Source organism: Comamonas sp. FUJ_7 (assembly GCF_057369555.1).
This window is the reverse complement of record NZ_JBXXZI010000005.1, coordinates 1-112,887: the sequence shown is the minus strand read 5'-3', so window position 1 is coordinate 112,887 and position 112,887 is coordinate 1. Positions and strand designations below refer to the sequence as shown.

The window sequence follows — 112,887 nt, the reverse complement described above, 5'->3', positions numbered from 1 at the left end:
CGCCTCTGCCAGCGCCAAGCTGCTGAACCTGGCCTCCAACGCGGCGGCACTGCTGCTCTTCAGCCTCAAAGGCCATGTGTGGTGGCACTTTGCCGTTCCGCTGGCCGTCGCCAATGTTCTGGGAAGCACGCTGGGTACCTGGATGGCCCTGCGCCACGGCACAGGCTTTGTGCGCACCATCTTTCTTGCCGTGGTCAGTCTGCTGATCTTGAAAACGGGTTACGACGCTTTTCTGCGTTAAACCCATACCTATCAAACGCTGATTGCTATCAAAATCAGGGCGTCATCTCTTCTTCAGACAGAAGATGAATATCTTCCACCCTGCGCGGTGTTCCTAGCGGAGCACCGGCCTTGCCCACGCGCACGGCGGCGATATCTGCTTCGCTGGGATAGTTGCCCACCAGCCAGTAGTCCAGAATGCGGCGCGCAATAGGGGCAGCAGCAGCAGCGCCGAAACCGGCGTTTTCCACAATCACCGCCACGGCAATCTTGGGATTGTCAGCCGGTCCATAAGCGATGTAGAGCGAATGGTCGCGCTGGTACTCGGCCAGACGTGCCGCGTTGTACTTTTCCTTCTGGCCTACGGACACAGCCTGCGCCGTACCGGTCTTGCCGCCTGACAGATAAGCTGCACCGCCAAACACGCCGCGGCCCGTGCCATGAGTCACTACGCCCACCATGCCGCGCTTGACGGCATCGACATTGCTCTGTTTGTAGCCCAGGTTGACGGGCGCAGGCTGCTCGATCGCTGTGCGGGCACCCGTGACTGGATCGATCAGCTCCTTGCCCACATGCGGCGTATGGCTCACGCCATTGTTGACCAGCGTCGCCAGCGCATGCGAGAGCTGCAGGATGGTGAAGTTGTTATAGCCCTGACCAATGCCCAGCGAGATCGTCTCGCCGCCAAACCACTGTTGCTGGGCAGCACGTTTATAGGTCTTGCGCTTCCACTCCTTGCTGGGCAGAACGCCGCGCAGCTCGCCGGGCAGGTCGATGCCGGTGATCTGGCCAAAGCCCAGAGGCTTCATGAAGTCATGAATGGCGTCCACCCCCATCTCGTTGGCCAAAGTGTAGAAGTAGACATTGCTCGAATGCTGAATGGCGCGCACCAGATCCACAGGACCCAGTGCATGGCCTGAGCGGAAGGTATGACCACCAAACGTCCAGGAGCCACCGTCCTGAATCACCGTGCCCGGCGTGCGCTTGCCGGTTTCGATACCAGCCAGCGCCATAAAGGGCTTGTAGGTCGATCCCACGGGATACGTTCCACGCATGGAGCGATTGAGCAAAGGCCGATCCAGCGATTCGTTCAGCAGCTTCCAATTCTCGTGGTCAATGCCATCAACAAACAGATTGGGGTCGTAGGTGGGTTTGCTGACCATGGCTAGCACTTCGCCATTGCGCGGATCCATGGCAATAGCAACGCCACGACGGTTGCCGTAAAGCTCTTCCACCATCTTCTGAAGCTTGATGTCCACCGACAACTGCAGGCTCAGACCTGGCGTGGCAGGACGGCTCCCCAGCCGGCGCACAGCATGACCACCGGCAGAGGTTTCCATCTCCTCCCAGCCCGTCTGCCCGTGCAACTGTCGCTCATAGCTTTTCTCGGCGCCCAGCTTGCCTATGACTTCCGTGCCACGGTAGTTGGCCGCATCTTCAGAGTCATCAATCTCTTCTTTTTCCTTTTGATTGATACGGCCTATGTATCCAATCAAATGGCTGCCCGTCTCTTTGAGCGGGTAAGTGCGAAACAGGCGCGCCTTGATATCCACGCCCGGAAAGCGATAGCGCTGGGCCGTGAACTTGGCCACTTCCTCATCACTCAAGCGCGAACGCAAGGGAATGGACTCAAAGCTCTTGGAGTCATCCATGAGCCGCTTGAACTTGCGGCGGTCACGCGGGGTGATCTCAATGATCTCGCTGAGCTCATCAATCGTCTCTTCCAGTCCATTGACCTTGGCGCGCGTGATCTCCAGCGTATAGGCCGAATAGTTGGTGGCCAGCACCACCCCATTGCGATCCAGAATCTGCCCGCGGTTTGGCACGATGGGCACCACCGCCGTGCGATTGCTCTCGGCCCGCTCGGCAAACTCCTCATGGCGCTGCACCTGCAACACCAGCAAACGCCAGACCAGCAAACCAAACGCCAAAAACACCACCACGCCCATGACCACTGCGCGCACACGAAAGCGCTGCAGCTCGGCCTCGGTATTGCGAATCTCCATCATGCGCCGGCTCCTGCAAGCAGGGCGTACTCCATCTCAAAAACGCCGAGCAAGGGCAGCCCCGCAGCAAAGGCGTTGTCTCCCTCCCGCACAGCGAGAGAGGGGGAAGGCGCGAAGCGACTCAGGGGCACACCATCCCAATTCGTCCCGGCATCAAGCATCGAAACAGCGAGCAAGGGCCGCCCCGCAGCGAGGCTGTTGTCCCCCTCCCGCACAGCGAGAGAGGGGGAAGGCGCGAAGCGACTCAGGGGGAGCGTCATTTACAACGGCCGGTTTTCATCACTATCTGGCGCACGACGCTGAGGTGCCAGCAGCACCACACTGAGTGCCGGCCACAGCAGGGTCTCGATCATGGGAGCAATCAAGAACTCCAAGCCGGGAAAAATGCCTCCGGTCGCCACCCGCAGCAGTACCTGGATACCGTGCGCAGCGGCAAACACCGGCAAAAGCTGCAAAGCCTGCACAGGGCTTGAAAACCACAGCAGACGACGACTCATCCAGCCGGTCACATACACCAGCAGGGTATAGGCCAGTGCATGCTGACCCAGCAGAGAGGAGCGATCCACATCCATGATCAGTCCCAGCGCAAACGCCAGGCCCAGACCCACACGCTGGGGCTGGTTCAGGCTCCAGAAGGCCAGCAGCACCACCAGCACATCCGGCAGCCAGACAATGCGGCCCAGCGGCAGCATATTGATGACCAGCCCTATGAGTAGCGTCACGACAATGAACAGGGGATTGACCGGCAGCAACAACGGCTGCCCACGCGGCATGATCATGCGGGGTCCTTCGCAGGCTGAGCGGCCTTGCCGTCCGTCTTCTCTGTGGCAGCCTTCTCTTTCTGAGCGGCAGCCTCCTTCTTTCCGCGTGCCTTGGCTGCCCGGTCAGCCTTTTCAGCCTCGGCCTGCGCCTCCTGGTTCGCCGCCTCGGGGTGCTCCGTACGGCCCTGCGGCTTGAGCACCATCACATGGCGCACGCCCTGCACCCGCCCCACGGGCTCGCAGTAGATACGGGTAAAGGCAGAGTCGGCGCGTCGGTCCACCGTCACCACCTTGGCCACCGGCAAGCCTTCCGGATACAGCCCGTCAATGCCACTGGTGGTCAGCAGATCGCCCACCTGTACATCGGCATTGCTAGGCATGAAGCGCAGCTCCAGCCCTCCGGCACGCGTCGAGGACGCATCACCATAGGCAACGCTGCGCGCTCCGGTACGGGGGTTGAACACGGGAATGGCCTGATCGCGATCAATCAGCAGCGTGACTTCGGCGCGTGTGGGATAGACCCGTGTGACCTGGCCGATCACCCCTTTTTCATCGAGCACAGGCGAGCCAGGATCGACCTTGTCCACCAGCCCCTTGTCTATCACCACCCGGCGTGTATAGGGGTCCGGGCTGTCATAGACCACCTCTGCCACCTGCCCCGGCGTCAGCGAGCGCTCACGTAAATCCAGCATGGCGCGCAGGCTCTGATTTTCTTTCAGCAGTTCATCGGCCAGCTCGGCACGCTGGGCCATCACGACCAGTTCCTTGCGCGCGGCATCCTCGCGGTTCACCGCCTGCTGCTGCACCTCGGCATAACGGCTGACGTTCTGATAGGCCAGCACAGGCTGGGCCACCAGCCACTGCACCGGCGACAGCGCCATGGACACGGCTGTCCTCACCGGCTGAGTAATCTTGAAGCGGGCATCCGCCACCATCAAAAACAGCGCCAAGGCGCTGTACAGAGCAAGCTGTGAGGTTCGGGAGGCTTGTTGCTTGAACAGCGACGGAGCACGGTGATCCAGGGTGTCCAGACTCATGCATCCCCCCCGGGCATAGCGATGTGCCCATGAACTGCTTGCGCAGAAGGAATGCAAAAAGAGAGCGCGTTATGCTGACGTATCACGGACTCAGGCCCTGTTTCATGGAAGTGGCTGCGGTACGCGGACTATGCCGCGAGCCGCAAAACACCACAATGCGCAGCGATTAATCGCTGGTAAAGATGCTGCCTTGGCGATCCAGGCTATCCAGCGCCATGCCACAGCCGCGCACCACACAGGTCAGCGGCTCTTCAGCCACCAGCACAGGCAGACCGGTTTCTTCGGCCAGCAGACGGTCCAGGTCGCGCAGTAGCGCTCCGCCGCCGGTCAGCATCATGCCGCGCTCGGCAATGTCGGCGCCCAGCTCGGGAGGCGTCTGCTCCAGCGCGTTCTTCACGGCGGAGACGATCTGGTTGAGCGGATCGGTCAGGGCTTCCAGCACTTCGTTCGAAGAAATGGTGAAGCTGCGTGGCACGCCTTCGGACAGGTTGCGGCCCTTGACTTCCAGCTCCTTGACTTCGGAGCCGGGGAAGGCCGAGCCAATTTGCTTCTTGATCAGCTCTGCCGTGGGCTCGCCGATCAGCATGCCGTAGTTGCGGCGGATGTAGCTGATGATGGACTCGTCGAACTTGTCGCCGCCCACACGCACCGAGCCTTTGTAGACCATGCCGCCCAGCGAGATCACGCCCACTTCGGTCGTGCCGCCGCCGATGTCCACCACCATGGAGCCCGATGCTTCGGACACAGGCAGACCTGCGCCAATACCGGCAGCCATGGGCTCTTCAATCAGATAGACCGCCGTAGCGCCAGCCGCTTCGGCCGCGTCCTTGATGGCGCGGCGCTCGACCTGGGTCGAGCCGCAGGGCACGCAGATGATGATGCGGGGGCTGGGCGTGAGCACCGAGCGGGGATGCACCATCTTGATGAACTGCTTGATCATCTGTTCGGTGATCACGAAGTCGGCAATCACGCCATCCTTCATGGGACGAATCGCTTCAATATTGCCGGGCACCTTGCCCAGCATGGCCTTGGCTTCTGCGCCAACGGCCTGAATCACCTTCTTGCCGTGCGGGCCGCCTTCATGGCGAATCGCGACGACCGAAGGCTCGTCCAAAACAATGCCCTTGTCACGGGCGAAAATCAGTGTGTTAGCGGTGCCAAGGTCGATGGCAAGGTCGGTGGAGAAGTACCGACGGAAAGCTCCGAACATTCAGGGTCCTCTCAGGCACGGCTTGCGCATCGGCTGGCCGTCGCCAGGGTGTAAGGTAATGGAGTCTGGGTGGTGGGCATTTTTTGCACAATGACCAGCCGGACGGAGGTATTGCGGCAAAGCCGAGATAATACCGTATCCCCTGTGAATAACTTCTACTGTCTGGGTCAGAAACACTGCTTTACATGCGGTGGCCCTGCTAAATATTTTCTATGGCATTGAACGAACAAGATATTGCGCGCATCGCCAATTTGGCACGCCTTGAGCTGTCCCAGCCCGAAAGTGAGCGCATGCTCGCGCAACTGAACAACTTTTTCGGCATCGTCGAAAAAATGCAGGCTGTGGATACCTCCGGCGTCAGCCCTCTGTCACATCCAGTTGCCGCCATCCAGGACATCGCCTTACGGCTACGTGACGATTTGGTAAGCGAGACCAATAACCGCGAAGCCAATATGCAAAACGCCCCCGCAGCCGAAAAGGGTTACTTCCTCGTGCCCAAGGTCATCGAGTAAACGCACAGGAAGCACAAGAACATGAGCCAAACCGAACTCCACAACCTGAGCGTGGCCGAGCTGGCCGCTCAACTGCGTGCCAAGCAAGTGTCTGCCACGGAAGCCGCCCAGCATTTTCTGGCCCGTGCCAAGCAGCACCAGAATCTGGGCGCTTTTGTCTCCATCAACGAAGACGCTACCCTGGCCCAGGCCAAGGCGGCCGACGCCCTGATCGCCGAAGGCAAGGGCGGCAAGCTGGCCGGCGTGCCCATCGCGCACAAAGACATCTTCGTTACCAAAGACTTCCCCACCACCGCCGCCAGCAAGATGCTGGAAGGCTATAAGTCCCCGTTTGACGCTACCGTGGTGCGCAAGCTGGCCGACGCTGGTGTCGTGACTCTGGGCAAGCTCAACTGCGACGAGTTCGCCATGGGCGGCGCCAACGAGAACAGCGCTGTCGCCCCCGTGGGCTTTGATTCGGCCCAGCCCGTGCGCAACCCTTGGGACACGAATCGCGTGCCCGGTGGCTCGTCCGGTGGCTCTGCCGCTGCCGTGGCTGCGCGCCTGGCACCGGCTGTGACCGGCACCGACACCGGTGGCTCGATTCGCCAGCCCGCATCGTTTTGCGGCGTCACCGGCATCAAGCCCACCTACGGCCGCGCCAGCCGCTACGGCATGATCGCCTTCGCCTCCTCGCTGGACCAGGCCGGTCCCATGGGTCGCAGCGCCGAAGACTGCGCCCTGCTGCTGAGCGAAATGTGCGGCCCCGATCTGGACCGTGACTCGACCAGCCTGGATTACCCCGCTGAAGACTTCACGGCCAAGCTCTGTGATTCCATCGAAGGCCTGCGCATCGGCATCCCCGCCGAATTCTTTGGCGAAGGCCTGAGCGCCGATGTGCGCATCGCCGTCGATGCCGCCTTGAAGGAATACGAAAAGCTCGGCGCCAAGCTGGTGCCCGTGAGCCTGCCCCGTACCGAGCTGTCCGTGCCCGTGTACTACATCCTGGCTCCCGCCGAGGCTTCGTCCAACCTCTCGCGCTTTGACGGTGTGAAGTTCGGCCACCGCGCCGCCCAGTACGAAGACCTGAACGACATGTACAAAAAGACCCGCGCCGAAGGCTTTGGCGACGAGGTCAAGCGCCGCATCATGATGGGCGCCTATGTGCTGAGCGAGGGCTACTACGACGCTTACTACCTGCAGGCGCAGAAGATTCGCCGCATGATTGCCGACGACTTCCAGGCCGCCTTCAAGGACTGCGACGTCATCGCCGGTGCCGCTGCACCCACCACGGCCTGGGCCATTGGTGGCAAGGCCGACCCCGTCAGCAACTACCTGGCCGACATCTTCACCCTGCCCGCATCGCTGGCCGGTCTGCCCGGCATGAGCCTGCCTGCTGGCTTTGGCGAAGGCGGCATGCCCGTGGGCTTGCAGCTGATCGGCAACTACTTCGGTGAAGCCAAGCTGCTCAACGCAGCCCACCGCTTCCAGCAAGCCACCGACTTCCACCTGAAGCAGCCCAAGGGCATTTAAAAATTTATAGCTGCTTGCGCTTGTATCGACTGGTTTTCAGCTTCAAACAAGCCCAAAACCCATGCAGACCATGCGCAAGCCGCTTCCCTTTTAGCAGTTAGGACACACAGAACATGACTGTGAAACTGATCAATGGCTACGAAGTCGTCATCGGCTTTGAAACCCACGCCCAGCTGGCCACCAGCAGCAAAATCTTCAGCCGCGCCAGCACCGCTTTTGGTGCCGAGCCCAACACGCAATCCAGCCCCGTCGATCTGGCCCTGCCGGGCACCCTGCCGGTCATGAATAAGAAGGCCGTGGAATGCGCGATCAAGCTGGGCCTGTCTCTGGGCTCGACGATTGCGCCGCGCAGCATTTTTGCGCGCAAGAACTACTTCTACCCTGACCTGCCCAAGGGCTACCAGATCTCCCAGTTCGAGATTCCCGTGGTGCAAGGCGGTGAAGTCAGCTTCTATATGGAAGAAGGCAAGCAAAACGTCCTCAAGACCGTGCGTCTAGTGCGCGCCCACCTGGAGGAAGACGCGGGCAAGTCCGTGCACGACGAGTTCATCGGCCAGTCCGGCATCGATTTGAACCGCGCCGGCACGCCGCTGCTGGAAATCGTGACCGAACCTGATATTCGCTCGACTGCTGAAGCCGTGGCCTACGCCAAGGAACTGCACAAGATCGTCACCTGGATCGGCATCTGCGACGGCAATATGCAGGAGGGCTCGTTCCGCTGCGACGCCAACGTCTCCGTGCGCAAGCCCGGCCAGCCGCTGGGCACCCGCCGCGAGATCAAGAACCTGAACTCGTTCAGAAACATGCAGATCGCCATCGATTACGAAATCCTCTGGCAGATCGAGCAGATTGAAGACGGCCACCAAATCCAGCAGGCCACCGTGCTGTTCAACCCCGACACGGGCGAGACCCGCGCCATGCGCACCAAGGAAGACGCGGCCGACTACCGCTACTTCCCCGACCCCGACCTGCCCCCGCTGGTCGTTGCGCCCGAGTGGGTGGAGCAGGTCAAGGCCGAGATGCCCGAGCTGCCCCGCCACATGGCCGCCCGCTTTGTCGAGCAATACGGCCTGCCCGAGTACGACGCCACCATCCTGACCCAGAGCCAGGCCGTGGCCGCCTACTTTGAAGACGCCGCCGCCGTGTGCAAGCAACCCAAGCTGGCCTCCAACTGGGTGATGGGCGAAATCTCGCGCCGCCTGAACATGGAAGAAATCGGCATGGATGCCGTCAAGGTCAGCAGTGCCCAGCTGGGCGCCATGATCGCCCGCATTGCCGACAACACCATCAGCAACGCCGCAGCACGCACCGTGTTTGAAGCCCTGTGGACCGGCGAAGGTCAGGACGTCGATGCCATCATCGAAGCCAAGGGCCTCAAGCAAATGAACGACAGCGGCGCGCTGGAGAAGATCATTGACGAAGTCATCGCCGCCAACCCCGGCAACGTCGAGCAATACCGCGCCGGCAAGGACAAGGCCTTCAATGCGTTGGTCGGTCAGGTCATGAAAGCCTCCAAGGGCAAGGCCAACCCCGGTCAGGTCAACGAACTGCTCAAGGCCAAGCTGGCCTGAGAGCCGCTTTTCAACCGCGAACTCTGTTACAGGCCTGTCCGAAAATGACAGGTCTATGAACCGAGATAATGCACAAGGCCGCAGGCAGCACATGCCTGCGGCCTTGTTACTTTTTGCCCATCGCTGTCTTCGGTTCTCTGCCCTGCGCCGTCGCCCGCCCAGGAAAAATTCTGTGATCTTCTCGAACGCCTCCCTCATCGAATCCGAAAAAGAGCGCAACCTCTGCACCAAGTTCTTCGCAGGCTACTTTTTCAACGAATTCACGCCCGGCTACACCAAGCGCATCACCCTCTTCAACCGCTACATCCAGGAAGTCACGGGCCGCGAAGACCTGGGCATTCAAAGTCCCTGCATCTCCTTCGACACCCACGCCTACCTGTGCCACGAGCGCCTGCGCAGCAAACTGGCCGACGTTCTGGTCTCCGACAGCGCACGGCAGGTCTTTCTGTTCATCGAAACCAAATACCTCACCAACTGGACCTACGCCGCAGACGTAGCCAAGGGCCTGGAGCGACTGGACAAGGTATTTGACGCCGAGAAAAAACCCCATCTGGCCGACGCCCGCCAGCATTACTTTGTGCTCACCTCCCGTCGCAAGGAGGAAGCTGCGGGCCGCCCCGTGCGCCACTACGCGCCGGTGAATGTGCCTATTTTTGTGCCCACCCCGGTTTCGGCTCCTGCGCAGGCTATGGCCGAAGGCGAAGTAGAAGCACCCGCCTCTGCCAAATCAGAGTTCAGCAGCTTGCTGTACTGGGAGGATCTGGCGCTGATGTGTGATCGCTCGGAGGTGCGGCAGTACATGGAGGCGAGGCTGAAGCTGTGCATCAGCAGTTCGCGGAATCAGCATAAGGCGGGGTATTTTTTGCCTGGGGTGTGAAAGAACAAGGTCTTGCGGGAGCGGACGGCCTGCCTGAGTTATGACGAAATTAGCCTCTAGCGCTTATCCAGATTGCGGTAGCAGCTATCAGTTTTTCAAAGAAGCTATCTTGGTATTGCCCCTTTTGCCCACGCCTGCGACGGCAAGTTCTTGGGGCTGGCTGCTGCACCGCAGAGTGCAGCAGCTTCGCCGTTTGTCTGAACGGAGCGGCTTGCCGCGAAGTGAGTTGGGCCGCACAGCCCCAAGAGCTTGACGGCGCAGGTCTGCCCGCAGCGAAGCGAAGGGACGGGGGCCGTAGGGGCCGGCTCTTTGGCTACTTTCTGGCGGCAGAAAGTAGCTCGGCTGGCGGGCCGAAACCCGCCTTCTGTCCCATGCAAAAGCATGTCGCTCAAAAATCAAGCGAAATCAGGCGCTAACGCTTATCCAGACTGCGTCAGCAGCTATCAAAAACACCAATAAGCTATCCCGTATCGCCCCTTGTGCCCACGCCTGCGACGGCGGCCTCTTGTTGCGCGCAGTTGCACCGAAGAGTGCAACTGCATCGTCATCACTTTTACGGCAACGTGTTTGAGCGGAGTTCCACAGGAACGCAGCGAGTTTTGCCGTACAGCAACAAGAAGTCGTCGGCGCAGGTTGCCCGTAGGCGAAGCCGAAGGGTCGGGGGCAGTAGGGGCCGGCTCTTTGCCTACTTTCTGGCAGCAGAAAGTAGGTCGGCAAGGCGGGCCGAGACCCGCCCTCTGCAAACAAGCCAAGCATGTCGCTTGCATCGCACACAGCGTCCGAACACCAGATTCCAAAAAATAAAGCCAAATCAGCCCCTAACCCAATCCCATTAAGCGCAAACAGCTATCAAATTCAATAAACCGCCTTTCTCCTATAAGCAAACGCCGCGCCATTGACTGACACTCTGGGCATTCAGGAGAAATACATGTCTAAAAAAGCATGGCAGGAAGTGCATTTGCTGGAGCTGATTGCCGTTTTCCTGCTGGTCTGCACGGCGGGCTTCTACCTCAAGGCTTATCTGGACTTCGAGTCCAACTACCAGACCTGGCTGCAGTCGCCGGACATGCCCGAGGGCATGAGCCGCGCTGAGGCGCTGGGTTTGTCGGGGGACTTTCTGGGTGGGGTACTGAACCCCATTCTGAGCTTTTTCTCGTTTCTGGCGCTGCTGTTCACGCTGCGGCTGCAGCGGCGCGAGCTCAATGCCACCATGGATGAGCTCAAGAAATCCACGACTGCAGCCGAGAGCAATGTGCGCCTTTTTACCGAGCAGATTCGGACCCAGCGGCTGGATGCCTTCGAGAACACATTTTTCTCGCTGCTCAAGCTGCACAACAGCACCTTCGAGACGATTAACGAGTACCGCCCTGCCGAGGGCGATGTGCCTGCAGGCAGCACGCTGCAGTTGCTGATGGCGCAGGCCCGCGAGCAGGAGACACTGGAGGCCGCGCGCGCTGTGCTGATGGCCGACCATAGCGAGATCGATCACTTCATCTCCATCTTGTTCGAGATGCTGAAGTTCATCGACCAGAAGTTTCCGCAGGATTCGCACAGCGACCGCATGTTCTACGCCAACATCCTCAAGGCCATCATCAACCAGGACGCGTTCGAGGCCGTGGCCATGTACGCGGCCACGCACAATCCCCAGAGTCCGTATTACGCATTCAAGCAGCTGATTGAAAAGTACGAGCTGCTGCAGGAGCTGGACTTCAGGGCCGAGCGGCACCAGAAGTTTGCGGCCGACTATGCGCAGTTTTATTCGCTCTCGCTGTCCCCCATGGAGCTTTGATTTTCAGTCAAAACCCACTCAAACCCAATACTGGCAAGCGCTATAAGCTATCAATTTCATAAAGACTCTCATGCGCTTTACGCTGCTCAAAATTGTGCTCTGGCTGCTGGCCCTGTGCCTGGCGGTGTATGCCGGTCTGTGCGGCTATATGTTCGCCCAGCAGCGCGAGATGCTGTTTCGCCCCGCCCTGACGCAGGTGGCCGCCGAGAGCACGGATTTTTCACTGCAGCGCCCCGATGCCCTGCTGCGCGGCTGGCAGTTGCATCCGCCGCAGGGGCCGGTGCGCAGCGCGGTGATTTACTTTGGCGGCAATGCCGAAAACATTACCCTCCGGCGCGAGCAGCTGGCGCTGAGCCTGCCGCAAAGTGATGTCTACATGCTTGCCTACCGGGGTTATGGCGCCAGCGAAGGCAGCCCCTCGCAGGCCGCGCTGGAGCAAGATGGCGTGGCGCTGTTCGATGAGGTCAGGCGCCTGCACCCGCAGCTGCCCATCACGGTGATAGGGCGCAGTCTGGGCACGGGTGTGGCCTCTGCCGTGGCCCGTGCGCGCCAGCCGGAGCAACTGGTGCTGATCACGCCTTTTGACAGCATTTTGAACACCGCGCGCAGCATGTTTGACTGGCTGCCCGTGGCGCTGCTGCTGCGCGATCCGTTCGACTCTGTCGCACACCTGCGCCACTACCGCGGCCCGATTCTGGTGCTGCGCGCAGGCCGCGACGAGGTGGTGCTGCCCGAGCGGACCGATGCCCTGCTGCACAGTCTGGACGGACGGGCAGCCCCAGTACAGGTGCAGAATTTTGCACAGGCCAATCACTCCACCATCTTCAGCGCCCAGGACTTCTGGGCCGCCATCACGCAGTTTGTGAGCAGGCATGAAAAAGAGGCCTGAAAGGCCTCTTTGCGTTCCTTCTGAGCGGGGTCAGCGGCTGAGCACCCGTTTGTAGAAAAACACACACAGGCCGATGAAGTAGGCCAGGCCCAGCCACATGGCGGGAGCAAAGCCTTCGCCTACCAGCGCCAGCGGTGCGTCCTTGCCGCTGAAGCCGATCAGCGCCGCAATCAAGAGGCCCATCAGGCTCTCGCCCACAATCAGGCCCGAGGCCAGCAGCAGGCCACGCTCTTCGGCTACAGCCTGCCAGTCCTTGCCGCCACGTGCCGCATAGGCCTTGATGGCACGAGTAATGCACCAGCCCAGCACGGCACCGATGGTCAGCGTCAGACCAATGGTGGGAGGCAGGTAAATGCCCAGACCGACGGCCAGCGGAGGCAAAGCGCCTTTGCCCGATTTGCGCAGGCTCACGTCAATCACGATGACGGCAATGCCCACGGCTACGCCAAGACCCAGCATGGTCCAGTCCAGCGAGCCTTTGAAGATGCCGCTGGCAATCTGCATCATCAGCGTGGCCTGCGGTGCAGCCAGTGCCTGGTTGGGGTCCATGCCTTCGCGCGGCAGGCTGCCGGCAAATCCATAGGCGTTGTAGAGCAAGTCCAGCACGGGCGGGATGACCAGCGCCCCCACCAGACAGCCGATGATGAGCACCACCTGCTGGCGCCAGGGCGTGGCACCGACCAGATAGCCGGTCTTGAGGTCTTGCAGGTTGTCGTTGGAGATGGCGGCCATGGCCAGAATGGTCGAGACCATGAACAGCACCAGCGCAATGCCCATCTGCCCGGCCACCGCATCGGCATAGGCGGGTACGACTGCATGCAGCGCCAGCAGGGCCACGCCCATGAGCAAGGTGGCGATGATGCCAATGCCCGAGATGGGACTGGCCGAGGAGCCGACCAGACCGGCCATATAGCCGCAAGCCGCCGCCACCAGAAAGCCGAACACGGCGGCAAACAGCACGCACAGCGCCGACAGGCTGTAACGCGCGCCCGCAGCCAGCTCGGGCATGTGGCCGCCGATGAAGTCATTGACCACCAGGAACAGCACGCCCAGCGCGACGGCGCCAATGGCCAGCATCCAGCTGCGCGGCATGTCCTTGTCGGTTTCATCGCCACTGGCGACCGAGTCCAGACTGCGGGCAGGCTGGTTGCGAATGGCTTGCAAGATGGGCTTGGCCAGCGTTCCCACCGTCCACAGCGCCGAGATGCCAATCACGCCTGCGCCCAGAAAACGCGCCTTGGCCCCCCACAGCTGGGTGGCCAGCTCGGTCACGGCCTGCCCGGCAGCAGGAGTCGCCTGGGCCGTCAGCCACGGCACCACAATGCCCCAGCACAGTACCAGCCCCACCAGCACGGCAATGCCTGCCGCGGCCCCCATCAGATAGCCTGCGGCCAGCAAGGCCGGCGAGAAGCCCGCCGCTACGCGAAAGGCTACGCCGCCCGCCGGAATCCAGAAGTTGAAGGAATCGCCCAGCAGGCGTAGGCCGCTGCTGAGAAAGCCAAACACGGCAGCCAGACCTGTGCCCCACCCCAGATCGCGCAGGCCGGAGCTGCGCGGCTTGGTGGTTTGCTCGCCATCCTTGGCATGGCGCTGTGCATCGCCCACACGCAGCACCTCGGCGGCGGCCACGCCTTCGGGGTAAGGCAGATCGGACTGCACCACCATCACGCGGCGTAGCGGGACCGTGTAGAGCACGCCCAGCGTGCCACCGGCGGCGCAGATCAGTGCCGTCTGCCAGAACGGAAAGCCCGACCACAGTCCCAGCATGAGCAGGGCCGGCAGTACAAAGATCACCGAAGACAGCGTGCCGGCCGCCGAGGCCTGGGTCTGCACCATATTGTTTTCAAGAATGTTGGAGTCCTTGAAGCGATAGAGCAGCGCCATGGAGATGACGGCAGCAGGAATGGCCGAGGCAAAGGTCAGCCCGACCTTGAGGCCCAGGTAGACGTTGGCGGCAGTAAACGCCAGAGTGATCAGCGCGCCAAGCAGCACGCCACGGGCAGTGAACTCTCTTTGAGTTGTTGGGATCGTCATTGTGCAAAGGAGAGGCAAAAAACGGCTCTAGCCTATCACCAGCACCATCCCGACCACAGCCGTCATGCGCACTTCACTCACTGTCTGCCTTGCCTGCAGTAAGCTTGGCTGCCACGCGTCTCGAAGAGGTTGGGCGGCTGTCCGACAGCGTGGACTACCAAGGCCCACTAAGCTGGCAATCTGTTGTCTGACAAATACCGTGCCCTCAAGGAGAGTCTGCATGGACTTCTCGTCTCATCGTCGCCCACCCCACGCTGCCCTTGCAGGTTTCCGCGTCTCGCCCAGCGCAGAGCTGGGCTTGTCTCCCGTCGCAGCACCCGCTGCCGCACGGGTGTCGCCTGCTCAACTGCGCGCCGTGCTCGACGCCATGCCCCAGCTGGTCTGGCTCACCGATGTCGAAGGCAGCGCAGACTATGGCAACAGCGCCTGGCAAGAGTTCACCGGCAGCACAGTCACCACGGGCGGCTGGCTGCAATGGCTACACCCGCAGGACTGCGACGGTGCTCGCCAGCTCTGGGAGCAGTCGCTAAGCTGCGGCAGTGCATTTCAGGGCGAATACCGCCTGCGCCACCACAGTGGCGAGTACCGCTGGTACTTGATGGAGGCCCGCTTTCAGCGCCAAGCAGACCACAGCCGTGGCCTGTGGTTTCTGACCGGCTACGACATTCATGCCCGCGTCCAGGCGCAGCAGGAGCTGGCAGCCAGCGCCCTGATGCAGAAGAACATGCTGGATGTCAGCGTGGACTGCATCAAGCTGCTGCGCACGGATGGCACGCTGATCCACATGAACAAATCAGGCTGCGAAGCCCTGGGCGTGGACCCCCAATCGGGCTTTGGCCAGCGCTGGCTGCCACTGCTGCCGTCAGAGGTACGAGAAAAGGGCAAAAAGGCTCTGCAGCAGGCCATACGCGGGAAAAATGCCCGATTTGCCGGCATGAGCGTGCTACCCGGCATGGCCCCCATGCACTGGGACAACATCCTCACCCCGCTGATCGGCAGCGATGGCAGGGTCAGCAGCATTCTGTGCGTTTCACGCGATATCACCCTGCAGCGCCAGGCAGAGATACAGCTGCGCGAGGTCGGTGAGCATGATGCGCTGACCGGCCTGCCCAACCGCCGCGCCTTCAACACACGCCTCAAGCAGTTGATCAGGTCATCCCGAGACGGCAAGGCCATCGTCGGACTGATGCTGCTGGATCTGGATCATTTCAAACACATCAACGACACCCTCGGCCACACGGCCGGTGACCACCTGCTGCGTGTGCTGTCGCGCCGCCTCAAGCAATGCCTGCCTGACAACGGTATGGTGGCAAGACTGGGGGGCGATGAATTTGCCATCGTTCTCGGGCCGTTGAATTCGCAGCAGGATCTGCAAGAGGTGGCCCATACGGTGCTTTCCCAGATCAACGCCCCCATTACCTATTCAGGCCGACTGATCAATGGCGGCATGAGCATTGGCTGCGCCTTGTTTCCACAGGATGCACGCGATGCCTCCTTGCTGATGAAGTGCGCTGACACCGCTCTCAACGACCTCAAGAGTGGTGGCCGAGGCGGTATCCGCATGTTCAACAATGCCATGCTGCTGGCCGCGCAGGCAGCAGCCCAGCAACTGGAATGCGCACGCCAGATATTGCGTCTGGACAGGGTCACGCCGTATTTCCAGCCCAAGGTGAACATGGCCGAGAACCGGGTCGTCGGCTTCGAGGCCTTGCTGCGCTGGCAGGACGAGCAAGGCCAGCTGCAGCTGCCAGCCACGGTCGGCGCGGCCTTCAGCGACTACGAGCTGGCTTCACGCATCGGGGAGGTCATGCGCACCAAGGTGCTTGAGCAGCTGTGTCTTTGGCGCGAGCAGGGTTTGCCCATGCTGCCGGTCTCACTGAACGCCTCTCCCGTGGAGTTCATGCGCGATGACTATGCCGAGCGCTTGCTTGCGCACCTGGAGCGCCTGAACCTGCCCACACGTCTGATTGAAGTCGAGGTCACTGAGCACATGCTGGGGGAGCGCGGCTCAGACTACGTCAAGCGCGCCCTCAGCCTGCTCAAGCACCAGGGCGTGCGCATTGCGCTCGACGACTTTGGCACCGGTCAGTCCTCTCTCGCGCATCTGCGCGACTACCCGGTCGATTGCGTGAAGATCGACAAAGATTTCGTGCAGCGCATTGAACACGAGCCGACGATTCGCGCCATCATTCAGGCCGTAGGGCATCTTGGCCCCAGTCTTCACCTGGATCTGGTCGCCGAAGGTGTGGAAACAGAGGCTCAGCGCCACATGCTGCAGAACTGTGGCTATCAGATCGGCCAGGGCTTTCTCTTTGGAGAAGCCATGAGCGCAGAGCGAGTGAAAACCTGCCTGCGCCAATTGCCTCGCACACATGCAAAGGGCTGAAGGCGCTTGGCCATCCGTATCATGCGCGCATGGCTGAACTGACCTTTACCCTGACCGAGCAGCAATTTTTCAAGGCACAGCGCCTGCATCTTTCGTTTCAGCCCCGCTGGATCAAGGCGGTTTTCGCCTTCGTCGGCATCGCCGGCCTGCCCATACTTGCGGCCGGGCTGTATTACCAAAGATACGGCCTGATGCTGGTTGGCTGCCTCTACTCCCTGTTTCTGCTGCTGAGCTTCAAACCCTGTGCCAGGCAGGCTGGCAATCTGCTCATGCGCCTGTTGCAGCCCCGGCTGCTGCGCAGCTTCCGGCGCTCGCCTTCTTTGCATCAGCAAAGTCATGTGGAACTGCGCGACGGGGTATTGCACCTTCAATCCGAGAATGGCAGCGGCACCTTGCCGTGGCAGCACATCATTGCCTGGGCAGAGGACGCGCACAGCATCCTGCTCTACCTGCAACCACGCCTGTTCATCATCGTTCCCAAGCACATCGACCCGCAGTTGCAGTTCAGCACACCGCTGCGACAGCTACTGCTGGAGCAGGTAGGTCCGGCTAAAAAATAAGAGATTCAGGCCCCATTCGCTTATTCCGCATTGGATGATTGCCATGAAAAAGGAGACCGAGGTCTCCTTTTTCATGCTGCGTGCTTGCACGCATGGCTTTATGTCATTACTTATTGCACGGTCAGTTTCACTGGATTGGCAAACAAGGTGTAGTGATGATCCTGGTTCATGGCATGACGATACCCAGGCAGCACGGTGGCAGTCCCAGGTGCCGTAAAAAGGATTGAGCCATCAGGCTGTACGTTGTACTGCGCCGTACCATCCAGCACCACCATCTGATTGCTTGTGACATTGAGCGTTGCCCCCACTTGGGTCGTCAGCGTCAGCGGCAAAGCAACCGGTGTCTGCATGTTCACCGCAGTCGCTCCTTGCGCGGCCACCGCTTGAACCGGGAAATTCTGGGCCCAGTGCGCGTCATCAGTGGTCAGGCCGTGGGTGCCATAGCTATACAGACTATAGAAGTCACTTTGGTTGCGCAAAGTCCAGGGCCAGAAGGTCAGACCCCGGTGTTTGGCGGCCTCCACAAGCTCGGAGCTGATGCCGTTTCCATAGCTTGGGTTGTAGGTTGATGAGTTGGCTTGCGTCACGCCCAGGATACTGCGCAGCCCACTTTCAACATTGCCGCCCTTGACCGCCAGGCTGTTGAGTGCGCCCGTGCTGACCTCGGGCATGGTTTTTGCCATGTTTGCGAGCTGGTTGAAATCGAAGGAGATGACAACCAATTGGTCATGCACTTTCTTTTTGTCTACCAGCGCTTTGAGCAGGCTCACGATCTCAGGATTGCTGCTCTTGATTTCGACAAAATGAACCTGCTTCGTGTTCTTGAAGGCATCGAAGTACTCTTCCAGCGTCGGCACTGCATATCCAGATTTCGTCTTGAGCTGCTTGACCTGGGACAGCGTCATCTCTTCGATTGGACCTGTGCCGTCCGTAGTCCTATCTACGGTTCCGTCATGCATGATCACAAGCTGCTTGTCGCGAGTCATATAGATGTCGTTTTCGATGACATCGGCACCTGCAGCTGCAGCCTCCTGGGCACTCTCCAGAGTATTTTCATCCTTCAAAGAGGGCATTCCCCGGTGCCCAATGATCAGCGGCTTGCGCAACAAGGTATTCGCTGGCAGCTTTTGAAGCACCTTGGCATAGGCCTGTGAATGACTGGTCACGACGCCATTGACACCGGTCAGCAGCACTTGCGCCACTTGCTCGGGCGTTGCCGCAGTGGGAGCCACTGCAGCCCAAGGGGTGATCAGCAGACGCTGCATATGAGCCACCGCACTTTGAGTGCTCATGGCAGCAGGCAGTACCGCAATCTTGGCTTTCGCACGATTGGTCTGCGCCACAACCTTCAAGACATCAGCCGTGCTGGCAGTCAGATTGGATGCCGAGAAGTCCACCGCCGCGCGCACCATCGGCATGGCTTTGCGCGCCTGCGCCAGCAACTCCACATTGTTAGACAGCAGTGTGATATCGGTATAGCCATACTTTTCCACGAAGCGTGACAGCGCTGTAACAGTAGCCTCGTTTTCAATGCGCAGCACGGGCATTGCCTGCACCTTGGCTTGGCTTACATAGTCCAGCAAGCTCCCGATACTTTCCCCGCCAGCACCCTTGAGCATCAGCGAACTATCCAGTCCGAACAAGGCGTTGCTGGCTCCTGATTTCTCCAGTGCCGTTTGCGAGCTCATCACTTGCACCAGAGTGGGAGCAACTGCAGCCTTGGTGCCTGTATCCTGAGGAGCAAACAGCTTCACCACGGGCAAAGCATCGCGCTGCTCGGTGACCTTGATGCTCTCAACCCGCATCAGAGCACCGGCTGTCTGCAGGCCAACACCTCCTGCGACATAGCGCTCATCCATCTCCGCATCGTGCAGCAGTTCCCCATTCAGGTACTGGCGGACACGATTGCCGTGCACGATGACCGTAGCACGGTACGTCTTGGCAGGGTCGATTTTTTCCGTGAATGGCTTGGTGCTGCTCACATTCCAGCTACCCGCATTACGGAAGGCAAACTCCGTGCCGTTGGCCAACGTGGCCTCTTGACGCATGGCCATCTGGTAGTAGGGCTCCATCGTAGGAGTCTCTGAAGTGCGATACATCACGCTGGCCCAGCGCTTTGAATCCGTTGCCGCCTCAATCGTGAAATCGACATCGATGCGATAGTTGGAGAGCTTCTGCAAAGACTCAGGCAGAGACACCGCTGTCATCTGCGTTGCATGGGCACGACCATCGATAAAGAGATGGCCATCGCGCACTTCCACGGTGCCTTTGTTGGCAACCGGTTTTGTCCAGCCTTCGGGCAGAGCAGACAAGCCCGCAAATGTCTGATCAAGATATGTCACCAGAGGCTGGCTATCCGGCTCCGAAGGCTTTTCCGGATTTTCTGGATTTGCCGGATCCACAGGTGTCGCTGGATCCAAGGGCGTAGCAGGAATCGAGGGAGTGCCAGCCTCAGGCTGAGAAGAGGAGTCTCCACCGCCACATGCAGCGAGTTGAATGGCAAGCAAGGCAGCCAGTGCTGCCTGGGTTTTCGAAAACATCACAAGTTGTCCGAGAGAAGGGAAAGACCCAGGACTCTAGGGCTGCGATGTGACAGCAAGAACTCACTTTAATGACGAATCCATGAAGACCCTCCATGGATTCGTCAGCACCTTGCTCAGAACAGAACGCGGCAGCGAATGGTGCCCGCAATCTGCGAGAGCTTCTCCAGCGCCAGCGCCGAAGACTTAGCGTCGATATCGATCACCACATAGCCCACTTTTTCATCGGTGCGCAGGTACTGGCCCGCCACGTTGATGCCATTGTCGGCAAACACCTGGTTGATGGCCGAGAGAATGCCGGGGCGGTTTTCGTGCACATGCAGGATACGGTTGTGGCCGGGGTGCTCGGGCAACGCAACTTCCGGGAAGTTGACTGCCGATGTCGTCGTGCCGTTGTCGCTGTACTTGACCAGCTTCTCCGCCACCTCCAGACCGATATTGGCCTGCGCTTCCATGGTCGAGCCACCAATGTGCGGCGTGAGGATGACGTTGTCCATGCCACGCAGCGGCGACTGGAATTCATCCTTGTTGCTCTTGGGCTCCTTGGGGAAGACGTCGATGGCAGCACCCAGCAGCTTGCCGCTCTTGAGGGATTCGGCCAGAGCATCAATATCCACCACCGTGCCGCGCGAAGCATTGATGAGAATGCCGCCTGGCTTCATGGCTGCAATCTGCGCCGCGCCCATCATGCCGTGGGTGGATGGCAGCTCGGGCACATGCAAAGTGACGATATCAGCCTGGGCCAGCAGCTCATTGAGGCTGGAGGCCTGGTGGGCATTGCCCAGCGGCAGCTTGGTCACCACGTCGTGGAAGATGACCTTCATGCCCAGACCTTCGGCCAGCACCGACAGCTGCGTGCCGATGGAGCCGTAGCCCACGATGCCCAGCGTCTTGCCGCGGATCTCGAACGAGTTGTCCGCGCTTTTCTTCCAGCCGCCACGGTGGGCCACGGCGTTCTTTTCGGGAATGCCGCGCAGCAGCAGGATGGCTTCGCCCAGCACCAGCTCAGCCACGGAGCGAGTGTTGGAATACGGTGCATTGAAGACCACCACACCGCGCTCACGCGCTGCATTCAGGTTGACCTGGTTGGTGCCGATGCAAAAGCACCCCACGGCCACCAGTTTGTGCGCAGCGGCAAACACCTCTTCGGTCAGCTGCGTGCGCGAGCGGATGCCGACAAAGTGCACATCGGCAATCTTGCGCTTGAGCTCCTCGCCCTCCAGCGCACCCGTAAGCGTCTCCACATTGGTGTATCCCGCATCCTTGAGCACCTTGAGCGCAGAAGGATGAATGCCCTCCAGCAGCAAGAATTTGATTTTCGATTTGTCCAGCGAGGTTTTGCCCATGTTCCAGCACTCCGATACACCAAAGCCCTATTACAGCGGTTTCTCAATGTCGTCATGAGGTCTGGGTGCATCCACTCACTAGCAGCTCCCGCAGCCGTGCCGCCCCGGCCTGCGCGATACCTGAGGGCCGGATTGCATGTAAAAAATTGCGACGCGACCATTCGCTTTCTACAATCGCGCTCACTTATGCGCTTCCAATTTCATAGTTGCAGGCGCAGACACCTCAAGCTCTCTCCAAGGATTTGCTCCCTATGTTGACCCTCTTGCGCCGCGCAGAAGATTTGCTGATACAAGTTCTGCGCCTTGTCTTGCTGGCCTTCTCCATCTTCGTTCTGGTCGGCATGGGCCACTGGCTCTGGAACTATTACCAGCCAACCAAGCCCGACGCCATCGCAGGCACCACTCTTGACTGGAAGGACGCACCGTACGACCTGAAGTTCATGGAAGAGGAAACAGGCCGCGATCTCAATGGCCTGAGCAGTGCCATCCCGCTGGAAAAGCGCCTGACGGACCCCGCTTTGCGCCCCGACTGGCGCAAGGCCGACGGTTTGCTGCGTGGTTTTATCTACAAGGATGTAGCAGCCCGCAAGCGCATAGAAAAAGAAAACAGCGGCCAGGGTTTGGAGCCTATCCACCCTCTGCTCAAGGGTGATGCCATGCCGTCTGCCGACGACATAGCCCGTCAGATCAAGATGCGCGAAGCGCGAGAAAGCTCCTGCTGCGACAAGGAAGCGGCAGACGCGGCAGCAGCAGAAGTCGATGCAGCGTGGACTGCCCGTCGCATTACCTTCAATCGTGAAGATCGCATAGCCCGCGCCGCCGATGCTGCAGCAGCAGAGGCCATCGCCGAAGTCATGAGCGATGACGACATGCTGCAGGACCCGGTCAATCTCGCCTCTGAAATCCATGACCGTGCCCAAGCCGCCGAGATGGAGCATGGCGAGGGCTCGTATGCGGCCTTCATCAAGGGCTTGCCCGCTGCGCTGGAGCAGGTGCTGGGCAACGAAGCCCTGGCCACCAAGCTGCAACGCCAGCCGGCGGCACAAATCGTCGGCACCTTGCTGATCAACTACACCTTGTCCTTTGACCGCACGGCCCTGAAGCTGCGCGGCGAAAACCCCGATGTAGAGAAAAAAGAGTTTCTGGGCATAGATACCGCCTTTGCAACCATGCTGATTTCCTGCCTGGTCATGGTGATGATGGCGCTGGTCATGATTCGCATGGAGCGCCACATGCGCAACAACTCCAAGCCCTGAATGCCCAGGGTGCCATGCCAGCATCAGCGCCGCTGACGCTGGCGGCCCTGGCCTTGTCTCAGGCCCGCTGCTGCAAAGCCGCGGGCCTTTTTGATGGCAGCTGCTCACCGAGAAAGCGCCCAAGCCCAAACCTTTATTTTTTGACAGAATGGCCTAATCCCCAATACTGCAAAGCCTGAGCAGCTATCAGTTTTCAGAGCTTCACGCCAATCAATGCCATGTCCATAAATCTGCAAGCACTGCGACAGCGCCTTGGGCCCGTCGCCTCACGCCCCTCCGGCAAGGAGTTGCTGCGCGCCTGCTTTGGTGCCGGGCTGGGTCTCGCGGTGGCCGGCATCCTGGTCAGCCTGGCGGACCGCGTTGTGCCCCATACCTTGCACCTGTTTGCCCCTCTGGGCGCAACAGCCGTGCTGATCTTCGCCCTGCCCAGCAGCCCTCTGGCACAACCTTGGAACTGCGTGGTGGGCAATACGGTCTCTGCGCTATATGCCTTGCTGCTGGTCTGGGCCCTTCCGTCTCTGTCTCAGACTTCGCTGACGGCTCTGGCCGTCAGCGGAGCCATTGCCTTAATGCTGCTGCTGCGCGCCCTGCACCCGCCCGGAGGCGCTGTGGCACTGTTAACGGTACTGGCATCGATTCACATGCAGCCGCAAGACTGGCATCTGCTGATTGCCACGGCCTTGCTGTCCAGCGTACTGGTCCTTGTCGGCGTGCTCTATCACAAGGCATGCGACCGCCCTTATATGCAGTCCCCTCAGCAAGTGGACAAGACACAGCGCCCGGCGACCTCTCTTTCCTTGAGCGAGAAAGACCTGCAACAGCTGCTGCAGCGCTTTGGACAAAGCTACAACCTCAGCCCTGAAGACCTGGGCGCGCTGCTGACTGCGGCCGAGGAAGAGGCCATCAAGCGCCGCCTATCCAGCATCCGCTGTGGCTCGGTGATGTCTTCCTCCTTGCTGACCATTCAGGCCCAGACGCCGCTGGAAGAGGTCGCAAACCTGTTTCACCGCCATCTCATCAAAAGCCTGCCTGTGGTTGACGAAGAAGGCGAGATGGTTGGCCGAGTGCTGCGCGCCGACCTGTTTGACTGGCTGTGGCAAGGACACCAGGCAAAGCTGCAGCAAAACCTCTGGCAACGGCTGCGCGGCACCAGCCACACCGCCAAGCTGCAATCCACGGCGCAGGAGTTGATGCGCGCCCCCGAAGTCAGCGTGCAGGAAGACACGCCCCTGGGCGATTTGCTGGAAGACCTGGCCACGCATACCGTTCAGTTCATTGCCGTGCTGCGCGGCAGCACATTGGTGGGCGTTATCACCCGCACCGACGTCATCCGTACCTTGCTGGCACTCAAGACCTGAGGCTGGAAAGTCCTCTTGCAGCAACCGGGCTGCGGGCTAAACTGTCCGCAGAACTGGTTTGATTGCCCCTAGGAGTTGCTGCCATGAACACCGCTGTATTCATTCCCAATCTCGACAAACTGCGCAACATTGTTCAAGGCTTTGGAGTCCATGCCTTCACCGCCTTGCAAGTTGCCACAGAGTACGAAGGCAGCGCCGCCAGCTCTCAAGCCACTCAGACCTTTGAAGCTCTGCTCAACCAGCATGCTGCCGTGCTGGGCATCAAAGCCGTGCCCGGCGAGCATGTGCTCTGGCAAGCCGCCTGACGTCTGGGCCACCTCGCATCCAAGGCTTCACACAAATACCCACCTTGGTGGGTATTTTCTTTTTGGGGCTGCGGCAACTGGGCTAAAGTGCCGCGCCATGTCGCTCATTCCTCTTTCGCTGTGGTTGCCACTGTCCATCTGTGCCTGCGTGCTGCTGGTGCTGGCTGCCATAGGCTGGCTGTGGCGCGCAGCACGGCGCATTCCCGCAGACAGCCGCGATGGGCGCAATATGCGCACCATGGCTGCCGCAGCCAGTGCCGGTCTGCTGCTCTGGCTGGTCTATGGCTTGTTCAAGGGTTATGGGGCACTCTGGCAGGCCGACGCCCTGCTGCTCATGGCCCAGGCATCGCTGCTGCTGCAAATGCCTTTGATTGTCGGTGGCCTGGCATGGGTGGCCGCGCTTCTGCTGGGCCGCGTCATGGCCATGCACAAAGCCGCTCCGGAAGACTGAGCGAGTACGGGTCAGTGCGCGCGCGGTGCGACTGGAGGCTGCTCGCCCCAGAGCTTGCGCAGCTGCTGCAGTTCGACATCAAAGCGCTGATTGATACGCAGCTTCTCTGCATCCTGCTGCTTGAGAAAGCGAGCCTGCTCTTCCTGACTTTCGGTATTGTCGTCCAGTTGACGACGCAGATTGGCCGGAGCCTTCTTGGGATCGTTCTGATAGAACTCCAGCTCGGTATTGAGCTTGCGGCGGCGCTCTTTCAGTTCCACCTGGTGCTTTTGCGCCACGCTAATCACATCATCAACCTGGGCCAGCGCCTCGGCCCGGGCAGCGTCATGGACTGCCTGATTGGGAAAGCGCGCCAGAACGGCACGCTCGCGCAGTCGCTCTTCGCGGGCACGCAGCTGCGCGGCCTGCTCCTGACGACGTTTGGCCTCAAGTGCAACACGCTCCTGCTCCGTCAGCGTCGGCCCCATGCGGCGCAACTCCACACCGGTATTGCCCAGCACGCGCTGCTCGCGGTCAACACAAGAGGCAATGGGGCGATCAGCCGTAATGCGCCGCCCATTGGCATCCGTGCAGGCGTAAATGCCTCCCGTATTGGCCGAACCCTGGGCCAGCGAGGCCCCGGCCCATACGGTAGCCACCACATACAAACTCAGTTTTGCATGCCACGCCTGCTTCATTTGCGGATTTATTCCTTGTCTTCGACACCATAGCGCTGGCGATAGGCCAGCACACGTTCGTGATGCTCGCGACCGGCATCACCACCTTGCTGCTCCAGATAAAGCAACAAGTCTGCCAGCTTGGCAATCGCACACACCTGCATGCCCAGCTGGTTGCGCACGTATTGCACAGCACTGTGCGGCACATCCTGACCATTCTCGGTTGCCATCTCCTGGCGGTCCAAGGCGATGGCCACTGCATGAGGCTCGGCACCAGCGGCTTTGATGATAGCAATCGACTCGCGTGCAGCCGTACCAGCCGACATCACATCGTCAATGATGAGCACACGGCCCTTCAGAGGAGCGCCCACCAGCGTGCCGCCTTCGCCGTGGTCCTTGGCTTCCTTGCGGTTGTAGGCAAAGGGCACGTTCTTGCCCTGACGTGCCAGCTCCACCGCCACGGTTGCAGCCAGAGGAATGCCCTTGTAGGCAGGGCCAAAAACCATATCAAACTCGATGCCGCTGGCCAGAATGGCTTTTGCATAGAATTCGGACAGACGCGCCATCTTGGCGCCATCGTCGAACAGACCTGCATTGAAAAAGTACGGGCTCATACGCCCGGCCTTGGTCTTGAATTCGCCAAAGCGCAGCACGCCTGCGTCGACGGCAAACTGCACAAACTCCTGTGCCAGACGGTCTGCACCGTCCATTGGCTTTTCACTCACCACCATGGATTCATCCTTGTTCAAATTAACCAGCCTCAACCTCAACGGCATCCGCTCTGCCACTACCAAAGGCGCTGAAGCCTGGATTGCAGCCACTGCGCCGGATTGTATTTGCGTCCAGGAAATCAAGGCCCAGGCCTCTGATATGGCCGGGCGTTTCGAGGTGTTGGCTGGCATGAAGGGCTACTTCCACTTTGCCGAGAAGAAGGGCTACTCGGGCGTGGGCATCTACTCACGCCACGAGCCCAGCGATGTGGTGGTGGGTTTTGACATCGAGGAGTTCGATGCCGAGGGCCGCTATGTCGAGACCTGCTTTGATACGCCCACCCGCAAGCTGTCCATCATCAGCTCCTACTTTCCCAGCGGCAGCTCCGGGCCCGAGCGTCAGGAGGCCAAGTTCCGCTTTTTGGCCAAGATGCACGCCCACTTGATGCGCCTCAAGGCCGAGCGCGACTTCATTTTGTGCGGCGACATCAATATTGCCCACCAGAAGGAAGACCTGAAAAACTGGCGCAGCAACCAGAAAAACAGTGGCTTCACCCCCGAGGAGCGCGACTGGATGACAAAGTTGTTGCACAAAACTGAAGAAACCGGCGGCCTGGTTGACGTTTACCGTCATCTGCAGCCTGACACCACCGATGCCTGCTACACATGGTGGAGCAACCGGGGCCAGGCCTATGCGAAGAACGTGGGCTGGCGTCTGGACTACCACCTGGCCACACCCGCAATGGCAGCGCTGGCTCGCACAGAGTCCATCTACAAGGGCGAAAAATTCTCGGACCACGCCCCCATCACCATTGGCTATGACATGACGCTGTAAGTCTCAGTCACAGCCTCGCCTCGAAAACGCCTGCCAGCCATACAGGCGTTTTTGTTTTCAGGATCACTCCATGGCCGAAGTCAGCGGCCGGTTGACCACCACATGCTTCATCACCAGCGTGGAGGTCATGCGCAGCACGCCAGGCAAGCGGGTCAGGCGCTCGTCATACAGTCGCTGATAGGCAGGCAGATCACGCACCACCACCTGCAGCAGATAGTCGGGGTCACCAAACAGGCGCTGGGCCTGCACCACGCTGTCCAGTTGGGCCACTGCCTCTTCAAACTCGGGAACGGATTTGCTGTCCTTGAGCGTGACAAAGACCAGCGATGAGAAGTCCAGCCCCAGCGCCGCCGGGTCCAGCTCGGCGCGGTAGCCACGGATCACGCCTGACTCCTCCAGCGCCCGCACGCGGCGGTGGCAGGGCGAGAGGCTCAGACCCACCTGTTCAGCCAGTTCGGTCACCGTGAGGCGGCCATCGCTTTCCAGCGCAGCAAGAATTTTTCGATCAAGCGCATTCACAGGGCAGATTCTTCCAATTGAAAGCCACTCAGCAACATTTATTGAGAGCACATTCTCGCCTGTCTTCCATATTCTCTCTACATCAACGCTTTTCGAGAGAGTTTCGTGTCAATCGCCGCCCTCACCGCCTTCTGGGCGGTTTCTTTTTTGCTAGTCATCACGCCCGGAGCTGACTGGGCCTATGTGATATCGGCTGGCCTGCGTGGCCGCCCCTTTGTGCTGCCCTCGGTGGTCGGCCTGGCCTGTGGCGCCATGCTGGCCACGCTGGCCGTGGCCGCAGGCGTGGGTTCTCTGGTGGAGCAAAACCCCATGCTGCTGACCCTGCTGACGATTGCCGGCGCCGCCTATCTGGCCTGGCTGGGTATTGCCATGCTGCGCCATCCCTCGGCAGTCAGCTCTGATTCGGAACATGCGCAAGAGGTGGATCAAGGCAGTTGGCGCTGGGCCGTCAAGGGCGCCAGCGTCAGCGGGCTCAACCCCAAACAGCTTTTGCTGCTGCTGGCCCTGTTGCCGCAATTTGTGCACCCCGCCGATTCCTGGCCTGTGGCAGCGCAGATCATGGCCCTGGGCGCCGTGCATGCCGCCAGTTGTGCGCTGGTGTATTACGGCGTGGGCTGGAGCTCGCAAAGCGTGCTGCGCGCCAGGCCCGCTGCCGCCCTGCTGGTGTCGCGCATCTCGGGCTCCCTGATGCTGCTGATTGCCACCTTGCTGCTGCTTGATATTGCTTTTCAATAGATAAAAGAAGAGCGGCTAGCGCCTGTCAATCAATGACTTCAGATGCTTTATTACCTGAAGTCCATGAAAGACAAGCGCTAGCCGCTCCTGTTTTTAAAGATTGTGGAAGCGTTCAGGCGTTCAAGCCTTCAACGCGCCCAGCACCTCATCGAGCATCTTCTTGGCATCGCCAAACAACATGCGGTTGTTTTCTTTGTAGAACAGCGGATTGTCCACACCGGCGTAGCCCGATGCCATGCTTCGCTTCATCACGATAGAAGTCTTGGCCTTCCACACTTCCAGCACCGGCATGCCGGCGATGGGGCTGGTGGGGTCGTCCTGCGCGGCGGGGTTCACGATGTCGTTGGCGCCGATGACGATGGCAACATCGGTGTCGGGGAAGTCCTCGTTGATCTCGTCCATCTCCATCACGATGTCGTAAGGCACCTTGGCTTCGGCCAGCAGCACGTTCATGTGGCCGGGCATGCGGCCAGCCACGGGGTGGATGGCAAAGCGCACTTGCACGCCCTTGTCACGCAGGGTGCGCGTGATTTCATTGACGGTGTGCTGGGCCTGGGCCACGGCCATGCCGTAGCCGGGCACGATGATGACGCTCTTGGCATCGCGCAGCATCTCTGCAGTCTCTGCTGCACTCACAGGAACGACTTCACCTTGTGGCTCTGCAGCCGCTGCATCACCACTCTTTTTGGCCGGTGCGCCGGAGCCAAAACCACCGGCAATCACGCTGATGAAGTTGCGGTTCATGGCCTGGCACATGATGTAGCTGAGGATGGCACCCGACGAGCCCACCAGCGCGCCGGTGACGATCAGCAAGTCATTGCCCAGCATGAAGCCGGTGGCGGCCGCCGCCCAGCCCGAGTAGCTGTTGAGCATGGACACCACCACGGGCATGTCCGCACCGCCAATGGCCATAACCATGTGGATGCCGAACAGCAGGGCGATCACGGTCATCACGATCAGCGGCAGCATGCCTTGCTCAATGGTTTGGGCACGCAGAAACTCACGACCAAACCAGATGACGACCAGCAGCGCAACCAGATTGAGCCAGTGGCGTGCCGGCAGCAGCAGCGGCTTGCCGCCGATCTTGCCGTTGAGCTTGCCAAAGGCGATCAGCGAGCCCGAGAAAGTAACGGCGCCGATCAGAATGCCCACGTAGATTTCAACCTCGTGAATGGCTTTTTCTGCGCCCGTCAGCTGGATGGAGGTATCGACATAGCTGGCAAAACCCACTAGGCAGGCGGCCAGACCGACCAGGCTGTGCATGAGGGCGACCAGCTCCGGCATCTGGGTCATCTTGACGACCTTGGCCGCATACAGGCCAATGCCGCCACCGACAACCAGCGCGCCCACGATCCAGGCCATGCCTTCGGGGCTGACGCGCGGACCAAACACGGTCGCCAGCACGGCCAGCGCCATGCCGACCATGCCGAACAGATTGCCGCGGCGCGATGTTTCAGGGTTGGACAGGCCACCCAGACTGAGAATGAACAAAATGGCGGCGCCCAGGTAGGCCACCGTTGCGAGACTTTGGGACATGGTTGTTTCTCTCTTTTCTCGTTCTTCTTATTTTTGGAACATGGCCAGCATGCGGCGGGTCACGGCAAAGCCACCAAACATATTGATAGCGGTCAGCACTACAGCCGCAAAGGCCAGCCAGCGAATCAGCTCATCAGGGCGACCGGTTCCAGCCGTATCGGGCGGCGCAATCTGCACCAGCGCACCGATGGCGATGATGGAAGAGATGGCATTGGTCACGCTCATCAGCGGCGTATGCAGCGCGGGCGTCACGTTCCAGACCACCATGTAGCCGATAAAGCAGGCCAGCACGAACACGGTGAAGTGACCCAGGAAGGCCTCGGGCGCATAGGCACCAATGAACCAGAAAGCCACGGCGGCAATCGCAAAGATGACCGCCAGTGTCTTGGCGGGCAGCGGGCCGGAGGAACCATGGCCGTGGCCGCCTTTTTTCTGCTCCACGGGCGCTGCCGCAGGCTTGGGGGCGGGCTTGGGCGCTTGCGCGATGGGGGGCGCAGGCCAGGTGATTTCGCCGTCCTTCACCACCGTCAAGCCACGGATGGCGTCGTCTTCCATATTGACCACGGCCACGCCGTCCTTGGCCTTGCACAGCTCTTCGGTCAAGCGCAGCAGGTTGGTCGCGTACAGCGTGGACGACTGCTTGGCCAGGCGCGATGCCAGGTCGGTGTAGCCGATGATGGTCACGCCATGGCGCACCACGGCTTCATTGGGCACGGTCAGCTCGCAGTTGCCGCCCTGCTCGGCGGCCATGTCCACGATCACGCTGCCGGGCTTCATGCTTTGCACCATCTCGGCCGTGATCAGCTTGGGTGCCGGCTTGCCGGGGATCAGGGCGGTGGTGATGATGATGTCCGCCTCTTTGGCCTGCTGGGCGTACATTTCGCGCTGCGCAGCCTGAAAGCCTTCGCTCATCACCTTGGCGTAGCCGCCGCCACCCGAGCCGTCTTCTTCGTAATCGACCTTGACGAACTCACCGCCCAGCGAGGTGACCTGATCGGCCACCTCGGCACGCGTATCGTTGGCGCGCACGATGGCGCCCAGATTGGCCGCAGTGCCAATGGCCGACAGACCGGCCACACCCGCGCCAGCGATAAACACCTTGGCCGGAGGTACCTTGCCTGCGGCCGTAATCTGGCCGTTGAAGTAACGACCAAAAGCGTTGGCGGCCTCGATCACGGCGCGGTAGCCCGAGACTCCGGCCATGGATGTCAGCGCATCCATCTTCTGGGCACGGCTCAAAGTACGGGGCAGCGAATCAATCGCCAGCACGGTCACTTTTTTGGCGGCCAGCTGTTGCATCAGATCGGGGTTTTGCGCGGGCCAGATGAAGTCCAGCAGGATCTGACCTTCGCGCATCAGCGCGACTTCTTCGGTGGTGGGTGGGCGCACCTTAAAGATGATGTCGGCGGCAGCCCAGACAGCGGCCGCATCGGGCAGCACCTCGGCGCCCGCTGCGCGGTAGGCGTCATCGCTGAAGTTGGCGGCATCGCCCGCGCCGGATTCGATAGCGACCTTAAAGCCCAGCTTGATGAGCTTTTCGACCACATCGGGCACGGTGGCCACGCGCTTTTCCAGCGGGAAGGTTTCCCTGAGGATACCGATGCGCTGCGCATCTGCACGCGGCGCCGGAGAAGTGGAAGAGGTAGACATAAAGAGTCTCCTGGAGTTTAAAAAACGGGTTCTCCAGGCCGACTCGCCGCCGACTCATCCTCCTTGCGGGAGGAAAGTGCTTACATGGGCATTGGCACGGCCTGAACGATCTTGAAACTGTGTCGGGCCGCCTTCTTTGAAAGCAAACGCCCGCTGCCTTGCAGCACAAATACGTTGTAGCAGCCCGCACCAGAATGGGGCACTCGCATCTATGCTAGCTCAAATGAGGTATGACGCCGGAAACTGAGCGGGCATTTGTGATGCACCGGCCCTGCCGTGTCATGCTTGCGGGGTTCGCGCATCGCGAGGCTACGCAAACGCACCAAAAACACAAGTCCCCCATGTTGCAATACCACACCGTTCCCGTTACCGCCTTCCAGCAAAACTGCTCTCTCGTCTGGTGCGACCAGACCATGGATGCCGCCGTCATCGACCCCGGCGGCGATATCGAACAGATCGAGTGGGAAGTCGAGCGCCTGGGCCTGAATCTCAAAGCCATCTGGATCACCCACGCCCATATCGACCACGCAGGAGGCACCAGCGAGCTGGCAGCCAAGTACCAATTGGCCATCATCGGACCGCATGAGGGCGACCAGTTCTGGATCGACGGTCTGCCTCAGCAAGGCGCAATGTTCGGCTTTCCACATTCCGATCCCTTTGTGCCCACGCGCTGGCTGCACGATGGCGACACCGTCAGCATCGGCAAGGAAACGCTGAACGTGCGCCACTGCCCCGGCCACACTCCCGGCCATGTGGTGTTCCATGCGCCGCAGATCGACCGTGCCTTTGTCGGCGATGTGCTGTTTGCAGGCAGCATTGGCCGCACCGACTTCCCTCAGGGCAACCACCAGCAGCTGATCGACTCCATCGTGCAGCGCCTGTGGCCCATGGGCGACCAGACCGTGTTCATCCCCGGCCACGGCCCGGAAAGCAGTTTCGGCCGGGAGCGCAAGATGAACCCCTATGTGAGCGGCACCTGAGGACTCTGCACGCCGCCGCACGCTGACAGGCGGCTCTTGCAGATTCATGGCTTCCGTTGCAGCATGGCACGGTCACAACTTGTGACGCCTTTTGATGGAGGAGATCGTATGCGCAACTTATGGAAGGTCTGGCTGGCTTCGGCCTTGGTCAGCAGCTCATTGGTCAGCTTTGCTCAGACGCCTTCTACGGCTCCAGCAGCGCCGGCCGCCAAAACGACACCCGTGCCAGCAAAGCCAGCGGCAGATCCGGCAAAGAAATCAGCTCCGGCTGCTGCCGCCAAGGCGGATATGCAGACCTTTGTCTGCAAGGATGGCTCGTCCATGAGCGCGGCATCCTCCAAAGGCGCCTGCTCGGGCCGCAAGGGCATCGACCAGGAGGCCACCGCCAAAGCCCAGGCTGCGCCTGACAAGGGCAAAGCTGCCAAGGCAGTCGCACCCGGCGGTGGTGCAGACAAGGTCTGGGTCAATGAAGAGACCAAGGTCTATCACTGCCCCGCCTCTCGTTACTACGGCACGACCAAAAGCGGCAAATACATGACCGAAGCCGAGGCCAAGGCGGCAGGCATGAAAGCAGCCAAGAACAAGAGCTGCAGCTGATTCACTGTTTCGAGGCTTCAACCCGGCGCGCTTGACTGTTTTTGCAGCAAGCGCGTTTTTGTTGATCAGTGAAAATGACCTGTTCCGCTTTGCTATCAACGGGTAGCAGCTATGAATCTGATAACAAAGGCAGTGTGCAATGAATGTGTTGGTCGGGCTGATGATGCTGCTGGTGGGTCTGCTGTTTCTCTGGGCCTTTTCTGCCATTCTCATCAGCGCAATCGCCGGACTTGTGGTCACCGGCCTGCTCTGGCTGCTGCTGCACCTGCTGCGACGCACTCAGCTTCAGCGTGCCTATCGCGCCAACCCGGCCCTGGATCTGGAGCAAGCGCTTCAACGCCCACCGCTCTGGATGCAGCTGGGCAAAGCCTTTGCGGTCTGGCTGGGCTGTGCCGCCATGCTGGTCGCGCTGCTTCAACTGCCCGAGAACCTGTACTCCCCCGACCAATTGGTGCTGGCAGCCGGCATCGTCTACCTCGCCAGCCTATGGGCGCTGTTCAAGTGCATAGGCAATTTGCTGAGCCTGAACGAGACACCCGAAGAAGCGTCGCAAACACAGGCGCTGTGGTCGCTGATCGCCAGCCTGATCCCCATGCTGAGCCTGGTCGTCTGGATATTTTTCATTCCCCACACCGCTGGCTGGATGGTGTGGCGAGAAGAGGCTCGCGGCTACTACTCAACCCAGTTGCGCATTGCCCTCAACAACGATAATGCCGAGCACCAACAGGCGCTGCTGACACTGGTGCAGCCCTTGCTTGAGCAAGGCAGCCAGGTCATGCGCCATACCGCGCGCTCTCGCGGCAGCTCCAGCAGCTATACGCTGCGAGCCGCCTTGCCTGCCCGCTATCGCTTTGAGGACGGTGCTTTGCTGGTGCAGATGGCAGGCGTCATGCCCAATCATCAGCTAGAGCAGCATTTGCAGTTGATCGATGCCGTGTCGCAAGGCGCGTTTCCCGGCGCTCTGGCACTGGCCTATGCGCAGTGCCAGCCTACGGCCCAGCGCCTGCAAAAGCAGCGCTTTTTCGGTCAGGGCAGCCAGCTCATGCAGCAGGTGCGCGAATGCGTGCAGACGCGCCAGTCAGAGCTGAACCGCGCCCTGGTGCTGCTGCAAGGGCAGCTGACAGTGAGCCCGCCCCAGATCACATCCTTCAGCCCCTGGTGGAGCAAGGGTCGCTGGCAGGCCGTGGCGCTGCCTGAAGAGGACGAGCTCGCGACCCTCAACGGACTCTGAAGAGAGCCTATTTTTCCAGGGCATCCACCCACTGCCCCGGCTCCAGCCCTTCGATCGAATACGGCCCGATCGCCATGCGTACCAATCGCAGCGTGGGGTGGCCCACGGCTGCCGTCATACGGCGCACCTGGCGGTTTTTGCCTTCGCGGATGACAAGTTCAATCCAGCAGTCCGGAATATTCTGGCGTACGCGAATCGGCGGGTTGCGCGGCCACATGGCGGGCTGGGGCTCTATCAGGCGGGCTTTGGCTGGCAGGGTTTTGCCGTCGTTGAGCTCCACGCCATCGCGCAGGCGCTGCAGCGCGGCTTCATCGGGCACACCCTCCACCTGCACCCAGTAGGTCTTTTCCATCTTGTGGCGCGGGTCGGCAATGCGGGCCTGCAACTGGCCGTCATTGGTCAGCAGCAGCAGACCTTCGCTGTCGGCATCCAGCCGGCCGGCCACATAGACACCGGGCACATCAATCCAGTCCTTGAGCCCCTGCCACTTGCCCTCTGCCGTGAACTGGCTGAGCACGCCATAAGGCTTGTGAAAGCACAGCAGCCGCGTGACTTCAGGCCTGGGCGCAGGCGTGCGCTGCACGCGGCCAGAGGATGCAGAGCGAGTGCTGGAAGTTCGGACCGGGTTGCGACTGGGAGGAAAGGGACGAGGCATGGCGCGAGCTTAGCGTTTGCGCAATGACCGAGAGAGTCTCAATGCCAATCAGGCCGGAAGCCCTTATTCATCAAGCGCTAACAGCTATGGTTTTTGATAATCCGGAAACGCGGCTCCCACCAGCGGCTGCGGATAGACCTCGCGCACGCAATCGAGCCAGGCCTGCGCCGCACGCGAGAGATAGCCCGGGCGCCACATCAGGGCCACTTCCCACTGAATTTCAGGCTCCACCAGCGGGCGGCTGGCCACGCGCTCGGGGTTGTAGCGGGCAATGACATGCTCGAACATCACGGCCACGCCCACGCCCTCCGCCACCAGGTGGCCGATGAAGTCCCAGTAACGGGTCTGCAGCATCACCCTGGGCGTAAAGCCTGCGGCCTCGCACTGCTGCAACACATACTCGTGCAGCGCAAAGTCCGAGGTGTAGAGCACAAAGGGCTGGTCCCGCAAATCCTGCCAGCGCATGGGCTGCGCGGGATCTGGAACGCTGTGAACGGGCAAGACCACGCGGGTCTTTTGCAGGGCCACCGTGCAGCGCTCCAGCGCCGGGTCGGGCGCACTGAACAGACCCAGCGCCATGTCCAGCTTGCCGTCCTGAATCAGCTGGTACTGCGCTCTGGCGCCTTGCTCGTTGACCTCCAGCTCCACGCCCGGATAGCGCTGCTGAAACAGCGCAATCACCGGCGCCATGTAGTGCCCCGTGGTGGGCATGATGCCCACGGACAGCTCGCCCCGGGTGATGCTGTCCACCTCGGCCACCTGCTGGCGCAGCAGCTTGGCCTGCTCCAGCATCTCCAGCCCCCGGTCATAGACCACCTGCCCGGCATCGGTCAGCTGCACGCGCCGCCCCTCGCGCAGCAGCAAAGGGCCGCCCAGCTCGTCTTCCAGCTGCTTGACCATCTTGCTGATGGTGGGCTGGGTCACATACAAGGCCTCGGCAGCCCGTGTGAAGCCGTTTTGCCGCACAACCTCGATGAAATAACGCAGGGCCCGTAAATCCATTGGTATTCCTTAAATGAATCCTAAAAATAAAAATAAGTCATTTTTAGAATATAGGTGAAAACCCTAGAATTCTGCTTATGTCGAATTCTCTGGAAGCTCTTGCCGTTCAGGAGCCCGCCCCTCTGTCTCGCTGGAATCAGGGTGCCAAGGCGACGCTGCAAATCGCCATCCTCAGCGCTATCTGGGTGGCCATGGAAGCGTTGCGCGCCCATTTTGGCTGGAGCATGCCTGCCGGCCTGATCGGTTTTGCACTGCTGACCATCGGGCTTTTCTCCGGCGTCATCAAGCCTGGCTGGCTGCAGGCCGGCACCAACTGGCTGATGGCCGAGATGCTGCTGTTCTTCGTTCCCGCCATGCTGGTGGTAACCGAATACCCCGACCTGATCCGCCAGCAAGGCCTGCGCATTTTGCTGGTCATCGTGGCCAGCACCGCCTGCGTCATGGCCGTGACGGCGCTGGCCGTCGAGCGCGTCTACCGGCTGGAGCTATGGCTGGCCCGGCGCAAATCCACCGCCAGTGCCCGCCAGGCCCTGATGGGCAAGGAGTAAGCCATGCTGTCTGACTCCATGATTGGCGTGCTGTCGCTGCTGGTCACCATTGCCTGCTACTGGGTCAACAAGCAGCTGTACCGCCAGTACAAAAACGTGCTGCTCATGCCCATCATCGCCACGCCGGTGGCGCTGATCGCGCTGGCCCTGCTCACGCAGGTGGGCTTTGCGCAGTACTACGCCCAGACGCACTGGCTGGTCTGGCTGCTGGGCCCCACCACCGTGGCCTTTGCCTTGCCGCTGTATGAGCACCGCAGACTGCTGCAAAAACACTGGATGTCGATTGGCACCGGCGTGATGGCCGCCACCGTGGTGTCGATTGGCACCTCCGTCCTGTTTGCCCAGTGGCTGGGCTTGTCGGAGGACATGGAAAAAGGACTGGCCGTGCGCAGCATCACCACACCGTTTGCCATCGAGGCCGAAAAAGTGCTGGGCGGCCCTACCGATCTGGCGGCGCTGTTTGTGCTGCTGACCGGGGTCAGCGCCATGCTGCTGGGCCAGACCGTGCTGCGCTTTCTGCCCAATATCCGCAGCAAGCTGGCCACCGGCGCCAGCTGGGGCGGTGCCGCCCACGGCAGCGGTGTGGCTCGCGCCCGTCAGGCCGGTGAGGTACAGGCCGTGATGGCCTCGCTGGTGATGCTGATTGCAGGCGCCGTGAACGTGCTGGCCGCGCCCTGGATCAAGACGCTGCTGTTCTGAAGTTAGACCGCCAGATAGCCACCATCGGCATTCAGCACCGTGGCCGTGACATAGCTGGCCATGGGCGAGGCCAGAAACGCAATCGGCCCGGCAATTTCGGCCGCTTCGCCATAGCGCTTCATGGGAATGCGCCTGAGCATGTACTCCACATGCTTGGGGTCCTTGCGGGTCTGCTCCGTCATGCTGGTCAGCATGACGCCAGGGGCCACGGCATTGACGCGAATGCCCTGTGGGGCCAGCTCCAGCGCCATGGTCTTGGTCAGCATTTCCAGCGCTGCCTTGGAGGTGGAATAGGCAATCGAGCTGCCTGCGGCCCGCGAAGCCGCCAGCGAGGTCACATTCACCACGCTGCCCTTGCTGGCGGCCAGCAGCGACTGAAACGCCAAAATGGTATTGCGCGCCCCGTCCACATTCACCGCCATGGTGCGCTGCCACAGCGCGTCGCGGTCTTCGCTGTCAAAGGCGTGCTTGGGGCGCAGGCCCGCATTGTTGACCAGCAGCAGCTGGTGGCCCGATGGCAGTTGCAAGTCTGCAGCCACGGCACGGCAGGCTGCGGCATCGGCCACATCCATCACCACGGCTTGGGCCGGATAGCCGGCATCGACAATGCTTTGCGCCGTCTGCTGCACTGTATCGGCATTGATATCGGCCACCACCACATGGGCGCCCATGGCGGCCAGTTCCTGAGCCACGGCCCGGCCTATGCCCTGGCCTGCGCCGGTGATGAATGCGGTGTGCTGCGCAAGAAAATGCTTCATGAGAAATCCAGAAATTCCAACCGTCTTCTGAGCGAAGACGCAAAAAAACCTGTGCGTCAGAGGCACAGGTTGTCGTGCAGGCCTGCGCTGCGCTCACGGGCTGAAGAAAGCACTTCGCACGGCCATGCCGCTCCAATACTCAATCGACCGAAGCGCCGCTGATCTTGACGATCTGCTCGTAGCGCGCCTGCTCCCTGGCCATGAAGCGGGCAAATTCCTGCGGCGTGCTGGTGACGGTGTCCATCATCATGCTGTCGTAGGTCTTCATCACTTCGGGCGAGCGCAGCGCCTTCACAAAATGCTGATTGAGCTGCTGCACCACGGGCTCAGGCGTGGATGCAGGTGCCACCAGCCCCCACCAGGTGTCGATGGCAAAGCCCGGAATGATTTCGGCCAGCGCGGGCAACTGGGGCAGCAGCTTGCTGCGCTCCAGCGTGGTCACTGCCAGCGGCATCAGCTTGCCCGAGCGAATATTGACGGCTGCACTGGAGAGGTTGTCAAACGACAAATCCACCTGCTGCGACAGCAGCGCCAGCTGCGAAGGCGCACCGCCGTTGTAGGGCACGTGCACGATGTCCAGCCCGGTCTCGCGCTTGAAGATCTCTCCGGCCAGATGGCCTGCGCTGCCATTGCCGCCGCTGCCGTAGCTGAGCTTGCCGCTCTTGCGCTTGGCCCAGGCCATGAAGTCGGCCAGGGTGCGAATGTTCTCGCGCTTGGCGGCCTCGGCATTCATCACCAGCACATTGGGAATGCGCGTCATCTGCGTGATGGGAGCAAAGTCTTTTTGTGCGTCGTAGGGCAGGCTTTTGAACAGCCAGGGGTTGATGGCATTGGTGGCCACCGCCGCAATGCCCACCGTCAAGCCATCGCCGGGTGCGCGTGCAATCGCCGTCATGCCAATGCCGCCCCCTGCGCCGGGGCGGTTTTCCACCACGATGGTGCCCAGCTCGGATTCCAGCTTTTCGGCGATGCGGCGCACGCTCACATCGATGGAGCCACCTGCGGTGTAGGGAACGATGATGCGCAGCGGGCCTTTGCCGCCAGCGATCTGCGCCTGCGCGATGGAGGGGAGTGCCAGTGCGCCCACGCTCATGGCGGCACCAGCGATCAATTGTCTGCGTTGCATTCGAAGTCTCCAGATTTTCGGGCATCCGGGCGATGTGAAATCCCTGCATCGCTCCTGCCTCTACGCGCATTAAACACCAGTTAAAGCGGGCTTTTGCCCGTCCCTTCAAGCTCTCGCAAACACACGCAAAAATAAAAAAAGAAGCTGCAAGCGCTTGCCATCTCTAGCTTTCAACATGTTTTGATGCTGAAAGCAAAGAATAGCCAGCGGATGCAGCTCCCTTTTTTAGGCGGCTTCGCGCTTATACAGACGCTTGCATGCTGCCCGTCTTGAGGTAGCGCTGATGCCAGGCAAAGGCTTCCTCCAGCAAATGCGGTGTGTGCTTGCCGGGCGCATCGCGCAGGGCGCGCTCCAGGTAATCGGTCATGGCGTCCTTGTAGTCAGGGTGCACGCATTTCTCGATCACCAGACGCGCACGCTGCACGGGTGCCAGACCACGCAGATCGGCCAGCCCCTGCTCGGTCACGATGACCTGCACGTCATGCTCGGTGTGATCGACGTGGGACACCATGGGCACGATGGCGCTGATCTTGCCGCCCTTGGCCGTGGAAGGCGTCATGAAGATGGACAGATAGGCGTTGCGCGCAAAGTCGCCGCTGCCGCCAATGCCGTTCATGATGGACGAGCCCATGACGTGGGTGCTGTTGACGTTGCCGTACATATCGGCCTCGATCAGCGCATTCATGGAGATCAGGCCCATGCGGCGAATCAGCTCGGGGTGGTTGGAGATCTCCTGCGGGCGCAGCATGATGCGCGAGCGGAATGTGTCGATATTGGCCAGAAAGCGCTCCATGGCCTCGGGGCTCAGCGCCAGCGAGGTGGTGGAGGCCGTCGCCAGTTTGCCCGACTCCAGCATGTCCAGCATGCCGTCCTGCAGCACTTCGGTATAGGCGTTCAGGTTGTCAAACGGGCCGGTGTTCAAGCCTGCCAGCACGGCATTGGCAATATTGCCCACACCGGATTGCAGCGGCAGCAGCTCGGGCGGCAGACGGCCAATTTTCACCTCCTGCTGCAGAAATTCGATGATGTGCTGGGCAATGCGCTGCGAATCGACATCAGGGGCAGTAAACGCAGCCAGCTTGTCGCGCTGCTGCGTGGGCACCACGGCGATGACCTTGCTCAGATCGCAGTGCAGATACGGGTCACCAATGCGGTCAAACGGGTGCTCCATGGGAATGGGCTTGCGCTTGGGTGGCACGGCCGCGCCGTAGTAGATATCGTGCATGCCTTCCAGCTCGGCGGGCTGGGCGCTGTTGACTTCCAGAATGATCTTGTCGGCCTGCTCCAGCCAGGTCTTGTTGTTGCCCACCGAGGTCGAGGGAATCAAACGGCCATCGGGCAAGATGCCCGCCACTTCAATCACCGCCACATCGAGGTGGCCAAGGAAGCCAAACCACACGTACTGCGCGACGTGGGACAGGTGAATGTCCACGTACTGCATTCGCCCGTCGTTGATCTCTTTGCGCACCGTGGGGTCGGACTGGTAAGGCAGGCGGCGTTCAATGCCGTGCACCTTGGCCAAGGCGCCATCCAGCTCGGGAGAGGTTGAGGCTCCCGTCCACAGGCTGATGCGGAAGTTGCCGCCGTTGGCGTTTTGTTCTTCAATACGACGCGCCAGCGCTTGAGGCACAGACTTGGGAGCGCCTGCGGGCGTGAAGCCACTCATGCCCAGCGTCATGCCAGACTGAATGAGGCTGGCAGCCTGATCGGCTGTCATGATGCGTTCGCGCAATGCAGGGCACAGCACGCGGTCTGCGGGCGATGCGGCGGTAAAAGTGGTTTGCATGAAGGTGTCTCGTCGTGCCTGTCATTCCAGCGCCAAAGCGGAACAGCAGTCTTTTTGTACTTGGGCGGTTGCACTTTGATGGGTGCGAACCCGGATTGGACTACGACACTCTCTTTGTTTCCATCGTAGTTGACTAGAGGAAACCCCAATGTGCTTTTTTCAGAAACTCGAATCTCCTACATTGAAAATTAAAAAGGTGAGCAGAATGTCTTTCCCCATGAATGACTTAAGCGCAAAACACCGTAAACAACTTGTCATATTCAATAGTTAGCAAAGACAGAGAAGCCCAGCAAAAAAATTGGCATCTTTGTGGCTCCTGCAGACATAGGCTGACAAGCCTGCCCTCTCGCCCCAACCAAAATTCTTCGCATGGCCTCTGACTTTTCGACATGGCGGCTCAAGCTGCTGAATTTCACCAATCCCCTCAAACCTCTGATGGATGCGCTGCAGCTGTGGCTGCAGGCCGATGGACTGCGCATGAGCGCCGCCATGTCTTTCTACGGCATGCTGAGCCTGGCCCCCCTACTGCTGGCCGTGGTGGGCCTGCTGGGCTGGTGGATGGACCGCAGCTATGTAGAGAGCACCTTGATTGCGCAAATTCAGGATGTCGTGGGCGATCGTGCGGCGCAAGTCGTGCAAGGCGCGCTGTCCAGCGCCCAAAGCTCGGATCAGGGCTCGCTCGCATCCATCCTGGGTCTGGTGATGATGCTTTCGGGGGCTACAGGTGTGTTCGTCGAGCTGCAGGCCTCGCTAGACAAACTCTGGTCCATGGGTGAAGACACTGGGCCCGCAGAAAAAAAGCCTTGGTGGAGCATGGCAATTTCCCGGCTCTGGGGTCTGAGCTATGTGGTCGGCCTGGGCTTTTTGCTGCTGGTCTCCATGGTGCTTTCCACGGCCATCCAGATGATTACCAAATGGGCTAACGACGAGCTGCAGCTTGTGCCCCTGGGCCCTGTCATGGGCATCATCAACGAAAGCCTTTCGTTTGGCATTGCCGTGCTGCTGTTCTGGGGACTGATGCGCATGGGAGCGGGCACCAAACCATCAACCAAGTACCTGCTGCTGGGCTCGGTGCTGGGTGCCGCGCTGTTCACCATTGGCAAGCAGGCACTGGCCTGGTATTTGTCTACCGCCGCCGTGGTCTCCGCCTACGGCGCAGCAGGCTCGCTGGTCGTGGTGCTGATGTGGTTTTACTTCACCTCGGCCATCTTGCTGCTGGCGGCGGCCACCGCCAAGGCCTGCAGCCGCGCCAAAGTCTGCGTGAATATGCCATTTGTTTCACGCCAGCCAACAAGCCCCGGAGCCCAGGACATAGAGCGCCTGCCACAGAGCGCAGGAGAGAACATCTGAGCAGTCCTCAGACGCAAAAAAGGCCTGCAAATGCAGGCCTTTTTTGAAGCGAGCTGCCTTACTTTTCCACGAAAGCGCGCTCGATGACGAAGTCACCGGGCGTCGTAGTGTTGCCTTCCTTGAAACCGCGCTTTTCCAGCAGTTCCTTCAGCTCAGACAGCATGGCAGGGCTGCCGCACAGCATGACGCGGTCGGTCTCGGGGTTCAGATCGGGCAGGCCCAGGTTCTGCGGGAAAGTGCCGTTGTTGATCTGCGTGGAGATACGGCCCTGGTTGCGGAAGGGCTCGCGCGTCACCGTGGGGTAGTAGTGCAGCTTGCCCTTGACGATCTCGCCCAGGAATTCGTGCTCGGGCAGTTCCTTCTCGAACAGCTCCTGATAGGCCAGCTCCTGCACCTGGCGCACACCGTGCACCACGACCACGTTGTCAAAACGCTCGTAGGTTTCGGGGTCGCGGGCCACGGCCAGCCAGGGAGCCAGGCCGGTGCCGGTACCGATCAGGTACAGGTTCTTGCCGGGCAGCAGGTAGTCGATGAGCAGCGTGCCTGTGGGCTTCTTGCCCACGATCACGGTGTCACCCACCTTGATATTTTGCAGCTTGGAGGTCAGAGGGCCTTCGGGCACCTTGATGGACAAAAACTCCAGATGCTCTTCGTAGTTGGGACTGGCAATGGAATAAGCACGCAGCAGATTCTTGCCATCCACCTTCAGGCCAATCATGGTGAAGTGGCCGTTGGAAAAGCGCAGCGATGTATCGCGGGTCGTGGTGAAGGAGAAAAGACGGTCGGTCCAGTGGTGAACCGACAGCACGCGTTCTTCTAGAAAAGCACTCATGATTCGTCTGGAAATAAAAATTCGAAGCAGAAACCTGCGCGGCAAAACGCTGGGCGGTGGCGGAGCACTGTAGAGCGGCGCAGGCCGATTCTGTTAGCGCGTTGGCTGCCGGTTGCCAAGCGGGACAAGTCCCATATTGTCCGGCAATTGCACATCAACGGGTGCGCCTCAGATCAATGACTTGAGATTGAATAGTGATAAGCAAAATGACGCCAGCCATAACGGCCGACGCAATAAGCATCGCAGCATTCTTGACGCATAGAAAACGCTGCTCTAGGATGGCAGCCCATGCGCTTTGAACAAGCGCTTTATTTTTCATAATTAATGCTCAATTTGAGCATTAATTAAAATTGCGCGGCCCTGCGTATCAGAGCGACGACCGCCACCGACCACCAAGGAGAATGACAATGCAGCTGCGCTGGACCCTGCCCCTGCTGACACTGGCCGCCCTGCCCGCCTGGGCGCAAGGCGTGATCAAGATTGGCGAAATCAATAGCTACAAGGCGCAACCCGCCTTTCTGGAGCCCTACAAAAAAGGCATGGAGCTGGCCGTCGAGCAAGTCAACGCCGCTGGCGGCGTGGCGGGCAAGAAGCTGCAACTCATCGTGCGTGACGACAACGCCACACCGGGCGATGCCGTGCGCGCTGCAGAAGAGCTGTACAGCCGCGAGAAGATTGATGTGCTCACGGGCAGTTTTCTCTCGCACGTAGGTCTGGCGCTGACCGACTACGCCAAGCAGAAAAAGCGTTTCTTCCTGGCCTCCGAAACGCTGACCGACAAGGTGGTCTGGGCAAACGGCAACCACTACACCTACCGCCTGCGCGGCTCCACCTATATGCAGACCGCCATGCTGGTGGAAGAAGCGCTCAAGCTCAAGAAAAAGCGCTGGGCCATTGTCTACCCCAACTATGAATACGGTCAGTCCGCCGTTGCCACCTTCAAGGCGCTGATGAAGGAAAAGCAGCCCGACATCGAGTTCGTGGCCGAGCAAGCTCCCGCCCTGGGCAAGATCGATGCCGGCTCGGTCGTGCAGGCGCTGGCGGACTCCAAGCCCGACGCCATCTTCAACGTGCTGTTTGCCACCGACCTGGGTAAGTTTGTGCGCGAGGGCAATACACGTGGCCTGTTCAAGGGGCGCGAAGTCGTGGGCCTGCTGACGGCCGAGCCCGAGTATCTGGACCCGCTCAAGAAGGAAGCGCCGATTGGCTGGACCGTCACCGGCTATCCCTGGTATTCCATCAACACGCCCGAACACAATGCCTTCCTCAAGGCCTATCAGGCCAAGTTCAAGGACTACCCGCGTCTGGGCACCATCGTGGGCTATAACGCCATCCAGTCGATTGCAGCAGGCCTGCGCAAGACCAATGGTGACCCCGATACCGAAAAGCTGATTACCGCCTTCAAGGGTCTGGAAGTCAGCACCCCGTTCGGCCCCATCACCTACCGTGCCCAGGACAACCAGTCCACCATGGGCGCGTACGTCGGCAAGACGGCTTATGACGAAAAGCTCAAACGCGGCGTGCTGGTGGACTATCGTTATGCCGATGGCAAAAACTACCAGCCTACGGATGCAGAAGTGAAGCGCCTGCGCCCTGCTGCTGCACAGTAATAAACACATTAAAAATGTGAGCTGGTAGCGCTTGCTGTTGATTGATTTCAAATGCTTTTCATGGCGAAATCAATCACTGGCAAGCGCTACCAGCTATTGTTTTAAGAAAGCTACTCCCCATGAGTGCATCCGGCCTGCTGGCTCAGTTGCTCAACGGCCTGGCCAGCGCATCGTCGCTGTTTCTGGTGTCCGTCGGGCTGTCGCTGATCTTTGGCGTCACCCGTACCATCAACTTTGCCCATGGCTCGTTCTACATGCTGGGCGCTTTCATCGCCTACAGCAGTGTGGATGTGCTCTCGCCCCATATCGGCTTCTGGCCCGCGCTGCTGCTGGCTCCGCTGGCTTGTGGCGTGCTGGGCGCACTGACCGAGATGCTCCTCTTGCGCCGCATCTACAAAGCGCCTGAGCTTTTTCAGCTGCTGGCGACCTTTGCGCTGGTGCTGGTCATCAAGGACGCCGCCCTGTGGCTGTGGGGCGCAGAAGAGCTGTTCGGCCCGCGTGCCGAGGGGCTGGAAGGTTCTGTGGAAATTCTGGGCCGGCAGTTCCCCACTTACGATCTGTTTTTGATCGCTGTAGGCCCATGCGTGCTCTTGGGTTTGACGCTGTTACTCACCAAGACCCGCTTTGGCACCCTGGTGCGCGCCGCCACGCAGGACCGTGAAATGGTAGGCGCTCTGGGCGTGAATCAGGCCTGGCTGTTCACCGCCGTATTTGCGCTGGGCACGCTGCTGGCGGGCCTGGGTGGCGCGCTGCAATTGCCGCGTGAGCCCGCCAGCCTGGAGATGGACATGCTGAGCATTGGCGCCGCCTTTGTGGTGGTGGTCGTCGGCGGCATGGGCAGCATTCCCGGCGCCTTTCTGGCCGCACTGCTGGTGGCAGAACTCAAAGCCGTCTGCATCTGGCTGGGCGTGCAAGACATTGCGGGCGTGGAGATTTCTTTCTCCAAACTCACGCTGGTGGTGGAGTTTCTGGTCATGGCCGCCGTGCTGGTCTGGCGGCCCTGGGGCCTGCTGGGCAAGCCGCAGTCCCTTAGCCGCAACAGCGGTGAGCCCGAGCAACCCCTGCGCCCGGCCGGGCGCACTGCCACTTCAGGCTGGGTGGCGCTGCTGGCGGCCTTGGTGCTGCTGCCAATCATGAGCAGTGTCGTGAGTGGTGATGCCGGCAGCTACAGCACCGTGCTGCTGACCGACATCTTTATCGCCGCGCTGTTTGCGGCCAGCCTGCACTTCATCCTCGGGCCCGGCGGCATGCACTCCTTTGGTCATGCGGCCTACTTTGGACTGGGTGCCTATGGCGCAGCGCTGCTGGTGCGCACGCTCGATCTGCCCATGCCCGCCGCCCTGCTGCTGGGCCCGCTGGCCGCTGCGGCCGGTGCTTTGCTCTACGGCTGGTTCTGCGTGCGGCTGTCGGGCGTGTATCTGACCATGCTGACACTGGCGTTTGCACAGATCAGCTGGGCCATCGTCTTTCAATGGGATGACTTCACGGGCGGCAGCAATGGCGTGACCGGCGTGTGGCCGCCCGAATGGGCATCCAGCGGTGCCAACTTTTACTGGCTGGCTCTGGGCCTGTGCGCTGTGGGTATTTATCTGCTGCGCCGCCTGCTGTTTTCTCCGCTGGGCTATGCGCTGCGCGCATCGCGTGATTCCGCTTTGCGTGCCGATGCCATTGGCATCGACGTGCGCCGCATTCAGTGGATGGCCTTCGTCATCGCCAGCCTGTTTGCCGGCTTGGCCGGTGCGCTGTTCGCTTTCAGCAAAGGCGGTGTGGCACCTGATGCCATGTCGGTCACCAAATCGGTGGATGCACTGGTCATGGTGCTGCTGGGTGGCGTGCAGACGCTGGCCGGCCCCCTGGTGGGCGCAGCCGCCTTCACCTGGCTGCACGACACCGTGGCCCGCAACACCGAGTACTGGCGCGCACTGATGGGCGCCACCATGCTGATTCTGGTGCTGCTGGCACCGCAAGGCATTGCAGGCTATGCGCAAATGCTGTGGACCAAGCTGACGACCCCAAGAGCAGACGAGAAGGCCCAGGCAACGACAGAGGGAGAGCGCGCATGAGCCTGCTGCAAGTCCAGAACATCAGCAAGTCCTTCGGCGGCGTACAGGCCGTGCAGAACGTCTCTTTCAGCCTGCAAGCCGGCGAGATGCTGGCCCTGATAGGCCCCAACGGCGCGGGCAAAAGCACCAGCTTCAACATGGTGGGCGGGCAGCTCACGCCCGACAGCGGTCAGGTGCTGCTGGGTGGCCAGTCCATCACCGGCCTGCCGCCGCGCGCCATCTGGCGGCTGGGTGTCGGCCGCACGTTTCAGATTGCACAGACCTTTGCCTCGCTGACGGTGGCAGAAAACGTGCAGATGGCCCTGCTGTCGGCAGATCGCAAGATCTTCAGCTGGTGGCCGCGTGCCGCCAGCCATCGCCGTGCCGATGCGCTGGCTTTGCTCCAGCAGGTGGATATGCAAGCCCAGGCCGACCGCCCTTGCAGCGCCCTGGCCTACGGCGATGTCAAGCGCGTGGAGCTGGCCATGGCGCTGGCCCATGACCCGCAACTGCTGCTGATGGATGAGCCCACGGCCGGCATGGCCCCGGGCGAGCGCGTGGCGCTAATGCAGCTGACGCGCCAGATTGCGCAGCAGCGCCAGATGGGCGTGCTGTTTACCGAGCACAGCATGGATGTGGTGTTTGGCCTGGCCGACCGCGTAGCCGTGCTGGTGCGCGGTCAATTGCTGGCCGAAGGTACGCCGCAAGCCATTCGCGCAGACGAACGTGTGCAGCAGGCTTACCTTGGCACTGGTCTCGTCTTGGAAAAACATGACCTCCCCTCCCCCTGAAGCGCTTCGCGCCTTCCCTCTCTCTAGCGCTACGCGCTGGAGGGAGACGGCACCCTCGCCGCGTGGCGGCTCTTGCTCGGTGCCACTCGTCAAAATCTCGTCTGCTTCACCGGTAGTCAACGATGATTGTCATTCCCTATCATTTTTAATGAAGAACATAGCAGGCAGCACATGATGGAAAAGGGCCAGAGCCAAAAATTGCTTGAAGTTCAAGACCTGAGCGCCTGGTATGGCGCGGCCCATATCCTGCACGGCCTGTCGCTGAACGTGGGCCGTGGTGAAGTCGTGGCACTGATGGGACGCAACGGCGCGGGCAAATCCACCACCCTCAAAAGCATTGCCGCACTGGTGCCACGCCGCGAAGGAAAAATTCTTTTCAGGGGCGAAGATATTGCACGCAAAGCCTCGCACCAGATCGCCCAGCGCGGCCTAGGCTATGTGCCCGAAGACCGCCGCATCTTTACCGAGCTAACCGTGCTGGAGAACCTCGAAGTCGGTCGGCAAAAGCCACGCCAGTGGGCCGACGGTGCAGCGCTGCCGCACTGGACGCCCGAGAAGCTGTTTACGCTGTTCCCCAACCTGGGCGAGATGCCCCAGCGCCTGGGCGGCCGCATGAGCGGTGGCGAGCAGCAAATGCTGTCCGTCGCCCGCACGCTCATGGGGCAGCCTTATCTGGTGCTGCTCGATGAGCCTTCCGAGGGGGTGGCACCCGTCATCGTCGAACAGATGGCGCGCACCATTCTGGAACTCAAGGCCCAGGGCATTGGCATCTTGCTCAGCGAGCAGAACCTGCCGTTTGCCGAGGTCGTGGCCGACCGCGCCTATGTGCTGGAAAAGGGCCAGGTCGTGCACCAGGCCAGCATGGCCGAGCTGGCCTGCGATGCGACAATTCGCCAAAAATATTTAGGTGTTTGAAGCGAGAGAGCGTTGATGAGTGGCCTGCAAATTGTGTATGTTCTGACCAATCCCGCCATGCCGGGGCTGGTCAAGATTGGAAGAACCACGCTGGAGGAAGTCGATGGGCGAATGAAGCAGTTGTTCAGCACCGGGGTTCCCGTGCCGTTTGACTGTGCTTTTGCCTGCCGGGTACCCAACTCTCTCGAGGTGGAAAAAGCGCTGCATCACGCCTTTGGCAATGTCCGCATCAACACCAATCGGGAGTTCTTTCGCATTGAGCCCGACCGCGTCATCTCCATCCTCAAATTGCTGCATGTGGAAGACGCCACACAAGAGGTCGAAAGCGTCATTGAAGCCGATGCCACCTGCGCAGATCTGCAGGCCGCCGAGAGCATGAAAAAGCGCCGCCCGCGCATGGATTTCACCGAGCTGCAAATTCCTGTCGGCAGCGTGCTTGTACACAACAACACAGGCGTTCAGGTGACAGTTTGCAGCGCCAAGACTGTGCTCCACAACGAGCAGGAATGCTCGCTCACCGCCGCCACGCGCAAAGTGCACGGGCTGGCTGAGAACTACATGCTCCAGCCCTCGCCCTTCTGGTCCTTCAACGGCAAAACCGTGCAGGAAATCTACGAAGACTGGTATGCCGACCTGGAGACCGAGTAAGCGCCTCCAAGGAGGGCTTACTCCACAACCACAGGGCTGAACTCGGGCGGCGCGCCAAAGTAAGCACGTGGCGATGGCGGCTGCGCTCCGTCAATATCCTGCACGCCGTACTGACTGGCCAGCTCAGCGGTGTAGAACACGCCGCCGGAGCGCTTTTCAAGGCACTGCGGGTCATCATGCAAAGCCAGCACCACGCGACCTATGAACTGCGGCGTTTCGGCACTGTCATAGCTGTCACCGTACTTGTGGGGCTCGGCTTCGCAGACCCGCTGCGAGCGCTCGGTCTTGACCAGCCCCGGCCATAGCGCAACCACGCTCACCCCTGCAGGCTTGAAGTCATAGGCCATGTCGAACGTCATCTTGTCCGTGCCTGCCTTGCCCGCGCCATAGGCCGGGCCGTGCATATAGCAGCGGCTGCCTGCGGACGAGATATTGACGACCAGCCCACGCGCAGTGATCAGCAGATCAGCGGCCTCGTGGCACGCCACATAGTTCGAGCGCAGCCCCACGTCAAGCAGCGAGGTCATCGCCAGCGGCTTCTTCCAGAAGGGGCCGACTTCGGTCAGCGGATCGGGAATGGCAATGGCGCAATTGACCAAGATATCCAGCCGGCCATGCTCGCGGCGCACTCGCTCAAACAGCGCGGCCACCTGCAGATCATCACCATGGTCACAGGCCACGGCAATACCGGTACCTCCCGCGGCCGTCACATCGGCTGCTGTTTGCCCCACGGTGCCGGGCAGGGGCGAGTCACCCTCTTTCACGCTACGCCCCGTCACATAAACGGTCGCACCTGCTGCGCCCAGGACCAGCGCCACACCGCGGCCCACGCCACGGCTGGCCCCTGTCACCACACAGATCAATGCATCGCTCATGCTGCCTCCTTTGTTTGCTTTTCAGGCAATGTGGCGCAGCCGCGTGGCCCAGGCAACCTCTGTCAGGACTATCGGGTTATCGCTAGCCTTTATGCAAAAGCGGTCGCGGCCAAGTGCGGGCGCTGCGACACGCTTTGCAGCCAGCGGCACAGCTGCGGGTATTGCGATGGGGTGATGGTTCCTGGCAGGCGAAAGTTCACATACTCGGCCGCCACGGCAATCACCAGCTGATCCAGCGTGAAGGCCTGCTCTTGCAGTGCAGGCAGGTCTTGCTCCAGCAGCGCCAAGGCCCTCTGCATGGCTGCCAGCCGGCGCTGCCCGATGACCGTGGCATCGGCATTCGCGTCATGCTTGCGTGCAATCACGGTGCTGAAGGCCGCTTCCATCAAGCCATAGCCCACACTGGTGCGCGCCAAGGTGGCGGCCATCTCCTGCGCGGGCAGCAGCGATGCGCCATGACCCAGCGTGTCCAGGTACTGGGCAATCAGCAGAGACTCGGCAATGGCATGGCCATCTTCCGTGAGCAGCACAGGAATGCGAGCTTGCGGATGAACGGCCAGCAAGGCCGGGTCATTGGCCCAGGGATCACACCAGACCAGCTCCGGGTTCAGCCCTTTTTCCAGAGCGATTACACGTGCCACACGTGCAAAGGGAGAAGTGGCATTCAAAAACAAACGCATGTCATCCATCCAAATAAAAACAATAGCTGCTGGCGCTTATGCAGTCTGTTCTGGAGCTTGTTTTGAGCGAGAAAACGCAACCAGTATCGCGCCCAGCGCCAGCGCCACACAGCCCAGCACAAACAGGCTGCGATAGCTGCCCGTCTGCGCATAGATAAATGCCATCAAATAGCCCGCCGTGGCCTGCAAAAGCGCAAACGCAGCCGTGGCATAGCCCCACATTTTTTTGTGCTGTGCCGGGCCAATCAGCTGCATCAGATAACCCGAGGTAATGGCTGCCATGCCCGGCGACAGCGCCCCCACCACAAAGCCCGACAGTGCATGGCCGGCAAACCCCACCCAGACCAGCGGCAGGCCTATGGCCACGGCCTTGAGTGCATAGGCCCCGGTGGTCGTTCCCCACCAGCCCCAGCGCGTGGCGCAGAAAGCCGCACACAAAGGCCCGGCAATCGCGCCCAGGCCGAAAAATGCCCATTGGGTGGAGGCGTAGCCCGCGCCCAGTTGCAGCTCGCGGTCCAGATAGTCCACCCAGAATACGGTGTGCGGCACAAAGCCAAAGGCATCGCAGGCATAGGCAATGAACACCAGCACCACGGCCAGACTCCACAGCCTTGCCGCAGGTACAGCCGCCGTCGCCGCTGGTGTGATGGCCACCGGCGCATGCGGATGAATCTGGCGCGCGGCCCGCCAGCCCACCAGCAACGCCAGCGCGCACAGCGCCGTCAGCGCCCACCACACGGCGCCCAGGCTGCTGCGCGCAAACATGGGCACCAGCGTGGCAGCCAGCAAAGCACCCACACCGATACCGCAGAACATCAGCGGCCCCAGCGTGGCACGGCGCCGAGGCGCGGCAGCGGCCATGGCCACCGAAGGGCCCAGCACCATCAACGTAGCGCCCGCAATGCCCGATATCAGCCGCCAGACAAAGAACAGCGCCATGGGCTGCGCAAAGCTGCAGCCCACAAAGCTGAGCATCACAGCCACCCAGCAGATCAGCAGCACACGCAATGCGCCAAAGCGCTCGGCCAGCGGCGCAGCAGCCAGTGCCCCGATCAGATAGCCCAGCAAATTGGCGGCCCCCAGATAAGCCACCTGCTCGCCACTGAACCAGCCTGCATGCACCATTTGCGGCATCAACGCCGTATAGGCAAAGCGGGCCAGACCTACGCCGCTCAAGGTGGCCATGAAGCCGGTCAGCAACAGGGGGAGTTCTTTGCGTTCAATCACGGCCTGTATTCCTGAAAATTGGCAGCAAGCCTAAACGCAGCAACTCAATCATGTCCAATGATTCAAAATGATAGGGAAAATCCATATTCAAGATAGCGGAGCAATCCATGCAACTCAAGTCCCTGCGCATGTTTGAGGCGGTCTGCGACAGCGGCAGCTTTGGCATTGCTGCCCAGCAGCTGCACACCGTACAGTCCAATGTCACAGCGCATATCAAAAAACTTGAAGACGAAGTAGGCGCGCAATTGCTGGTGCGGGCCAACCCGGTTTTCCCCACCCCGGCCGGACGTACGCTGCTGGAGCATGCAAGACCCATGCTGCAGTCGCATGACCGGGTACTGGCGCTGCTGCAAAACCAGCAAGCTGACATCGCAGCCATCAGCGGAGTGCTGCGCATAGGTTCGATGGAAACCACAGCGGCGCTGCGCCTGCCCGCCCTGCTGACAGAGCTGCGCAGACTGCAGCCAGCGATTGATCTGGAGTTGAATGCCCAGCCCAGCGCCAGCTTGCTGGCCGAGCTGCAGGCGGGCCGCATTGACTGCGCCTTTATCAACGGCGCAGCTCCCCACAGCGAACTGCTGTCCTGGCCCGTGTTTCGCGAAGAGCTGGTGCTGGTCAGCCAGCAAGCGCTGGCCCGGTTCCCTTCGCCTGAAGAGTTGAGCCGCGCCGTTTTTCTGGCGTTTCGCCAGGGCTGCAGCTATCGCCAGCGCATCGAGCTGCTGATGGCTTCGCAAGGCGTCAACGCCGTGCGCATCATGGAGCTGGGCATGCTGGACACCATCCTCGGCTGCGTCGCCGCAGGCATGGGCTATGCCTTGCTGCCCCGCGCTCTGGTTGAAGCGCAGCAGCCACGGTTTCACGTGCATTGGCTGGCCCTTCCCGGCTCAGCAAGGCGCGATCTGGCCATGGTGGACACCTGCTTTGTGACGGGCAAGCTGCAAGGCTGGTCTCCTGCCATGCATGCGTTTGCCCAAGTGCTGGGAATCGATGCGCAGGCCCCTCTCACGTCATCCATGCGGCCAAGCGCTTCGTGATGCTGACGGGCAGAGGCCTTGACACTGTGCATCACCGCATCACTACATCACTGCGGCATCAAGGCTCTGCGGTATTGCAAGGCTTCAGCCACATGGGTTTGCGTGATGGTGCTGGAATCTGCCAGGTCGGCAATGGTGCGCGCCACCTTCAAGGCGCGGTGCGTGCCGCGTGCTGACCAGCCCAGTCGCGCAGCCGCCTTGTGCGCAAAGGTCAGTGCCGCGGGCTCCAGCTGCAAATGCTCATCCAGCTGCGCCCCCTGCAGCAGATGATTGGGCACCCTCTGACGCTGCAAAGCCTTGGCGCGGGCCGCACTCACGCGCTGCTGCACGGCGGCGCTGCTCTCACCTTCTGCTGCGGCCAGCAACTCTTCCGGCTGCAGGGCTGCCACCTCCACGTGCAGATCAATGCGATCGAGCAACGGCCCGCTGATGCGCGCCTGATAACGCACCACCTGATCGGGCGTGCAGCGGCAGGCCCGCACACGCGAGCCCCAATAGCCACAAGGACAAGGATTCATGGCCGCAATCAGCTGAAAGCGTGCCGGAAATTCGGCCCGCTGCGCAGCGCGCACAATGGTGATGTGGCCCGTCTCCAGCGGCTCACGCAAGGCCTCCAGCGCACTGCGAGCGAACTCGGGCAACTCATCCAGAAACAAGGCTCCGCCATGGGCGTATGAGATCTCTCCGGGCCTGGGCGGCGATCCTCCACCCACCAGTGCCACAGAACTGGCCGTGTGATGGGGCGATGCAAAAGGCCGCTGGCGCCACAGCGCGGGCGTGAAGCGGTTGCTGAGACTGGCAATCGCTGCGGCCTCCAGCGCTTCCTCATCGGTCATCGCGGGAAGCAAACCTGCAAAACGCTGGGCCAGCATGGACTTTCCAGAACCCGGAGGGCCGATCATCAATACCCCATGCGCCCCAGCCGCTGCAATTTCAAGAGCACGCTTGGCTTGAATCTGGCCACGCACTTCACGCAAATCAAGGGCGTGCTGCACGGCTTGCGCAGCCCTGGCCTGCACTTTTTGCCAGCCTTGTTCGGTCTCTGCATCGACAGCATCACCATTCGTGTCATGAGGGATGAACTGCCGCACCACAGCGAGCAGATGAACGGCGCTGAAGACTTCGATGGTCGGGACAAAAGCTGCCTCTTGCGCGCTTTCGGGCGGCAGCACCAGACGCGCACGGTGCTGCTGGCGTTGCAAGGCCAGAGCGGTAGCCAGTGCCCCGCGCACAGGCCGCAGCGCACCGGTCAATGACAGCTCACCGGCAAACTCATAATCGGCCAGCTGGGCTGCATCGATCTGGCCGCTGGCCGCCAGAATGCCCAGCGCAATGGGCAAATCAAAGCGCCCCGAATCCTTAGGCAGATCGGCGGGCGCGAGGTTGACGGTAATGCGCTTGTTGTTCGGAAACTCCAGCCCCGCATTGACGATGGCTGCCCGCACGCGCTCACGCGCTTCCTTGACTTCCACATCCGCCAGTCCGACCAGCGTGAAGCAAGGCAATCCGTTGGCCAGATGAACTTCCACGGTGACACCGGGAGCATCCAGCCCCAGCAAGGCACGACTTTGAACCAGCGCCAGTCCCATAAGCTCCTCACCCGCGTCACCTGACGCAGCACAGAGGGTATGCGGGAGTCTGTGGCCTAGGCAATAGGGATGAGCAGGACTCCGAGCGTGTTGACACGCCTCAGGGCTTGACGGGCCGCCGCCCCAGGCGGCGCTCGGCCTTGGGAAAGTCTTCCTGCTGCTGCATGGCCTCGGCCCGCTGACTGATCTTGGCAAAGACCTGCGACAGCGTCTGCAGCTGCGCCTCGCTGATATCGCCCAGCAGCTGCTGATTGATGAGCTGCACCTTGGGAAACAGCTCCTCGTACAGCGCCTGCCCCGATGCCGTCAGCTGCACCAGGGCATGGCGGCCATCACCGGCGATGGCGCGCTTTTGCACTAGCGCCTTGGCAATCAGGGCCGAGATGGTGCGCGAGGTCCGGGTTCTATCCAGCCGCACCTGCTCTGCCAGTTGCGAGGGCTGCAGCGGCCCCTTGGCGGCCAGCAGGCTGATCATGGCCCACTCCCTGCGGGTGATGCCAAAGCCGCCTTCGCACAGTCGCACCACCATGGTTCCCGCCGTACGGCTCAGGCAGGCCAGTTGGTAGAGAAACAGGTCGTCCAGTTCGGACGGCTGTCTCCAGGGGTGGCTTGGCGGCTGGCTCATGGCACGTGTCTTTGGGTTTTCTCTAGGAATGATGGATTAGATCCATTATCGAGTCACTGCTTACAGTGGCTCCAAAGAAAACGACAGGAGACACCATGCTTTGCACTCGTATCGCCCGCCGCACTCTGGCCGGGCTGGCGGCCGCCGCGCTTCTGACGGCATCCCATGCTGCCGACAACTGGCCCGCCAAGCCCATACGCATCATCGTTCCCACGCCGCCAGCCGGCCCTTCCGACATCGCCGTGCGCCCGCTCGCGGAGGCCGTGCAAAAGGCGCTAGGTCAAGCCGTGATCGTCGAGAACCGGGCCGGTGCCAATGGCAATATCGGTGCGGCCGAGGTCGCCCGCGCCCCGGCCGACGGCTACACATGGCTGTGGGCCATGGACCCGGTGCTCACCGTCAACAAGCATATCTACAAGAACATCGGCTACTCCAGCGATGCCATCGTGGTGCTCAACGCCGCCGCCAGGTTTTCGCAGACCCTGATCTGCAACCCCGGCCTCGGCTTCAAGTCCGTCAAGGACATGCTCGAGGCCGCCAAATCGCGCGAGCTGACCTATGCCACGGGTGGCGCGGGCTCGCCCGGTCATCTGGTCATGGAGTCGCTGCTGTCCAGCACCGGCGTGAAAATGGTGCACGTGCCCTACAAGGGGCCGGCACCGGCCATGCAGGACCTCATGGGCGGCCAGGTGAACTGCGGCTTCCTGGCGGCACCCACGGTGCTGCCACAGATACAGAGCGGTCGCGTCACCGCCCTGGCCACCTCGGGCCGCACGCGCTCGCCGCTGCTGCCGACATTGCCCACGATTGCCGAGTCGGGCTACCCCGATTTCGACGGCACTTACTGGCTGTTGCTCGCCGCCCCCAAGGGCGTTCCTGCCGAGATCCAGAAGCGCTTTCTCGCAGCCATGGATGCCGCCATCCGCTCGCCGCAGCAGCAGGAGCGAGTCAAGGCCGTGGATATCGAGATGGTGGGTAGCAGCCCCGAGCAGGCCCAGGCCAGGGTGCGCGAGATCTCCGACAAATGGGAAGCGCTGACCCGCAAGATCAATCTGAAACCCGATTGATGCCTCGGGCACGGGCGCCGTCCATCTGAGCATTTCAGGCCGGTGCCGGAGCCCACCTACACTGCCCGGTTTCCAATCATTAATGGTGTGAATTCGCGAGCCGGTACCGGCGCGGACCACAGACCAGGAGAGACATAACGATGCAAAGAAGAATCTTCGGCAAGCTCGCGGTGGGGCTCGGCCTGAGCGCAGGCTTGCTGGGCGGCGGCGCGCTGCAGGCCCAGGAGAGCCATGCTCTGTTTCCCAGCAAGACACCGCTGCGCATCGTGGTCGGCTACCCGCCCGGTGGCGCAACCGACCGCGTGGCACGCCTGGTCGCAGACAAGCTGCAGGCCAAGCTGGGCAGCACCGTGATTGTGGAGAACAAGCCCGGCGCCGGTGGCCGCTTGTCCGCCCAGTACGTGAAGAACGCACCCGCCGCACAACCCGCTATTTTGCTGGCCAACCCTGCCGTCATGGTGGTGGCGCCGCTGGTGTTTCCCGACTCGGGCTATGACCCGGAAAAGGACTTCCTCGCCATCAGCGAGGTCAACCGCTATGAGTTCGGCCTGGCTGTCGCCAGCGCCGTACCCGTCAAGGAGTTGCAGCATCTGCTGGCCTGGCTCAAGGCCAACCCGCAAAAAGCCAATTTCGGCGTTCCTGCCACGGGCAGCCTGCCCCACTTTTTTGCCCTGATGCTGGGCGAAGCGGCCAAGGTGCCGGTCGAAGTCGTGGGCTACAAAGGCTCAGGCCCGCTGCTCACCGACCTCATGGGCGGCCAGGTGCCGATTGCGGTGGATACCTTCGACACGCAGGTCACCCAGCACGAAGCGGGCAAGCTGCGCGTGCTGGCGACTTCGGGCGACAAGCGCAGCCCCATGGCACCGACCATTCCCACGCTCAAGGAGCTGGGTGTGAACCTGGTGGGCACGGGCTGGAACACCTTGTTTGCACCGCAAAGCATGGCGCCCGCCACGGTGCTGCGCCTGTCCGAGCTGGTGCAGGAGGTGATGAAGGACCCGGACATGCAGCAGAAATTTGCCGCCTCCAAGCTGGAGCCGGTGGTCAGCAGCGCGGCACAGACCGAAGCCATGCTCAAGACCTATCGCGCGCAATGGGCGCCGGTGGTGCAGCGTTCGGGATTTAAGCCTTGAGCACCCCCTGAGGCCCTGCGCGCCTTCCCCCTGAAGGGGACGACGCCTTCGCCGCGAAGCGGCTCTTGCTCGGCGTCTCTGCCTTGGAGCATGCCTGCGGGGCGTACAGCTCAATACAGATAGAAATTTTTAGGAGCTGGTAGCGCTTGCTGCTATTCACTTTCAGATTAAAAAGAGTCTGAAATGCTTTACAGACAAGCAGTAACAGCTCCTGTTTTTGAAGATTCTGCGCAATCACCACTTATGACCGATCCCCGCCCCAATCTGATCTTCATCCTGGCCGATGATCTGGGCTATGCCGACCTGGGCTGCACCGGCGCACGCGATGCGCACAACAACGCCACCGATGTATCGCCCCGGCTGGACGCCATGGCCGCCCAGGGCCTGCGCTTTACGCGCGGGTATTCCAACTCCGCCGTGTGCTCGCCCACGCGCTTTGCGCTGGCCACGGGCCGCTGGCAGTACCGTCTGCGCGGCGCAGCCGAGGAGCCGATTGCCAGCGTGCATGGCGACAAGGTGCTGGGCCTGCCGCCCGAGCACCCCACGGTGGCATCGCTGCTGCGCGACGCGGGCTATGCGACGGCACTCATCGGCAAATGGCATCTGGGCTACCCTCCCCACTTTGGCCCGCGCCAATCGGGCTACGAAGAGTTCTACGGTTTTCATGCCGGCGGCAATGATTACTTTGCCCACTGCGACCCGCGCGGCCGACCCGACTTCTGGGTCAACGAAGAGCCGCATGAAGAAGACGGCTATCTGACCGATTTGCTCAGCCGCCGTGCCGTGGACTTCGTCAAGCGCCAGACAAGCGACAAGCCGTTTTATCTGTCGCTGCACTACAGCGCCCCGCACTGGCCCTGGCTGACGCGCGACGACCGCGCAGAGTCAGAGCGCCTCAAGGGCATGGGCAAGCATGTGGATGGCGGCTCTATCGACACCTACCAGCGGATGATTCACCACATGGACGAAGGCATTGGCTGGCTGCTGGATGCGCTGGAGGAGCAAGGCATGAGCGAGAACACGCTCATCGTCTTTACCAGCGACAACGGCGGCGAGCGCTTCTCCAACACCTGGCCCTTTGTCGGCCAGAAAATGGACTTGCTCGAAGGCGGCATTCGCGTGCCCTTGCTGGCCCGCTGGCCGGCACGCATAGCTGCAGGTGCTGTGTGCGACACGCCGAATCTGACCATGGACTGGTCCACCACCTTCCTGGCCGCAGCCGGCGTGGATGCCCACCCCGACTATCCACAAGACGGCATCAGCCTGCTGCCGCTGATGCAAGACCCAAGCTGGGAGCCTGAGCGCGACCTGGCCTGGCGCATGAAGCACCGCGCGCAAAAAGCGCTGATTCGTGGCAACTGGAAGTATCTGCAGATCGAAGGCATCGAGTACCTGTTCAACATCACACAGGACCCACGCGAGCGCGCCAATCTGCGTGAGCGCGAGCCGCAAAAGCTGGCCGAGTTGCGCGCCGCCTGGGAGCAGTGGAACCAGAGCCTGCCGCCGATTCCCGAAGAGGCCAAAGTCTCGCTGGTGTTCACCCAAAACGACCTGCCCCAGGCCAGTTACTAAGGCCTCCAAAAAAGCCTGCTGACGCACTGTCAGCAGGCTTTTTTGCGTTGAACAGCGGTGCATTCGCACCGCCGTCTTTCAGCGTGCAGCGGCTTCCTGCTGCTCGGGCAAAGCGTCGTTATCCATGGTGAGATAAATCAGCACCGCTAAAAACGTGATGAAGAAGCGGAATGCCGAAGGCACGCCATTCCACTGCTTGGACATCCACATGCCGAACCACTCGCCGCCGATGGACATGAACGCCACTTGCCAGGTCAGAAAGCCCAGCGTCAGCCCCGCAATAGCCCAGCTCTTGGCCGTACGAAACACCTTGGGTGCAGCACTGCGCGCCTGCAGCAGCTTGAATCCACCGACCCAGCACAGTACGGCGGTGAGCGTCTCCAGCGCAATGATGCCGATATAGCCTGCGTGATGCACCCATTCCTGCTCTATGGCACGGTACATGATGCCGTTGCCCGGGAAGGTGGTGTCCATCAGGAAGACATGGTGGACAAAGGCAAAGTTGGTGGCGTAGTCGGTGATGTTGCCGAAAGCGACCAGCGTGGCAAAGAAAGCCATGGCCAGCACCATGACGGATTTGGAAAGGCGAATCAGCATTCAACACTCCGGCTCTCAAAAATGGGGGAGACGAACAAGCCGGGCTGGCCGGCAAAAGAGGCGCCGATTGTCTTTGTACAGCGTAAAACGCGTCAACACAGGCTCCACCTCAATGCACCACATCAGTGCAGTCCGCCGCGCTTCGGTGCGTGGAGAGACTTTGTCTTGAAAGCATCGATGGCATGCACAAAAACAGTGCATGCAGCTGCTGCCAGCCAGCCTTCATTCACTCCCACAAGCGTGGTTTTGCGCTCTCAAAAACAGTTGGCACGCTCTGTGCTTTATCCGTTGTGTCAAAGAATTTTGCAAAACGGAGGAAACCAGAATGTCCAGTCTCGCTACCCACCGCTTCAAACGCCTTGCACAGACAGCGGCCCTGAGCTGTGCTGTCCTTGCCCCCATGTGGGCACATGCACAGCTGTCTGCCAATGTGGCACTGACCAGCAACTACAAGTTCCGTGGTCAGGACCAAGACACGGGGCGCAACAAGGCTTTCAAGCCCGCGCTGCAAGGCGGTTTTGACTACAGCTTTGGCGACAGCGGCTTCTATGTGGGCAACTGGAATTCTTCGGTGGACTGGCTGCCCGGCAACTCGCTGGAAACCGACTTCTACGGTGGCTACAAATTCAAGGCCGCAGACATCGACTGGGACTTGGGTGCACTGACCTATGTCTACTCCGGCAATGCCCGTGGCAACACCACCGAGATCTATGGCGCTGGCACTTACGGCCCGTTCACGGCCAAGTATTCGCACACCGTCTCCAAGGACTACTTTGGCTGGGCCGGGGCACGTGATGGTTCGGGCCTGAAGGGGCGCAACACCGGCTACCTGCAACTGGCCTACAGCCAGGAAGTGGCACCCAAGGTGACGCTCAAAGCATCCGTGGGCTACACGCATTTTTCCAGCGACATCAAGAGCCTGGGCGTGCCCAACTATGTGGACTACAGCGTGGGCGGTGCGTATGACCTGGGAGACGGTTTCTCGCTGTCTGGCGCAGTCACCGGAGCCAACAAGAAAGCCTATTTTGGCGATGTGAACAAGGCGCGTCTGATCGTGACGCTGGCCAAGACTTTTTAATCTCTGAGGAGCCTGTCATGAAGTTGGTATCCGCCATCATCAAACCCTTCAAGCTGGACGAAGTTCGCGAGGCGCTGTCCCAGATCGGTGTGCAAGGCATCACCGTGACCGAAGTGAAGGGCTTTGGCCGCCAGAAGGGCCATACCGAGCTGTACCGCGGAGCCGAATACGTGGTCGATTTTCTGCCCAAGCTCAAGATCGAAGTCGCCATTGCCGACGAGCTGCTGGAGCCCGTACTGGACGCCATCGAAGGCGCAGCACGCACCGGCAAGATCGGTGACGGCAAGATTTTCGTCATGCCGCTGGAGCAGTCCCTGCGCATCCGCACCGGTGAAACCGGTGAATCGGCCCTGTGAGCCCTACTCACTGACTTCGCGAAAGAGAAATTGCCATGACTAAGAAACTCTTGAGTGCAGGCCTGGGACTGGGCCTGCTGGCTGCCAGCGCCGCAGCGCTGGCACAGGACGCCGCTTCCGCAGCTGCACCGGCTGTTGCCGCTACCGTGGAAGCCGTCCCGACACTCAGCGCCGGCGATACTGCCTGGATGCTGACTTCGACCATGCTGGTCATTTTGATGATCATCCCCGGCCTGGCCCTGTTCTACGGCGGCCTGGTACGCAGCAAGAACATGCTGAGCGTGCTGGCCCAAGTCTTTGTGATCTTTTCGCTGGTGACCGTGCTGTGGACCATTTACGGCTACACACTGGCCTTTGGCGGGGAAGGCAAATTCTTCGGCAGCTTCGACAAGGTCTTCCTCAAAGGAATCACGCCTGACACGCTGTCGCACCTGCTGGCCACCATTCCCGAGTATGTGTTCGTGGCCTTTCAGGCTACCTTTGCGGCCATCACCGTAGCGCTGATCGTGGGTGCGTTTGCCGAGCGCATCAAGTTCGCGGCCGTGATCATTTTTGCCGTTCTGTGGTTCACCTTCAGCTACATCCCCATGGCCCACATGGTGTGGGGCGGCGGCCTGCTGGCCGAAGACGGCGCGCTGGACTTTGCGGGCGGCACCGTGGTCCACATCAATGCTGCCATCGCCGGTCTGGTGGGCGCCTACATGCTGGGCAAGCGCATCGGCTTTGGCAAGGAAGCCCTGCCGCCGCACAGCCTGACACTGACCATGGTGGGTGCCTCGCTGCTGTGGGTGGGCTGGTTTGGCTTCAACGCAGGCTCTGCAGGTGCTGCCAACGGCGCAGCGGGTCTGGCCTTTGTCAACACCATCGTTGCCACCGGCGCTGCGGCCCTGTCCTGGATTGCCGCCGAAGCCCTGCTGCGTGGCAAGGCCTCCATGCTGGGTGCAGCCTCGGGTGCCGTGGCCGGTCTTGTCTGCATCACACCCGCCGCCGGCTTCGTCGGCCCCATGGGCTCCATCGTGATGGGCATCATTGCCGGCCCGCTGTGCTTCTGGGGCGTGTCCGGTCTCAAGCGCCTGCTCAAGGTCGATGATGTCTGCGACGTGTTCGGCGTGCATGGTGTGGGCGGCATTCTGGGTGCCATCCTGACCGGCGTATTCTGTGCATCGGGTCTGGGCGGCATCGAGCCCGAGGGCTACAGCATGGCGCATCAACTGTGGGTGCAGCTTGAGAGCGTGCTGGTGACTATTGTCTGGTCCGGTGTGGTCTCCTACGTGGCCTACAAGATTGCCGATCTGACCGTGGGTCTGCGTGTCTCTGAAGAGTCCGAACGCCAGGGTCTGGACATTTCTTCTCACGGAGAAGTGGCGTATACAAGGTAACCCCCTGAGGCGCTTTGCGCCTTCCCCCTTTCTCTATGCGCTGCTCGCTAAGGAAGGGGGACGACAGCCTCGCTGCGGGGCGGCCCTTGCTTGCTGTCTCCCACTCGCGTAAACGTCCGCCAGCGAAGTAGGCGTCACCCGTAGCCCACCGACTTGCCAGTTCAGTTTCATTACCTTGCCCCGTAGCGTCAGCTGCGGGGCTTTTTTAATTCAAGCAAGCGTTTCAAAAAAATCAAAGCACTCCCATGTCCCACGCACGAGTGCTGCGGCTACCATCCGTAGCCATGGATTCAGCCACCACCAGCCACATCAAAGCCCTCAGCGACCGTATTCGTTCCGCTGCCCATGACAAAACACCACTGCGCATTCGCGGCGGCGGCAGCAAGGACTTCTATGGCCTCACGCTGCAGGGGGAGCTGCTCGATACCCGCGCACTCAGCGGCATCGTCAGCTATGAGCCCAGCGAACTGGTAGTCACGGTGCTGGCCGGCACGCCACTGGCCGAGCTGGAAGCGACTCTGGCCGCTCAAGGCCAATGCCTGGCCTTCGAGCCGCCGCACTTTGGCGCAGGCAGCACCGTGGGCGGCATGGTGGCCGCAGGCCTTTCCGGGCCCTCACGCGCCAATGTGGGTGCCGTGCGCGACTTTGTACTGGGGCTGGAGATGATCAACGGCCAGGGCGAAGTGCTGCGCTATGGCGGCCAGGTCATGAAGAACGTGGCGGGCTATGACGTCTCGCGCCTGATGGCAGGCAGCTGGGGCACGCTGGGCCTGATTACCGAGGTCAGCCTCAAGGTGCTGCCTATGGCCCCGGCCGAGGCCACGCTGCGCTTTGACGACTGCAGCCAGCAGCAGGCGCTGCAGTGGCTCAACCAGTGGGGCGGCCAGCCGCTGCCGCTGAACGCCAGTAACTGGTTGCAGGAAGAAGGCAGCAGCGGCACGCTGTATCTGCGTCTGCGCGGTGCCCGTGCAGCCGTACAAGCCGCCTGCCTGCGCCTGGGCGGAGAGCGCCTGGATACCGAGGCCGTTGCAGCAGACTGGAGCGCCAGTCGCGACCTGAGCTTGCCCTGGTTTCAGCAACGTGCTGCCGACCACTGCCTGTGGCGCCTGTCCGTGCCCGCGACCACGGCCCCTTTGCAGTTGCCCGCCGATGCCATCGGCCCATTCATCGACTGGCATGGTGCCCAGCGCTGGGTGCAGGCGCCGCGCACTGCTGCGGCTGCGCTGCAGCAGCTGGCGCAGGCTGCAGGCGGATCCGCTTCCCTTTTCAGAGCTGAAAGCGTAGACCAGATAAGCGGTACAAGCGATTTTGATACACATGCGCAAAGCAGTGCCGCTGGCCGCACGGCGGCACAGATTCATGCGCGACTCAAGCAGGCGTTTGACCCTGCAGGCATCTTCAACGTGGGCCGTCTTTCCAGCGCCTGGTAAGCGCCGCTCACACATGCGCCGACTGCATTTACTGACCGACAGGCACCGCACCAGCGCCAGCAACCGCGCTCTCGGTCTGCTTCTGGCCTTCAATGCCGGGGCGGTCAACGCGGGCGGTTTTCTGGTCGTGCACATTTACACCTCGCACCTGACGGGAGTGGTCTCACAGCTAGCCGACAACCTGGTACTGGGCAACACAGCGCTGGTACTGGGAGCACTGGGCGCGTTGCTGGCCTTTGTCTTCGGCGCGGCCACCACGGCCGTGCTGGTCAACTGGGCGCGCCACCGCAAGCTGCGCAGCAGCTACGCCCTGCCGCTGTTGCTGGAGGCCGCACTCATGCTGGTCTTCGGGTTGCTGGGGGCCGTCACCTTGAGCTGGTCCACCCCGTTTACCGTGCCGCTGACCGTGCTGCTCCTGGCCTTCATCATGGGGCTGCAAAACGCGACCGTCACCAAAATGTCCTCAGCCCAGATTCGCACTACCCACATGACGGGCGTCATCACCGACCTCGGAATGGAACTGGGACGAGCCCTGTACTGGAATCGCCACAGCAGCCCTCCTGATCGTCATATCCATGCCAACAAGGCCCGGCTCAAGCTGTTCTCCGGTCTGCTCGGCATGTTTTTGCTGGGCGGTATTTCTGGTGCTGCGGGCTTCAAACATCTGGGCTTCATCTTTGTGGTCCCGCTCGCCATCGTGCTGTGCGTTCTGTCGCTGCCGCCTTTGTGGGCAGATCGCACACGCCTTTCACGCCCCCATCCTCTTCTTTGACAGGTGGTCTTGCCATGCAAACCAATCTCGCACCCGAATACCGCGCCACACCCGAAGGGCTGGAAGCTGAAGCCATCCTGCGCAAATGCGTGCACTGCGGCTTCTGTACCGCCACCTGCCCTACTTATCAAACGCTGGGCGATGAGCTGGACGGCCCGCGTGGTCGTATCTACCTCATCAAACAGGTGCTGGAAGGCCAGACACCTACGCGCTCCACGCAGCAGCACCTGGACCGCTGCCTGACTTGCCGCAACTGCGAATCCACCTGCCCCAGCGGCGTGCAGTACGGCCACCTGGTCGATATCGGCCGCAAGCTTGTCGACGAGCAGGTTGATCGACCCACAGGTGAAAAGCTGCAACGCTGGCTGCTCAAGGAGGGCATGAACTCCTCGCTGTTTGCCCCGGCCCTCAAGCTGGGACGTGCCGTCAAGGGTTTGCTGCCCGAGTCGCTGGCCGAGAAGATTCCCGCTGCGCAGGACGCTGGCATCTGGCCCACGCGTGAACATGCGCGCAAGGTGCTGCTGCTCGCTGGCTGCGTGCAACCTGCCATGATGCCGCGCATCAATTACGCCACGGCGCGTGTGCTGGACGCCGTGGGCGTGCAGGCCGTGATTGCCGGCAATGCCGGCTGCTGCGGCGCGGTGAAGTTTCACCTCAACGACCAGGACGGCGGCAAGGCCCAGATGCGCGCCAATATCGACGCCTGGTGGCCGCTGGTGGAGCGCGGCGGGGTCGAATCCATTGTGATGAACGCATCAGGCTGCGGCGCCACCGTCAAGGAATACGGCCACCTGCTGCGCCACGAGCCGAAATACGCAGAAAAAGCCGCACGCATCAGCGCGTTGACCAAGGATTTGAGCGAGCTGCTGCCGGCCATGCTGCCCGAGCTGGTTGCCAAGCTGCAAGGCCAGCTGCAAACGCCCAAGGAGCCCGTGGCCTACCACCCGCCCTGCACGCTGCAGCACGGCCAGAAGCTGCGTGGCGGCGTGGAAGGCGCTTTGCGCGAACTGGGCTTTGATGTGCGGGTGGCTCGGACAGAGTCGCACCTGTGCTGCGGCTCTGCCGGTACTTACTCGGTGCTGCAACCCGAAATCTCTCACCAGCTGCGCGACCGCAAGATTGCCGCACTGGACGAGCCGTTCGCGCCAGCCAAGCCCGCCGCCATTCTCTCAGCCAATATGGGTTGCATCGTCCATCTGCAAAACGGCACCGATGTGCCTGTGATGCACTGGGTGGAGCTGCTGGATCAGGCCATCACCACCCGCTGACGCCCCCGTCTGCCACTGCAGTTTGCCGATGCTGGCATGATTGTGGGTTTCTTTTCCCAAGCCCACGGGCTTTGCCATGACTGAAATCGTGTCTCAATCACAAGAACAGAAGGCCCCGCAAGACCAGCAACAAGGCGCGCGTCACAGCAGCCGAGGTGGCCGTGGCCGTCCCGCGCAAGCTACGCAGCAGGCTCCACGCCCACAAAACCCTGTGCTGCAGCAACTGGCCCAGTGGCATCCGGCCCTGTTTGGCGAGCAACTGCTGCCCCTCAAGCGCGGCATCTTCGAAGACCTGCAAGCGGCCCACCCGGAGCTGGACAAGGAAGCTCTCAAGACTGCACTGCAGCAGCACACACGCTCCGGCCGCTATCTGGCCGCCATGGCCAGTGGCCAGCAACGCCATGACCTGAGCGGCCAGCCCGTGGAGGCCACGCTGCCCGAGCATGTGCACCACGCGCTGATTGAAGTCTTCCGCCGCCGCCAGCAGCGCACTCCCGAAGACCTGACACCCAAGCTGCGCAATCGCATCATCATGGCCTATGAAGCCTCCGGCCTCTCGCGCGAAGAGTATGCAGAGCGCGTGCAAGGCAAGAACGAGGCCACCAACACCATCGTTGCCGAAGCTCTGGCCGAAGCCGAGGCGCGCGCCGCCAAGGACGAGGCACTGCTGCGCTCTTTCACTCTGAGCGGACAGACATCGGAGCAGGAATTTGCCGAGATGTACGGCATGAACCCGCGCCAAGTGGCGCAACAACTGGAGCGTGCGCGCCGTCGCCAGCAGGCCTCGGTCTGAACGCAGCTCCCTGCTCCCGCAACGCGGGAGCCTGCATACCGGGCGCTGCTGCCAGCGCCTGCATTCAAGTCCTGATGGCCGCGCTCAGCGGCTGACAGGCTTACCCGCCCGGGAGGGCGGCATCGCAGCCAGCGCGGCGCGCGATGACCTCTCCAGAGGCTGGCCCGACAACGTTTTAATGCCCGTTGCTTCCTAGCCTGAAGCCGCGGGCTTGTTGCCGTGGGCGGTCATTTCAGCGATTCCACTTCAGAAGACCGCCCTTCGGTGTCTTCAACGAAGAGAGGAAGAGGCTGCTATGTGGTTGGGTTTATCGCTGTTTTATGTGGGTGCCGTGCTGTGCCTCAACGGTCTGTGGATGCTGGGGCGCATCGCCGATAAGGAAATCTGGATCATCAACATCTTCACTGGCGTGGTTTCGCTGTGCATAGGCATGGCCAGCATCTTCGGCCCCTCGGCTGATGCCACCTCCGTCAAGAGCGGTGCGCTGACGCTGCTGTTTGCCTTTACCTACCTTTGGGTGGCCTTCAACCGCTTCAGCGGCGCGGACGGACGAGGCCTGGGCTGGTTCAGCCTGTTCATCGCCATTACCGCCGTGCCCGTGGCCCTGGAAACCCTGTCGGGCGCGCAATCCACGCTGGACTGGTGGATGGGCATCAACTGGGCGGCCTGGGTCGTACTCTGGGGATTGTTCTTTGTGCTGCTGGCTTTGCAAAAACGCATCGACCGCCCCACCGGCTGGTTGTGCATTGCGCAGGGTATTCTGACCGGCTGGCTGCCCGGCTATCTGATTCTGGCCGGCAAACTCGTCTGACCCCCTGAGGCGCTGTGCGCCTTCCCCCTCTCTCGCTTCGCGGGAGGGGGACAACACCCTCGGTGCGGGGCGGCCCTTCCTCGGTGTTTCCGACCTGAGTAGCTTACTGTTTTGGGGCTCTGCCCATCGCCGCCAGCAACGCCGCACTCATGATGAGTGCACCGCCCGCCAGCGTGCGGCCAGACAGGGCTTCATGGGCAATCAGCACCGAAGAGACGCTGGCAAATACCACCTCGGAGAGCATGACCACCGAGGTCACACCCGAAGGCAGGTGTGCAGCACCAAACTGAAGCGCCCAGTTTCCCAGCATCAAAAGAATGGCCAAGCCCAATGCCACCGTGGCCCAAGCACTATCAAAAGCAGGAAAGCCGGGCACCATGCCCACACCGCTGGCGAACAGCGCCGTCAGAAGCCCCATGCTCATGCAGCCCGCGAACATGGCCAGCATGCGAGCCTGTGCAGGAATGCTTTGAAAACGGCGCAGCAGCACATTGGTCAGCGCAAACATGAAGCCGCCAAATACGGCCAGTCCATCAGCCAGCGACAGCCCGGCAAACAGGCCGGACAGTGATGCATCGGCGGGCAGCAGCACCAGCACCACGCCGCCAAAGGCCAGCAGCAGACGCAGCAGCGCCATGGGCGTGGGCTTTTCGCCTAGCAGCTTCCAGGCCAGCAAGACAGCCCAGGCCGGCATGAGGTAGAAAAGCAGGATGACGCGCACCACGTCGCCTACCGTCACCGCCCAGTTGAAAGCCACGTTATTGAGCCCTGAGCTGGCCGCCAGCAGCAACAGCACCGGGTATTGCCATGCCAGCCTGAGACTGGCCGGGCGAAGCGCCAGCAAGCCTGCCAGCACCAGCGCATACATCAGCGCCGTCGCCCACAAGGGGTGCAGGCCAGACTCATGCATCAGGCGAAACGGCCACCAGGACAGCCCCCAGATCAGGGCATTGAGCAGCAGAGCAAAAACAGGCAGTGGACTATGCATAAAAAAGGCTTCTAGCGCTTGATACAAAAGCGCTAGAAGCGATTCATTTTGTAGTGAATGCAGCCTGCTGAGGCTGCAGCGTCAGTGGCAATCGTGGCGGGCTACGTCCAGCAGCTTTTCCAGCTCTGCCTTGTGGTGCTTGCGGTTATGCAAATGCCACAGCCCAATCAGGATCATGGTGCCTGCAACCAGCAGGCCAAAGACGGTGATAGCGCCAAAGGCCGTCAGCCCCATCTTAGTGGACAGACTGTAGATGCCGCCCATGGCCAGAATGGCCAGCTGCTCGTTGAAGTTCTGCACGGCAATCGAGCGGCCTGCGCCCATGAGATTGTGGCCACGGTGCTGCAGCAGCGCATTCATGGGCACCACCAGGAAACCGCCCAACCCGCCCAGCAAGATGAGGAAGGGAACAGCCACCCAGAGGGTGTCGATAAAAATCATGCAAACCACCAGCAGGCCCATGAGCACGCCCATAGGAATCACCCGTGTGGCGTTGTCCAGGCGCATGCGCATGGAAGCCAGCACCGCGCCGACGGCCGTGCCAATGGCCACCACCCCCACCAGCGCCGACGCTTGCGTGGTGCTGTAGCCCAGTGCTGCAGCTCCCCAGGCCAGCACGATGTAGCGCAAATTACCCGAGGCCCCCCAGAACAAGGTGGTGGTGGATAGCGAAATCTGGCCAAGCTTGTCCGACCAAAGACGCTTGCAGCATCCCCAGAAGTCGGGCAGCAGGCTCAGCAGGTTGGCCGCCAGGCTCTTGCTCGGGTCTTCACGCAGGGGGCGCATGGCCACGCCCGTCAGCGGAATGTGCAGATTGAACCAGGCCGCCACGGCATAGATCAGGATCAGCACCACAATCGCCGCTTCAGCTGGCGTATCTACGCCGGTGTCAATATAGGGGAAGTCAAAGGCCAGCAGGTGCTGAGAGATGAACGGTCCTACCAGTTGCCCGCCCACAAGAACGCCCAGAATGATGGAGGTAATGGTCAGCCCCTCGATCCAGCCATTGGCTTTGACCAGCTGCGAGGCAGGCAGCAGCTCCGTCAGAATTCCGTACTTGGCGGGTGAATAGGCGGCGGCTCCCAGACCGATGACGGCATAGGCCACCAGCGGGTGGTGCCCAAAGAGCATCATCAGACAGCCCACCACTTTGATGGCATTGCTGATGAACATGACTTTGCCCTTGGGCAAGGCGTCGGCGAATGCCCCGACGAAAGGTGCCAGAACCACGTAGAACAGAGCGAACATGGGCACCAGGGCAGCACGTTGCCACTCGGGGGCGCCATTGGCACGCAACAGCTCGACAGCAGTCACAAACAAGGCGTTGTCTGCCAGCGAGCTGAAAAACTGCGCTGACATGATGGTGTAGAAACCGCGCTTCATGAAATAGCTGTAACTGGCACCGGCTATGCCGATGCCAAGGAAATAAGAAACCCCGAGTCAAGTGACTGGCGGTTATATCACGCAGTCTTTGTCTGACAGTGCCAGAATCCCATAGGTCTGATTGAGAAAAACCATGCCGCGTCCAATTACTGCCACCATCCATCCTGAAGCCATTCGCCACAATCTGGAGCGGGTACGGCAAGCCGTGCCTGATGCCAAATTGTGGTCTGTGGTCAAAGCCAACGCTTATGGCCACGGTATCGAAAATGTGTTTGATGGCCTGCGAGCAACCGATGGCTTCGCCATGCTGGAGCTGGAGGAAGCCCAGCGCGTGCGCGCTCTTGGCTGGCGCGGCCCCATCCTGCTGCTAGAAGGCGTGTTCGAGCCTCGCGACCTGGAACTGTGTTCGCGCCTCGGCATCTGGCATGCCGTGCACTGTGATGAGCAGATCGACTGGCTGGCCGCTCACAAGACCCAGATTGGCCACCGCATCTTTCTCAAGATGAACAGCGGCATGAACCGCCTTGGATTCACGCCCGACCGCTTTCGAGCCGCCTATGCCCGCCTGAATGCGCTGACGCAAGTGGACGAAATTTCTTTCATCACCCACTTCAGCGATGCCGACGTCGATCATGGTCTCGATCATCAGGTACAGGTTTTCCACGAAACCACCCGCGACCTGCCCGGCGAGCGCAGCATCAGCAACAGCGCGGCCACCTTGCTGCATGGTGCGCAAAGCGATGTGCGCTGCGACTGGGTACGCCCCGGCATCGTGCTGTATGGCAGCTCGCCTGACTTCCCCGCGCATGACATCGCTCACTGGGACTTGCAGCCCACCATGACGCTGTCGTCCAAAATCATCGGCACACAAAACCTCCAGGCCGGCGACACCGTGGGCTATGGCTCCAAATTCAAGGCCGAGGCGCCCATGCGCCTGGGCGTAGTGGCCTGCGGCTATGCCGACGGCTACCCGCGCCTGTGCCCCACAGGCACGCCCGTGCTGGTGGACGGCATTCGCACCCGCACGCTGGGCCGCGTGAGCATGGACATGCTGGCCGTGGACCTGACCCACCTGCCACAAGCCAAGCTGGGCAGCGAAGTCACGCTCTGGGGCCGTGCCAGCAATGGCGTGGTGCTGCCTATTGATGAAATCGCCGCCGCCGCCGGTACGCTGGGCTATGAGTTGATGTGCCATGTGACACAGCGCGTGCCCAAAGTGGTGGAAGGCGCCGGCAAATAAGCCACCCCGTCAAAAAAGCCGCTGACAGCTTGCTGCAGCGGCTTTTTTGTTTTTAGAAGGCGTGAGACATGCCCAGACCGAAGGAAGTTTTGGCTCCGCTGCTGCCAGGTCGCTGATGGCCCAGACTGGCGTACAGCGTGGTGCGCTTGGACAGCGCATAGTCCGCGCCCAGCGAGTAAAACAGGTTGACATCGCTATCGAGCTTCTGCCGCCCCACGCCCGCCTTGAGCGTGGTTTGCGCATCGAGCTTGTGCGCCGCCCCTACAGAAATCACACGCGAGCGACCTTGGCTCTGGGCTTTGCGGCTGTCGTCATAAGAGCCCATCAGCGTGGTCTCGCCCAGCTTGTATTTGATAGCGGCAAACGAAGCCCGGTCACCGCTGCCATTGCGATCAAAGGCCAGCATGCCTGCCAGCGGCCCCTGTGCATATTCCAGGGATGCAGCATAAGGCTTGCCACCACCGGGGCCCTGTGTGCGCTCGGGCGAGCCGCTCAGATGCAGCGTAAAACCGGCAATCGTGGGAGAGTCATAGAAGATGCCGTTATTGATACGCCCAAACTCCGGCGCACCGTTGTTGCTGACCCTATCGGTGGGCACGTAATAAAACCACTGGTACCAGGCCGAGGAAGCCACGCGATTGATATGCCCCCATGGGTCAAACTTCCAGTCATGGGCCCACAGGGCCGACAGCGCCCGCCCCAAGCGGACATGGCCCCAGTCGCCCTTGAGACCCACCGTGGATTCACCATGCCAGAACGGCTTTTGGCCAAAGCCTTCGTTCAGGCCCGTATCCAGATCCAGCCGGTGGCTGAGGCGAAACGTGGTCTTGAGACCTGCGCCCAGATCTTCCACACCCGAAAACGTGATGTGGCTGCGCTGAATCGTGCCCAGCTGGGCCGTGCCACTGAAGTCACGGTAAATACCCAGATCCAGAAAGCCGCTGATCTGTACTTTGGAGTCCTGCGCCCAGCTAGCGCCCATGGGCATGACTGCGAGCCACACAATGGCCAAACTACGGGTGAAATTCATCAACATTCGCTCCAGCCTGTCCATCGACAGGCAAAGCCTGCCCCTGCCGATATATCGATCAGCATCAAGGCAAAAAGAAGGGAAGCCGCGACGATAAAACCGTACGCCGCGACGACATATCTGCCCCGCGAACAGCGAGCCAGTTTTTAGAGTGAAATCAGGCTCTAGCGCTTATGTAAAAAAGCGCTAACAGCTATCAAAATTGATAATCAGCTCTGCGCCTGCGCTGTCTTCAGTCCACGCAGACCCAGCTTGCGCATCAGCTGCGTATCGGCTTCCACATCGGGATTGCCGGTCACCAGCAGCTTGTCGCCATAGAAAATGGAGTTGGCCCCGGCTATAAAGCACAAGGTCTGCACGGCTTCGCCCAGTTGCTGGCGGCCAGCGGACAGGCGCACCCGCGCCTTGGGCATGGTGATGCGGGCCACGGCAATCACGCGCACAAAATCCAGCGGGTCCACCGGTTCGCTATCGGCCAGCGGCGTGCCAGGCACAGGCACCAGGCTGTTGATGGGTACGGACTCGGGGTAGGGCTGCATATTGGCCAGCTGAGCAATCAGTCCGGCACGGTGCACCTCGGTCTCGCCCATACCGATGATGCCGCCGCAGCACACGCTGATACCCGCGCCGCGCACGGCGGCCAAGGTATCCAGGCGGTCTTGGTACTGGCGCGTGCTGACCACGTCCTTGTAGTACTCGGGAGCGGTGTCGAGGTTGTGGTTGTAGTAGTCCAGCCCCGCCTCGCGCAAAGACTCGGCCTGATGCGGCTGCAGCATGCCCAGCGTGGCACAGGTCTGCATGCCCAGGCCCTTCACTGCGCCGATCAGTTCGTTCATCTTCTCGATATCGCGGTCCTTGGGGGCGCGCCAGGCCGCGCCCATGCAAAAACGGGTGGCGCCAGCATCCTTGGCCGCCTGGGCAGCGCGCGTGACCTCCTCCACGCTCATCAGCTTCTCGGCCTTCACGCCGGTATCGAACTCGGCCGACTGCGGGCAGTAGCCACAGTTCTCGGGGCAGCCACCGGTCTTGACGGATAACAGCGTAGCCAGCTCGATTTCGCCCGCAGGCCAGTGCTCACGGTGGACGTTCTGGGCACGGTGCAACAAGTCGAGAAAAGGCATATCCAGCAATTGCTGCACAGCCTCTGCCGACCAGCGCTGCGTTTCGAGGGAAGCAAGGCTTTTGGCGGGCGCATGCCACTGCACGGGTTGGCTGGAACACGCCGCGCCAGGTGCACGGTAAGTGGTGTTTTGCTCGGTATGGGACATCGCGGTCTCTCCTCAATCAGGGGAATGCAGCGCATTTTGGTCAAAAAAACCATGAACTCCCAGGACCAAGATGCAAATAATCACCCCCAAGACAGATGCCGCAAGTTGCACCAACTTTCAACCAAAATTAGCCGACAAAGAGCGAACTTAAGCCGATATTCAAAACGACCACTCACAACTTCCGTTAACCCACCGGCTTATGCATTCAACGCAAGCAATCTCTTTCTTGAAGCACTCAAAAAATAGAGGTCAAAGAGCGACGTTAGGAGCAAAAAATCGCATTTTTGATGACTTTTACCTTCACAACAGGCGTCCCCCCCCCTGGATTAAGCTTCAACATGGCAAAAAAAGTCAGCCTATGCACCCAAAAAGGCCGTCTTAATCCCGCCAGCAATTAGGGGGTATTGCACGCGCGCATAAAAAAGCCGCAGCCCTTGCGAGAGCTGCGGCTTAGCGACGAAAAATACCTTAGAACGCGTGTGCCATCCCCACGCCAAACGAGGTACCTGAATCTGCCCCGTACTCGTAGCTCTTGCGGCCCAGGCTCGCATACAGCGTGGTGCGCTTGGACACCGCATAGTCCGCACCGACGGAGTAGAAATGGTTGGTCTGTTCCTGCATGCGCTGGCGGCCGTATCCCGCCTTCAGCGTGGTGGCTCCCATCTGGTAAGTCGCACCCAGGGTCATCGCCTTGGCCGACAGCCCGGTATGCGCGACACGCGTGTAGTCCCAGGCTCCCATTACAGCTGCCGCTCCAAAGCTGTACTTGGCTGCGACGAAGGTATCTTTGTCGCCACTGCCGTTGCGCTCAAAGGCCAGCATGCCGCTCAGGCTGTCCGAGTCATAGTTGAGCGCCGCCGAGTAGCCACGGCCTTCACGGCGCAAGGTGACTGGCACTTCGGTGCGCTCGGGCGATGCACTCAGGCGCAGCGTGAAGCCAGCAATGGTGGGCGAGTCATAGAAGATGCCGTTGGCCATGCGTCCATATTCGGCAGTACCGTTATTGCTGTAGCGGTCGGTTGGCGTGAGGGCGTGCCACTGGTGCCAGGCGGGCGAGGAGATGCGGTTGAAATTGGCCCAGGGGTCAAACTTCCAGTCCTGCGACCACATGGCCGACAGGGCACGGCCCAAACGCAAATGTCCAAAGCTTCCCTGCAGGCCCACGGTGGATTCGTCATGCCAGAACGGCTTGCTGCCGGCATCCTCCATGGTTCCGGTGTCGATATCGAAACGGGTGCTCAGGCGAAACGTCGCCTTGAGGCCACCCCCCAGGTCCTCCCAGCCAGCAATAGCCAGATTGCTGCGCTGAATCGTCCCCGCCTGGGCCGTACCGTCAAAGCTGCGGTAGATGCCGCCATCAATCAGGCCATTGATGCTGACATTGGAAGACTGAGCCAGCGCCGGTACGGCTGCCGTCAGAAGTGTGAAATATGTGGAACAAGCAATGCCAGTACGCAGACGCATGCCGGTGGTTCTCCTTGAATTGTGAAGTCGCTCTGCCCTGCAGCAGCAATGCACCGCTGAGCGCAGACAGGTCGTGGACCTGTGAGTGGGACAAAAGGCAGTCAGCCAGGTTGACTGAACTGAAGACAGCCGGGACAGAAAGAGCAGTGCAACTGCAAAGCCCGGTTGGAGGCGCCTGCTCAAAAAGCAGGCAGCTGGGCATTATGAAAGTAGAGCCAAGCCAGCGTCCACCCCCGCGTCAGCTTGGTTCAGGCCCGCAATCAGCGACTGGGACCTATGCGCTTTGCGGCCCAGATCCGGTTCATCTCGCTGCAAAACGGCTGGGCACAAGGTGCCAATCCCTGGTACTGACAGTCCTCGGTCGTACAAAGATGCGAGCGATGCTCGCTATTGCGGCGCGGTATGGGAAAGGCATTGGCCGCCTGGGCCGTCGCCATCATCAGCCAGGGATCTGACTTGTTCTGCAGCAGCTGCTGCACTTCCTGCGCCAGCGCGGTGGCCGGCATGGCCAGCGACAAACCCGCTGGCAAGGATGTAGGCTTCGCAGCCGTATCGCCCACAGCTTGCAGCTCCAGCCATAGCAGGGCGCTGGTTGCCAGCGTGGCCGTACTGCTCCCGGAGGATTGAGGTTGCAGCACCAGCGCCAGGGGGCCGCTGCTCAAGGCGTGAAGATCTGCCACAGGCAAGCGCAAGGCAGCCCCCTGCCCGGCAGTGGAGGAAGGTAGAGCGATCAGCGCAGCGCCCACGGCCTGCGCCCAGGCAGCTGGAACTTGAAGGGTGATTGAAAAGCCGCGCTCGCCCTGCGCGGTGACCAAGGTGCCTTGCTGTACCAGCCAGTTCTGCAACTGCGGCAAGCGCGCAGCACTGCCTGAAAGCGGCGTACCCTGCTCCGCCTGCTGTAGCGCAGCAGCAGCCGTGGGCGACAGGGCTGCTGCCGTCTGCAAGGCCGAGCTGGGCAGAGCATCGCCCGAAGCTGCGCCGGCTTGCCCCAACGCCTGCACCAGTGTCTGCATCAACGCCACCGAGCCCTGCTGGCCCGCCAGCAATTGCAGCGGCACGCTCTGCCCCTGAAGATTGACCTGAATCTGCGCCAGCAGGTTTTGCACAAACTGCTGCACCGCTGCTGGCAAGCCCTGGCTAGGCCAACTGACCACAGGCGCACCGGCCTGGCCTTGCACCTGCAAAGCCAGTTGCGCCACCAGATATTCAAACGCCTGCAGCTTGAGGTTTTGCAGTGCCTGCGCAGACCACTGCACTGCGCTGCCAGCCACGGGCGCAGGCGCGGGCGGCGCGCTCTTTATCTGCTGTGCAGCGGCCAGAGTTGCTGCCTGAACCACCCCCACATCCACCTCGGCCCTGCCCGATGCAGCCGCGTCCTGCCCTGCGGCCAAGGTCACGGGAAGCACAGGGGCAATGGGCCTAAGAGGTGCAGTCATGCAGCAGTCTGCGTGGAAACGACAAGGTCAGGGTCAGCCCATTGTGCCGCCCAGGTCTGCAACTATCAAAAAAAGAGCTGCAAGCGCTTGAGGAGAAAGCGCTTCAACCCTTTTTCACTTTTATTCCTGAATCAAGCTTCAGCGGGATAGAAAAGCTTGCGTGTCGCAGTGGTTTTCACGGCATCAGCAATGGCGCCAATGTGATCCGGCGTGGTGCCGCAGCAGCCGCCCACGATATTGACCAGCCCTTCGGCGGCGAACTCATGCACCAGACGGCTGGTGATCTCGGGCGTTTCGTCAAAACCGGTGTCACTCATGGGGTTGGGCAAGCCGGCATTGGGGTAGCAGCTGATGAATGTGTCGGGTGCAGCCTTTGCCAGCTCCTGCACATAGGGGCGCATCAAGGTAGCACCCAGAGCGCAGTTCAGGCCGATGGACAGCGGATTGGCATGGCGCACGCTATGCCAGAAGGCCGTCACGGTCTGGCCGCTCAGGATACGACCCGAGGCATCGGTCACCGTGCCGCTGATCATGATGGGCAGGCGCTCGCCGGTCTGCTCAAAGGCTTCGTCCACGGCAAACAGGGCAGCCTTGGCGTTGAGAGTGTCGAAGATGGTCTCGACCAGAATCACGTCGGCACCGCCTTCAATCAGCGCCAGCGTCTGCTGCAGATAGGCCTCACGCAGCTGTTCAAACGTGATGTTGCGTGCAGCAGGGTCGTTCACATCGGGGCTGATGGAGGCCGTCTTGGGCGTAGGGCCCAGGGCGCCGGCCACGTAGCGCTTGTGCTCGGGCGTGCTGTACTTGTCGCAGGCGGCACGGGCCAGCTGGGCGCTCTTGAGGTTCATCTCATAAGCCAGATCGGCCATGTGATAGTCGTCCTGCGCAATCGTGGTCGCACCGAAGGTATTGGTTTCGATCAGATCCGCGCCAGCGGCCAGGTATTTTTCGTGAATGTCGCGAACCACGTCGGGGCGGGTCAGCGACAGCAGCTCGTTATTGCCCTTGACGTCATAGGCAAAGTCCTTGAAGCGCTCACCAGCTCCGTCGGCACCTGCATAGCCCTCGCCGCGATACTGGGCTTCCCCCAGTTTGAAGCGCTGAATCATGGTGCCCATGGCACCGTCCAGAATGACAAGGCGCTTGGCAAGCGTGGCGGGCAGCTCCTGGGCTCGGGTATAGGCGGGGGTATGGTGCGTCTGGCTCATAGCCCGCCATTGTAGGAAAGCTGGCGGCTTCTGCAGGCCAGCTGGGCATTGTTTACACGCCCGCGTCTATGGCGATGACAGACCCGCCGGGTAACGAGCCTTGGCCATGCGAAAAGTCAGATTCCAGCGCTCCTCGCCCAGCAAATGGTGCAGTCCGGGCTTGAGCGGGCTGACGCCATGAAACACCAGCCTTGAAGGCCCACCCCAGACCAGCACATCCCCATGGGTCAGTGCAATACGCCGCGTGGGAGCTTGCCGCTGCAGCCCGCCCCAGAGAAAGCTGCAGGCCAGGCCCAGCGATACCGACACTATGGGCGCAGCAAGATCGCTTTCGTCCTGATCGCGGTGCAAGCCCATGCGTGCTCCGGCCACATAGCGGTTGATCAGACAGGCATCGGGCACAAAACCCGGATAGCCGGCCAAAGCCGCAGCCTGACTGGCTTGCTGACGTAAAAAAGCAGGGATGGCAGGCCAGGGCCTGCCGCTCTGCGGGTCTTGAGCGCTGTAGCGATAGCCCTGCAGATCCGACACCCAGCCCCAGTCTCCGGCATTGGTGATGGCCACCGACATGAACTTGCCACCCGGCACCTGCATGACCCGAAATGCAGCTTGTGCTTCCAGCGCCTGCACAGCCGCCACCCAGCGGGCGCCTTGCTCTGCGGCAAAGCCGCGCAGCAGCACTGCCCCCTTATCAAAGTATTCGGGGGGCTGCGCTTCAGTCTCGAACAGGGGCAGGCTCATGCCCCCATCATCGCCCAATGCAAGCTTGCGTGGGGCAATGCCGGGCCCAACAGAAAGCCTCCTTCAGGCAGGCTGGTTCTGACGCTGTGCAAACGCCAGTACCGCCTGCAGCAGGCGCTGCACCGTGGGCTGAATGCGCGCTGCGGTCTGCGGCAGGTAGTCAAACGGCATTTGCTCCTGCATATAGCTGGACTGCGTCATCTCCAGTTGCACGGCGTGAAAGCCTTGCTCGGGCTGGCCATAGTGGCGCGTAATGTAGCCGCCCTTGAAGCGCCCGTTGAGCACGCTGCTGTGCTCGGACGACTGCTTGGCAATCTCCAGCAGTTGCTGCGCCAGTGCAGGGTCGCAACTTTTGCCATCGGCCGTCCCCAGGTTCAGATCGGGCAGCTTTCCCTCAAAAAAGCGCGGCAGCACCGAGCGAATGCTGTGCGCATCCCACAGCATGGCCACGCCATGTTGAGCCTTGATGCGGTCCAGCTCTGCACGCAGCTGAGCGTGATAAGGCTGCCAGTACAGCGCACGGCGACGTGCAACTTCAGCCTCATCCGGCTCAAAATCCTTGCTGGCATAGAGCGGAGCGCTATCAAAACCATCAACCGGGCAGAGGCCGGTCACGCTCTGGCCTGGGTAAAGGCTGGCACCATCCGGCGGACGGTTCAGATCAATCACATAGCGCGAATGCGTGGCCACCAGCACCGATGCGCCCAGCGCCTTGGCAAAGTCATAGAGCTGGGGCATGTGCCAGTCGGTGTCATGCACCTCACGGCCTGCGGGTGTGAGCTTGGCGGCAATGTCATCGGGCACATGGGTGCCTGTGTGCGGCATGGAAATCAGCAGTGGCGCTGTGCCCTGGTGAAATATGAAAGGTGGAATGTGCTGGCTCATGGCCTATGTCTCCTGCAAATACTGTCTCGGATAAGGCTGCCGCTGCGTTTTATGCCGCTTTCAACAGCTCCGTGCGAGCTTGAATAAACCCTTGTTTGGCTGATTCATGCAGCGCATGTCGACCCGAAGCCACCTGCTGTTTTCCGGCCACCCAAACCTCGGCAATTGCGCAGCTGCGGTGGCTGGCAAAGACATGGCCGGCATGGGCACTCTCTGCAGGCAGACCCGCAAGCGCCGCATGCTGCGCATCCAGCACCACAAAGTCGGCCTGCTGCCCGGCGGCCAGCCCGGCAATGGCGCGGCCCGCGGCCTGCGCGCCACCCGCCACGGCCTGCAAGGTCATGGCAGTCGCCACCTGAGGATGACGAGCATTGCCCAGCACATTGCGCTGGCGCAAATGCAGGCGCTGGCTGTATTCGAGCATCAGCAGCTCTTCTGCTGCATTGACCGTTGCGTGACTGTCCGAGCCCACGCCCCAGCGGCCGCCATGCTGCAACCACAGCCGCATATCAAAAATGCCATCCCCCAGGTTGGCTTCGGTCGTGGGGCAGATGCCGGCCACCGCCTTGCTACGGGCAGCGCTGGCGTATTCGTCCGGCGTCATATGGGTGGCGTGAATCAGGCACCAGCGATGATCGACGGGGGCATGTGCCATCAGCCATTGCACGGGGCGCATGCCGCTCCAGGCCAGGCAGTCCTCGACCTCCTGCGTCTGTTCCGCAACATGGATGTGCACCGGCGCATCGGGCAGCAAGGCATGCAGTCCCGCCACGCTGGCGCTCAGGCTCTGCGGTGGCACGGCGCGCAGCGAGTGTGGAGCCAGCCCCAAAGCGGCATTCTGCGCTTTTACAGCAACGCTCAGGCGTTCCAGAAGTGAGAGCATATTGTCCGTGCTGCGAATGAAGCGTGCCTGGTCTTCACGCGCGGGCTGGCCGCCAAACCCGCTGGTCTGATAGAGCACGGGCAGCAGCGTCATGCCCAGGCCCGTTTTCTCGGCGGCACGCAGCAGTGCCAACGACAGCTCGGCATCGTTCGCATAGGGCTTTCCGCCCATGTCGTGATGCACGTAATGGAACTCACAGACCGAGGTGTAGCCGGCCTCCAGCATCTCCAGATACAGCCAGGTAGCAATCGCTTCCAATGCCTGCGGCGTCAGCCGGTTGGCAAAGCAGTACATCAGATTGCGCCAGCTCCAGAAACTGTCCTGCGCCTGCCCCCGGAACTCGGTCAGCCCCGCAAACCCACGCTGAAAAGCATGGGAGTGCAGATTCGGCATGCCCGGAATTACAGGCCCTGCGGCCTTGTGCGTCCGGGTAAGCACGTCGGCCCCAAGCGCTTGCAAGTCGATATCCGTTTGCACTTGCTGCAGCTGCCCCTGCGCATTCCAGCGCAGCAGCACATTGCGCGCCCAGCCCGTGGGCAACAAAGCATCTTGGGCAAAAAGCATGGGCAAAGCGTGAGCGGTCATAAAGGCAACTTTTGAAGCAAGCGAAAGGCGTCTCGACAATCCAGTCAGCTCAGGCCGGCTATGCCATGGCCTGCACCAGCGCCTGAACAAAGCGCGCGTTGTCCTGCTCGGTACCGATGGAGACGCGCAGGAAATGCTCAAACCCGGCCTCCTTCCAAGGCTTGATGATGATGCCCTGCTTGAGCAAAGCCTCGGTCACCGGCCCATTGGGGCGCCCCAGATCCAGGAACAGGAAGTTCGCCACGGAGGGAGCAATGCGCAACCCCTGCAGCGGCTGTCCCGGCTCGGCCAGCGCCAGCAGCTGGCGACGCAGATCCTCGCGCAACGCCACCGTGCTCGCCACGCCGCTGCGCATGTGAGTGGGATCGCTCCACGCCGCCAGCGCAGCGCGCTGGGCCGCCATATTCACATTGAAGGGCGAGCGCACCTTGTCCATCAGAGCGACAAAAGCGGCGCTGTCAGCCATGCCATAGCCCACGCGCAGACCCGCCAGCCCCCAGGCCTTGGAGAAGGTGCGCAGCACAATCCACGGCCCCTGGCGCTGCGCCAGCATGGCCAGCACATCGGGGTAGTCATCGTCATGCAGCGCGTACTCGTAATAGGCCTCGTCCACCACCAGCACGGTGCCCTGGGGCGTAGCTTCCAGCACGCGGGCAAACTGCGCCACATCCATCATGCAGCCCACGGGGTTGGACGGGTTGGGCAAGAAGGCGATCTTGGGAGCTTGGCTCACCGCCGCACACCAGGCGTCGATGTCAAAGCCCATGTCGGCATTCAGCTCCAGCAGCTCAACCTCGGCTCCCATCATCTTGGGATAGATCTCGTGTAGGCCGAACACAGGGCGCTGCGTCACCACCCGGTCACCGGGCGAGAGGAAAACCTCGCAAAGAATCTTGATCAGGTCTTCGGAGCCATCCCCAAACACCAGCCGGTCCGCAGCTACGCCGCAGCTTTGGGCAATCGCCTCGCGCAAGGCTGTGCAGTTGGCGTCTGGGTAGTTGCCCACGTCATCCACCACCGCTGCCAGCGCCTTGCGCACGGCAGGGCTGACACCGAACGGGTTTTCATTGCTGGCCAGGCGCACCACATCGCTCACGCCATAGCGCTGGCGCACGGCGTCGCTGGACAGGCCGGCGTTATAGGCCGGCAAAGGGCGCACTTCAGGGCGCGCCAGAGAGATCACCAAAGATTCACTCATAGATCGAACACCTTTCCGGGATTCATCAGTCCTTGAGGATCCAGCGCCAGCTTGATGGCGCGCATCGCAGCCATTTCAGCGGGTGTGCGGCTGTTGCTCAAATAAGGCTTTTTGTGCAGGCCGATACCGTGCTCGGCAGAGACACTGCCCTTGAACTCGCCGACCAGGCGGTACAGCTCGGCTTCGACGGCATCGCACTCGCCGCCCACGGTCTTGCCGTCCACGGAGACATGCAGATTGCCGTCGCCCACATGGCCGAAGTACAGCGCATGCTGACCGGGCCAGCGGGCGTTGAAGGCGGCTTCGCAGGCATCGGCAAAGCGCCCGATATCGGCCTGTGGCAGGCTGACGTCGAAGTTGATGGCCGGGTGCATATTGTTGTTGAGCTCGGCCGGTGCTTCGCGCAGCTTCCACAGCGTTTGTGCTTGCGCACCCGACTGGGCCACGATGGCGTCCAGCACCTCGCCCGCTTCCATGCACTCTTGCAGCACCTGCTGCACATCGTCTTGCAACTGGGCTTCGCTCTTGCCGTCCACATTGATCAGCGCCAGCAGCGGGTAGCGTTCTGCAAACGGTGCGCAGAGCTTGAGCCAGGCCAGCGAAGCCTGCACAAAGCTGTCCCACATCAGCTCATAAGCCGCCACGCTGTTGCCAAAGTGCGATTGCATGCGCGCCAGCACGGCCAGCGCCGAATCAAAGTCAGGCATGGCGACCAGCGTGGTAGCCGTGGCCTTGGGCGCAGGGCGCAGACGCAGCAGCACGCGGGTGATGACGCCCAGCGTTCCCTCGGCGCCGATAAAGAACTGCTTGAGGTCGTAGCCCGTGTTGTTCTTGATCATGGGGCGCAGCATGGGCAGCACCGATCCATCGGCCAGCACGACTTCCAGGCCCAACACCTGCTCGCGCATCATGCCGTGCTGCAGCACGCCGTTACCGCCTGCGTTGGTGGAGACATTGCCGCCAATCTGGCAGCTGCCGCGTGCACCCAGATCCACGCCGAACACCATGCCGGCATTCACGGCCGCTTCCTGCACGGCCTGCAGCGTCACACCGGCCTGTACCTGCATCAGGCCGGTCTGGGTGTTGATTTCTTCGATCTGATTCATGCGATCGAGCGACAAGGCAACCACGCCTTGCGCTGGCGTGGCGGCGCCCGCCAGACCCGTCATGCCGCCCTGGGGCACCACCGCCACCTTGTGCGCCGAGCACAGGCGCAGCGCGGCACTGACCTCGTCCGTGGTGCGTGGGCGCACCAGCGCCAGCGGACGCTGTGGCGGCGTACCGCTCCAGTCGGTGTGATAGTGCTCGGGCACCTCGGAGCCACGCAGCACCACATCGGCACCCAGTGTGGAAATCAGTTCGGAGAGAAATTGTTCTTGAGACATCGATACCTTTCGCGTTCCCCGCGATCAGATTCGAGCTTGCTGCGCAATCCGCCCCTGACGCACCACCGTGCAATCGGGTTTTTTGCCAAACCAGTACGCCAGCTCTGCGGCGTGCTGCACGGGCCAGAGCACAAAGTTGGCAGGGCGGCCCGAGGCAATCAAGCCTTGCTCATCCTGCAGCCCCAGAGCCTGCGCAGCATGGCGAGTGATGCCAGCCAGCGCCTCCGGGACGGTGAGTCGAAACAAGGTACAGGCCATATTGGCCATCAGCAGCAAACTCAGACATGGAGAAGTACCGGGATTGTGATCGGTAGAGACGGCCATGGGCACCTGGGCGGCTCTTAAACCCTCAACCGGCGGCACTTTGGTGTCACGCAGCGCATAAAAGGCCCCCGGCAGCAGCACAGCCACTGTTGCTGCGGCTTTCATGGCCGCAATGCCCTGTTCCGAGAGGTGCTCGATATGGTCGCAAGACAGCGCGCCATAGCGGGCCGCGAGGGCTGCACCCTCCATATTCGACAACTGCTCGGCATGCAGCTTGACCGGCAGGCCCAGCGCCTTGGCGGCCTGAAACACCTGCTCGGTCTCGGCCAGCGAAAACGCAATGCGCTCGCAAAACACATCCACCGCATCGACCAGCCTTTCAGCGGCCAGAGCGGGCAGCATCTGCTGGCTGACCAGATCGATATATGCCTGACTGCGACCGGCGTACTCCGGCGGCAATGCATGAGCGCCCAAAAATGTGGTGCGCACCGTCACACCGCACAGCTCCCCCAGGCGGCGCGCTGCCCGCAGCTGCTTGCGCTCATGCTCCAGCGACAGACCGTAGCCGGACTTGATCTCGATGGCCGTCACGCCTTCGGCCAGCAACTGCTGCAGACGCGGCATCGCCTGCGTCACCAGCTCGTCCTCCGTCGCCTCACGCGTGGCCTTGACACTGGAGACAATGCCGCCACCAGCCTTGGCAATCTCTTCGTAGCTGGCGCCTGCCAACCGCATCGCAAATTCGTTGGCACGCTCGCCGCCGTACACCAGGTGCGTGTGGCAATCGACCAGCCCCGGCGTTGCCAGGTGACCTGCGCCCTCATGCTGCGGCAGATGGCTGTATTCCGTCGGGACTTGATCCTGCGGCCCAACCCAGACCATGCGCCCGCCCTGCACCACAATGCAGGCCAGTTGCGCTGCGGCGATCTCTGCATCCGCCACAAACAAATCGGCAGCCAGACGCAGATTGCGCCAGCATCCATCTGCGCTGGGACGGTGGGTGGCGACAGGCGTCATGCAATGATCTCCTTTGAGTAATTCTGATTTGATAGCTGTTTGCGCTTGATGCCAAACGTTTTCACTATCAATTGTTTTTGAAGTTATTGAATATCTTGCGCTAAATGCTCTTCTTTTAATAGCAATCTAAACCTACCTCTGCAAGCCCACCCACAGCAATCTGCAGCTCTCATCTTCGGGCTGCAAAACTGCGGCATCCTGCGCACTCTCCCACCACAGGCCCTGCCCCGCCTGCAGCCACTCCTGCCCCTGCGCAAAGCGGCCTTGCAGCACCAGGCACAGGCCCGCAGCGCTGCGGCCGGGCACCATTGGGCTTTGTGACGGACGAGGCGCTACAAATTCATGGTGGCTACGGCTACACCCGCGAAATGCCGCTGGAGCGCTATGTGCGCGATGCCCGCATTCTGCGCATCTATGAGGGTTCCTCCGAAATACAGCGCACCATCATTGCGCGTGCCGTGCTGTCTTCATAAGCCTCTTTGCAGCAGCTGAGCGGCACGGCCTGAGTGCAGTCTTGCCCTGAGCTGCTACACAAATTTCAAGCTCCATCGGGCATGAAGCCAAGGAGCAGTTCATTGCTCATTCATTGTCTATCCCCGCTCATACCGCTGGGCAAAGCTCTGGAGAACAGTTCTGCGAGAGAGAAAGCCAGGCACCCTCTATCAGGTGCCTGGCCTCCGCACCAAGCCGGGGCAAAGCCTTATCCCTTTTGCGCATCTGGCCCAGGATGCCAATTTTTGGCGTCCAGGATCACTCTCGCAGCACTGATGGTCCATACCCCGCTTCGGGCAACACACAAGAGCGGGGCGCACAATAGAGCACCTTCCGATGCTGTTGTTTAAAGTCAAATTGACCTCTAGCCCATACACAGCAAGCACGACCAGCTATTGATTCAAGAGTACCCGGTGTCTTCCGCGCAATCCATTCTGCAAGCCGTTTTTGGCTACGAGCAATTCCGTGGCCCTCAGCAGGCCATCGTCTCGCATGTCATCGATGGCGGCGATGCGCTGGTGCTCATGCCCACGGGCGGCGGCAAATCGCTGTGCTATCAGGTACCGGCCATTGCGCGCCAGCAGGCGGGTCATGGGGTGACGATTGTGGTGTCGCCGCTGATTGCGCTCATGCACGATCAGGTGGGCGCCCTGCATGAAGCAGGCGTCAGCGCGGCCTATTTGAACTCCACCCTGAGCTACGACGAAACGCAGGAGGTGGAGATGCGCCTGCAAAGCGGCGACATCACCTTGCTCTACGCCGCGCCTGAGCGCCTGAATACACCTCGCTTTCTGGGCCTGCTCGACGACCTGCATGCACAGGGCAAGCTGTCGCTGTTTGCGATTGACGAAGCGCACTGCGTGAGCCAGTGGGGCCACGACTTCCGCCCCGAATACCGGGCACTGACGGTGCTGCACGAGCGCTACAGCGGCGTGCCGCGCATTGCGCTCACCGCCACGGCCGATGCGCTGACGCGGGCCGACATCATCGAACGCCTGCATCTGGAAGCCGCCCAGCACTTCGTCAGCAGCTTTGACCGGCCCAATATCCGCTACAAGATTGCCGAGAAAAGGGACGTGACCAACCAGCTGCTGCGCTTTATCGAGCGCGAGCACGAAGGCGAGGCCGGTGTGATTTATTGCCAGTCGCGCAAGCGGGTGGAAGAGCTGGCGCAGACGCTGGCACAAAACGGCATCAACGCCCTGCCCTATCACGCGGGCCTGCCGCAAGAGATGCGCCAGAACCACCAGGACCGTTTTCTACGTGAAGAGGGGGTTGTGATGTGCGCCACGATTGCCTTTGGCATGGGCATCAACAAGCCCGATGTGCGCTTTGTGGCCCATGTGGACATGCCCAAGAACATCGAAGGCTACTACCAAGAAACCGGCCGTGCGGGCCGCGATGGCCTGCCCGCCGACGCATGGATGGCCTACGGCATCTCCGATGTGGTCAACCAGCGCCGCATGATTGACGACAGCCCGGCCGAGGAAGAGTTCAAGCAGGTCATGCGCGGCAAGCTCGATGCGCTGCTGGGCCTGGCCGAAGCCACGGACTGCCGCCGCGTGCGGTTGCTGGCCTATTTCGGTGAGCAGTATGGCCAGCCGCCCAGCGTGGATGGCAAGCCGCTGCAAGCCGCTGCCAAGACCTTTTGCGGCAACTGCGACAACTGCCTGGAGCCGCCTGCACTGTGGGATGGCACGGATGCAGCGCGCAAGCTGCTGTCCACCATTTATCGCGTGCATGAGGCCAGCAAGCTCACCTATGGCGCAGGCCACATCATGGATGTGCTGCGCGGCAAGGTGACGGACAAGGTCACGCAATTCGGCCACGACAAGGTATCTACCTTTGGCCTGGGCAGCGAGTATTCAGAACAGCAATTGCGGGCCGTGATGCGCCAGCTGCTGGCTACGGGCGCTCTCGGCCTGCACAAGGTGGTGAGCGAGAACAGCGGCCATGTGTTCGACACCCTGTGCCTGACACCCGGCTCGCGCGCCGTGCTCAAGGGCGAGGTGCAGGTTCAGCTGCGCGAGGCCGTGGCCGCATCGCGCAGCAGAAAGCAGAGCAAGAAGTCAGCGGCCAATGCGGCCGCCGTCAATCTGGGCCCGGATGCGCAAGTGCGCTTCATCAACCTCAAGGCCTGGCGTGCCGAAGTGGCCAAGTCGCACAATCTGCCGGCCTATGTGATCTTTCACGATGCCACGCTGGCATCGATTGCCGAGCTCAACCCCCAGAGCCTGCAAGAGCTGAAAGGGGTGAGCGGCATGGGCGCCAAAAAGCTGGATGCCTACGGCGCCGAAGTGCTCAGAGTTGTGGCACTCGGCTAATTACAAAGAGGCTTTTTAAAAAGCCTTGACCAGACCAAAGCGCAGCAACGTCCCCTTGGACTGCGGGCCCAGAGAACCGGCCTTGGCGCTGACTTCCTGGTACAGCGCTGCCTTGAGGTTCATCTTCTGCGAAGGGATGGCGTAGGAGAACTCGGCACCAATGGCGTGGCGAGCCCCCTTGGCATCGCTGGCTCCCACGCCGCTGTCATTGGTCAGCTGCCACTGGCTGTAACCCACAATGCCGCTTTGCATTACGCCATAGCGCTTGCCCACACCCCACTCCACAGTGAGCTGGTTGCCAAAGCGCAGACCTGCATCGCTTCTCGTATTGCGCTCAAAGCGCGCCAGCGCCGAGCCAGACCAGTTCTTGGCTTCATCAAAGTAATAAGTGCCGCCGCCGGTCAGCATCCAGCTCTTGAAGCCCTTGCCGGGGTCTGCAGGCGTGTTGGCGCGGGCATTGTCCAGCCACACACCGGCAGCGCCCACCGCATCCCAGTTGCTGCCATGCCAGCTCAGCACCACGGGACCCACATAAACGTCGCCCACGCCGGTGTGATTGTCATGAATACCGGCTGCATTGATATGCAGTGAGGTACCGACTACGGGGATGATGGTTTCCACACCGTAGTCCGCACCCAACACCTTGGTGCCCGTCATCCACACCAGGCGATTGGCCAGTGCCGTGACGTTGCCCTTGTTGCTGCCCGGCAGATTGCTGCTGGAGCCAGGGGCACGAAAGCTGTGGATGTCGTAATTGACCAGATAGCCAATGTAGTAAAGCCCTGGGGGCGGAGCGCTGGCCGCTTGCATGCCTTCCACACCGGGCACATAGTGGCCTTCAGCATGGGCAGAGTTGAACAAGGCCAGGCTGGCCAGCGCGAGAGTTGTGAGTTGCTTTTTCATCGTGTTGCGCCCGTCTCCGGGGCTGTTATGTGTTGCGCATGAATGCCCAGGCAATGGGCGCGCAGAGCATAAGTGCCGCAAACCATCGCAGCGCTCAGTTGCACGCCGCTTTTCCATACATCAGCTATACCGGGATTGCCATAGCTTTGCGCCGGGTGGAAATTCGTTTGTACTTACTTCAGCGCTCCGCTGCAGAAGATCGCCACCTGGCCCACAAGCGACGCAGCAACACTCGAAAGCCTGCAGATATTGCAAGCGCAAACCATCGATATTTATGCACGCCTCTTGAGAAGGCTTTGCGGAGCGCGCAAGAAGCCACCGCACAGGGCGCATGGCGCACACGATTTACGATTCGCTTTCACCGGCCCTGAGGCACTCGTCATCGCCCATGTCTGGATAAAGGCGGAGCATGATCTGATGCAGGCTTTGGGCCAGCAGCTCCTTCAGGCTTTGCTGTGCTTCTGTCACCGCATCCACCGTGCTCTCGGCCCTGAGCTGCGCCCAGATACCCGCCCACTGGCCTGCTTTCTCTTCAACGACGGCCTGAGCGGCTTCACTCCAATGCTCTGAGGCCGCAGGACTGGTGTAGCGACCACGCCCACGCCCGAAATGCGAGATCAGCAGGTACTTGAGCAGTACCTGACTGACCAGGGTGCTCAGGTAGTCGCTGGAGAGCTGAAAGCTTTGCTGCTCCTGATCGAACATCTTGTTCGCCCCCCAGGCCGCACCACCAAAGGTCATGGCGCCCACCAGGGCCCCCACCAACGCACCGGTGCCCAGCGTCAAGCCACCGGCCATCAGGTCTGCCCCCAGTCCTGTCGCAGCACCTGCCGTCAACGCCCCCCACAAGCCCGCTGCCGGGGCATCCACAGGCGTGCGAATCTTGAGCTGGCTGCGCAACTGCTCCTGTATCTGGCTGGCCGCCTGACCATCGAGATGGTGTATCTCCAGCAAACGCTGTGTTGCCTGCACATCGCTTCGCTGCAGGGCCTGCATCAGCCGCTGTACAGCCGCCTTGGCCTGCGCACTGAGGCGATCTTCGGCTTCAGCGGACTTGCTGAGCTTGCTGCCCAGTTGACTCAGGCTTTGCCATGCGCGCGCCAGCAGCTTGCCCTGCTCTGCATCCAGCGCCTCGTGCAGCTCGGCCGCCGCCAGAAGCTGATGCGCCATGACGTGCAAACTGTCCCTCTCGCGCTCTTTTTGCTGCAGGGCGCGCTGCTCCAGCAGACGCTGATACGCAGGCTGCTTGGTCGCTGGCAGCAGCGGCGCAATGCTTTGCATCATCTTGCGCTCATGCCACCAGCTGCGGGTAAAGGCATCGAGCACCAGCACCTCGCGCACCACATCCTGAAAGCCTTGCGTGGCCTGCTTCCAGCGCTGCAGATCCTGCCGGGTCTGCTCTGCGGTGGTGTCGCTGCCGATCTGGTTGAGCAGCACAATGACCGGCTTGCGCATCCACGCCAGAATGCTCATCTCCGCGCTCCAGTAACCTGCATCTGCAGGGTCTTCTGCCGCATTGACCAGATAGAGCATGACATCGGCATGATCACGCGCAGCCAGCAGCGCGCGCTGGCTCAGGTAAAACGGCTTGTCGCGCCAGCGGTCCCAGACATTGCTGAGAAACCATCCCAGCGGATTGCCCTGTTGCTTCAGCCTTTCGTATAAACGTACCGAATCGCCAAAGCCCGGTGTGTCCCACAGCCACAGCTCGTCGCCCTGGGCGGTTTTTTGCAGCAGGTAACGCTGCGACTGTGTGGTGACATGGGCCGCGTCTTCAATCTCGCCCACGTCGTCGGCCATCAAGGTACGTGTCAACGTGGTCTTGCCAATATTGGTGTGCGACAGCAGACACCACTGGATGCTGCGGTCGTCGGCGACCAGCGCTGTGTTCTCGCTCATTGCTTATCTCCTGCTGCAGGCACCAGGCTGGCATTGAGGCCTGTGCTGCGCACAAATTCCATCCATAGCTGCTCGCGCTCCTTGACCCGTGACACGGCCCCCTGATTGCGGCTTCTGAAGTCTGCCGCCCACAGCCATATCTCCGTCTGCGGCCCCCAGAGGTTGAACACCTGTGCCAGCAGAGCACCATGTATTTCTGCCTCGGGCGTCGCCGCCAGATTGAGCAGCAGCACCTGCTGCACGCTACCCTGATCGGCATCGGGCAGGGGCAAACCATAGGCCAGCACGGGCAGCCATTGCAGCTGCGCGCCGGCTCCGTAATGGGCGGTCACATAGCCGCGCAATGCGGCCTCTCGCTCTGGCGTGATCTCAAGGCTATAGGGCTGCACCTGCAGCACCGTGGCGCGACCGGCCCAGTCACGCTGCAGTTGCTGAAAATACGGCTGCTGCAGCGGCAGATCCATATGGCGTTTGAGCCACCAGAGCTTGCCCCCCTGATACAGCGCCAGCACCAAGCGCGGCGCAATCACCGCCATCAACAGCAGCAGCGTATAGAGCTGCACCCAGCGTTGGCCGGCCGTGGGAAATTTCATCATCTGGTTCAGACTGGTTTCCAGCTCAGGCGCACCATCGTGCACCCAGCCTTGCAGGGCTTGAATCTGCTCCAGCGTCCACGGCGCCAAGCCCGCCAGCACATGCACGGGTGCAAACAGCATGTTCAGGCAGGTTTGCACCGCTGTGGGCGACAAAAACGTACTCTCCCACCCCACCTGATAAGCCTTGGTCAGCCCTGTCACCCACAGCGATGCCAGCGCCCCCAGGGCCAGCATGGCGGCGCCCAGATGCATCAGCATGGCCCATTGCGCCTGGCGTGGTCTTTGATTGAGCTGCCACCAGTTTCGCTCAAAGTTCAGCGCCATTTTTCGCAACCCGGTGCCACGCGAGCCCGGCCACTTCTTCACATTCAATTTCTGCAGCCATCCACTGGGCTCCGCTGAAGATCGCACCGCTGCTGCCGCCCCCTGTACAGGCTCCAGCGGCGCGATCACGCGCCGGGAGCGCTTGAGCAGGCGGCGCAGTCCCAGCACCAGCAAGACTGCATACACCAGCAAGTTCCACAGCACAATGCCAATCAGCGATGGCGACAGCAAGTCCACACGGTGCGGGTCGGTGATGGCGTGACCGGCAAAGCCCAGTGCAAAGGCAGCCACGACCACAGCCAGCATCACCCAGCGCGAGACGCCCGCGCTTTGCTGCGCCAGCGCTCGCAGGTCGGCAGGCAGTTGTGCAGCGGCGATCACACGCTTGGCGCGCTCTTGCAAAAAGTGCTCGAAAGCGGAGCGTCCGCTGCCTTTGGCCGCCCCTTGAGCATGCAGACACTCCTGCGTAATGGCAGTACAGCGCTCGGCCGAGGGCAGCGCTTCATGCGGCGCTGCTGTTTCCAGAGCATGGGCAAAAACAATATCGCGGGCAGAGCTGGCTTTCATGCCGCTATTGTGTTTCAGCCAGCCGCCGGCTCTGTAAAACATAAAAACAATAGCTGCAAGCCCTTTCTCATCAAGGGCTAGAGGCATATTTCATGAAAAATCTCCTCGAACTTGCCTGCAAGCGCCCTCCGGCTGCGCTGTGATATGAATGCAGCTTTGCAGCCATTCACACCCAGGAGACACACATGAGCACAGGTTCTCAAGCCATGCCGGATGCACAAGGATTCTTTGGCCCCTATGGCGGCCAGCTGGTGCCGCCAGAGCTGAAGAAGTGCATGGACGAAATTGCTGCTGCTTACGAAGAAATCGTGCAGCGCAAGGACTTTCAGGACGAGCTGGCTTCGCTGTTTGCCGACTATGTGGGTCGCCCCAGCCCCATCTTTCACGCCAAGCGCCTGTCGGACCAACTGGGCGGCGCGCAGATTCATCTCAAGCGCGAAGACCTGAACCACACGGGCGCCCACAAGATCAACCACTGCCTTGGCGAAGCATTGCTGGCCAAGTTCATGGGCAAGAAAAAAGTGATTGCCGAAACCGGCGCCGGCCAGCATGGCGTGGCTCTGGCCACGGCCTGCGCGCTGGTGGGCATTCCCTGCGAGATTCATATGGGCCAGGTCGATATCGAGAAGGAGCACCCCAACGTCACCAAGATGCGCATTCTGGGCTGCAATCTGGTGCCCGTCACACGCGGTGCGGCCACGCTCAAGGAGGCTGTGGACAGCGCCTTCGAGGTCTATCTGCAAGACCCTGTGAACACCATCTACGCGATTGGCTCGGTGGTCGGCCCCCATCCCTTCCCCATGATGGTGCGCGACTTCCAGTCCATCGTGGGCCGGGAGGCACGCGAGCAGTTCCAGGCCAAGCATGGCAGGCTGCCCGACCATGTGGCGGCCTGCGTGGGCGGCGGCAGCAATGCCATGGGCATCTTCACTGCCTTCCTGGATGATGCCGACGTGCACCTGGTGGGCGTAGAGCCCGCTGGCGAAGGTGCGGACAAGCCCGGGCGTCATGCAGCCACCATCACCATGGGCAAACCCGGCGAGATTCACGGCATGAAGTGCTATGTGCTGGAAAACGAAGACGGCACGCCCGCAGCAGTGCACAGCATTGCCTCGGGCCTGGACTACCCCGGCGTGGGCCCGCAGCACAGCTACCTCAAGGACATAGGCCGCGTGGACTATCAATCCGTGGGCGACAAGGAGTGCCTGGACGCCTTCATGACGCTGTCGCGCGTGGAAGGCATCATCCCCGCGCTGGAAAGTGCCCATGCCGTGGCCTGGGCCATGCGCGAAGCACCCAAGCTGGGCAAGGACCAGCACATCCTCGTCAACCTCTCCGGGCGCGGCGACAAGGATGCCGATTACGTGGCCAAGAAGCTGGGGCTGTAAACCCGAAGCGACACAAAAAAGCAGGCTCAAGGCCTGCTTTTTTGTGCGCTGCGTTTGTACGCTCAGCCGACCTGAAAGGTACGACCGTTGTTCTGAATTTCCCAGCTGCCGCTCTTTCGGAAAGAGCGTGCAGAAGCGTAGGTGTCCTCCATGAACTGAAAGAAGGTAATCAGGCCATTCTTGACCGTGGCCTTGATGGCCAGGGGCGAGGTGAAGTGGTGGCCAACCTCCACCGAGGTATAGGTGAACTGGCCGAACGCCGCCACCGTCTCGCCTTCGCTGATCATGTCGGTGATCTGAAAGTCATTCACCTCCCAGTAGGTTCCCACGTTAGAGAAGGTGTCGATATAGATCTGGCGGCCCTGACGGCGGCCCGTCCATGGCTCGATCTGCGCCAGCTCGGGGTTATCGAAGTTCAGTGAAATATAGATGGCATCTTCAGCCACCAGCGCCTCTGCGGCCTGCTTGACGGTGGCCTTGCCGCTGTTGACCAAAAAGGCCTGCAGCACCTCCTTGGGTTGCTTGCTTTGCTGTGCCTTGGCGATTAGATCCAGGTTTTCACTCATGTCTTGGTTTCCTGCTGTCAATACCGTTGCGAAATTGCCCGACCAATCTAGCCAGCCGAGCCCAAAGATCAAGTGCGCCTGTCGGGAAGCATCGTCGGAGAAGTTCCCGTAAAGGCCGCTCCCACCCACTTGCACCCTCTCAGTCGCCTCTTCATTATTGACACGAAATCGACCTCAAACGCTTTACAGGAAAACGCAAAAAGCTATAGAAAACAAAGGTTTGCAATGTAAGGCGTTACTCTGCTCTCTATCGCTCTCTAAGCTGCTGCGCCAAAGAGGGAGAGATTATGCAAATCACATACACAACACTCAAAGACCGCCACAGGGTCATTCGCAATGGCATGCCAGAAGCGCTCAGTCTGCGTATTCACCGTTCGCTCAGCTGGCTGCAGCGCGCCTCCCAGTGCGATGACCAGGATGGACGTTTTGTCTTTCTGTGGATTGCCTTCAATGCCGCTTACGCCCAAGAAATTCCACGCAGCGTGCACCTGTCACAGCCAGAAGCTTTCACCACTTTTTGCACCAGCTGCACGCGCTAGATAGCGACAAGCAGCTGGATACCCTGTTTGGGTACATCTTCAGCGGCCCATCCGCATGCTGCTGGACAACCCCTATGTGTTTGAAGCCTTCTGGAGCTTCCAGCGTGGCGATATGGACGAAGCCACTTGGCAACAACGCTTTGCCGCCGGTAAACGCAAAGCCGCCCAATTGCTGGCCGCTGGCAAAACTCCAGACCTGCTGGCCCTGGTCTTGCACCGCATCTACACCTTGCGCAACCAAATCATGCACGGCGGCGCAACGTGGAACAGCCAGATCAACCGCGCGCAAGTCAAAGACTGCGCCAGCAGCATGAACAAGCTGGTGCCTGTGGTGATTGATTTGATGATGTCCAACCCCGACACGATTTGGGGTGAGGCTTGTTAGCTGGTAGTGAACTATAAAAGGCCGCGTCAGCGGCCTTTTATGTTGTGCTCCATTAGCCCAAATTTGGCGCCAGAAAACGGCGCAGTTCTTCCACATCCATGCCACGGCGCTCGGCCATGTCCACCAATTGGTCTTCACCAATCTGGCCCACGTTGAAGTACACGGCTTCGGGGTTGCCGATGTAGAAACCGCTGACGCTGGATGCCGGGTTCATAGCCAGGCTCTCGGTCAGCGTCATGCCGATTTCATCGGCTTGCAGCGCCTTGAACAGGTCGATCTTGGCCGTGTGATCGGGGCAAGCAGGATAGCCGGGTGCGGGGCGGATGCCTTGGTATTTTTCCTTGATGAGTTCCTCGTTGCTGAGGTTTTCATCGGCGGCGTAGCCCCACAAATCGGTGCGCACGCGCTGGTGCAGGCATTCGGCAAAGGCTTCGGCCAGTCGGTCGGCCAAAGCCTTGAACATGATGCCGCTGTAGTCGTCCAGCGCGGCTTCAAATTCCTTGTCTTTCTTTTCGGCGCCAATGCCTGCAGTGACGGCAAACAGACCGGCGTAGTCGTTGATGCCTGATTCCTTGTCCGCCACAAAATCGCTCAGGCAGCGGCTGGGGCGCATCACGCCTTCCACGGCCTGTTTTTCGGTTTGCTGGCGCATGCCGTACCAGGTCATCAGCACTTGGCTGCGTGATTCGTCGGTGTAGAAGACGATGTCGTCGCCCACGCGGTTGGCGGGGAAGAGGCCCATCACGCCATTGGCTTGCAGCCAGCGGCCATCGATGATTTTTTGCAGCATGGCCTTGGCATCGGCCAGCACATTGCGCGCCTGCTCACCGACCACTTCATCGTCAAGGATCGCGGGGTAAGGGCCGGCCAGATCCCAAGTCTGGAAGAACGGGCCCCAGTCGATAAACTGGGCAATCTCAGCCAGGTCAAAATTCTTGAAAACGCGGCGACCCAGCGTGCGCGGTATCACGGGGGCATGGTTCACCACGGCGGCATTGGCGCGGGCTTGGCTGAGTGTCCACAGCGGCGTCTTCTTCTTGTTGGCGTGCTGGGTGCGCACCTTGTCGTAATCGGCGCTGACCTCGGCCAGATAGTTGTCCTTGCCTTCGCCTAGCAGGCTTTGTGCCACGCTGACCGAGCGCGAAGCATCGGGCACATAGACCACGGGACCTTCGTACTTGGGCGCAATCTTCACAGCCGTGTGCACGCGCGAGCAAGTTGCGCCGCCGATCAGCAGCGGAATCTTCTTGATGCGGAAATAGTCATCCTTGTGCATCTCGCCCGCCACGTACTGCATCTCTTCCAGGCTGGGCGTAATAAGGCCAGACAGGCCAATGATGTCCGCGCCCTCTGCCTTGGCGCGCGCCAGAATCTCGTGGCAGGGCACCATCACGCCCATGTTGATGACTTCAAAGTTGTTGCACTGCAAGACCACGGTGACGATGTTCTTGCCAATGTCGTGCACGTCGCCCTTCACCGTGGCAATGACGATCTTTCCCTTGCTGGTCACGTCCATGCCAGCGGCTTCTTGCTGGCGCTTTTCCTCTTCGATGTAGGGCACGAGGTGGGCCACGGCCTGCTTCATCACGCGGGCGGATTTGACCACCTGCGGTAGGAACATCTTGCCGGCGCCAAACAGGTCACCCACCACGTTCATGCCGTCCATCAGCGGGCCTTCGATCACGTGCAGCGGGCGGCCACCGCCTTGCACCACGATCTGCTGGTAAGCCTCTTCCGTGTCTACGGTGATGAAGTCGGTGATGCCATGCACCAACGCGTGGGTCAGGCGCTCGTTCACGGTCTTGGGGTTGTCGGGAGTACCGCGCCACTCCAGCTTTTTGCTGTCGTCCTTGGCGTTGCCCTTGGCCTGGTCGGCAATCTCCAGCAAGCGCTCGGCCGCATCAGGGCGGCGGTTGAGCACCACGTCTTCCACGCGCTCGCGCAGGTTCGGCTCCAGGTCGTCGTACACGCCGATCATGCCGGCGTTGACGATGCCCATGTCCATGCCCGCCGCAATCGCGTGGTACAGGAACACGGTGTGAATCGCCTCACGCACGGGGTCGTTGCCACGGAAGGAAAACGACACGTTGGAGACGCCGCCGCTGACCTTGGCACCGGGCAGGTTTTGCTTGATCCAGCGAGTGGCTTCAATAAAGTCGACGCCGTAGTTGTTGTGCTCTTCAATGCCGGTGGCGACCGCGAACACGTTGGGGTCGAAGATGATGTCTTCGGGCGGGAAGCCAACTTCATCGACCAGGATTCGATAGGCGCGCTCGCAAATCTCGGTCTTGCGCGCAAAGGTGTCGGCCTGACCCTTCTCGTCAAAAGCCATCACCACGGCAGCCGCGCCATAGCGCTTGACCAGTTTGGCATGGGCCTTGAACTCTTCCACGCCTTCCTTCATCGAGATGGAATTGACGATGCCCTTGCCCTGCAAGCAGCGCAGGCCGGCTTCGATCACTTCCCACTTGGAGCTGTCCACCATCACCGGCACTTTGGCAATGTCGGGCTCGGAGGCGATCAGGTTCAGAAAGCGCACCATGGCGGCCTTGCTGTCCAGCATGGCTTCGTCCATGTTCACGTCAATGACCTGCGCGCCGTTTTCCACCTGCTGGCGGGCCACAGCCAAGGCTTCTTCGTACTGCTCATTCAGGATCAAGCGTGCAAACGCTTTGGAGCCGGTGACGTTGGTGCGCTCACCCACGTTGACGAAGAGCGTGTCATCGCCAATGAACACGGGCTCCAGGCCCGACAGGCGCATGGGAGGAATGACAGAGGAAGGGGTAGCAGCAGACATCAGCTCACCTGTGTGAAAACCAGAATCAAAGGAAACAGGTGAGCGCCGTTGTAGATGGTGAGCAGATAGCACAAGGTATCTGCCAGCCCGAGCCTGACGGGTCATGCATCGCTGTGATGACCGGCTGCAGCGCTCCTCGGGGTGAAGCCCTGCATTTTAGAGCCTGTTCATATAGCGCACCTGCATCACTGCCGTTCATCGCCCTGTATGAAGCGTTACAGGTCCGCATCAAGGCCATCCATATATTCCCTGCTTTGCTGCAGAGCGCGCTGCCCATAAAAAATGCTTCTTTGACGCGCTTTGCTATACCAGAAGTGCTCACTGCGCTCTCAAAAAACAGCAGCTGAGCTCAAGGTAATTTCGCTAACAGCGAATGTAGCCATCTTATTTCAAGCATATTTGCAATATGGTGCCGCTTGCAGTGGCATCGCTCTTGATTTACCAGCTGGCCCCAGACCGGGATACCCGGACCTGCTGTCGCCACAACTGGACGAGTACCTACAGCCCCTATTTTTGAGTCTTTGGCACCATCGTCATCGTACTCAGCGACGCACTGCCGCAAGTCCTGCTACACCGGCAGTTCTTGCGGTCACGGCGGGCAATTCACCGGAGAAATCTATGAACGTGACCTTTGGCGCGTACTACACACTCATCATGGCCGTGCTTGTGCTGCTGATCGGCAAGCTCATGACGCGGCACATCCGCTTTCTGCGCGACTTCAACATCCCCGAGCCCGTCTCCGGCGGCCTGCTGGTCGCAGCCATCATCTTTGCCCTGCATCAGACCCTTGGCCTGAGCCTGACGTTTGAAGGCAGCCTCCAGTCCGCGTTCATGCTGGTGTTTTTCTCGTCGATCGGCTTGAGCGCCAACTTTGCCAAGCTGCGCGAGGGCGGCTCAGGCCTGTTCATCTTCCTGGGTGTCATTGCGGCCTTCATCATGGTTCAGAACACTGTGGGCGTGGGCCTGGCCACGATTCTGGGCCTGGATCCGCTGATCGGCCTGGTCGCTGGCTCCATCACCCTGGTCGGCGGCCACGGCACTGCCGGCGCCTGGGGCTCGGTGCTAGAAAACCAGTACGGCCTGACAGGCGCCACCACGCTGGGCATCGCCTGCGCGACCTTTGGCCTGGTGATTGGCGGTCTGCTGGGTGGGCCACTGGCCAAGCGCCTGATTACCAAGCACCAGCTGGCACAACCACGCACAGAGTCCGAACAGCTGCACTCAGAGGCCCCTGCCGTCAGCGAAGGCAGCGACGTTGCCAACTTCGAATCTCCCAGCAAGGCCCCTCGCCTGATCACGGCCGATGCCGCCGTGGAAACGCTGGCACTGTTTGCTGCCTGCCTGGCCTTTGCGGAATTCATGACCGGCCTGACAAAGGGCACGGCGATTCAGCTGCCAACCTTTGTCTGGGCTCTGGGCGGTGGCGTGATCATCCGCAACGTGCTGGACTATGTCTTTGGCTTCAAGGTCTTCGACCGTGCCATCGACGTCTTTGGCAATGCTGCCTTGTCCATCTATCTGGCCATTGCCCTGCTGTCGCTCAAGCTGTGGGAGCTGACCGATCTGGCTGGCCCGCTGATAGTCATCCTGGCGGCTCAGACCATCGTCATGGCTTTGTATGCAGCCTTCATCACCTTCCGCATCATGGGCAAGAACTATGACGCTGCCGTGCTGGCTGCTGGCCACTGCGGCTTTGGCATGGGTGCCACACCCACAGCCGTCGCCAATATGCAGGCCATTACCAACCAGTACGGCCCTTCGCACAAGGCCTTCCTGATCGTGCCGCTGGTGGGCGCCTTCTTCATCGACATCATCAACGCCTTCCTGCTGCAGGCCATGATCAGCCTCATCCGCTGATAACTGCGTCCGCACACAAAAAAGCGTGTTCCCTTCCAGGGGAACACGCTTTTTTTATGGCTGCACCGTCTTCAGGCTCGCTGCCAGACGGCTTTCAAAGTCCACTGCATAGGTAGTGCAGCAGACGTTTGTTCGTTCAGACCGCTTCAGACGCAGACAGAGCCTGGGCGGAAGCCGGCAAGCCAAAGATGCGGTCAAACGCCCAGTTGAAGGCAAAGGTATAGACCATGAAGAACACCAGCAGGCCAGCCTCCATGACCGCAGCTTCCCACAGCGAAATATTGAACCACCATGCCATCAGAGGAATCAGCATGGCGGCAATACCGCCCTCAAAGCCGATGGCATGCACCACCCGGCGCAGTATGGAGCGGCCCTTGACGGTCTGGCGCGCTTCCCATTTTTCAAACAGGTAGTTGAAGCTCAGATTCCAGCAAATGGCGATCACAGAGGCTGCGACTGCCATCACCCCAGAGTCACTGGCTTTTTGGCCAATCGCCATAAAGATCAGGCTGGAGACGATGATGGCAATCGCCTCATACAGGCCCACATAAATGACCCGGCGCTTGGTACCTTGCAGACCTGTAGCCTTGGCAGGAGCAGCAGCGTTGCGGTGATGGAGAGAGTTGGCAGAGGAAGAAGCGGATGCCATCGCTGAAGCTTGTTGAGACATGGTTGGCAGTGTATGTTCTGAAAATTGAAGATAAAAGTCAGTTCCTTTCAATTTTTCTGATAAATCAGCCATGTCGTTCACCGCAGATCAGGTCCCGTTGTTTCTGGCCGTCCTCGATGCCGGCTCCTTTTCCGCAGCTGCACGCAAGCTGGGCAAAGTGCCTTCTGCCGTGAGCATGGCCATTGCCCAGCTGGAGGCCGAGCTGGATTTGCAGCTGTTTGACCGCAGCAGCCGTGAACCAGCGCCCACCGCCATTGCCCGTGCGCTGGAACCCCAGGCGCGGCTGCTGGCCGAGCAGCTTCAGCTGCTGAACTGGCAGGCACAGGCCCTGCATGAAGGGCTGGAAGAGCGACTGACGCTGGTCATCGCCCCCGAGCTGCTGGCCACGCACTGGAGCGAGCCCCTGACCCGGCTGGTGCAGGAGTTTCCAGCCTTGCCCATCGAAGTGCTGGCGGCTCCGCAGGCGGATGCTCTGGAGTTGCTGCACTCCGGCCGCGCCCACCTGGCGCTGGCGTTCGAGCGCCCCGCCATGGACGGCCGCGAAGGCTTTCAGGAGATGGGCCGCGAAACGCTGGTCGCCGTGATGTCGCCGCAGTTCGCCCCCTGGCAACAGGTTCTGACGGAGCATTCGTCCAGTGACACGACGCCACCCCGGCTCACGGTGGAGCAGCTCGCCGCCACACGCCAGGTGTTGGTCGCCAGCCGCGACCCGCAGCAGACCGACCCGCGCTTTGTCTTTGCGCGTCAGCTCTGGCGCACGGACAGCCACCAGGCTGCGCTGTCGCTGATCAGCGCCGGGCTGGCCTGGGGCTGGCTGCCCAAGGGGCTGGTAGAGCCCCATATCAGCGCCGGGGCCTTGATGGAGATTCCCGTGCTCAACCTCAGCAATGGCACGACCTTGTTTGTGGACTGGGTCTGGTCCAAGGAGCGCCCACAGGGGCTGGCCAGCAGACGTTTTGTGCAATTGCTGCGCGAGAGTTCCGCCGATAAAAACTGACGCAACCGGCCGGCACCTGGGGTTCAAAATGCATCGGCAGCCCAGTACCAGCACAAGAGCAGCCTGCTGCCTCACAGCCTCACCAATCGCCTCACTGCACAGGAGTTTTTGTATGCCCCGTCAGAGCGCCAAAGCAGCCACCTCCCAGCCAGCCACCTCCCCATCGCCAAAGTCCGGCAAGAATTTGCCATTTCCCACCAGCGATTCGGTCAAAGCCTTGCAGCCCTCCGCTCCCATCAAGCGAGCCCCCAAAAAGGCGGTGCTTCCAGCCGAAGAGACTCCGCCCGCAGCAACCTGTGTCTATCCCTTTGAGCTTCAGGACGAGGCCTTGCGCCAGCTCTGGCTGCAGTGGCAGCCCGGCCAGCCCCGGGACAGCCGCATACCTCACGCCTCACCGGTGACGCCCGTCGATTTGCTGCAATACGACCCGGCAGCCAAGCCTTTTTCCTCCAGCAAAGGCAAGCAGCACGACAAGGCAAGCGTGCATCAGCTGGCTGTAGCGCTGGACGGTCTGCAAAACGTCTTCTATGCCGATCGTCGCTTCAAGCTGCTGGTCATCCTGCAGGGCATGGATGCCGCCGGCAAAGACGGAACCCTGCGCGCCGTGTTCAGCCAGACCTCGCCGCTGGGCGTACGCACCGTAGGCTGGAAGGCCCCGACGGAAACCGAAAAGGCCCACGACTACCTCTGGCGCATTCATCAGCAAATGCCAGGGGCTGGCGAAGTGGTGGTTTTCAACCGCAGTCAGTACGAGGATGTACTGGTGCCCGTGGTCAATGGCTGGCTGACGTCCGAGCAGCAGGCCCAGCGCTACGCGCAGATCAATGACTTTGAGCGCATGCTCAGCGAAACCGGGACGGTCATCGTCAAGTTCATGCTGCACATCAGCAAGGACGAGCAACGCAAGCGGCTGCAAGAACGTCTGGATGACCCCTGCAAGCATTGGAAGTTTGACGAGGGCGACCTCAAGGTACGCGCTCAGTGGGACGAATATCAGCAGGCCTATGGCCAGTTGCTGGCTGCCACCCACACGCCCTGGGCGCCGTGGACCATCGTGCCCGCCGACTCCAAGACGCATCGCAACCTAATGATTGCCACCTTGCTGTGCGAGATGCTGGGCAAGCTGGAGTTGAAATATCCGCCCGGCTCCCCGGCGCTGGACAAAATTACGGTGAAGTAAAACCGCTTTAGCTCTTATAAAAACAAGAGCGGCTAGCGCAATGCCTGTCTTGATTTGAATATTTAACAGTATTCAAATCATTATTCAGCAAGCGCTAGTTGCTCCTTTTTTTTTGAAGGCAGCCAAGCCTCAGAACTGCCAGCCCAGCCCGCCCAGCCCTTCGAATTCCATCTCAAAGCGATCACCGGTCTGCAACGGCATGCAGCCACACCAGGTGCCCGTGGTCACCACAGTGCCAGCGGGCACACTGCCGTATTCACGCGCCACATGCTGCAACCAGTCCACCAGCAACCAGGCCGGGTCGCCCAGGCTGTGCGTGCCGGTAAAGCGCTGAGCCTCGCCGCCATTCACCGTCACCGTGCACAGCTGCTGGCTCCAGTCACGGCCAAGGATTTGAGATGCGGGCAGCCACTCGCCCAGCGCCAGTCCACCATGGCATTGACCATCGGCCAGCAAAGCCAGGGCCGGAGCCTTGAGGCCGTCGCGCCAGCGCACATCCACCCATTCCACGGCCACGCAGGCCGCATCGACCAGCGCCAGCGCACTGTCGTAATCGAGAGCTGCGGCCTGCTCGGCGCTCACATCCTGGCCTATGCGCAGGGCAATTTCGGCCTCGGCACAGCGCAGCTTGAACACCGTCTCGGGCGCTGGCACCAGCGTCAATCCTTGGCGGATGCCGTCTTCTGGCAGTGGCACGTGCAGCAACTCACCATCGCGGCTGGGGCCGCCGGACTTCCAGTAGCGCGGTGCGCGGTCGGCAGGCCACCAGTTCCAGGTGCGCGCCAGCGCACTCTGCACGGCGCGGGCATCGGCAGCCTCGCCCATCAGCGCGGCCACATCAGCCCCCAGCGCCTGCACTGCCCCCAGCTTGCGCGACCACCACAGCGCATCAGCTGCTGCGTAACTGTCTTCGGGCAGATCGGGCCACAGCGTCTTCCAGTCGGGCAACACCTCTTCCTGCGTCTGCAGTTCTGGAGCGAGACCTACTGGAGGAGTGTTGGCAAACGGGGCTGGCCCGCACCAGCCGCTCTTGCAATCATTGTTTTCAGACATGGTGGTGATGATGGCAAATTTCTGATTTCCGTGGGGCAGATACAGCACTTCAGCAGATTTTCTTCGTTATGCAAGAAATGCATTGCCCCGTTGCGCAAGAAGCTTTGGACAGCCCGACCGAGCACGCCCACACTGAGCATCCCGGAGTGCAAGCCCTCTCAGAGGCCTTGCTTCATCACAGTCAACAAGGCCTACACCATGCAAGCCAAAGACTCTCGAACCGCTGCTGCCACGCATGCTTTACCGTCCTACCTGGACCCCAGCCATGTCGGCCCCTGGGGCATTTATCTCCAACAGGTAGATCGCGTCACGCCCTATCTGGGCTCTCTCGCCCGCTGGGTGGAAACGCTCAAGCGCCCCAAGCGCATTCTGGTCGTCGACGTCCCCATCGAGATGGACGATGGCCGCATCGCCCACTTCGAAGGCTACCGCGTGCAGCACAATCTGAGCCGCGGCCCCGGCAAGGGCGGTGTGCGCTTTCATCAGGATGTGACGCTGTCCGAGGTGATGGCTCTGTCCGCCTGGATGAGCATCAAGAACGCCGCTGTGAACGTGCCCTATGGCGGAGCCAAGGGCGGCATCCGCGTCGATCCCAAGAAGCTGTCGACCGCCGAGCTGGAGCGGCTGACGCGCCGCTACACCAGCGAAATCGGCCTGCTCATCGGCCCCACCAAGGACATCCCTGCACCTGACGTCAACACCAATGGCCAGGTCATGGCCTGGATGATGGACACCTATTCCATGAACACCGGTGCCACGGCCACCGGCGTGGTCACGGGCAAGCCCATTGACCTGGGCGGATCGCTAGGCCGTGTGGAAGCCACGGGCCGTGGGGTATTCACCGTGGGCGTGGAAGCCGCCAAGCTGACCGGTCTGAACCTGCAAGGCGCACGCGTGGCCGTACAAGGCTTTGGCAATGTGGGCGGCACGGCCGGCAAGCTGTTTGCCGAAGCCGGCGCCAAGGTCGTTGCCGTGCAAGACCACACCGGCACCATCTTCAACAACAACGGCTTTGACGTACCTGCGCTGCTGGAGCATGTGGGCAACACCGGTGGCGTGGGCGGCTTTGCCGACTCCGAAGCCATGGATAACGCCGACTTCTGGGCCGTGAACTGCGACATCCTGATCCCTGCTGCACTGGAAGGCCAGATCACCAAGGACAACGCGGGCCAGATCAAGGCCAAGCTGGTGATCGAAGGTGCCAACGGCCCCACCACTCCCGAGGCCGATGACATCCTGACCGACAAGGGCGTGCTGGTCCTGCCCGACGTGATTGCCAACGCCGGCGGCGTGACCGTGAGCTACTTCGAGTGGGTGCAGGACTTCTCCAGCTTCTTCTGGACCGAAGACGAGATCAACGCCCGCCTGGTGCGCATCATGCAAGAAGCCTTTGCCGGCGTCTGGGCTGTGGCGCAAGAGCACAAGGTGTCGCTGCGCACTGCCACCTTCATCGTGGCCTGCAAGCGCATCTTGCATGCGCGTGAGATGCGCGGGCTGTATCCGTAAGCTCCCCCTGAAGCTCTTTATGAACTCCCCCTGAGGCGCTATCGCGCCTTCCCCCTCTCTCTTCGGGAGGGGACGATGCCCTCGCCGCGAGGCGGCTCTTGCTCGGCATCTCATTGCTAGTTCGCGCCAGTTTTTGTACGAACAAAACGAAAAAAGCCTTCTGAATTTCAGAAGGCTTTTTATTGGTTGCGCGAGAAGGATTTGAACCTACGACCTTTGGGTTATGAGCCCAACGAGCTACCAGACTGCTCCATCGCGCGGTAATTTTTTCTCTACACAGAGTGTGTGTCGATGAGGTGAATTGTAGCGCATATTGGTTCGTCATGCGGACCAGTTATGTAAATGCGCGTCTTTTGTGGTTATTCGCTCTGAGATTTGTCGCCCAGCTACTGAGACACACGGCATTTGCGCTAGGACTCCGTCGGTATAGTTGCCGCCCATGGCCAAAGACAAAACCACCTTTACCTGCAATGCCTGTGGCGGCACCAGCCCGCGCTGGCTAGGCAAATGCCCGGGCTGCGGCGCCTGGAACACCTTGGTCGAGACCGTGTCCGACTCCGCTTCGGGTGGCAAAAACCGCTTGAGCCAGCCCCAGGGCTATGCCGGTCTGGCCAATGCGCAGCCAGTGACCCCGCTGTCGGCTATTGAGGCACAGGATGTGGCACGCACTCCCAGCGGCATCGAAGAGCTCGACCGTGTGCTGGGCGGTGGCGTGGTGGAAGGCGGGGTGGTTTTGATTGGCGGAGATCCAGGAATAGGCAAGTCCACACTTCTTTTGCAGGCCATGGATGCATTGCACCGTATTGGCCTGCCTACACTGTATGTGACGGGCGAGGAAAGCGGTGCGCAGGTGGCGCTGCGTTCGCGCCGACTGGGGCTGGACAACAGTCAGGTCAATGTGCTGGCCGAGATTCAGCTCGAAAAAATCCTGGCCACCGTAGAGGCCACCCAGCCCGCCGTGGTGGTGATCGACTCGATCCAGACCGTTTATTCGGACCAGCTGTCCTCCGCGCCCGGCTCCGTCGCCCAGGTGAGGGAGTGCGCCGCACACCTGACGCGGGCGGCCAAGACCACGGGCATCACCATCATTCTGGTAGGCCATGTGACCAAGGACGGCGCGTTGGCCGGCCCCCGCGTGCTGGAGCACATGGTGGACACGGTGCTGTACTTCGAGGGCGACACGCACAGCAACTTCCGCCTGGTGCGCGCCATCAAGAACCGTTTTGGCGCCGTCAACGAAATTGGCGTCTTCGCCATGACGGAAAAAGGTCTCAAGGGTGTGACCAACCCCAGCGCCATCTTTCTGAGCCAGCACAGCGAACCCGTGCCTGGCAGCTGCGTGCTGGTGACGCTGGAGGGCACGCGGCCCATGCTGGTGGAGATTCAGGCCCTGGTGGACCAGGGCGGCCCCGCAGCACGGCGTTTGTCCGTGGGCCTAGACAAGGACCGTCTGGCCATGCTGCTGGCTGTGCTCAACCGACACGCAGGTGTCGCTTGTGCGGATCAGGATGTGTTCGTCAATGCCGTGGGCGGTGTGCGCATCAACGAGCCTGCTGCTGACTTAGCCGTGATGTTGGCGATTACTTCAAGCCTGCGAGGCAAGGCTCTGCCCAAGGGTTTTATCGCCTTTGGTGAGGTGGGTCTGGCTGGTGAGGTGCGCCCTGCCCCACGCGGTCAGGAGCGCTTGAAGGAAGCTTCAAAGTTAGGATTCACCATCGCCATTGTTCCCAAGGCCAACGCGCCCAAGAAAGCCATTCCCGGCCTGACCATCCATGCAGTAGAACGCGTGGATGACGCCATGAATATCGTGCGAGGCATTGGATAAGTGTCACTCATGTCCCCTCTCTAGCATTTACTTTGCTCCGCACAGGTTCAAAGACTCATCCATCCCTCCGTCCTTGGAAGAGATACCAGCACACCCCAGTACCGAGTGAAAAAAGTTGGCATGAGATAACCGTGTGTACTTGTCCAGATTTTGCAGGTTTTGCTGCATTTTCTGGCCCACCTCTGTCTCCAGAAGCTCAGGAGACATCCACACCATCAAAGGAATATTCAACTGCTCTGATGGTGCAGATTCAACAGGCGCGCCATGGTAATAAATTCCATTCTTCCCTAGGGACTCGCCATGATCGGACGTATACAACATGACAGCTTTTTTACCCTTCAAAGCTGAAATACTCTGGAAGATAAAATTGTCAGTGGTAACTATGCTGTTGTCATAAGCATTACTCAGCTCTTCAAGGCCACATGCTTTGACATCTGGATTACTGCAAGCAGGCTTGAACAGCTGATCTTCTGGCATGCTTCTATCAGAATATGTCTGATGCGAGCCCAGTGTATGCAAGATTACGAGCTTTTTGTTTTTTTCTGCGACTGACTCCTTTAAATAGGGAAGCAAGGCCATATCTCTTGCGCCCACAGTCGAATTTTGAAGAACTGCATACTTTGATACTAAGTTGTCATAGCCCAGATAGCTATATATTTCATTGAGTCCCTGAAGGCTATAAATATCTACTCCAAAATTCAAAGAACGGAAAACATCGGTAAATGCTGACTCTTTGAAGTTTTCCAGTCGCTGGCTAGGCTCAACTCTCGAAAAAATACATTTGATAGAGCTAATAGTGATAGTGTCGCAGGATGTCACATTGCGAAAGCTCGTCAGTCCATCCACCGTAGACAGCATCGGACTTGTAGGCTTCTCATAGCCGTTGATGCCGAAACGATCTCCTCGTGCAGTTTCACCAACAATCACAAGTACGAGCAAGTCATCTAGTCCTGAAGCAAGACTGTATTCATATTTCTCACTGAGTTGTGGAAGGCCTGCAAACGAGCGCTGAAAAACACGATATTTCTTGCGCGCAACATGTGAGGAATACAGCACATCCACCGGTGAGAAAAAAGCAATCGACTGGGCCAGTTTCGGGTCACGAATATGGCCTTTTTTTTCCAGTTTAAATTCACCAAAATGAAATATCAAAGCAATCAATGCCAATGCTGCAGCAGAGCCCACTGCCGCAAATAGCGTTTGCTTAATAAAGGTTGATTTTTTTATTTCAAGAGAGAAAATAATGAAAATCGGAATAATCCCAGTCACTAGAACCCATAAAACAAGATTCCAGGAAACCATCTCCAAGCTCAATGAAGCATCATTAATCCAAGTACTTAGAACAATATCATCTGTAATTACAGTATTGTAATTAAATTTAAAAAATAATGATAATGAGCAAATTAGGACAAGAAAGGATAGAAAAGTCTTAAATAAGTATCTGTGAAATAGAGATGAAAGTAACACAAAAAAAAGCAGCAGCAAGGCAGGCCACAGCCCGAAAAAGAGAGAGTCAAACTTATTTTCAGTAGTTAAAAAATTAAAGACATAAAGATAAAAAACAACTATAAAACTCAGAAGCTGCTTTGATAAGGCAATTTTTTTTAAAATCATATTGATAAACAAAAAAACAATAATTTCCAACAACTGCTCCAAGTCTTGCTTGGGTAGCCATGTGGCTGCGCTAGTCTAGCCGGCGGGAAATCCCCCATCACGGCCGGCAGACTTCTCGAGCCCACGAATACGCACTGTCCGCAACGCACGAGCCAAGTAGAAGCAGCACAATAAGCCTATGAATTTGCGCAATATTCTGGTTCCCCTAGGTCTGATCGTGCTGGTGGTCGCGGCCTATAACTCTGCTGGCTGGCCTGGCGTTGCCGCCGTCGTGGGAGGCATCATCATGTGGATACTCCTGCACTTCACGCGCCTGATGTCCATCATGAAAAAGGCCTCCCAGCGCCCTATTGGCTATGTTGGCAGCGCCGTGATGCTCAACGCAAAGCTCAAGCCCAAGGTACCGCTGGTGCATGTGGTCGCCATGACCCGATCGCTGGGCCAGCGACTGTCCGAAGAAGGCTTGGACCCCGAAATCTACCGCTGGACCGACGGCACACAGTCCCATGTGACCTGCGAATTTGTCGGCGGCCGCCTGATAAAGTGGGAACTGCAACGCCCTCAGCAACCTGAAGAGGCTGTGCTGGCTGCCCCCGAAACAACAGCCCAGAAAACGCCCGACACCACCCCCTAAAATGGCAGCTGCAGGAGACAAGCGCTGCCGCAGACACCGCAGCAGTGCCCGCCAAATACACAACCCATAGAGGATGGTTTTATGAGCCCTGTTGTTCCTTCGATGTCCGACCGCGACGGCAAGATCTGGATGGATGGTCAGTTGGTGGACTGGCGTGACGCCAAGATCCATGTGCTGACCCATACGCTGCACTACGGCTGTGGCGCCTTTGAAGGCGTGCGTGCCTATGAGACCGCACAGGGCACGGCCATCTTCCGGCTTGAAGAACACACCAAGCGCCTGTTCAACAGTGCCAAGATTCTGCGCATGCAGATCCCCTTCACTCAGGATCAGGTCAATCAGGCACAGGTTGAGGTTGTCAAGACCAACGCTCTCAAGTCCTGCTACCTGCGCCCGCTGACCTGGATTGGTGACCGCAAGCTGGGCGTGAGCCCCAAGGGCAACACCATCCACCTGATGGTCGCGGCCTGGGCCTGGGGCGCCTATCTGGGCGAAGAAGCCATGCAGCGCGGCATCCGCACCAAGATCTCCAGCTACACCCGCCATCATGTGAACATCACCATGAGCCAAGCCAAGGCGGTGAGCAACTACACCAACTCCATCCTGGCCAATACCGAAGCGCTGGATGACGGCTACGACGAGGCCATCCTGCTGGACGCATCGGGCTTTGTCTCCGAAGGCTCTGGCGAGAACATCTTTGTCATCAAGGACGGCGTGGTCTACACCCCCGACCTCTCGGCAGGTGCCCTCAACGGCATCACCCGCAACACCGTGCTGCACATCTGCAAGGACCTGGGCCTTGAAGTGGTACAAAAGCGTATCACCCGTGATGAGCTGTATATCTCTGACGAGCTGTTCTTCACCGGCACGGCTGCCGAAGTGACCCCCATTCGTGAAGTGGACCGCGTGCAGATCGGCGAAGGCCGCCGCGGCCCCATCACCGAGAAAATCCAGACCGCCTACTTTGACATCGTCAACGGTCGTAACCCCAAATACGCACACTGGCTCACCAAAGTGTGAAAATCCACAGTCCTCGGCGCAATCACCTGAGGACTGCGATCATCGAAAATCAAGAGAAAGACACAAGAAATGACCACGAACGCCGTCGTCGAACTGGCCGCCAAAGACCTGAACGCCCAAGGTGGCGTGTTCTGCCCCAGCCCCAAGGCCGACATGAAACTGTGGAACAGCCACCCCAAGGTCTATCTGGATTTGGCCAAGACTGGCGAAGCCAAGTGCCCCTATTGCGGCACCACCTACCGTCTGAAGGCGGGTGAGGTGTTTGCTGGTGGGCATTGAGAGTAATCTCTTAATCCGAAGGGCACCTGATAGGTGCCATTTTTATTTCAACGACTACTATCGTCGGCTCTCCAGTCCCTCACATCTGCTGCAGACTTTCAAGCGCTTCTCGTCTTTACTGTTATTTTATTCACCATGAGTACTGCCTTTTATTTAATCAACTTGGACGATAGCACCGATCGCCTGCGAAGTGCATCTGAACAACTCACTCGAGAAGGCGTGAATTTCATTCGGGTATCTGCCTTTGATGGCAGAGGTAAATCCATGGCCGATTTTAAAGACTACGATGAAAATGCAGCGGAGTCATATATGGGACGTGGTTTGCGTGGAGGTGAAATGGGCTGTTACTACAGTCACTTGCAATGCATTCGAGAATTTTTAGAAAGTTCATATGAACACGCTGTCGTCATTGAAGACGACGTTTTAATTCCTGAAAAATCCATCAAAAAACTAGAGAAAATAATTTCTTGGCTTCAAGAAAATAAAATCACATGGGATATCATTAATTTTGGGGCGCAAAAAAATAAAATTTACTCAAAGTTAGCTGACATTGATAACCATCAAATAATCAAGGCACACTATTTTCCAATGACAACAACAGGTATCGTCTGGACAAGAGATGGCGCCCAGAATTTCCTTGATTATTCTAAATCCATTTATGCTCCAGTTGATAATACATTGAGAGAATGGCAATGCTATAAAAATAGCGGTATTTCTATTGTTCCACCGTTGGTATCAACTACTGGTGCAGAAAGTGATATTGATAGCGGAGCCATAAAAGCACGAAGCAAACAAGGACGCCTTTTCTCATATGGATTTAGAAAGCAATGGAGACTCTGGCGTCAAAAAATGATAGCTTTTTATCATAAGATTTTTAATAAATAAAATGTCGGCATTTAAAAGATTTTTTGATATTATCGCTTTAACAGCAATATCTTTTGGATATTTTTTATTTCCTTGGAAAATTAATCAGGGAACGGCAGTTGTCGGTTCCGGTTTAATTTTATGGTTAGCTTGCAACTTAAGAGATCAAAATACAAAAAAAACCCTCAAAGACCCATTAATAATCTTAATATCTGTATTTTTGTTAATTTGTATCCTACAGTCCATAAAAATTCCTGAAGCTTGGTCAGCCAGCGCAGCTGACTCCATATCCAGATATTACAAATACTTATTTTCGATCATTGCGATTGCAGCGATGAGTGATCAGCGCATACGAAATATCAGCGTCAAGGCTTTTTTTTCATCTATATTATTAATTGTAATATCGATGCATTTGAATATTTTTTGGAATCTTCCTTGGTCAAATACAACCATAAAAGGATGGGGTAACGATCAGACCGTAGTCGGAGACTACATTACGCAAAATCTCTTCGTCTGCCTTTTTATTATTCTTTCTCTTGATTTCTTCAGAAATTCCAAATTCAAATATCAAAAAATATTTTTTTTAATTACTTTTATAGCAGGGGTTCATGCCATTCTTTTTCTTTCAATCGGAAGAACAGGATACCTACTAATTACTATCGCACTGGGCGTTTATAGTTTATGGGCTATCCAATCAAGATGGAAATGGCTCACCCTATTTACTTTGATTGGCACAGTAGCCATCGCGATTCATAGTTCACAGCATGCCTCAGACAGAGTAAAGCTAGCACTTAGTGAGGCCAATACTGCAATTGCTTCTATAAAAAACAATCAAGTACCCGATCTAACCAGTATTGGTGCACGCATCTATATGTGGGATCAAACATGGCAGATCATTACTCAAAAGCCCTTAAAAGGCTGGGGAGTAGGAAGCTACCCACATCAATGGTGCAAAAATGTTCCTAATTTTTGGTGCAATGAAACAGCAAAATACCATCCGCACAATCAGTATTTAATGTTTTGGGTAGAACTAGGAATAGCAGGATTATTAATTTTTCTAGTAATGATATTTTATTTAATTAATAAAGGCATCAAAGACAATAAAAATGGTGGAGTACTACTATCACTAACAGTAATTTTATTGGTTGATAGTTTTATTAACTCTCCTTTTTACGTCAGAAGAGAGTATCAATTTTTCTTATTATGCATACCTTTGGCTTACTCACTACTCAAAAATTCTCAAGATAATAATTATAAAAAATGATGCCACCAATTTTTTATAGAGTGCTTTTTATGAATCTTCTCTTTGAGATCAACGCTTTCAGAATTAATGAACGATTTTAAATCGTAATCTATGCCATCCTCAATAATCAACACATTATTAGGATGGTAGAATATATCCTGCCTTGCAGACTTTCTATTCGTAATCAGCTTACAACCAAGAAAAGCGGCCTCCATACTGCGCATTGTAGGGCCTGATTGGTTTTCCTGTACAATTTCAAGAAGGCATTTTGATTTTTCGGCTATATTTATATTCTCCACGTAGGAAATATTTGAATAACTTAAATACTCCTTTTCCTCTTCAGAGTATTTAGCTCTTTTGCTTGGAGTTATATGAAATTTACAATGCAGACCTTGATTAACAGCACTTTTCTTAATAAAAATTAATTTTTCCAGCCGACCTTTGTCTGAGCCAGCAAAATAAATATCGTTATTTTTCTCAATGCAATTATTTTCAATTTCAACAAAAGGCTGGGCCATTAATCCTAGCTCATATTGATTTGCATCTTCTGGATCAAATGTAAAAACATGGTCAAAAAGTTTTTTGAGAATTTTTAAATTTCTTTGAACCTTAGATATTTTCCCATCATGGGTTTGCAAGGGATTCCAAAGAAATATACTTCTTTTTTTCGCAGCTGGTATAGCTTTACATATAACCTGGATATCTCTTATGTAATCTACATCAAAAAACAATACGCTGTCATTTTTCGATATTTTTTGCAATGCAGACTTTGTCTCATCTTGGAGACTTAATCCTCCATTGATAAGCATGAACCTAGACTCAAAATATCTTATTATTTTCTTCAAAAAACTTTTTCTTTTTTTTGAGAATTGAACAATCTCAACTTCCTTCTCTTTTTTTAAAGGTTCAAGGATAAATCCTGCCAAAGTATTGTTTATATCTGTTATTATGTACAGCATAATAAAATTCCAATAGAAATCATAGACAAATATTTAAGTCGCATCTCTATTACTTAAATAAGGTACAAATCAAGAGCAGTACAAGAGTACACAAAACGAAGCGGAGATGCCTCAGAGACTGCGCTAGCAGACTTATAAATACTCATGACTTGAGATCTCGTAAAGGCAAACCAGTCGCGATCGCTCCCAATGCGCCCTGCCCCAACGCAAAGACTCCATACAAGAGGCCAACCCAACCGCTAAAACAGCAGATACCCCGAACGGGGTCAGCGCCGCCACGGCCGCCGCTTCGCGGGTGCCCATCAGCACCAGCAT

101 protein-coding genes, 1 tRNA gene, 1 pseudogene and 1 riboswitch (1 of these 104 only partly in view) are annotated in these 112,887 nt (G+C 59.9%); of the genes and pseudogenes, 54 read left to right on the top strand and 49 right to left on the bottom strand.

All coding sequences use genetic code 11. The features are described from left to right. Positions 1-241, top strand: the 3' end of a protein-coding gene (locus tag AC2I9W_RS09160; RefSeq protein WP_486409688.1) for a sulfite exporter TauE/SafE family protein. The gene continues 518 nt to the left of window position 1, outside the view; 241 of the gene's 759 nt are visible here — the last part of the coding sequence; its start codon lies off the left edge, out of view; it ends in the stop codon at positions 239-241. A 34-nt stretch (positions 242-275) separates the two neighbouring features. On the opposite strand, the gene mrdA is transcribed toward AC2I9W_RS09160, so the two are convergent. The 4 genes from mrdA to AC2I9W_RS09140 all read right to left on the bottom strand — a co-directional run bounded on the left by mrdA (position 276) and on the right by AC2I9W_RS09140 (position 5,233). Next, positions 276-2,228: a penicillin-binding protein 2 gene (mrdA, locus tag AC2I9W_RS09155; RefSeq protein ID WP_486409687.1), complete on the bottom strand. Its 1,953-nt coding sequence runs from the start codon at positions 2,226-2,228 to the stop codon at positions 276-278. Between the two features lie 257 nt (positions 2,229-2,485). After that, the gene (mreD, locus tag AC2I9W_RS09150; protein ID WP_486409686.1) at positions 2,486-3,004 is read right to left on the bottom strand and encodes a rod shape-determining protein MreD; all 519 of its coding nucleotides are present in this window, start codon (positions 3,002-3,004) and stop codon (positions 2,486-2,488) included. Then, positions 3,001-4,023, bottom strand: a complete 1,023-nt coding sequence (mreC, locus tag AC2I9W_RS09145; RefSeq protein WP_486409685.1) for a rod shape-determining protein MreC — start codon at positions 4,021-4,023, stop codon at positions 3,001-3,003. The genes mreD and mreC overlap by 4 nt, the downstream gene beginning before the upstream one ends. A 166-nt stretch (positions 4,024-4,189) precedes the next feature. After that, a complete protein-coding gene (locus AC2I9W_RS09140; RefSeq protein ID WP_486409684.1) occupies positions 4,190-5,233 on the bottom strand; it encodes a rod shape-determining protein in 1,044 nt (347 codons plus the stop codon). A gap of 212 nt (positions 5,234-5,445) precedes the next feature. Here AC2I9W_RS09140 and gatC point away from each other — a divergent pair, with 212 nt between their 5' ends. The 6 genes from gatC (at position 5,446) to AC2I9W_RS09110 (ending at position 12,383) form a co-directional block, all read left to right on the top strand. Continuing rightward, on the top strand, positions 5,446-5,745 hold the full coding sequence (gatC, locus tag AC2I9W_RS09135; RefSeq protein ID WP_486409683.1) for an Asp-tRNA(Asn)/Glu-tRNA(Gln) amidotransferase subunit GatC: 300 nt from the start codon (positions 5,446-5,448) through the stop codon (positions 5,743-5,745). Positions 5,746-5,766: 21 nt separating this feature from the next. After that, complete coding sequence (gene gatA / locus AC2I9W_RS09130; RefSeq protein WP_486409682.1) at positions 5,767-7,257, top strand: Asp-tRNA(Asn)/Glu-tRNA(Gln) amidotransferase subunit GatA; 1,491 nt, start codon at positions 5,767-5,769, stop codon at positions 7,255-7,257. 113 nt (positions 7,258-7,370) lie between these two features. Further along, positions 7,371-8,828, top strand: coding sequence for an Asp-tRNA(Asn)/Glu-tRNA(Gln) amidotransferase subunit GatB (gene gatB / locus AC2I9W_RS09125; protein WP_486409681.1), 1,458 nt, complete (start codon positions 7,371-7,373; stop codon positions 8,826-8,828). Between the two features lie 172 nt (positions 8,829-9,000). Continuing rightward, positions 9,001-9,705, top strand: a complete 705-nt coding sequence (locus AC2I9W_RS09120) for an excinuclease ABC subunit A (RefSeq protein WP_486409680.1) — start codon at positions 9,001-9,003, stop codon at positions 9,703-9,705. Between the two features lie 928 nt (positions 9,706-10,633). Further along, on the top strand, positions 10,634-11,494 hold the full coding sequence (locus AC2I9W_RS09115) for a putative phage abortive infection protein (RefSeq protein WP_486409679.1): 861 nt from the start codon (positions 10,634-10,636) through the stop codon (positions 11,492-11,494). A 70-nt stretch (positions 11,495-11,564) separates the two neighbouring features. Then, positions 11,565-12,383, top strand: coding sequence for an alpha/beta hydrolase (locus AC2I9W_RS09110; protein ID WP_486409678.1), 819 nt, complete (start codon positions 11,565-11,567; stop codon positions 12,381-12,383). 30 nt (positions 12,384-12,413) lie between these two features. Here AC2I9W_RS09110 and AC2I9W_RS09105 read toward each other — a convergent pair whose 3' ends face one another. Continuing rightward, a complete protein-coding gene (locus AC2I9W_RS09105) occupies positions 12,414-14,417 on the bottom strand; it encodes an OPT family oligopeptide transporter (protein WP_486409677.1) in 2,004 nt (667 codons plus the stop codon). Positions 14,418-14,637: 220 nt separating this feature from the next. Here AC2I9W_RS09105 and AC2I9W_RS09100 point away from each other — a divergent pair, with 220 nt between their 5' ends. Together AC2I9W_RS09100 and AC2I9W_RS09095 are read left to right on the top strand one after the other, a co-directional pair. Further along, positions 14,638-16,803 carry a putative bifunctional diguanylate cyclase/phosphodiesterase gene (locus tag AC2I9W_RS09100; RefSeq protein ID WP_486409676.1) on the top strand — a complete coding sequence of 722 codons (2,166 nt, stop codon included), beginning with the start codon at positions 14,638-14,640 and terminating at the stop codon, positions 16,801-16,803. Between the two features lie 29 nt (positions 16,804-16,832). Beyond that, positions 16,833-17,363 (top strand): YcxB family protein, encoded by a 531-nt coding sequence (locus tag AC2I9W_RS09095; RefSeq protein WP_486409675.1) that lies wholly within the window; start codon positions 16,833-16,835, stop codon positions 17,361-17,363. Between the two features lie 110 nt (positions 17,364-17,473). On the opposite strand, the gene AC2I9W_RS09090 is transcribed toward AC2I9W_RS09095, so the two are convergent. Beyond that, positions 17,474-19,903: a glycerophosphodiester phosphodiesterase family protein gene (locus AC2I9W_RS09090; protein ID WP_486409674.1), complete on the bottom strand. Its 2,430-nt coding sequence runs from the start codon at positions 19,901-19,903 to the stop codon at positions 17,474-17,476. Positions 19,904-20,019: 116 nt separating this feature from the next. Next, the gene (gene serA, locus AC2I9W_RS09085; protein ID WP_486409673.1) at positions 20,020-21,249 is read right to left on the bottom strand and encodes a phosphoglycerate dehydrogenase; all 1,230 of its coding nucleotides are present in this window, start codon (positions 21,247-21,249) and stop codon (positions 20,020-20,022) included. Between the two features lie 251 nt (positions 21,250-21,500). On the opposite strand from serA, the gene AC2I9W_RS09080 reads away from it, so the two are divergent. The 4 genes from AC2I9W_RS09080 to AC2I9W_RS09065 all read left to right on the top strand — a co-directional run bounded on the left by AC2I9W_RS09080 (position 21,501) and on the right by AC2I9W_RS09065 (position 24,619). After that, positions 21,501-22,505, top strand: a complete 1,005-nt coding sequence (locus tag AC2I9W_RS09080) for a hypothetical protein (protein WP_486409672.1) — start codon at positions 21,501-21,503, stop codon at positions 22,503-22,505. A 218-nt stretch (positions 22,506-22,723) separates the two neighbouring features. After that, entirely contained in the window at positions 22,724-23,863 is a 1,140-nt protein-coding gene (locus AC2I9W_RS09075) for an HPP family protein (protein ID WP_486409671.1), read from the top strand. Between the two features lie 83 nt (positions 23,864-23,946). Next, on the top strand, positions 23,947-24,168 hold the full coding sequence (locus tag AC2I9W_RS09070) for a hypothetical protein (protein ID WP_486409670.1): 222 nt from the start codon (positions 23,947-23,949) through the stop codon (positions 24,166-24,168). 97 nt (positions 24,169-24,265) lie between these two features. Continuing rightward, complete coding sequence (locus AC2I9W_RS09065) at positions 24,266-24,619, top strand: hypothetical protein (protein ID WP_486409669.1); 354 nt, start codon at positions 24,266-24,268, stop codon at positions 24,617-24,619. Positions 24,620-24,630: 11 nt separating this feature from the next. On the opposite strand, the gene AC2I9W_RS09060 is transcribed toward AC2I9W_RS09065, so the two are convergent. Continuing rightward, positions 24,631-25,296 carry a DUF4124 domain-containing protein gene (locus AC2I9W_RS09060; protein WP_486409668.1) on the bottom strand — a complete coding sequence of 222 codons (666 nt, stop codon included), beginning with the start codon at positions 25,294-25,296 and terminating at the stop codon, positions 24,631-24,633. Between the two features lie 8 nt (positions 25,297-25,304). Beyond that, the gene (gene pyrE, locus AC2I9W_RS09055) at positions 25,305-26,006 is read right to left on the bottom strand and encodes an orotate phosphoribosyltransferase (RefSeq protein WP_486409667.1); all 702 of its coding nucleotides are present in this window, start codon (positions 26,004-26,006) and stop codon (positions 25,305-25,307) included. Between the two features lie 10 nt (positions 26,007-26,016). On the opposite strand from pyrE, the gene AC2I9W_RS09050 reads away from it, so the two are divergent. Further along, positions 26,017-26,820: an exodeoxyribonuclease III gene (locus AC2I9W_RS09050; protein WP_486409844.1), complete on the top strand. Its 804-nt coding sequence runs from the start codon at positions 26,017-26,019 to the stop codon at positions 26,818-26,820. A 63-nt stretch (positions 26,821-26,883) separates the two neighbouring features. Here the strand turns inward: AC2I9W_RS09050 and AC2I9W_RS09045 are convergent, their stop codons facing one another. Next, positions 26,884-27,339, bottom strand: coding sequence for an Lrp/AsnC family transcriptional regulator (locus AC2I9W_RS09045; protein WP_158388738.1), 456 nt, complete (start codon positions 27,337-27,339; stop codon positions 26,884-26,886). Positions 27,340-27,444: 105 nt separating this feature from the next. On the opposite strand from AC2I9W_RS09045, the gene AC2I9W_RS09040 reads away from it, so the two are divergent. Beyond that, a complete protein-coding gene (locus tag AC2I9W_RS09040; protein ID WP_486409666.1) occupies positions 27,445-28,074 on the top strand; it encodes a LysE family translocator in 630 nt (209 codons plus the stop codon). Positions 28,075-28,194: 120 nt separating this feature from the next. On the opposite strand, the gene pntB is transcribed toward AC2I9W_RS09040, so the two are convergent. Next, the gene (gene pntB / locus AC2I9W_RS09035) at positions 28,195-29,610 is read right to left on the bottom strand and encodes a Re/Si-specific NAD(P)(+) transhydrogenase subunit beta (RefSeq protein ID WP_486409665.1); all 1,416 of its coding nucleotides are present in this window, start codon (positions 29,608-29,610) and stop codon (positions 28,195-28,197) included. A 27-nt stretch (positions 29,611-29,637) separates the two neighbouring features. After that, positions 29,638-31,260: a Re/Si-specific NAD(P)(+) transhydrogenase subunit alpha gene (locus AC2I9W_RS09030; RefSeq protein ID WP_486409664.1), complete on the bottom strand. Its 1,623-nt coding sequence runs from the start codon at positions 31,258-31,260 to the stop codon at positions 29,638-29,640. A gap of 341 nt (positions 31,261-31,601) precedes the next feature. Between AC2I9W_RS09030 and AC2I9W_RS09025 the strand changes: the two genes are divergently transcribed. From AC2I9W_RS09025 to AC2I9W_RS09015, 3 genes are all read left to right on the top strand, one after another. Further along, positions 31,602-32,240, top strand: a complete 639-nt coding sequence (locus tag AC2I9W_RS09025) for an MBL fold metallo-hydrolase (protein ID WP_486409663.1) — start codon at positions 31,602-31,604, stop codon at positions 32,238-32,240. Between the two features lie 108 nt (positions 32,241-32,348). Further along, positions 32,349-32,837: a hypothetical protein gene (locus AC2I9W_RS09020; RefSeq protein ID WP_486409662.1), complete on the top strand. Its 489-nt coding sequence runs from the start codon at positions 32,349-32,351 to the stop codon at positions 32,835-32,837. Between the two features lie 139 nt (positions 32,838-32,976). Then, complete coding sequence (locus AC2I9W_RS09015) at positions 32,977-34,068, top strand: hypothetical protein (RefSeq protein ID WP_486409661.1); 1,092 nt, start codon at positions 32,977-32,979, stop codon at positions 34,066-34,068. Between the two features lie 7 nt (positions 34,069-34,075). Here AC2I9W_RS09015 and AC2I9W_RS09010 read toward each other — a convergent pair whose 3' ends face one another. Next, positions 34,076-34,723: a pseudouridine synthase gene (locus tag AC2I9W_RS09010; RefSeq protein ID WP_486409660.1), complete on the bottom strand. Its 648-nt coding sequence runs from the start codon at positions 34,721-34,723 to the stop codon at positions 34,076-34,078. A gap of 84 nt (positions 34,724-34,807) precedes the next feature. Beyond that, positions 34,808-35,725: a LysR family transcriptional regulator gene (locus AC2I9W_RS09005; protein ID WP_486409659.1), complete on the bottom strand. Its 918-nt coding sequence runs from the start codon at positions 35,723-35,725 to the stop codon at positions 34,808-34,810. A gap of 77 nt (positions 35,726-35,802) precedes the next feature. On the opposite strand from AC2I9W_RS09005, the gene AC2I9W_RS09000 reads away from it, so the two are divergent. Then, positions 35,803-36,273, top strand: coding sequence for a CidA/LrgA family protein (locus AC2I9W_RS09000; RefSeq protein WP_486409658.1), 471 nt, complete (start codon positions 35,803-35,805; stop codon positions 36,271-36,273). 3 nt (positions 36,274-36,276) lie between these two features. Further along, positions 36,277-36,972, top strand: coding sequence for an LrgB family protein (locus tag AC2I9W_RS08995; protein WP_486409657.1), 696 nt, complete (start codon positions 36,277-36,279; stop codon positions 36,970-36,972). A gap of 2 nt (positions 36,973-36,974) precedes the next feature. On the opposite strand, the gene AC2I9W_RS08990 is transcribed toward AC2I9W_RS08995, so the two are convergent. From AC2I9W_RS08990 to scpC, 3 genes are all read right to left on the bottom strand, one after another. Beyond that, positions 36,975-37,730 (bottom strand): SDR family NAD(P)-dependent oxidoreductase, encoded by a 756-nt coding sequence (locus tag AC2I9W_RS08990; RefSeq protein WP_486409656.1) that lies wholly within the window; start codon positions 37,728-37,730, stop codon positions 36,975-36,977. 139 nt (positions 37,731-37,869) lie between these two features. Continuing rightward, on the bottom strand, positions 37,870-38,856 hold the full coding sequence (locus AC2I9W_RS08985) for a Bug family tripartite tricarboxylate transporter substrate binding protein (RefSeq protein ID WP_486409655.1): 987 nt from the start codon (positions 38,854-38,856) through the stop codon (positions 37,870-37,872). Positions 38,857-39,097: 241 nt separating this feature from the next. Then, complete coding sequence (gene scpC / locus AC2I9W_RS08980) at positions 39,098-40,642, bottom strand: succinyl-CoA:acetate CoA-transferase ScpC (RefSeq protein WP_486409654.1); 1,545 nt, start codon at positions 40,640-40,642, stop codon at positions 39,098-39,100. 369 nt (positions 40,643-41,011) lie between these two features. On the opposite strand from scpC, the gene AC2I9W_RS08975 reads away from it, so the two are divergent. Beyond that, positions 41,012-41,992 (top strand): YihY/virulence factor BrkB family protein, encoded by a 981-nt coding sequence (locus tag AC2I9W_RS08975; RefSeq protein WP_486409653.1) that lies wholly within the window; start codon positions 41,012-41,014, stop codon positions 41,990-41,992. 58 nt (positions 41,993-42,050) lie between these two features. Here AC2I9W_RS08975 and AC2I9W_RS08970 read toward each other — a convergent pair whose 3' ends face one another. Continuing rightward, complete coding sequence (locus AC2I9W_RS08970) at positions 42,051-42,824, bottom strand: ferredoxin--NADP reductase (protein WP_486409652.1); 774 nt, start codon at positions 42,822-42,824, stop codon at positions 42,051-42,053. A 407-nt stretch (positions 42,825-43,231) separates the two neighbouring features. Here AC2I9W_RS08970 and AC2I9W_RS08965 point away from each other — a divergent pair, with 407 nt between their 5' ends. The 5 genes from AC2I9W_RS08965 to AC2I9W_RS08945 all read left to right on the top strand — a co-directional run bounded on the left by AC2I9W_RS08965 (position 43,232) and on the right by AC2I9W_RS08945 (position 48,830). Continuing rightward, complete coding sequence (locus tag AC2I9W_RS08965) at positions 43,232-44,434, top strand: ABC transporter substrate-binding protein (RefSeq protein WP_486409651.1); 1,203 nt, start codon at positions 43,232-43,234, stop codon at positions 44,432-44,434. Between the two features lie 119 nt (positions 44,435-44,553). After that, complete coding sequence (locus tag AC2I9W_RS08960; RefSeq protein ID WP_486409650.1) at positions 44,554-46,497, top strand: ABC transporter permease; 1,944 nt, start codon at positions 44,554-44,556, stop codon at positions 46,495-46,497. Further along, a complete protein-coding gene (locus tag AC2I9W_RS08955; protein WP_486409649.1) occupies positions 46,494-47,267 on the top strand; it encodes an ABC transporter ATP-binding protein in 774 nt (257 codons plus the stop codon). Before AC2I9W_RS08960 ends, AC2I9W_RS08955 begins: the two co-directional genes overlap by 4 nt. Before the next feature lie 171 nt (positions 47,268-47,438). Then, entirely contained in the window at positions 47,439-48,182 is a 744-nt protein-coding gene (locus AC2I9W_RS08950) for an ABC transporter ATP-binding protein (RefSeq protein WP_486409648.1), read from the top strand. A 15-nt stretch (positions 48,183-48,197) separates the two neighbouring features. After that, complete coding sequence (locus AC2I9W_RS08945; RefSeq protein ID WP_486409647.1) at positions 48,198-48,830, top strand: GIY-YIG nuclease family protein; 633 nt, start codon at positions 48,198-48,200, stop codon at positions 48,828-48,830. A 17-nt stretch (positions 48,831-48,847) separates the two neighbouring features. On the opposite strand, the gene AC2I9W_RS08940 is transcribed toward AC2I9W_RS08945, so the two are convergent. From AC2I9W_RS08940 to AC2I9W_RS08930, 3 genes are all read right to left on the bottom strand, one after another. Further along, complete coding sequence (locus tag AC2I9W_RS08940) at positions 48,848-49,705, bottom strand: SDR family NAD(P)-dependent oxidoreductase (RefSeq protein WP_486409646.1); 858 nt, start codon at positions 49,703-49,705, stop codon at positions 48,848-48,850. Positions 49,706-49,794: 89 nt separating this feature from the next. Continuing rightward, positions 49,795-50,385 (bottom strand): glutathione S-transferase family protein, encoded by a 591-nt coding sequence (locus AC2I9W_RS08935; RefSeq protein ID WP_486409645.1) that lies wholly within the window; start codon positions 50,383-50,385, stop codon positions 49,795-49,797. Between the two features lie 36 nt (positions 50,386-50,421). Further along, positions 50,422-51,612 (bottom strand): YbfB/YjiJ family MFS transporter, encoded by a 1,191-nt coding sequence (locus tag AC2I9W_RS08930; RefSeq protein ID WP_486409644.1) that lies wholly within the window; start codon positions 51,610-51,612, stop codon positions 50,422-50,424. 107 nt (positions 51,613-51,719) lie between these two features. Here AC2I9W_RS08930 and AC2I9W_RS08925 point away from each other — a divergent pair, with 107 nt between their 5' ends. Continuing rightward, positions 51,720-52,646, top strand: coding sequence for a LysR substrate-binding domain-containing protein (locus AC2I9W_RS08925; protein ID WP_486409643.1), 927 nt, complete (start codon positions 51,720-51,722; stop codon positions 52,644-52,646). Positions 52,647-52,693: 47 nt separating this feature from the next. On the opposite strand, the gene AC2I9W_RS08920 is transcribed toward AC2I9W_RS08925, so the two are convergent. Then, positions 52,694-54,235: a YifB family Mg chelatase-like AAA ATPase gene (locus AC2I9W_RS08920; protein ID WP_486409642.1), complete on the bottom strand. Its 1,542-nt coding sequence runs from the start codon at positions 54,233-54,235 to the stop codon at positions 52,694-52,696. A gap of 100 nt (positions 54,236-54,335) precedes the next feature. Further along, positions 54,336-54,860, bottom strand: coding sequence for a MarR family winged helix-turn-helix transcriptional regulator (locus tag AC2I9W_RS08915; protein ID WP_486409641.1), 525 nt, complete (start codon positions 54,858-54,860; stop codon positions 54,336-54,338). Positions 54,861-54,955: 95 nt separating this feature from the next. On the opposite strand from AC2I9W_RS08915, the gene AC2I9W_RS08910 reads away from it, so the two are divergent. From AC2I9W_RS08910 to AC2I9W_RS08900, 3 genes are all read left to right on the top strand, one after another. After that, positions 54,956-55,927: a tripartite tricarboxylate transporter substrate binding protein gene (locus AC2I9W_RS08910; protein WP_486409640.1), complete on the top strand. Its 972-nt coding sequence runs from the start codon at positions 54,956-54,958 to the stop codon at positions 55,925-55,927. Positions 55,928-56,067: 140 nt separating this feature from the next. Further along, positions 56,068-57,060, top strand: coding sequence for a Bug family tripartite tricarboxylate transporter substrate binding protein (locus tag AC2I9W_RS08905; protein WP_486409639.1), 993 nt, complete (start codon positions 56,068-56,070; stop codon positions 57,058-57,060). A 243-nt stretch (positions 57,061-57,303) separates the two neighbouring features. Next, positions 57,304-58,632 carry a sulfatase family protein gene (locus AC2I9W_RS08900; protein WP_486409638.1) on the top strand — a complete coding sequence of 443 codons (1,329 nt, stop codon included), beginning with the start codon at positions 57,304-57,306 and terminating at the stop codon, positions 58,630-58,632. Positions 58,633-58,710: 78 nt separating this feature from the next. On the opposite strand, the gene AC2I9W_RS08895 is transcribed toward AC2I9W_RS08900, so the two are convergent. After that, the gene (locus AC2I9W_RS08895) at positions 58,711-59,229 is read right to left on the bottom strand and encodes a DUF2165 family protein (RefSeq protein WP_486409637.1); all 519 of its coding nucleotides are present in this window, start codon (positions 59,227-59,229) and stop codon (positions 58,711-58,713) included. Positions 59,230-59,554: 325 nt separating this feature from the next. Between AC2I9W_RS08895 and AC2I9W_RS08890 the strand changes: the two genes are divergently transcribed. From AC2I9W_RS08890 to AC2I9W_RS08855, 8 genes are all read left to right on the top strand, one after another. Beyond that, positions 59,555-60,307, top strand: coding sequence for a TorF family putative porin (locus AC2I9W_RS08890; protein WP_486409636.1), 753 nt, complete (start codon positions 59,555-59,557; stop codon positions 60,305-60,307). A 17-nt stretch (positions 60,308-60,324) separates the two neighbouring features. Next, positions 60,325-60,663: a P-II family nitrogen regulator gene (glnK, locus tag AC2I9W_RS08885; protein ID WP_158388676.1), complete on the top strand. Its 339-nt coding sequence runs from the start codon at positions 60,325-60,327 to the stop codon at positions 60,661-60,663. 35 nt (positions 60,664-60,698) lie between these two features. Continuing rightward, positions 60,699-62,042, top strand: a complete 1,344-nt coding sequence (amt, locus tag AC2I9W_RS08880) for an ammonium transporter (protein WP_486409635.1) — start codon at positions 60,699-60,701, stop codon at positions 62,040-62,042. 284 nt (positions 62,043-62,326) lie between these two features. Further along, positions 62,327-63,472 carry a glycolate oxidase subunit GlcE gene (gene glcE / locus AC2I9W_RS08875; RefSeq protein ID WP_486409843.1) on the top strand — a complete coding sequence of 382 codons (1,146 nt, stop codon included), beginning with the start codon at positions 62,327-62,329 and terminating at the stop codon, positions 63,470-63,472. 13 nt (positions 63,473-63,485) lie between these two features. Further along, positions 63,486-64,244 carry a YoaK family protein gene (locus AC2I9W_RS08870; protein WP_486409634.1) on the top strand — a complete coding sequence of 253 codons (759 nt, stop codon included), beginning with the start codon at positions 63,486-63,488 and terminating at the stop codon, positions 64,242-64,244. 14 nt (positions 64,245-64,258) lie between these two features. After that, complete coding sequence (gene glcF / locus AC2I9W_RS08865; protein ID WP_486409633.1) at positions 64,259-65,512, top strand: glycolate oxidase subunit GlcF; 1,254 nt, start codon at positions 64,259-64,261, stop codon at positions 65,510-65,512. Positions 65,513-65,588: 76 nt separating this feature from the next. Further along, the gene (locus AC2I9W_RS08860; RefSeq protein WP_486409632.1) at positions 65,589-66,305 is read left to right on the top strand and encodes a ProQ/FinO family protein; all 717 of its coding nucleotides are present in this window, start codon (positions 65,589-65,591) and stop codon (positions 66,303-66,305) included. Between the two features lie 295 nt (positions 66,306-66,600). Beyond that, positions 66,601-67,116, top strand: a complete 516-nt coding sequence (locus AC2I9W_RS08855; protein ID WP_486409631.1) for an AmiS/UreI family transporter — start codon at positions 66,601-66,603, stop codon at positions 67,114-67,116. 103 nt (positions 67,117-67,219) lie between these two features. Here AC2I9W_RS08855 and AC2I9W_RS08850 read toward each other — a convergent pair whose 3' ends face one another. Together AC2I9W_RS08850 and lplT are read right to left on the bottom strand one after the other, a co-directional pair. Continuing rightward, on the bottom strand, positions 67,220-68,104 hold the full coding sequence (locus AC2I9W_RS08850) for a DMT family transporter (RefSeq protein ID WP_486409630.1): 885 nt from the start codon (positions 68,102-68,104) through the stop codon (positions 67,220-67,222). An 81-nt stretch (positions 68,105-68,185) separates the two neighbouring features. Beyond that, positions 68,186-69,487, bottom strand: coding sequence for a lysophospholipid transporter LplT (gene lplT, locus AC2I9W_RS08845; RefSeq protein WP_486409629.1), 1,302 nt, complete (start codon positions 69,485-69,487; stop codon positions 68,186-68,188). A gap of 133 nt (positions 69,488-69,620) precedes the next feature. On the opposite strand from lplT, the gene alr reads away from it, so the two are divergent. Further along, entirely contained in the window at positions 69,621-70,727 is a 1,107-nt protein-coding gene (alr, locus tag AC2I9W_RS08840) for an alanine racemase (protein ID WP_486409628.1), read from the top strand. A gap of 52 nt (positions 70,728-70,779) precedes the next feature. Here the strand turns inward: alr and AC2I9W_RS08835 are convergent, their stop codons facing one another. The 12 genes from AC2I9W_RS08835 to AC2I9W_RS08780 all read right to left on the bottom strand — a co-directional run bounded on the left by AC2I9W_RS08835 (position 70,780) and on the right by AC2I9W_RS08780 (position 84,400). Then, a complete protein-coding gene (locus tag AC2I9W_RS08835) occupies positions 70,780-71,757 on the bottom strand; it encodes a porin (protein ID WP_486409627.1) in 978 nt (325 codons plus the stop codon). 209 nt (positions 71,758-71,966) lie between these two features. Continuing rightward, complete coding sequence (bioB, locus tag AC2I9W_RS08830; RefSeq protein WP_486409626.1) at positions 71,967-73,025, bottom strand: biotin synthase BioB; 1,059 nt, start codon at positions 73,023-73,025, stop codon at positions 71,967-71,969. A gap of 468 nt (positions 73,026-73,493) precedes the next feature. Next, entirely contained in the window at positions 73,494-74,489 is a 996-nt protein-coding gene (locus AC2I9W_RS08825) for a porin (RefSeq protein WP_486409625.1), read from the bottom strand. Positions 74,490-74,749: 260 nt separating this feature from the next. Continuing rightward, entirely contained in the window at positions 74,750-75,925 is a 1,176-nt protein-coding gene (locus tag AC2I9W_RS08820; RefSeq protein WP_486409624.1) for a Fe-S oxidoreductase, read from the bottom strand. A 131-nt stretch (positions 75,926-76,056) separates the two neighbouring features. Next, the gene (locus AC2I9W_RS08815; RefSeq protein ID WP_486409623.1) at positions 76,057-77,133 is read right to left on the bottom strand and encodes a homocysteine S-methyltransferase family protein; all 1,077 of its coding nucleotides are present in this window, start codon (positions 77,131-77,133) and stop codon (positions 76,057-76,059) included. Between the two features lie 66 nt (positions 77,134-77,199). Further along, positions 77,200-77,874, bottom strand: coding sequence for a DNA oxidative demethylase AlkB (gene alkB / locus AC2I9W_RS08810; protein ID WP_486409622.1), 675 nt, complete (start codon positions 77,872-77,874; stop codon positions 77,200-77,202). 63 nt (positions 77,875-77,937) lie between these two features. Continuing rightward, a complete protein-coding gene (gene hutG / locus AC2I9W_RS08805; RefSeq protein WP_486409621.1) occupies positions 77,938-78,759 on the bottom strand; it encodes an N-formylglutamate deformylase in 822 nt (273 codons plus the stop codon). 49 nt (positions 78,760-78,808) lie between these two features. Then, on the bottom strand, positions 78,809-80,206 hold the full coding sequence (locus AC2I9W_RS08800) for a formimidoylglutamate deiminase (RefSeq protein WP_486409620.1): 1,398 nt from the start codon (positions 80,204-80,206) through the stop codon (positions 78,809-78,811). 79 nt (positions 80,207-80,285) lie between these two features. Continuing rightward, entirely contained in the window at positions 80,286-81,425 is a 1,140-nt protein-coding gene (locus AC2I9W_RS08795; RefSeq protein WP_486409619.1) for a histidinol-phosphate transaminase, read from the bottom strand. Next, complete coding sequence (locus tag AC2I9W_RS08790; RefSeq protein ID WP_486409618.1) at positions 81,422-82,810, bottom strand: FAD-binding oxidoreductase; 1,389 nt, start codon at positions 82,808-82,810, stop codon at positions 81,422-81,424. Before AC2I9W_RS08790 ends, AC2I9W_RS08795 begins: the two co-directional genes overlap by 4 nt. A 24-nt stretch (positions 82,811-82,834) precedes the next feature. After that, positions 82,835-84,091 (bottom strand): imidazolonepropionase, encoded by a 1,257-nt coding sequence (hutI, locus tag AC2I9W_RS08785; protein ID WP_486409617.1) that lies wholly within the window; start codon positions 84,089-84,091, stop codon positions 82,835-82,837. A 132-nt stretch (positions 84,092-84,223) separates the two neighbouring features. Continuing rightward, entirely contained in the window at positions 84,224-84,400 is a 177-nt protein-coding gene (locus tag AC2I9W_RS08780; RefSeq protein WP_486409616.1) for a hypothetical protein, read from the bottom strand. On the opposite strand from AC2I9W_RS08780, the pseudogene AC2I9W_RS08775 reads away from it, so the two are divergent. Next, positions 84,400-84,564, top strand: a pseudogene (locus AC2I9W_RS08775) (acyl-CoA dehydrogenase family protein); the annotation flags it as partial. The gene AC2I9W_RS08780 and the pseudogene AC2I9W_RS08775 overlap by 1 nt on opposite strands. Positions 84,565-84,996: 432 nt before the next feature. After that, the gene (gene recQ, locus AC2I9W_RS08770) at positions 84,997-86,907 is read left to right on the top strand and encodes a DNA helicase RecQ (RefSeq protein WP_486409615.1); all 1,911 of its coding nucleotides are present in this window, start codon (positions 84,997-84,999) and stop codon (positions 86,905-86,907) included. Between the two features lie 15 nt (positions 86,908-86,922). Here the strand turns inward: recQ and AC2I9W_RS08765 are convergent, their stop codons facing one another. The 3 genes from AC2I9W_RS08765 to AC2I9W_RS08755 all read right to left on the bottom strand — a co-directional run bounded on the left by AC2I9W_RS08765 (position 86,923) and on the right by AC2I9W_RS08755 (position 91,196). Next, on the bottom strand, positions 86,923-87,810 hold the full coding sequence (locus AC2I9W_RS08765; RefSeq protein WP_486409614.1) for a SphA family protein: 888 nt from the start codon (positions 87,808-87,810) through the stop codon (positions 86,923-86,925). A 345-nt stretch (positions 87,811-88,155) separates the two neighbouring features. Continuing rightward, complete coding sequence (locus tag AC2I9W_RS08760) at positions 88,156-89,709, bottom strand: DUF3482 domain-containing protein (RefSeq protein WP_486409613.1); 1,554 nt, start codon at positions 89,707-89,709, stop codon at positions 88,156-88,158. Next, a complete protein-coding gene (locus AC2I9W_RS08755; RefSeq protein WP_486409612.1) occupies positions 89,706-91,196 on the bottom strand; it encodes a DUF2868 domain-containing protein in 1,491 nt (496 codons plus the stop codon). The genes AC2I9W_RS08760 and AC2I9W_RS08755 overlap by 4 nt, the downstream gene beginning before the upstream one ends. 185 nt (positions 91,197-91,381) lie before the next feature. Here AC2I9W_RS08755 and trpB point away from each other — a divergent pair, with 185 nt between their 5' ends. Beyond that, positions 91,382-92,584: a tryptophan synthase subunit beta gene (gene trpB / locus AC2I9W_RS08750; RefSeq protein ID WP_486409611.1), complete on the top strand. Its 1,203-nt coding sequence runs from the start codon at positions 91,382-91,384 to the stop codon at positions 92,582-92,584. 62 nt (positions 92,585-92,646) lie between these two features. Here trpB and AC2I9W_RS08745 read toward each other — a convergent pair whose 3' ends face one another. Next, positions 92,647-93,150, bottom strand: coding sequence for a nuclear transport factor 2 family protein (locus AC2I9W_RS08745; RefSeq protein WP_486409610.1), 504 nt, complete (start codon positions 93,148-93,150; stop codon positions 92,647-92,649). Positions 93,151-93,437: 287 nt separating this feature from the next. Between AC2I9W_RS08745 and AC2I9W_RS08740 the strand changes: the two genes are divergently transcribed. Both AC2I9W_RS08740 and AC2I9W_RS08735 read left to right on the top strand, forming a co-directional pair. After that, a complete protein-coding gene (locus tag AC2I9W_RS08740) occupies positions 93,438-93,689 on the top strand; it encodes a hypothetical protein (protein ID WP_486409609.1) in 252 nt (83 codons plus the stop codon). A gap of 55 nt (positions 93,690-93,744) precedes the next feature. After that, positions 93,745-94,074: a hypothetical protein gene (locus AC2I9W_RS08735; RefSeq protein ID WP_486409608.1), complete on the top strand. Its 330-nt coding sequence runs from the start codon at positions 93,745-93,747 to the stop codon at positions 94,072-94,074. Positions 94,075-94,126: 52 nt separating this feature from the next. Here the strand turns inward: AC2I9W_RS08735 and metH are convergent, their stop codons facing one another. Continuing rightward, positions 94,127-96,871: a methionine synthase gene (gene metH / locus AC2I9W_RS08730; protein ID WP_486409607.1), complete on the bottom strand. Its 2,745-nt coding sequence runs from the start codon at positions 96,869-96,871 to the stop codon at positions 94,127-94,129. Between the two features lie 33 nt (positions 96,872-96,904). Next, a riboswitch (S-adenosyl-L-homocysteine riboswitch) is annotated at positions 96,905-97,015 on the bottom strand. 474 nt (positions 97,016-97,489) lie between these two features. On the opposite strand from metH, the gene gltS reads away from it, so the two are divergent. Then, a complete protein-coding gene (gene gltS, locus AC2I9W_RS08725) occupies positions 97,490-98,728 on the top strand; it encodes a sodium/glutamate symporter (protein WP_486409606.1) in 1,239 nt (412 codons plus the stop codon). A gap of 136 nt (positions 98,729-98,864) precedes the next feature. On the opposite strand, the gene AC2I9W_RS08720 is transcribed toward gltS, so the two are convergent. Then, on the bottom strand, positions 98,865-99,377 hold the full coding sequence (locus AC2I9W_RS08720; protein ID WP_486409842.1) for a PACE efflux transporter: 513 nt from the start codon (positions 99,375-99,377) through the stop codon (positions 98,865-98,867). A gap of 91 nt (positions 99,378-99,468) precedes the next feature. Between AC2I9W_RS08720 and AC2I9W_RS08715 the strand changes: the two genes are divergently transcribed. Then, the gene (locus AC2I9W_RS08715) at positions 99,469-100,395 is read left to right on the top strand and encodes a LysR family transcriptional regulator (protein ID WP_486409605.1); all 927 of its coding nucleotides are present in this window, start codon (positions 99,469-99,471) and stop codon (positions 100,393-100,395) included. Positions 100,396-100,507: 112 nt separating this feature from the next. Then, a complete protein-coding gene (locus tag AC2I9W_RS08710; RefSeq protein WP_486409604.1) occupies positions 100,508-101,575 on the top strand; it encodes a PPK2 family polyphosphate kinase in 1,068 nt (355 codons plus the stop codon). 129 nt (positions 101,576-101,704) lie between these two features. Here AC2I9W_RS08710 and AC2I9W_RS08705 read toward each other — a convergent pair whose 3' ends face one another. Next, positions 101,705-102,628, bottom strand: coding sequence for a fumarylacetoacetate hydrolase family protein (locus AC2I9W_RS08705; protein ID WP_486409603.1), 924 nt, complete (start codon positions 102,626-102,628; stop codon positions 101,705-101,707). 198 nt (positions 102,629-102,826) lie between these two features. Here AC2I9W_RS08705 and AC2I9W_RS08700 point away from each other — a divergent pair, with 198 nt between their 5' ends. Next, positions 102,827-104,134, top strand: a complete 1,308-nt coding sequence (locus tag AC2I9W_RS08700; protein WP_486409602.1) for a Glu/Leu/Phe/Val family dehydrogenase — start codon at positions 102,827-102,829, stop codon at positions 104,132-104,134. Between the two features lie 183 nt (positions 104,135-104,317). Here the strand turns inward: AC2I9W_RS08700 and AC2I9W_RS08695 are convergent. Beyond that, positions 104,318-104,394 (bottom strand) — tRNA-Met (locus AC2I9W_RS08695). A gap of 179 nt (positions 104,395-104,573) precedes the next feature. Between AC2I9W_RS08695 and radA the strand changes: the two genes are divergently transcribed. Then, positions 104,574-105,959: a DNA repair protein RadA gene (gene radA, locus AC2I9W_RS08690; protein WP_486409601.1), complete on the top strand. Its 1,386-nt coding sequence runs from the start codon at positions 104,574-104,576 to the stop codon at positions 105,957-105,959. 27 nt (positions 105,960-105,986) lie between these two features. Here radA and AC2I9W_RS08685 read toward each other — a convergent pair whose 3' ends face one another. After that, positions 105,987-107,603, bottom strand: coding sequence for a phosphoethanolamine transferase (locus tag AC2I9W_RS08685; RefSeq protein ID WP_486409600.1), 1,617 nt, complete (start codon positions 107,601-107,603; stop codon positions 105,987-105,989). Positions 107,604-107,751: 148 nt separating this feature from the next. Here AC2I9W_RS08685 and AC2I9W_RS08680 point away from each other — a divergent pair, with 148 nt between their 5' ends. From AC2I9W_RS08680 to AC2I9W_RS08660, 5 genes are all read left to right on the top strand, one after another. Then, a complete protein-coding gene (locus AC2I9W_RS08680; RefSeq protein ID WP_486409599.1) occupies positions 107,752-108,207 on the top strand; it encodes a glycerate kinase in 456 nt (151 codons plus the stop codon). 81 nt (positions 108,208-108,288) lie between these two features. Next, complete coding sequence (locus AC2I9W_RS08675) at positions 108,289-109,227, top strand: branched-chain amino acid transaminase (RefSeq protein WP_486409598.1); 939 nt, start codon at positions 108,289-108,291, stop codon at positions 109,225-109,227. A gap of 69 nt (positions 109,228-109,296) precedes the next feature. After that, positions 109,297-109,506 (top strand): zinc-finger domain-containing protein, encoded by a 210-nt coding sequence (locus tag AC2I9W_RS08670; RefSeq protein ID WP_486409597.1) that lies wholly within the window; start codon positions 109,297-109,299, stop codon positions 109,504-109,506. 135 nt (positions 109,507-109,641) lie between these two features. Next, positions 109,642-110,391: a glycosyltransferase family 25 protein gene (locus tag AC2I9W_RS08665; RefSeq protein WP_486409596.1), complete on the top strand. Its 750-nt coding sequence runs from the start codon at positions 109,642-109,644 to the stop codon at positions 110,389-110,391. 1 nt (position 110,392) lies between these two features. Further along, on the top strand, positions 110,393-111,634 hold the full coding sequence (locus AC2I9W_RS08660) for an O-antigen ligase family protein (protein ID WP_486409595.1): 1,242 nt from the start codon (positions 110,393-110,395) through the stop codon (positions 111,632-111,634). On the opposite strand, the gene AC2I9W_RS08655 is transcribed toward AC2I9W_RS08660, so the two are convergent. Further along, positions 111,622-112,539 (bottom strand): WaaS/CpsH family glycosyltransferase, encoded by a 918-nt coding sequence (locus tag AC2I9W_RS08655; RefSeq protein WP_486409594.1) that lies wholly within the window; start codon positions 112,537-112,539, stop codon positions 111,622-111,624. The genes AC2I9W_RS08660 and AC2I9W_RS08655 overlap by 13 nt on opposite strands. 165 nt (positions 112,540-112,704) lie before the next feature. Then, positions 112,705-112,887, bottom strand: a 183-nt coding sequence (locus tag AC2I9W_RS08650; protein WP_486409593.1) for a hypothetical protein, incomplete at its 5' end; no start/stop codon positions are given.

Excerpts from the sequence above, each read along its gene's own strand:
- gatA (WP_486409682.1), top strand. The coding sequence starts at position 5,767 with ATGAGCCAAACCGAACTCCACAACCTGAGCGTGGCCGAGCTGGCCGCT.
- AC2I9W_RS08680 (WP_486409599.1), top strand. The coding sequence starts at position 107,752 with ATGAATTTGCGCAATATTCTGGTTCCCCTAGGTCTGATCGTGCTGGTG.
- AC2I9W_RS08790 (WP_486409618.1), bottom strand. The coding sequence starts at position 82,810 with ATGTCTCAAGAACAATTTCTCTCCGAACTGATTTCCACACTGGGTGCC.
- AC2I9W_RS09000 (WP_486409658.1), top strand. The coding sequence starts at position 35,803 with ATGTCGAATTCTCTGGAAGCTCTTGCCGTTCAGGAGCCCGCCCCTCTG.
- alkB (WP_486409622.1), bottom strand. The coding sequence starts at position 77,874 with ATGAGCCTGCCCCTGTTCGAGACTGAAGCGCAGCCCCCCGAATACTTT.
- bioB (WP_486409626.1), bottom strand. The coding sequence starts at position 73,025 with ATGTCCCATACCGAGCAAAACACCACTTACCGTGCACCTGGCGCGGCG.
- amt (WP_486409635.1), top strand. The coding sequence starts at position 60,699 with ATGACTAAGAAACTCTTGAGTGCAGGCCTGGGACTGGGCCTGCTGGCT.
- AC2I9W_RS09075 (WP_486409671.1), top strand. The coding sequence starts at position 22,724 with ATGTCCATAAATCTGCAAGCACTGCGACAGCGCCTTGGGCCCGTCGCC.
- AC2I9W_RS08860 (WP_486409632.1), top strand. The coding sequence starts at position 65,589 with ATGACTGAAATCGTGTCTCAATCACAAGAACAGAAGGCCCCGCAAGAC.
- AC2I9W_RS09030 (WP_486409664.1), bottom strand. The coding sequence starts at position 31,260 with ATGTCTACCTCTTCCACTTCTCCGGCGCCGCGTGCAGATGCGCAGCGC.
- mreC (WP_486409685.1), bottom strand. The coding sequence starts at position 4,023 with ATGAGTCTGGACACCCTGGATCACCGTGCTCCGTCGCTGTTCAAGCAA.
- AC2I9W_RS08660 (WP_486409595.1), top strand. The coding sequence starts at position 110,393 with ATGTCGGCATTTAAAAGATTTTTTGATATTATCGCTTTAACAGCAATA.
- trpB (WP_486409611.1), top strand. The coding sequence starts at position 91,382 with ATGAGCACAGGTTCTCAAGCCATGCCGGATGCACAAGGATTCTTTGGC.
- pyrE (WP_486409667.1), bottom strand. The coding sequence starts at position 26,006 with ATGGTGGTGAGTGAAAAGCCAATGGACGGTGCAGACCGTCTGGCACAG.
- AC2I9W_RS09005 (WP_486409659.1), bottom strand. The coding sequence starts at position 35,725 with ATGGATTTACGGGCCCTGCGTTATTTCATCGAGGTTGTGCGGCAAAAC.
- AC2I9W_RS08910 (WP_486409640.1), top strand. The coding sequence starts at position 54,956 with ATGCTTTGCACTCGTATCGCCCGCCGCACTCTGGCCGGGCTGGCGGCC.
- AC2I9W_RS08850 (WP_486409630.1), bottom strand. The coding sequence starts at position 68,104 with ATGCATAGTCCACTGCCTGTTTTTGCTCTGCTGCTCAATGCCCTGATC.
- AC2I9W_RS08965 (WP_486409651.1), top strand. The coding sequence starts at position 43,232 with ATGCAGCTGCGCTGGACCCTGCCCCTGCTGACACTGGCCGCCCTGCCC.
- hutG (WP_486409621.1), bottom strand. The coding sequence starts at position 78,759 with ATGAGCCAGCACATTCCACCTTTCATATTTCACCAGGGCACAGCGCCA.
- AC2I9W_RS08780 (WP_486409616.1), bottom strand. The coding sequence starts at position 84,400 with ATGGTGCCCGGCCGCAGCGCTGCGGGCCTGTGCCTGGTGCTGCAAGGC.
- AC2I9W_RS08915 (WP_486409641.1), bottom strand. The coding sequence starts at position 54,860 with ATGAGCCAGCCGCCAAGCCACCCCTGGAGACAGCCGTCCGAACTGGAC.
- AC2I9W_RS08755 (WP_486409612.1), bottom strand. The coding sequence starts at position 91,196 with ATGAAAGCCAGCTCTGCCCGCGATATTGTTTTTGCCCATGCTCTGGAA.
- AC2I9W_RS08985 (WP_486409655.1), bottom strand. The coding sequence starts at position 38,856 with ATGCAACGCAGACAATTGATCGCTGGTGCCGCCATGAGCGTGGGCGCA.
- AC2I9W_RS09070 (WP_486409670.1), top strand. The coding sequence starts at position 23,947 with ATGAACACCGCTGTATTCATTCCCAATCTCGACAAACTGCGCAACATT.
- gltS (WP_486409606.1), top strand. The coding sequence starts at position 97,490 with ATGAACGTGACCTTTGGCGCGTACTACACACTCATCATGGCCGTGCTT.
- AC2I9W_RS09015 (WP_486409661.1), top strand. The coding sequence starts at position 32,977 with ATGAATGTGTTGGTCGGGCTGATGATGCTGCTGGTGGGTCTGCTGTTT.
- AC2I9W_RS09105 (WP_486409677.1), bottom strand. The coding sequence starts at position 14,417 with ATGACGATCCCAACAACTCAAAGAGAGTTCACTGCCCGTGGCGTGCTG.
- AC2I9W_RS08800 (WP_486409620.1), bottom strand. The coding sequence starts at position 80,206 with ATGCTTTTTGCCCAAGATGCTTTGTTGCCCACGGGCTGGGCGCGCAAT.
- mrdA (WP_486409687.1), bottom strand. The coding sequence starts at position 2,228 with ATGATGGAGATTCGCAATACCGAGGCCGAGCTGCAGCGCTTTCGTGTG.
- AC2I9W_RS08720 (WP_486409842.1), bottom strand. The coding sequence starts at position 99,377 with ATGGCATCCGCTTCTTCCTCTGCCAACTCTCTCCATCACCGCAACGCT.
- AC2I9W_RS09100 (WP_486409676.1), top strand. The coding sequence starts at position 14,638 with ATGGACTTCTCGTCTCATCGTCGCCCACCCCACGCTGCCCTTGCAGGT.
- AC2I9W_RS08815 (WP_486409623.1), bottom strand. The coding sequence starts at position 77,133 with ATGAGCCAGACGCACCATACCCCCGCCTATACCCGAGCCCAGGAGCTG.
- AC2I9W_RS08820 (WP_486409624.1), bottom strand. The coding sequence starts at position 75,925 with ATGACTGCACCTCTTAGGCCCATTGCCCCTGTGCTTCCCGTGACCTTG.
- AC2I9W_RS08925 (WP_486409643.1), top strand. The coding sequence starts at position 51,720 with ATGCAACTCAAGTCCCTGCGCATGTTTGAGGCGGTCTGCGACAGCGGC.
- hutI (WP_486409617.1), bottom strand. The coding sequence starts at position 84,091 with ATGACGCCTGTCGCCACCCACCGTCCCAGCGCAGATGGATGCTGGCGC.
- AC2I9W_RS08825 (WP_486409625.1), bottom strand. The coding sequence starts at position 74,489 with ATGCGTCTGCGTACTGGCATTGCTTGTTCCACATATTTCACACTTCTG.
- AC2I9W_RS09010 (WP_486409660.1), bottom strand. The coding sequence starts at position 34,723 with ATGCCTCGTCCCTTTCCTCCCAGTCGCAACCCGGTCCGAACTTCCAGC.
- AC2I9W_RS08870 (WP_486409634.1), top strand. The coding sequence starts at position 63,486 with ATGCGCCGACTGCATTTACTGACCGACAGGCACCGCACCAGCGCCAGC.
- metH (WP_486409607.1), bottom strand. The coding sequence starts at position 96,871 with ATGTCTGCTGCTACCCCTTCCTCTGTCATTCCTCCCATGCGCCTGTCG.
- AC2I9W_RS09065 (WP_486409669.1), top strand. The coding sequence starts at position 24,266 with ATGTCGCTCATTCCTCTTTCGCTGTGGTTGCCACTGTCCATCTGTGCC.
- AC2I9W_RS08760 (WP_486409613.1), bottom strand. The coding sequence starts at position 89,709 with ATGAGCGAGAACACAGCGCTGGTCGCCGACGACCGCAGCATCCAGTGG.
- AC2I9W_RS09080 (WP_486409672.1), top strand. The coding sequence starts at position 21,501 with ATGTTGACCCTCTTGCGCCGCGCAGAAGATTTGCTGATACAAGTTCTG.
- AC2I9W_RS08895 (WP_486409637.1), bottom strand. The coding sequence starts at position 59,229 with ATGCTGATTCGCCTTTCCAAATCCGTCATGGTGCTGGCCATGGCTTTC.
- AC2I9W_RS08665 (WP_486409596.1), top strand. The coding sequence starts at position 109,642 with ATGAGTACTGCCTTTTATTTAATCAACTTGGACGATAGCACCGATCGC.
- AC2I9W_RS08735 (WP_486409608.1), top strand. The coding sequence starts at position 93,745 with ATGCTGCTGGACAACCCCTATGTGTTTGAAGCCTTCTGGAGCTTCCAG.
- AC2I9W_RS08715 (WP_486409605.1), top strand. The coding sequence starts at position 99,469 with ATGTCGTTCACCGCAGATCAGGTCCCGTTGTTTCTGGCCGTCCTCGAT.
- serA (WP_486409673.1), bottom strand. The coding sequence starts at position 21,249 with ATGGGCAAAACCTCGCTGGACAAATCGAAAATCAAATTCTTGCTGCTG.
- glcE (WP_486409843.1), top strand. The coding sequence starts at position 62,327 with ATGGATTCAGCCACCACCAGCCACATCAAAGCCCTCAGCGACCGTATT.
- AC2I9W_RS09020 (WP_486409662.1), top strand. The coding sequence starts at position 32,349 with ATGCGCAACTTATGGAAGGTCTGGCTGGCTTCGGCCTTGGTCAGCAGC.
- pntB (WP_486409665.1), bottom strand. The coding sequence starts at position 29,610 with ATGTCCCAAAGTCTCGCAACGGTGGCCTACCTGGGCGCCGCCATTTTG.
- AC2I9W_RS08705 (WP_486409603.1), bottom strand. The coding sequence starts at position 102,628 with ATGTCTGAAAACAATGATTGCAAGAGCGGCTGGTGCGGGCCAGCCCCG.
- AC2I9W_RS08675 (WP_486409598.1), top strand. The coding sequence starts at position 108,289 with ATGAGCCCTGTTGTTCCTTCGATGTCCGACCGCGACGGCAAGATCTGG.
- AC2I9W_RS08745 (WP_486409610.1), bottom strand. The coding sequence starts at position 93,150 with ATGAGTGAAAACCTGGATCTAATCGCCAAGGCACAGCAAAGCAAGCAA.
- AC2I9W_RS08765 (WP_486409614.1), bottom strand. The coding sequence starts at position 87,810 with ATGAAAAAGCAACTCACAACTCTCGCGCTGGCCAGCCTGGCCTTGTTC.
- AC2I9W_RS09090 (WP_486409674.1), bottom strand. The coding sequence starts at position 19,903 with ATGTTTTCGAAAACCCAGGCAGCACTGGCTGCCTTGCTTGCCATTCAA.
- AC2I9W_RS08995 (WP_486409657.1), top strand. The coding sequence starts at position 36,277 with ATGCTGTCTGACTCCATGATTGGCGTGCTGTCGCTGCTGGTCACCATT.
- AC2I9W_RS08740 (WP_486409609.1), top strand. The coding sequence starts at position 93,438 with ATGCAAATCACATACACAACACTCAAAGACCGCCACAGGGTCATTCGC.
- AC2I9W_RS08905 (WP_486409639.1), top strand. The coding sequence starts at position 56,068 with ATGCAAAGAAGAATCTTCGGCAAGCTCGCGGTGGGGCTCGGCCTGAGC.
- AC2I9W_RS08900 (WP_486409638.1), top strand. The coding sequence starts at position 57,304 with ATGACCGATCCCCGCCCCAATCTGATCTTCATCCTGGCCGATGATCTG.
- AC2I9W_RS08670 (WP_486409597.1), top strand. The coding sequence starts at position 109,297 with ATGACCACGAACGCCGTCGTCGAACTGGCCGCCAAAGACCTGAACGCC.
- glcF (WP_486409633.1), top strand. The coding sequence starts at position 64,259 with ATGCAAACCAATCTCGCACCCGAATACCGCGCCACACCCGAAGGGCTG.
- AC2I9W_RS08955 (WP_486409649.1), top strand. The coding sequence starts at position 46,494 with ATGAGCCTGCTGCAAGTCCAGAACATCAGCAAGTCCTTCGGCGGCGTA.
- AC2I9W_RS08795 (WP_486409619.1), bottom strand. The coding sequence starts at position 81,425 with ATGAGTGAATCTTTGGTGATCTCTCTGGCGCGCCCTGAAGTGCGCCCT.
- AC2I9W_RS09140 (WP_486409684.1), bottom strand. The coding sequence starts at position 5,233 with ATGTTCGGAGCTTTCCGTCGGTACTTCTCCACCGACCTTGCCATCGAC.
- scpC (WP_486409654.1), bottom strand. The coding sequence starts at position 40,642 with ATGCAAACCACTTTTACCGCCGCATCGCCCGCAGACCGCGTGCTGTGC.
- AC2I9W_RS08700 (WP_486409602.1), top strand. The coding sequence starts at position 102,827 with ATGCAAGCCAAAGACTCTCGAACCGCTGCTGCCACGCATGCTTTACCG.
- AC2I9W_RS08975 (WP_486409653.1), top strand. The coding sequence starts at position 41,012 with ATGGCCTCTGACTTTTCGACATGGCGGCTCAAGCTGCTGAATTTCACC.
- AC2I9W_RS08940 (WP_486409646.1), bottom strand. The coding sequence starts at position 49,705 with ATGAGCGATGCATTGATCTGTGTGGTGACAGGGGCCAGCCGTGGCGTG.
- AC2I9W_RS08970 (WP_486409652.1), bottom strand. The coding sequence starts at position 42,824 with ATGAGTGCTTTTCTAGAAGAACGCGTGCTGTCGGTTCACCACTGGACC.
- AC2I9W_RS09110 (WP_486409678.1), top strand. The coding sequence starts at position 11,565 with ATGCGCTTTACGCTGCTCAAAATTGTGCTCTGGCTGCTGGCCCTGTGC.
- AC2I9W_RS09060 (WP_486409668.1), bottom strand. The coding sequence starts at position 25,296 with ATGAAGCAGGCGTGGCATGCAAAACTGAGTTTGTATGTGGTGGCTACC.
- radA (WP_486409601.1), top strand. The coding sequence starts at position 104,574 with ATGGCCAAAGACAAAACCACCTTTACCTGCAATGCCTGTGGCGGCACC.
- gatB (WP_486409681.1), top strand. The coding sequence starts at position 7,371 with ATGACTGTGAAACTGATCAATGGCTACGAAGTCGTCATCGGCTTTGAA.
- lplT (WP_486409629.1), bottom strand. The coding sequence starts at position 69,487 with ATGAAGCGCGGTTTCTACACCATCATGTCAGCGCAGTTTTTCAGCTCG.
- AC2I9W_RS09025 (WP_486409663.1), top strand. The coding sequence starts at position 31,602 with ATGTTGCAATACCACACCGTTCCCGTTACCGCCTTCCAGCAAAACTGC.
- mreD (WP_486409686.1), bottom strand. The coding sequence starts at position 3,004 with ATGATCATGCCGCGTGGGCAGCCGTTGTTGCTGCCGGTCAATCCCCTG.
- AC2I9W_RS09115 (WP_486409679.1), top strand. The coding sequence starts at position 10,634 with ATGTCTAAAAAAGCATGGCAGGAAGTGCATTTGCTGGAGCTGATTGCC.
- AC2I9W_RS08935 (WP_486409645.1), bottom strand. The coding sequence starts at position 50,385 with ATGCGTTTGTTTTTGAATGCCACTTCTCCCTTTGCACGTGTGGCACGT.
- AC2I9W_RS08960 (WP_486409650.1), top strand. The coding sequence starts at position 44,554 with ATGAGTGCATCCGGCCTGCTGGCTCAGTTGCTCAACGGCCTGGCCAGC.
- glnK (WP_158388676.1), top strand. The coding sequence starts at position 60,325 with ATGAAGTTGGTATCCGCCATCATCAAACCCTTCAAGCTGGACGAAGTT.
- AC2I9W_RS08920 (WP_486409642.1), bottom strand. The coding sequence starts at position 54,235 with ATGGGACTGGCGCTGGTTCAAAGTCGTGCCTTGCTGGGGCTGGATGCT.
- AC2I9W_RS08950 (WP_486409648.1), top strand. The coding sequence starts at position 47,439 with ATGATGGAAAAGGGCCAGAGCCAAAAATTGCTTGAAGTTCAAGACCTG.
- AC2I9W_RS08945 (WP_486409647.1), top strand. The coding sequence starts at position 48,198 with ATGAGTGGCCTGCAAATTGTGTATGTTCTGACCAATCCCGCCATGCCG.
- AC2I9W_RS08855 (WP_486409631.1), top strand. The coding sequence starts at position 66,601 with ATGTGGTTGGGTTTATCGCTGTTTTATGTGGGTGCCGTGCTGTGCCTC.
- AC2I9W_RS08710 (WP_486409604.1), top strand. The coding sequence starts at position 100,508 with ATGCCCCGTCAGAGCGCCAAAGCAGCCACCTCCCAGCCAGCCACCTCC.
- AC2I9W_RS08890 (WP_486409636.1), top strand. The coding sequence starts at position 59,555 with ATGTCCAGTCTCGCTACCCACCGCTTCAAACGCCTTGCACAGACAGCG.
- alr (WP_486409628.1), top strand. The coding sequence starts at position 69,621 with ATGCCGCGTCCAATTACTGCCACCATCCATCCTGAAGCCATTCGCCAC.
- gatC (WP_486409683.1), top strand. The coding sequence starts at position 5,446 with ATGGCATTGAACGAACAAGATATTGCGCGCATCGCCAATTTGGCACGC.
- AC2I9W_RS08835 (WP_486409627.1), bottom strand. The coding sequence starts at position 71,757 with ATGAATTTCACCCGTAGTTTGGCCATTGTGTGGCTCGCAGTCATGCCC.
- AC2I9W_RS09095 (WP_486409675.1), top strand. The coding sequence starts at position 16,833 with ATGGCTGAACTGACCTTTACCCTGACCGAGCAGCAATTTTTCAAGGCA.
- AC2I9W_RS08990 (WP_486409656.1), bottom strand. The coding sequence starts at position 37,730 with ATGAAGCATTTTCTTGCGCAGCACACCGCATTCATCACCGGCGCAGGC.